77 protein-coding genes and 1 pseudogene (2 of these 78 cut by a window edge) are annotated in these 115,343 nt (G+C 72.9%); 41 read left to right on the top strand and 37 right to left on the bottom strand.

Annotation, left to right across the window (positions count from 1 at the left end; genetic code table 11):
- The 5 genes from IEJ02_RS02220 to IEJ02_RS02200 all read right to left on the bottom strand — a co-directional run.
- Positions 1-11,803: the 5' portion of a non-ribosomal peptide synthase/polyketide synthase gene (locus IEJ02_RS02220; RefSeq protein ID WP_191063069.1), read on the bottom strand. The gene continues 8,285 nt to the left of window position 1, outside the view; the window shows 11,803 of its 20,088 coding nt (coding positions 1-11,803); its start codon is at positions 11,801-11,803; the stop codon falls past the left edge of the window.
- A 12-nt stretch (positions 11,804-11,815) separates the two neighbouring features.
- Positions 11,816-30,442, bottom strand: coding sequence for a non-ribosomal peptide synthetase (locus IEJ02_RS02215; protein ID WP_191063068.1), 18,627 nt, complete (start codon positions 30,440-30,442; stop codon positions 11,816-11,818).
- A gap of 134 nt (positions 30,443-30,576) precedes the next feature.
- Positions 30,577-31,938 (bottom strand): serine hydrolase domain-containing protein, encoded by a 1,362-nt coding sequence (locus IEJ02_RS02210; RefSeq protein ID WP_191063067.1) that lies wholly within the window; start codon positions 31,936-31,938, stop codon positions 30,577-30,579.
- 44 nt (positions 31,939-31,982) lie between these two features.
- Positions 31,983-33,155 (bottom strand): copper amine oxidase, encoded by a 1,173-nt coding sequence (locus IEJ02_RS02205; RefSeq protein ID WP_317985696.1) that lies wholly within the window; start codon positions 33,153-33,155, stop codon positions 31,983-31,985.
- A 107-nt stretch (positions 33,156-33,262) separates the two neighbouring features.
- Positions 33,263-34,075 carry a hypothetical protein gene (locus IEJ02_RS02200; protein ID WP_191063065.1) on the bottom strand — a complete coding sequence of 271 codons (813 nt, stop codon included), beginning with the start codon at positions 34,073-34,075 and terminating at the stop codon, positions 33,263-33,265.
- Between the two features lie 315 nt (positions 34,076-34,390).
- Between IEJ02_RS02200 and IEJ02_RS02195 the strand changes: the two genes are divergently transcribed.
- Both IEJ02_RS02195 and IEJ02_RS02190 read left to right on the top strand, forming a co-directional pair.
- Positions 34,391-34,804 (top strand): helix-hairpin-helix domain-containing protein, encoded by a 414-nt coding sequence (locus IEJ02_RS02195; RefSeq protein ID WP_191063064.1) that lies wholly within the window; start codon positions 34,391-34,393, stop codon positions 34,802-34,804.
- Positions 34,801-35,115: a hypothetical protein gene (locus IEJ02_RS02190; RefSeq protein ID WP_191063063.1), complete on the top strand. Its 315-nt coding sequence runs from the start codon at positions 34,801-34,803 to the stop codon at positions 35,113-35,115. The genes IEJ02_RS02195 and IEJ02_RS02190 overlap by 4 nt, the downstream gene beginning before the upstream one ends.
- A 16-nt stretch (positions 35,116-35,131) precedes the next feature.
- On the opposite strand, the gene IEJ02_RS02185 is transcribed toward IEJ02_RS02190, so the two are convergent.
- Positions 35,132-35,872 carry an SDR family oxidoreductase gene (locus IEJ02_RS02185; protein WP_191063062.1) on the bottom strand — a complete coding sequence of 247 codons (741 nt, stop codon included), beginning with the start codon at positions 35,870-35,872 and terminating at the stop codon, positions 35,132-35,134.
- 146 nt (positions 35,873-36,018) lie between these two features.
- On the opposite strand from IEJ02_RS02185, the gene IEJ02_RS02180 reads away from it, so the two are divergent.
- The 6 genes from IEJ02_RS02180 to dapE all read left to right on the top strand — a co-directional run bounded on the left by IEJ02_RS02180 (position 36,019) and on the right by dapE (position 42,738).
- A complete protein-coding gene (locus IEJ02_RS02180; protein ID WP_191063061.1) occupies positions 36,019-36,597 on the top strand; it encodes a TetR/AcrR family transcriptional regulator in 579 nt (192 codons plus the stop codon).
- 64 nt (positions 36,598-36,661) lie between these two features.
- A complete protein-coding gene (locus IEJ02_RS02175; protein ID WP_191063060.1) occupies positions 36,662-37,252 on the top strand; it encodes a helix-turn-helix domain-containing protein in 591 nt (196 codons plus the stop codon).
- Between the two features lie 128 nt (positions 37,253-37,380).
- Entirely contained in the window at positions 37,381-38,748 is a 1,368-nt protein-coding gene (locus tag IEJ02_RS02170) for an NAD(P)/FAD-dependent oxidoreductase (protein ID WP_275557825.1), read from the top strand.
- 2 nt (positions 38,749-38,750) lie between these two features.
- Positions 38,751-40,067 (top strand): MFS transporter, encoded by a 1,317-nt coding sequence (locus IEJ02_RS02165; RefSeq protein ID WP_191063059.1) that lies wholly within the window; start codon positions 38,751-38,753, stop codon positions 40,065-40,067.
- Between the two features lie 140 nt (positions 40,068-40,207).
- Positions 40,208-41,683, top strand: a complete 1,476-nt coding sequence (locus tag IEJ02_RS02160; RefSeq protein ID WP_317985699.1) for an amino acid permease — start codon at positions 40,208-40,210, stop codon at positions 41,681-41,683.
- The gene (dapE, locus tag IEJ02_RS02155) at positions 41,680-42,738 is read left to right on the top strand and encodes a succinyl-diaminopimelate desuccinylase (protein WP_191063058.1); all 1,059 of its coding nucleotides are present in this window, start codon (positions 41,680-41,682) and stop codon (positions 42,736-42,738) included. Before IEJ02_RS02160 ends, dapE begins: the two co-directional genes overlap by 4 nt.
- 113 nt (positions 42,739-42,851) lie before the next feature.
- Here dapE and IEJ02_RS02150 read toward each other — a convergent pair whose 3' ends face one another.
- Positions 42,852-44,558 (bottom strand): PucR family transcriptional regulator, encoded by a 1,707-nt coding sequence (locus IEJ02_RS02150; RefSeq protein WP_223863203.1) that lies wholly within the window; start codon positions 44,556-44,558, stop codon positions 42,852-42,854.
- 123 nt (positions 44,559-44,681) lie between these two features.
- On the opposite strand from IEJ02_RS02150, the gene IEJ02_RS02145 reads away from it, so the two are divergent.
- Together IEJ02_RS02145 and menC are read left to right on the top strand one after the other, a co-directional pair.
- Entirely contained in the window at positions 44,682-45,551 is an 870-nt protein-coding gene (locus tag IEJ02_RS02145) for a chorismate synthase (protein ID WP_223863202.1), read from the top strand.
- Positions 45,548-46,657 (top strand): o-succinylbenzoate synthase, encoded by a 1,110-nt coding sequence (gene menC, locus IEJ02_RS02140; protein ID WP_191063057.1) that lies wholly within the window; start codon positions 45,548-45,550, stop codon positions 46,655-46,657. Before IEJ02_RS02145 ends, menC begins: the two co-directional genes overlap by 4 nt.
- A 21-nt stretch (positions 46,658-46,678) precedes the next feature.
- On the opposite strand, the gene IEJ02_RS02135 is transcribed toward menC, so the two are convergent.
- Entirely contained in the window at positions 46,679-47,881 is a 1,203-nt protein-coding gene (locus tag IEJ02_RS02135) for a cytochrome P450 (RefSeq protein WP_191063056.1), read from the bottom strand.
- A 109-nt stretch (positions 47,882-47,990) separates the two neighbouring features.
- Between IEJ02_RS02135 and IEJ02_RS02130 the strand changes: the two genes are divergently transcribed.
- Positions 47,991-48,866: a helix-turn-helix transcriptional regulator gene (locus IEJ02_RS02130; RefSeq protein WP_191063055.1), complete on the top strand. Its 876-nt coding sequence runs from the start codon at positions 47,991-47,993 to the stop codon at positions 48,864-48,866.
- Positions 48,863-49,720, top strand: coding sequence for an oxidoreductase (locus IEJ02_RS02125; protein WP_191063054.1), 858 nt, complete (start codon positions 48,863-48,865; stop codon positions 49,718-49,720). Before IEJ02_RS02130 ends, IEJ02_RS02125 begins: the two co-directional genes overlap by 4 nt.
- 527 nt (positions 49,721-50,247) lie before the next feature.
- Here the strand turns inward: IEJ02_RS02125 and IEJ02_RS02120 are convergent.
- On the bottom strand, positions 50,248-50,598 hold the full coding sequence (locus IEJ02_RS02120) for a hypothetical protein (RefSeq protein WP_191063053.1): 351 nt from the start codon (positions 50,596-50,598) through the stop codon (positions 50,248-50,250).
- A gap of 123 nt (positions 50,599-50,721) precedes the next feature.
- Here IEJ02_RS02120 and IEJ02_RS02115 point away from each other — a divergent pair, with 123 nt between their 5' ends.
- On the top strand, positions 50,722-51,246 hold the full coding sequence (locus IEJ02_RS02115; RefSeq protein ID WP_223863201.1) for a beta/alpha barrel domain-containing protein: 525 nt from the start codon (positions 50,722-50,724) through the stop codon (positions 51,244-51,246).
- Positions 51,247-51,263: 17 nt separating this feature from the next.
- Here the strand turns inward: IEJ02_RS02115 and IEJ02_RS02110 are convergent, their stop codons facing one another.
- The 4 genes from IEJ02_RS02110 to IEJ02_RS02095 all read right to left on the bottom strand — a co-directional run bounded on the left by IEJ02_RS02110 (position 51,264) and on the right by IEJ02_RS02095 (position 55,143).
- Entirely contained in the window at positions 51,264-52,100 is an 837-nt protein-coding gene (locus tag IEJ02_RS02110) for an undecaprenyl-diphosphate phosphatase (RefSeq protein ID WP_191063052.1), read from the bottom strand.
- A gap of 164 nt (positions 52,101-52,264) precedes the next feature.
- Positions 52,265-52,666 (bottom strand): SseB family protein, encoded by a 402-nt coding sequence (locus IEJ02_RS02105; protein ID WP_069872347.1) that lies wholly within the window; start codon positions 52,664-52,666, stop codon positions 52,265-52,267.
- 160 nt (positions 52,667-52,826) lie between these two features.
- Entirely contained in the window at positions 52,827-54,332 is a 1,506-nt protein-coding gene (gene glpK / locus IEJ02_RS02100) for a glycerol kinase GlpK (RefSeq protein ID WP_191063051.1), read from the bottom strand.
- A 43-nt stretch (positions 54,333-54,375) separates the two neighbouring features.
- Complete coding sequence (locus IEJ02_RS02095; protein WP_137976343.1) at positions 54,376-55,143, bottom strand: IclR family transcriptional regulator; 768 nt, start codon at positions 55,141-55,143, stop codon at positions 54,376-54,378.
- 198 nt (positions 55,144-55,341) lie between these two features.
- Between IEJ02_RS02095 and IEJ02_RS02090 the strand changes: the two genes are divergently transcribed.
- Complete coding sequence (locus IEJ02_RS02090) at positions 55,342-55,968, top strand: ATP-binding protein (RefSeq protein WP_223863200.1); 627 nt, start codon at positions 55,342-55,344, stop codon at positions 55,966-55,968.
- On the opposite strand, the gene IEJ02_RS02085 is transcribed toward IEJ02_RS02090, so the two are convergent.
- The 3 genes from IEJ02_RS02085 to IEJ02_RS02075 all read right to left on the bottom strand — a co-directional run bounded on the left by IEJ02_RS02085 (position 55,965) and on the right by IEJ02_RS02075 (position 59,626).
- The gene (locus IEJ02_RS02085) at positions 55,965-57,215 is read right to left on the bottom strand and encodes a cytochrome P450 (protein ID WP_191063050.1); all 1,251 of its coding nucleotides are present in this window, start codon (positions 57,213-57,215) and stop codon (positions 55,965-55,967) included. The two genes, IEJ02_RS02090 and IEJ02_RS02085, sit on opposite strands and share 4 nt — an antisense overlap.
- A gap of 216 nt (positions 57,216-57,431) precedes the next feature.
- The gene (locus IEJ02_RS02080; protein WP_191063049.1) at positions 57,432-58,718 is read right to left on the bottom strand and encodes an MFS transporter; all 1,287 of its coding nucleotides are present in this window, start codon (positions 58,716-58,718) and stop codon (positions 57,432-57,434) included.
- A gap of 5 nt (positions 58,719-58,723) precedes the next feature.
- The gene (locus tag IEJ02_RS02075; protein ID WP_191063048.1) at positions 58,724-59,626 is read right to left on the bottom strand and encodes a LysR substrate-binding domain-containing protein; all 903 of its coding nucleotides are present in this window, start codon (positions 59,624-59,626) and stop codon (positions 58,724-58,726) included.
- Between the two features lie 151 nt (positions 59,627-59,777).
- Between IEJ02_RS02075 and IEJ02_RS02070 the strand changes: the two genes are divergently transcribed.
- From IEJ02_RS02070 to IEJ02_RS02060, 3 genes are all read left to right on the top strand, one after another.
- Positions 59,778-60,956 carry an L-talarate/galactarate dehydratase gene (locus IEJ02_RS02070; protein WP_191063047.1) on the top strand — a complete coding sequence of 393 codons (1,179 nt, stop codon included), beginning with the start codon at positions 59,778-59,780 and terminating at the stop codon, positions 60,954-60,956.
- 182 nt (positions 60,957-61,138) lie between these two features.
- Positions 61,139-62,470 (top strand): gluconate:H+ symporter, encoded by a 1,332-nt coding sequence (locus IEJ02_RS02065; protein ID WP_191063046.1) that lies wholly within the window; start codon positions 61,139-61,141, stop codon positions 62,468-62,470.
- A gap of 32 nt (positions 62,471-62,502) precedes the next feature.
- Positions 62,503-63,831 carry an enolase C-terminal domain-like protein gene (locus tag IEJ02_RS02060; RefSeq protein WP_191063045.1) on the top strand — a complete coding sequence of 443 codons (1,329 nt, stop codon included), beginning with the start codon at positions 62,503-62,505 and terminating at the stop codon, positions 63,829-63,831.
- Between the two features lie 67 nt (positions 63,832-63,898).
- Here IEJ02_RS02060 and IEJ02_RS02055 read toward each other — a convergent pair whose 3' ends face one another.
- From IEJ02_RS02055 to IEJ02_RS02030, 6 genes are all read right to left on the bottom strand, one after another.
- Positions 63,899-64,273 (bottom strand): hypothetical protein, encoded by a 375-nt coding sequence (locus IEJ02_RS02055; protein WP_137976339.1) that lies wholly within the window; start codon positions 64,271-64,273, stop codon positions 63,899-63,901.
- Positions 64,274-64,357: 84 nt separating this feature from the next.
- Complete coding sequence (locus tag IEJ02_RS02050; protein WP_191063044.1) at positions 64,358-64,792, bottom strand: roadblock/LC7 domain-containing protein; 435 nt, start codon at positions 64,790-64,792, stop codon at positions 64,358-64,360.
- Between the two features lie 37 nt (positions 64,793-64,829).
- Positions 64,830-65,666, bottom strand: coding sequence for a transcriptional regulator (locus tag IEJ02_RS02045; RefSeq protein WP_191063043.1), 837 nt, complete (start codon positions 65,664-65,666; stop codon positions 64,830-64,832).
- Positions 65,663-66,085, bottom strand: coding sequence for a hypothetical protein (locus tag IEJ02_RS02040; RefSeq protein WP_191063042.1), 423 nt, complete (start codon positions 66,083-66,085; stop codon positions 65,663-65,665). Before IEJ02_RS02040 ends, IEJ02_RS02045 begins: the two co-directional genes overlap by 4 nt.
- A 501-nt stretch (positions 66,086-66,586) precedes the next feature.
- A complete protein-coding gene (locus IEJ02_RS02035) occupies positions 66,587-67,405 on the bottom strand; it encodes a DUF4142 domain-containing protein (RefSeq protein WP_191063041.1) in 819 nt (272 codons plus the stop codon).
- 130 nt (positions 67,406-67,535) lie between these two features.
- On the bottom strand, positions 67,536-68,456 hold the full coding sequence (locus IEJ02_RS02030; RefSeq protein WP_223863199.1) for a LysR substrate-binding domain-containing protein: 921 nt from the start codon (positions 68,454-68,456) through the stop codon (positions 67,536-67,538).
- 116 nt (positions 68,457-68,572) lie between these two features.
- Between IEJ02_RS02030 and IEJ02_RS02025 the strand changes: the two genes are divergently transcribed.
- From IEJ02_RS02025 to IEJ02_RS02000, 6 genes are all read left to right on the top strand, one after another.
- Positions 68,573-69,559: a hydroxyacid dehydrogenase gene (locus IEJ02_RS02025; RefSeq protein WP_191063040.1), complete on the top strand. Its 987-nt coding sequence runs from the start codon at positions 68,573-68,575 to the stop codon at positions 69,557-69,559.
- A gap of 107 nt (positions 69,560-69,666) precedes the next feature.
- Complete coding sequence (locus tag IEJ02_RS02020; protein ID WP_191063039.1) at positions 69,667-70,797, top strand: mandelate racemase/muconate lactonizing enzyme family protein; 1,131 nt, start codon at positions 69,667-69,669, stop codon at positions 70,795-70,797.
- Positions 70,798-70,835: 38 nt separating this feature from the next.
- Positions 70,836-72,149 (top strand): ABC transporter substrate-binding protein, encoded by a 1,314-nt coding sequence (locus IEJ02_RS02015; protein WP_191063038.1) that lies wholly within the window; start codon positions 70,836-70,838, stop codon positions 72,147-72,149.
- 11 nt (positions 72,150-72,160) lie between these two features.
- Entirely contained in the window at positions 72,161-73,114 is a 954-nt protein-coding gene (locus tag IEJ02_RS02010) for a carbohydrate ABC transporter permease (protein ID WP_191063037.1), read from the top strand.
- Positions 73,104-73,964 carry a carbohydrate ABC transporter permease gene (locus IEJ02_RS02005; RefSeq protein ID WP_191063036.1) on the top strand — a complete coding sequence of 287 codons (861 nt, stop codon included), beginning with the start codon at positions 73,104-73,106 and terminating at the stop codon, positions 73,962-73,964. The genes IEJ02_RS02010 and IEJ02_RS02005 overlap by 11 nt, the downstream gene beginning before the upstream one ends.
- Positions 73,965-73,968: 4 nt before the next feature.
- Entirely contained in the window at positions 73,969-74,763 is a 795-nt protein-coding gene (locus tag IEJ02_RS02000; RefSeq protein ID WP_191063035.1) for a sugar phosphate isomerase/epimerase family protein, read from the top strand.
- A gap of 154 nt (positions 74,764-74,917) precedes the next feature.
- Here the strand turns inward: IEJ02_RS02000 and IEJ02_RS01995 are convergent, their stop codons facing one another.
- Positions 74,918-75,847, bottom strand: a complete 930-nt coding sequence (locus IEJ02_RS01995) for a right-handed parallel beta-helix repeat-containing protein (RefSeq protein WP_191063034.1) — start codon at positions 75,845-75,847, stop codon at positions 74,918-74,920.
- 198 nt (positions 75,848-76,045) lie between these two features.
- Here IEJ02_RS01995 and IEJ02_RS01990 point away from each other — a divergent pair, with 198 nt between their 5' ends.
- Positions 76,046-78,433 (top strand): GH92 family glycosyl hydrolase, encoded by a 2,388-nt coding sequence (locus IEJ02_RS01990; protein WP_191063033.1) that lies wholly within the window; start codon positions 76,046-76,048, stop codon positions 78,431-78,433.
- 4 nt (positions 78,434-78,437) lie between these two features.
- On the opposite strand, the gene IEJ02_RS01985 is transcribed toward IEJ02_RS01990, so the two are convergent.
- Positions 78,438-78,839 carry a DUF3662 domain-containing protein gene (locus IEJ02_RS01985; RefSeq protein ID WP_191063032.1) on the bottom strand — a complete coding sequence of 134 codons (402 nt, stop codon included), beginning with the start codon at positions 78,837-78,839 and terminating at the stop codon, positions 78,438-78,440.
- A gap of 56 nt (positions 78,840-78,895) precedes the next feature.
- The gene (locus IEJ02_RS01980; protein ID WP_191063031.1) at positions 78,896-80,560 is read right to left on the bottom strand and encodes a purple acid phosphatase family protein; all 1,665 of its coding nucleotides are present in this window, start codon (positions 80,558-80,560) and stop codon (positions 78,896-78,898) included.
- A 169-nt stretch (positions 80,561-80,729) separates the two neighbouring features.
- Here IEJ02_RS01980 and IEJ02_RS01975 point away from each other — a divergent pair, with 169 nt between their 5' ends.
- Entirely contained in the window at positions 80,730-81,233 is a 504-nt protein-coding gene (locus IEJ02_RS01975; RefSeq protein WP_191063030.1) for a MarR family winged helix-turn-helix transcriptional regulator, read from the top strand.
- A gap of 69 nt (positions 81,234-81,302) precedes the next feature.
- On the opposite strand, the gene IEJ02_RS01970 is transcribed toward IEJ02_RS01975, so the two are convergent.
- A complete protein-coding gene (locus IEJ02_RS01970) occupies positions 81,303-82,151 on the bottom strand; it encodes a hypothetical protein (RefSeq protein ID WP_191063029.1) in 849 nt (282 codons plus the stop codon).
- A 238-nt stretch (positions 82,152-82,389) separates the two neighbouring features.
- Here IEJ02_RS01970 and IEJ02_RS01965 point away from each other — a divergent pair, with 238 nt between their 5' ends.
- On the top strand, positions 82,390-83,808 hold the full coding sequence (locus IEJ02_RS01965) for an MFS transporter (protein WP_317985698.1): 1,419 nt from the start codon (positions 82,390-82,392) through the stop codon (positions 83,806-83,808).
- A 307-nt stretch (positions 83,809-84,115) separates the two neighbouring features.
- Here IEJ02_RS01965 and IEJ02_RS01960 read toward each other — a convergent pair whose 3' ends face one another.
- Both IEJ02_RS01960 and IEJ02_RS48150 read right to left on the bottom strand, forming a co-directional pair.
- Positions 84,116-87,493 carry a pyruvate carboxylase gene (locus IEJ02_RS01960; RefSeq protein ID WP_191063027.1) on the bottom strand — a complete coding sequence of 1,126 codons (3,378 nt, stop codon included), beginning with the start codon at positions 87,491-87,493 and terminating at the stop codon, positions 84,116-84,118.
- 167 nt (positions 87,494-87,660) lie between these two features.
- A pseudogene (locus tag IEJ02_RS48150) lies at positions 87,661-87,822 on the bottom strand (galactonate dehydratase); the annotation flags it as partial.
- Positions 87,823-87,937: 115 nt separating this feature from the next.
- Here IEJ02_RS48150 and IEJ02_RS01955 point away from each other — a divergent pair.
- Positions 87,938-89,557: a GMC oxidoreductase gene (locus IEJ02_RS01955; RefSeq protein WP_191063026.1), complete on the top strand. Its 1,620-nt coding sequence runs from the start codon at positions 87,938-87,940 to the stop codon at positions 89,555-89,557.
- Between the two features lie 25 nt (positions 89,558-89,582).
- On the opposite strand, the gene IEJ02_RS01950 is transcribed toward IEJ02_RS01955, so the two are convergent.
- The 4 genes from IEJ02_RS01950 to IEJ02_RS01935 all read right to left on the bottom strand — a co-directional run bounded on the left by IEJ02_RS01950 (position 89,583) and on the right by IEJ02_RS01935 (position 93,843).
- Complete coding sequence (locus tag IEJ02_RS01950) at positions 89,583-91,415, bottom strand: glycoside hydrolase family 15 protein (RefSeq protein ID WP_191063025.1); 1,833 nt, start codon at positions 91,413-91,415, stop codon at positions 89,583-89,585.
- 250 nt (positions 91,416-91,665) lie between these two features.
- Positions 91,666-92,604, bottom strand: a complete 939-nt coding sequence (tgmB, locus tag IEJ02_RS01945) for an ATP-grasp ribosomal peptide maturase (protein ID WP_191063024.1) — start codon at positions 92,602-92,604, stop codon at positions 91,666-91,668.
- A gap of 15 nt (positions 92,605-92,619) precedes the next feature.
- The gene (tgmA, locus tag IEJ02_RS01940) at positions 92,620-92,811 is read right to left on the bottom strand and encodes a putative ATP-grasp-modified RiPP (protein WP_020874241.1); all 192 of its coding nucleotides are present in this window, start codon (positions 92,809-92,811) and stop codon (positions 92,620-92,622) included.
- Between the two features lie 240 nt (positions 92,812-93,051).
- On the bottom strand, positions 93,052-93,843 hold the full coding sequence (locus IEJ02_RS01935; protein WP_137976322.1) for a class I SAM-dependent methyltransferase: 792 nt from the start codon (positions 93,841-93,843) through the stop codon (positions 93,052-93,054).
- A gap of 405 nt (positions 93,844-94,248) precedes the next feature.
- Between IEJ02_RS01935 and IEJ02_RS01930 the strand changes: the two genes are divergently transcribed.
- Together IEJ02_RS01930 and IEJ02_RS01925 are read left to right on the top strand one after the other, a co-directional pair.
- Positions 94,249-95,451 (top strand): sensor histidine kinase, encoded by a 1,203-nt coding sequence (locus tag IEJ02_RS01930; RefSeq protein WP_191063119.1) that lies wholly within the window; start codon positions 94,249-94,251, stop codon positions 95,449-95,451.
- Positions 95,448-96,128 (top strand): response regulator, encoded by a 681-nt coding sequence (locus IEJ02_RS01925; RefSeq protein WP_137976321.1) that lies wholly within the window; start codon positions 95,448-95,450, stop codon positions 96,126-96,128. Before IEJ02_RS01930 ends, IEJ02_RS01925 begins: the two co-directional genes overlap by 4 nt.
- A 50-nt stretch (positions 96,129-96,178) precedes the next feature.
- Here IEJ02_RS01925 and IEJ02_RS01920 read toward each other — a convergent pair whose 3' ends face one another.
- A complete protein-coding gene (locus tag IEJ02_RS01920) occupies positions 96,179-97,240 on the bottom strand; it encodes a mechanosensitive ion channel family protein (RefSeq protein ID WP_191063023.1) in 1,062 nt (353 codons plus the stop codon).
- A gap of 292 nt (positions 97,241-97,532) precedes the next feature.
- Here IEJ02_RS01920 and IEJ02_RS01915 point away from each other — a divergent pair, with 292 nt between their 5' ends.
- Positions 97,533-98,741 (top strand): MFS transporter, encoded by a 1,209-nt coding sequence (locus IEJ02_RS01915; protein ID WP_191063022.1) that lies wholly within the window; start codon positions 97,533-97,535, stop codon positions 98,739-98,741.
- Between the two features lie 121 nt (positions 98,742-98,862).
- Here IEJ02_RS01915 and IEJ02_RS01910 read toward each other — a convergent pair whose 3' ends face one another.
- Positions 98,863-99,774 carry an endonuclease/exonuclease/phosphatase family protein gene (locus IEJ02_RS01910; protein ID WP_191063021.1) on the bottom strand — a complete coding sequence of 304 codons (912 nt, stop codon included), beginning with the start codon at positions 99,772-99,774 and terminating at the stop codon, positions 98,863-98,865.
- A 241-nt stretch (positions 99,775-100,015) separates the two neighbouring features.
- On the opposite strand from IEJ02_RS01910, the gene IEJ02_RS01905 reads away from it, so the two are divergent.
- A complete protein-coding gene (locus IEJ02_RS01905) occupies positions 100,016-101,023 on the top strand; it encodes a sulfotransferase (protein WP_191063020.1) in 1,008 nt (335 codons plus the stop codon).
- Positions 101,024-101,298: 275 nt separating this feature from the next.
- Here the strand turns inward: IEJ02_RS01905 and IEJ02_RS01900 are convergent, their stop codons facing one another.
- Entirely contained in the window at positions 101,299-102,222 is a 924-nt protein-coding gene (locus IEJ02_RS01900) for a LysR family transcriptional regulator (RefSeq protein WP_191063019.1), read from the bottom strand.
- 335 nt (positions 102,223-102,557) lie between these two features.
- On the opposite strand from IEJ02_RS01900, the gene IEJ02_RS01895 reads away from it, so the two are divergent.
- Genes IEJ02_RS01895 through IEJ02_RS01870 form a run of 6 tightly spaced genes read left to right on the top strand, consistent with a single transcriptional unit; the run spans position 102,558 to position 109,546 of the window.
- Positions 102,558-103,538, top strand: a complete 981-nt coding sequence (locus tag IEJ02_RS01895; RefSeq protein WP_223863197.1) for an aminotransferase class I/II-fold pyridoxal phosphate-dependent enzyme — start codon at positions 102,558-102,560, stop codon at positions 103,536-103,538.
- On the top strand, positions 103,535-104,584 hold the full coding sequence (locus IEJ02_RS01890) for a polyprenyl synthetase family protein (RefSeq protein ID WP_191063017.1): 1,050 nt from the start codon (positions 103,535-103,537) through the stop codon (positions 104,582-104,584). Before IEJ02_RS01895 ends, IEJ02_RS01890 begins: the two co-directional genes overlap by 4 nt.
- Positions 104,585-104,588: 4 nt before the next feature.
- Positions 104,589-105,590 (top strand): UbiA family prenyltransferase, encoded by a 1,002-nt coding sequence (locus IEJ02_RS01885; protein ID WP_191063016.1) that lies wholly within the window; start codon positions 104,589-104,591, stop codon positions 105,588-105,590.
- 33 nt (positions 105,591-105,623) lie between these two features.
- Positions 105,624-107,369 (top strand): prenyltransferase/squalene oxidase repeat-containing protein, encoded by a 1,746-nt coding sequence (locus IEJ02_RS01880; protein WP_191063015.1) that lies wholly within the window; start codon positions 105,624-105,626, stop codon positions 107,367-107,369.
- Positions 107,366-108,670, top strand: coding sequence for an FAD-dependent oxidoreductase (locus IEJ02_RS01875; RefSeq protein ID WP_191063014.1), 1,305 nt, complete (start codon positions 107,366-107,368; stop codon positions 108,668-108,670). Before IEJ02_RS01880 ends, IEJ02_RS01875 begins: the two co-directional genes overlap by 4 nt.
- 12 nt (positions 108,671-108,682) lie before the next feature.
- Positions 108,683-109,546, top strand: coding sequence for a TauD/TfdA dioxygenase family protein (locus tag IEJ02_RS01870; protein ID WP_191063013.1), 864 nt, complete (start codon positions 108,683-108,685; stop codon positions 109,544-109,546).
- Between the two features lie 106 nt (positions 109,547-109,652).
- Here IEJ02_RS01870 and IEJ02_RS01865 read toward each other — a convergent pair whose 3' ends face one another.
- The gene (locus IEJ02_RS01865) at positions 109,653-110,525 is read right to left on the bottom strand and encodes a lytic polysaccharide monooxygenase auxiliary activity family 9 protein (protein ID WP_191063012.1); all 873 of its coding nucleotides are present in this window, start codon (positions 110,523-110,525) and stop codon (positions 109,653-109,655) included.
- A gap of 214 nt (positions 110,526-110,739) precedes the next feature.
- Here IEJ02_RS01865 and IEJ02_RS01860 point away from each other — a divergent pair, with 214 nt between their 5' ends.
- Positions 110,740-111,168 carry a spore-associated protein A gene (locus IEJ02_RS01860; protein ID WP_370466945.1) on the top strand — a complete coding sequence of 143 codons (429 nt, stop codon included), beginning with the start codon at positions 110,740-110,742 and terminating at the stop codon, positions 111,166-111,168.
- A gap of 175 nt (positions 111,169-111,343) precedes the next feature.
- Here IEJ02_RS01860 and IEJ02_RS01855 read toward each other — a convergent pair whose 3' ends face one another.
- On the bottom strand, positions 111,344-111,793 hold the full coding sequence (locus IEJ02_RS01855) for a nuclear transport factor 2 family protein (protein ID WP_191063010.1): 450 nt from the start codon (positions 111,791-111,793) through the stop codon (positions 111,344-111,346).
- A gap of 274 nt (positions 111,794-112,067) precedes the next feature.
- Between IEJ02_RS01855 and IEJ02_RS01850 the strand changes: the two genes are divergently transcribed.
- The 3 genes from IEJ02_RS01850 to IEJ02_RS01840 form a co-directional block, all read left to right on the top strand.
- Entirely contained in the window at positions 112,068-113,414 is a 1,347-nt protein-coding gene (locus tag IEJ02_RS01850; RefSeq protein ID WP_191063009.1) for a PucR family transcriptional regulator, read from the top strand.
- A 167-nt stretch (positions 113,415-113,581) separates the two neighbouring features.
- On the top strand, positions 113,582-113,926 hold the full coding sequence (locus IEJ02_RS01845) for a hypothetical protein (RefSeq protein WP_191063008.1): 345 nt from the start codon (positions 113,582-113,584) through the stop codon (positions 113,924-113,926).
- A protein-coding gene (locus IEJ02_RS01840) for a sodium/solute symporter (protein ID WP_191063007.1) crosses the window boundary here: on the top strand, positions 113,923-115,343 show its 5' portion. Its footprint extends 178 nt past the window's final position; only the first 1,421 of its 1,599 coding nucleotides appear in the window; the start codon lies at positions 113,923-113,925; its stop codon lies off the right edge, out of view. Before IEJ02_RS01845 ends, IEJ02_RS01840 begins: the two co-directional genes overlap by 4 nt.

Raw genomic sequence — 115,343 nt, 5'->3', positions numbered from 1 at the left:
CCTCGGTCTCGGCACGGCCGAGGACCGTGGTCACCGTGGCCGCCGTCTCATGGGTGTTGGGGCCCTCGCGGTCGACGGGGAGCGCGGCGGGCGCGCAGCGCGCCACGCCCGTCCAGTACGCCAGGTCGCCGTCGAGCCCGCCGGAGCGCACATGCTCCGCCAGCCGGGCGGCCCACCGGGTGAAGGCGCTGCTCGCCGGGGGCAGGGTGGGCGCGCCACCGGCGGCGGCGCCGCGGTAGGCGGTCTCCAGATCGCCGAGCAGGACGCGCCAGGAGACGCCGTCCACCACCAGATGGTGGGCGGTGAGCAGCAACTGGGGCGGCTGCCCGGGGCCGAAGGTGAACAGCAGCGCCCGCAGCACGGCCCCCTCGGCGATGTCCAGCCCCGTCTGGGCCGCGACCGTGGCCTCCCGTACGGCCTCGGCGCGTGCCGCGTCGTCCAGCCCGGACAGGTCATACCGCTCCAGGAAACCGGCGGGGGCGGTGGGCAGGACCTCCTGGCGCCACTGCCCGTCGACGACCAGGAAGCGGGTGCGCAGCGCGGCGTGGTGCGCCACCAGGGCGTCCACCGCCTGCCGCAGGGCGGCCTCGTCGAGGTCGCCGGTGAGCTCCAGGCGGTGGCTCATGGTGAAGTGGTGCCGGTCGCCGGGCCGCCGCCCGTCCAGGTACCAGTGCTGGATGGGCGTCAGCGGCGCCGGTCCGGCCACCGCCCCGGACGTCTCGGCGAGCGGCCGCCGCCGGGCGGACTCGACGCTCAGCGCGAGCTCCGCCACGGTCTGGTGGCGGAAGACGTCCTTGGAGGTGAGCGTCAGCCCGGCCTGGCGCGCGCGGGAGACGATCTGGATGCTGAGGATCGAATCGCCGCCCAGCGCGAAGAAGTTGTCCTCCACCCCCACCGCGGGGACGCCCAGCACCTCGGCCCACACGCCCGCCAGCACCGTCTCGGCCGGGGTCCGGGGCGCCACGTACGGCGAGCCCTGCTCCGGCCGGTCCGGGGGAGCGGGCAGGGCGCGCCGGTCCACCTTGCCGCTGTCGGTGCGGGGCATCCGGTCCAGCGTCACGAAGGCGGCCGGGACCATGTAGTCGGGCAGGGTGCGCTTGAGCAGGGCGCGCAGCTCCACCGGACCGGGGGAGCCGGTTGAGCCGTCGGAGCAGGTCACCAGGTAGGCCACCAGCCGCCGGTGGCCGGTGTCCTCGCGGGCCACGACCACCGCCTCCTGGACCTCCGGATGGCCCAGCAGCGCCGCCTCGATCTCCCCGGGCTCGATCCGGAACCCACGGATCTTCAGCTGGTCGTCGGCGCGGCCCAGGAACTCCAGCGTCCCGTCCGCCGTCCAGCGCGCCCGGTCGCCGGTGCGGTACATCCGGCTGCCGGGAGGGCCGTACGGATCGGCCACGAAATGGCCCGCGGTGAGCCCGGGGCGGCGCAGATAGCCACGGGCGACCTGCGCCCCGGCCAGATGGAGTTCACCGGGGACGCCGGGCGGCACCGGCCGCAGCGCGCCGTCCAGGACGTACGCCCGCAGATTGCGGCCGGGCCGCCCGATGAGCGGACGGTCGCCGAGACCGGCCAGGTCGCCGTAGACCGCGTCCACGGCGCATTCGGTGGGCCCGTAGAAGTTGTATGCCGCCACGCCCGGCACCGCGCGCAGCTCCCGCCACAGCGCCGCCCCGAGGGCCTCGCCGCCCACCATGACGATCCGGGGGCGGTGGCGGTCCCCGGCGAACAGCCCGGCCGCCATCAGCTCATGGAGGTACGACGGGGTGACGTCGAGGAAGTCCAGGCCACGGTCCTCGACCAGCGCCACGAGCGCGGCCGGGTCCAGCCGTACCGCGTCGTCCACCAGATGCACCTCCTGGCCCGAGGCCAGGAACACCGCGCCCTCCCAGGAGGTGTCGAAGGAGAACGCGGCGGTCAGCGCCGAACGCAGCGGACGGCCCGCCTCGGCCTGGTGCGGTGCGATGAGCCCGGCCCGGTGGTCGAGACAGAGGTTGACCAGCTGGCGGTGTTCGACGGCGACACCCTTGGGGCGGCCGGTGGACCCCGAGGTGTAGGTGATGTACGCGGTGTGCCCGGGCAGCAGCGGGCACAGCCGGTCCGCGTCGGTGGGATCGGTGTCCGGCAGCGCGTCGAGGGGCGCGTCCCGCAGGACATCGGGGGTGAGGACGACCTCGGGCGCCGCGTCGTCCAGCAGGAACCGGGCGCGTGTCGCGGGCAGCCCGGGGTCCACGTACACGTGTGTACCGCCCGCCTTGAGGACCGCGAGCAGGGCCACCACAGAATCGGCGGTGCGCGGAAGCCTGACCGCGACCACCTTCTCCGGGCCCACGCCGAGGGCGATCAGATGGTGGGCCAGCCGGTTGGCGGCCGCGTTCAGCCCCGCGAAGTCGTAGCCGGCGTCGGAGGCCACCAGCGCGGTGGCGCCCGGGGCGCGGGCGGCCTGCTCCTCGAAGAGCCGGGGGAAGGTGGTGTCCGGCACGGCGAGCGCGGTGTCGTTCCACTCCTCCAGCACCGTCCGCCGCTCCCCGGCGGTCAGCAGCGGCAGTTCGCCCACCCGGAGCCCGGGGTCCTCGGCCACCGCTTCCAGCAACAGCCGCAGCTGACGGGCCATTCGCCGCACGGTGGCCGCGTCGAACAGATCGGTGTTGTACTCCACGAAGCCGGTCAGGCCGCCGGGGCTCGCCACGAAGTCGAAGCCCAGGTCGAAACCGGCGGTCCGGCCCGGGACCCGTACGGCCTCCACGGTGAGACCGGGCAGGTCGGGCACCTCGGCGCCCAGGTTGTGCAGCGCCACCATGACCTGGAACAGCGGGGTGCGGCTGGTGTCCCGCTCCGGCTGGAGCGCGTCCACGATCCGCTCGAACGGCACGTCCTGGTGGGCGAAGGCGTCCAGCACGGTGCCCCGCACCCGGGTGAGCAGCTCCTCGAACGACTCGTCGGCCGCCACCCGGGTGCGCAGCACCAGCGTGTTCACGAACATCCCGACCAGATGCTCCAGTTCGGGCCGCTCCCGTCCCGAGGTCACGGTGCCCACCGCGATGTCCTCCTGCCCCGACCAGCGGGCCAGCAGCACTTGGCAGGTGGCGAGGAGCGTCATGAAGAGGGTGCCGTCGCGGCGCCGCCCTGCCGCGCGCAGCCGCTCCACCAGCGCGGCGGGCAGGGTGAACTCCAGCAGTGCCCCGCATCTGGTCTGTACGGCCGGCCGCGGACGGTCGGTCGGCAGCTCCAGCGGCGCCAGCTCCGCCAGCCGCTCCCGCCAGTACTCCAGCTGCGGCTCCATCCGCGCCGCGCCGCCGAGCGGATCGCGCTGCCACGCCGCGTAGTCGGCGTACCCCAGCGGCAGCGGGGCGAGCGCGGGCCGCCGCGCCATGACCGCCGCGCCGTACAGCTCGCTCAGGTCGGCGCTGATGACGGCCGTGGACCAGCCGTCCGTGACGATGTGGTGCATCGTCAGGGTGAGCACGTGCTCCTCGTCGTCCAGCCGGATCAGGGACGCCCGCAGCAGCGGCCCGGTGCGCAGGTCGAAGGGGGTGGCGCCGTCCCGCTCCAGCAGCCGCTCCAGCTCCCGCTCGCGCTCGGCCACGGGGCGGGCCGTGAGGTCGTGCACCGGCAGCGCCACCGGGTACGGGTCGTGCACCCGCTGCACCCCGCGGCCGTCCACCTCGGCGAAGGTGGTGCGCAGCGGCTCGTGCCGGGCCACCAGGCCGTCCAGGGCGGTGCGCAGCGCGGCGGTGTCCAGGCGGCCGCGCAGCCGCAGCGCGAACGGCGTCACATACTCCGTGCCGCCGCCGTCGAAGGAGTCCAGGAACCACAGCCGCGCCTGCGGATAGGACAGCGGCAGCTCCCCGTCCCGTGGCACGGCCGGGATGATGTCGGCCGCCCGGCTGTCCTTCGCCGCCCCGTCACCCTCCGAAGCGCCCAGCGCGGCGGCGAGCTCGGCCACGGTGGTGTGGGTGAACAGCGCGCGCGGGGTGACCTCCGTGCCGAAGGCCGCCCGCAGCCGGGAGGCCACCCGGATGGCCAGGATCGAATCGCCACCCAGGGCGAAGAAGTCGTCCGTCGCCCCGGCCTCCTCGACCGGGAGCACCTCGGCCCACACCCGCGCCACCGTGCGCTCGGCCTCGGTGCGCGGGGGGATCCGCTCGGCGCTCGCCGCGAAACCGTCGAGGCCCGGCGCGGGCAGCGCACGCCGGTCCAGCTTGCCGTTGGCGGTCAGCGGCAGCGCGTCCAGCGCCACGAACGCCGCCGGGATCATCTGCGCGGGCAGCGACCGCTGGAGGAACGCCCGCAACTCACCGGCGCGCGGTGGCGCGCCCGAACCGGCGGCCACCACATAGGCCACCAGCCGCCGCACCCCGGGCTGGTCCTCCCGCACCGTCACCACCGCGTCGCCGACCCCCGGATGGGCGGCCAGCGCGGTCTCGATCTCCCCGGGCTCGATCCGGAAACCACGGATCTTCACCTGGTTGTCGGCGCGGCCCAGATACTCCAGCGTCCCGTCCGCCGTCCAGCGCGCCCGGTCGCCGGTGCGGTACATCCGGCTCCCGGCGGGCCCGTACGGATCGGCCACGAAGCGGGACGCGGTCAGGCCCGGGCGGCGCAGATAGCCCCGGGCGAGTCCGGCCCCCGCCACATGCAGTTCGCCGACCGCCCCCGGCGGCACCGGCGCCAGCGCCTCGTCCAGCACATACACCCGCAGATCGGGGATGCCGGTGCCGATGGCGCTCGCCGCGACGGACGGTGCCGAGCGGTCCAGCGGGGCGTAGGTGACATGCACGGTGGTCTCGGTGATCCCGTACATGTTGACCAGCACCGGCGCGGTGTCCGGATGCCGCGCGTACCAGCCCGCCAGCCGCCGCGTGTCGAGCGCCTCACCGCCGAACACCACTCGGCGCAGGGCGAGTTGGGCTCCGGGGGGCTCCTCGGCGGCGCGCATCAGCCCCTGGAAGGCGGACGGCGTCTGGCTGAGCACCGTCACCCGCTCCTGCGCCAGCAGCCGCAGGAACTCCTCGGGGGAGCGGGAGACGGCGTACGGGACGACCACGAGCCGGCCGCCGTGCAGCAGCGGCCCCCAGATCTCCCAGACGGAGAAGTCGAAGGCGTAAGAGTGGAACAGCGTCCACACATCGCTCGCGTCGTACGAGAACCACTCCCGGGTCCGGGAGAACAGCCGGACCACATTGGAGTGCGGGACCACCACGCCCTTGGGCACACCCGTGGACCCGGAGGTGTAGATGGCGTAGGCGGGGCTCTCCGGCAGCGGCCCGGAACCGGCCGGGAGGGCGGCGGGACGGCGCTCCAGATCGGCGCGCAGGGCGGGATCGTCCAGGCACAGCCGGGTCACGCGGGTGTCCGCGTCGTCGTCCCCACCCAGCCGTGCCGCGAAGGCCGAGGTGGTCAGCAGGGCCACCGGTTCGGCGTCGGCGAGCATCCGGGCGATCCGGCCGGACGGCTGGTCCGGGTCGAGGGGCAGATAGGCCGCCCCCGTCTTCAGCACCGCCACGATCGCTACGATCATCTCCGGGATACGGGGCAGCGCCAGCGCCACATACCGCTCCCGCCCGGCGCCCTCGGCGATCAGCCGATGCGCCAACCGGCCCGCCCGCGCGTCGAGTTCGGCGTACGACAGCGACACCCCGGCACACGAGACGGCGATGGCACCGGGGGCACGGGCGGCCTGCTCCTCGAACAGGTCCACCAGCGTCCGCTCCGGCGCCTCGGGGGCCGCGCCGCCGCCCCACTCCACCAGGATCCGCCGCCGCTCCTCCGCGGTGGTCCACGGAAGCGCCCGCAGCGGACGGTCCGGGTCGGCCGCGATCGCGGTCAGCAGCAGACCCAGCCGGTCGGCGAGCGCGGCCGCGGTCCGGGCGTCGAACAGCCCCGGGTCATAGCCGAGGTCGAAGCCCAGCCGGTCGGAGAGATGAGCCCGCAGACTCAGGCCGAAGTTGGTGGCGTCGATCGAGCGAACCTCGACGATCCGCAGGCCCGCCTCGCGCGCCGAGGAGTCGTCAAAGGGGTAGTTCTCGAAGGCCACCATCGAGTCGAAGAGCGAGGTCCCGGCCGGTATCTCGCTCCAGCCCGCCACCTGCGCCAGCGAGACGGACTCGTGGCGGCGGGACGCGGACTGCGCCATCTGGAGGTCCCGCAGCCAGTCCCCGGTGTTCCGGGCGGCGTCCACCCGCACCCGGGTCGGCAGGGTGTTGATGAACATCCCCACCATCGACTCGACCCCGGCCAGCTCCGCCGGGCGGCCCGAGACGGTGGTGCCGAAGACCACGTCCTCCTCGCCGCCGTACCGGGACAGCAGCAGCGCCCAGGCGCCCTGCACGATCGTGTTGACGGTCAGACCGCCGCTCCGGGCCGTACGGCGCAGCTCCTCCGACACCTCGCGGGTGAGCGACACCGCCACGGTGGCCGAGGACCGGGCCCGGTGGGACTCCACGGCCTTGCGGTCGGCGGGCAGCGGGGTCGGCGCGGTGAATCCGGCGAGCACATCCCGCCAGTGGCGCTCGGCCTCCTGCCCGTCCCGCCCGTCCAGCCACTGCAGATAGTCGCGGAACGGGCGGCGGGCGGGAAGGGCCGGAGCACGGCCCTGGGCGGCCGCGGTGTACCGCTCGCACACCTCGGTGAACACCTGCGCCAGGCTCCAGCCGTCCAGGACCAGATGGTGCGAGGTCCAGATCAGCGCCACCCGGGCGTCGGTCAGCCGGGCGATGGCCAGCCGCATCAGCGGCGGCGCGGCAAGATCGATGCCCATGGCCAGGTCCTCGGCCCGGAACCGCTCCAGCGCGGCCTCGCGCCGCTCCTCCGGCAGCCCGCGCCAGTCCAGCTGGGTCACGGGCACCTCGGCCCGGTGGCGGACGATCTGCAGCGGCCGCTCGACCCCCTCCCAGACGACGCCGGTACGGAGCACCGGTGTGCGGTCCACCGTCTCCTGCCAGGCCCGGGCGAACGCCTCCGGGTCGCCCACCCCGTCCAGGACCAGCGTGGCCTGGTCGAGGTAGACGTCCTCCGCGCCGCCGACCAGGCGATGGAAGAGCATCCCCTCCTGAAGCGGGGTCAGCGGATAGACGTCCTCGACCTGGCGCCCGTCGCCCACCAGCCGGTCGACGGCGGCCTGGTCAAGCCGGGCCAGCGGGAAGTCGGAGGGGGTCCGGCCGCCCGCGTCCGGTCCGTCGCAGTGCGCCACGATCTCCCGCAGCGCCGTGAGCATCCCGTCCGCGAGCCCCCGCACCGTGGCCACGTCGTGGACCCGGTCGGAGTACAGCCAGGTCAGCTCCAGCTCACCGTCCGCCACCACCGCGGACACATCGAGCGGATACCCCGACGGCTCGTCGGCGGCCAGCTCCCGCCCCAGGCTCTCCCCGGTGAGCGTGAACGCGCCGCCGTCCCCGCCCGAGTCCCACTGGCCGTGGTAGTTGAAGCAGATGCCGGGCAGCGGCGCGTCGGCGAGCGCCCGCGCGGGGGAGTCCGGGGCGCTCAGATACGCCAGCGCCTCATGGCTCAGCCCCCGGTGCGGCACCGCGCGCAACTGCTCCTTCACCGACTTCAGCACCGCGCCCCAGCCGTCGCCGGGCAGCGTCAGCGCCACCGGGTACTGCGTGGTGAACCAGCCCACGGTCCGGGACAGATCGACGGCCGCGTCCAGCTCCTCGCGGCCGTGGCCCTCCATGGCCACCAGCACCCGGTCCTCGCCCGTCCACCCGGCGAGCACTCGCCCGAGCGCGCCGAGGAGCACATCGTCGATCCGCGTCCGGTACACCCCGGGCACCCGGCGCAGCAGCCCGTCGGTGGCCTCGCGGTCGAGCGTCACGCGCACGGTGTGGGTGGACCCGGCCGTGGCCGTGCCGGGACGGTCCACCGGAAGGTCCGCGCCGCCCGCCCGCCGTACGCTCTCCCAGTACGGCAGATCGCCGTCCAGCGCGCCCTCCCGCACCCGCTCGCCCAGCCGGTGGGCCCAGGTGGTGAAGGGGGTGGAGGCGGGCTCCAGGCGCACCGGCTCCCCGGCGGCGGCCTGCCGGTAGGCGCTCTCCAGATCGCCCAGCAGAATGCGCCACGAGACGCTGTCCACGGCCAGGTGGTGCGCGGTGAGGAACAGCCGCGGCCGGGCCCCCGCCCCGCGCCGCAGCAGCGCGCCCCGGAGCAACGCGCCCGTGGCCAGGTCGAGTTCGGCGCGGGCGGCCGCCGCGGCCGCCTCGGCCGCGGTCGTCTCCTCCGCGCCGCCGAGCCCGGACAGATCGTGGCGGCGCAGCACCGGCCCGCCCGGCACGCCGTCCGCGAGCTGCCGCCACCCGCCGTCGTCGCCCCGGACGAACCGGGTGCGCAGGGCCGGGTGGTGCGCGACCACGGCGTCCAGCGCGGCCTCCAGCGCGCCCTCGTCCAGATCGTGCGGCAGATCCAGGACCATCGACATGGTGAAGTGGCGCAGCGGGCCGTGGGTGGCGAAGAACCAGTGCTGGATCGGGGTGAGCGGCGCCGGACCCGCCACCGCCGCCGGCTCGTCCCCCGCGGCTTCGGGCGCGCCACGCGGTGCCACGGCGGCGGCCAGCTCGGCGACGGTCTGGTGCAGGAAGACATCCCGCGAGGTGAGCGCGAGTCCGGCCTGGCGGGCCCGGGAGACGATCTGGATGCTGAGGATCGAATCGCCGCCCAGCTCGAAGAAGTTGTCGTTCACCCCCACCGTCCGGGCGCCCAGCACCTCGGCCCAGATCCGCGCCAGCTCCCGCTCCGCCTCGGTGCGCGGCGCGGTGGCGTCCCGCTCCGGCCGGTCCGCGTCCAGCCGCGGCGCGGGCAGCGCCCGGCGGTCCAGCTTGCCGCTGGTGCCCAGCGGCATGGCGTCGAGGGCGACGAAGGCACTGGGGACCATATGGCCGGGCAGGGTCCGCCCGAGGGCCGCGCGCAGCTCACCGGGGGCGGGCGGCTCGCCGCCGGGGGCGGGCACGTAGTAGGCGGCCAGCCGGGCGTGGCCGCGGTCGTCGGTCACGGCGACGACGGCCGCCTCGGCGACGGCCGGCAGATCGAGCAACGCCGCCTCGATCTCGCCCGGTTCGATCCGGTGGCCCCGGATCTTCACCTGGTCATCGGCCCGGCCGAGGTAGTCCAGCTCCCCGTCCGCGGTCCAGCGGGCCAGGTCCCCGGTGCGGTACATCCGGCTCCCGGCGGGCCCGTACGGATCGGCCACGAAGCGGGACGCGGTCAGCCCCGGACGGCCCCGGTACCCCCGGGCCACCTGCTCACCCGCCAGATACAGCTCACCCGCCACCCCCACCGGCACCGGCTGGAGCCGGGAGTCCAGTACGTAGCCGCGCAGATTGCCCAGCGGACGGCCCACCACCGGGCGCCCCGCGCCGCCGATCCGGGCGGCGAGCGCGTCGATGGTGCACTCGGTCGGACCGTAGAAGTTGTACGCCGTCGTCCCCGGCGTGTCCGCCAGCCGCCGCCACAGCGACGGACCGATGGCCTCGCCGCCCAGCATCAGCACCCGCGGCCGGTGCCGGGGGTGGTCCAGCAGCCCGGCCGGGAGGAGCTGCCGCAGATACGAGGGGGTGAGGTCGAGGAAGTCGATACGGTGCTCGGCCACGCGTGCCACGAGCGCGGCCGGATCGAGCCGGGTGGCCTCGTCGATGAGGTGCAGCTCATGGCCGTCGGCCAGCAGCAGCAACCCCTCCAGCGAGGTGTCGAAGGAGAACGACGCGGTCAGCGCCGCGCGCAGCGGCCCGCCGCCCGCCTCGGCCACGAAGCCCTCGCGGTGGCCGACCAGCAGATTGACCAGCGACCGGTGTTCCACGGCCACCCCCTTGGGGCGGCCGGTGGAGCCCGAGGTGTACAGGACGTAGGCGGCGCCATCGGGGTGCAGTGCGGCGGTCCGGTCCGCGTCCGTGGGATTCGCCACCGGCAGCGTGGCGGGGACGGCGCGCAGCGCGGCCTCGTCGAGCACCAGCGCGGGCTCGGCGTCGGACAGCAGGAACGCGACGCGCTCGGCGGGGAGTTCGGGATCGAGGGGCAGATAGACCCCGCCCGCCTTGAGCACACCCAGGATCGCCACGATCATGTCGGAGGTCCGGGGCAGCTTCACCCCGACCACCCGCTCCGGGCCCACGCCCTGGGCGATCAGATGGTGCGCCAGCCGGTTGGCGGCCGTGTTCAGCCCCGCGAAGTCGTAGGTGGCGTCGCAGGCCACCAGCGCCGTGGCCCCCGGGGTACGAGCCGCCGTCGCCTCGAACACCGCCGGGAACGTGGCCGGTTCGACCGCGAGCGCCGGGCCGTGCCCGGCGGCCGTCATCCGCCGCCGCTCCCCGTCCGTGAGCAGCGGCAGCTCGCGTACCGGCCGGTCCGGTGCGGCGGCCACCCCGTCGAGCAGCGCCAGCAGATGTCCCGCCATCCGCTCGGCGGTCGCCCGATCGAACAGCTCGGTGCTGTACTCCAGCAGCCCCCGCAGCTCCTCCCCGTCCTCGACGAACTCCACGCTGAGGTCGAAGGTGGCCGACCGGCGGGGCACGGCCACGCTCGTCGCGGCGAGCCCGGACAGCCGGGGCGCGCTCCTCGGGGCGCTGTGCAGCAGCACCATCACATCGAACAGCGGATTGCGGCCCGCCTCCCGGCGCGCCCCCACGGCCTCCACCAGCCGCTGGTACGGCGCCTCGTCATGGGCGAAGGCGTCCAGCACCGTGGCCCCGGCGTCGGCCAGCAGCTCACGGTAGGAGCGGGCCGTGTCCACCGCGGAGCGCAGCACCACCGTGTTGACGAAGAAGCCGACGGCGCGCTCGAGTTCGGTGCGGCCACGGCCGGAGGTCACGGTGCCGATGGCGATGTCGTCCTGCCCCGACCAGCGGGCGAACAGCCCCTGGCAGGCGGCGACCAGTGCCGTGAACAGCGTGGTCCGCTCGTGTGCCGCGAGCGCGCGCAGCCGGTCCGCGGTGGCGCGGTCCACGGTGAACTCGTGGATCGCGCCCGCCGAGGTGGGCGCCGCGGGCCGGGGCCGGTCGGTGGGCAGCTCCAGGGGGACGACGCCGTCCAGCCGCCCTTTCCAGTAGTCGAGCTGGTGGTCCAGGGCGGCCCCCGAGAGCCGCTCCCGCTGCCACACGGCGAAGTCCGGGTACTGCACCGGCACCGGGGGCAGCGGGTCCGCGCCGGGCCCGGCGTCGTACAGCGCGCACAGCTCGTCCTGCAGCACCCCCATCGACCAGCCGTCGGTGACGATGTGATGGGCCGTGAGCAGCAGCACGTGCGCGTCCTCGGCCAGGCGGATCAGCAGCGCCCGCAGGGCCGGACCGGTCCGCAGATCGAACGGCCTGGCGTACTCGGCCAGCAGCAGCCGGTCCAGCGCCTCGGCGTCGCCGTCCTCGCCGGTGAGAGCCTGTGTCACATCCCCGGTCGGATCAGCGTGCGTGCCAGACGTCGCACGCCCGGCCGGGGATGTGACACAGGCTCTGAGGTCGGCCACCGGCAGCGGGACGGGCGCGGCCGGGCGCACCACCTGGGCCGGCCGGCCGTCGCGGTCGTCGAACGCGGTCCGCAGCGCCTCATGGCGCTCCACCAGGGCATCCAGCGCCCGGGAGAGCGCCGCCAGGTCCAGGGCGCCGGTCAGCCGCAGCGCCAGCGCGCTGTTGTACCCCGCCTCCTCCGGCTGGAGGGTGTGCAGGAACCACAGCCGCTCCTGGGCGAAGGACAGCGGCAGCGGCCGCGCGCGGTCCGCGCGGGGGATGGCCTCGGCGCGCCCGGCCTTGCCCGCGAGCCGACGGCGCAGCGCCTCCCGCAGCTCCTCGGGCAGGGCGGCGGCGCGATCCTTCCTCGAAGACGTCATTGTCGTCCTTCCTCACCGGTCGTCGTGGTCGCTGCCGCCGGAAGCGGCGTCTTCGAGTTCGCGCAGGATGTGCTCCTCGACCAGGTCGGCGAGGGCGGAGACGGTGCGCGCGGTCAGAATGTCCCGCGGGGTCAGATCGACGGCGAACGCCTCCTTGGCGCGGGAGGCGATCAGCAGACTGCGGACCGAGTCACCGCCCAGCGCGAAGAACTCGTCCTCCGCGCCGACCGGCGAGACCTCCAGCACCTCCGACCAGATCTCCGCGACGACCTCCTCGGTGGGGGTGCGCGGGGCGATGTGGGCGGCCGGTGCGGCGGTGGTGGTGGCGGGGCCGGGCGCGGGCAGCGCCGCGCGGTCGGTCTTGCCGTTCTGGTTGAGCGGCAGCCGGTCCAGCACGGCGAACGCCGACGGGACCATCGGGCCCGGAAGCGTCCGGCCCAGATGGGTGCGCAGCTCGGTGTCGGCCGGGGCATCGGCCCCGGGCGCGAGGACCAGATGGGCCACCAGTCGGCGCACCCCGGGCTCGTCCTCCCGCACCGTCACCACGGCCTCCGCGACGGCGGGGTGACCGCACAGCGCCGTCTCCACCTCACCGGCCTCGATGCGATGGCCGTGCAGCTTGAGCTGGTGGTCGTCGCGCCCCAGATGGTGCAGGCGGCCTATCCCGTCGTAGCGGGCGAGGTCACCGGTGCGGTACATCCGGGAGCCGGGCGGCCCGAACGGGTCGGCGACGAAGCGGGTGGCGGTCAGCCCGGCGCGGCCCAGATAGCCGCGGGCGAGCGACGGACCGCTGACCCACAGCTCGCCGACCACCCCCACCGGCACCGGGCGCAGCCGCGCGTCGAGCAGATGGATCCGGGTGTTGGGGAGGGGCCGCCCGATCGGCGGCGGGGCGCCGTCCGGGGCGAGCGGCTCGGACCAGGTGGCCACCACGGTGGTCTCGGTCGGCCCGTACGCGTTGATCATGCGGTGGTGCGGCGCCCAGCGGGCGGCGAGCTCCGCGCCGCAGGCGTCCCCTCCCACGATCAGCGTGCGCAGATCGGGCAGCTCCCGCTCGGTGCCCGGGGGCAGTGTCGCGAGGGCCGCGGGCGGGATGAGGGTGTGGGTGATCCGCTGCCGCCGCAGGACGTCCGCGAGATGGCCGCCCAGCAGCGGGCCGGGCTCGGGCACCACCAGCGTGGCCCCGGACGGCAGCGCCATGCACAGCTCCAGCACGGAGGCGTCGAAACCGGGCGAGGAGAACCGCAGCACCCGGTCGCCCGGCCGCACCTGGAAGTGCTCGGCCTCGGCGGCGGCGAACCCGGCGATCCCGCGGTGGGTGACGACCACGCCCTTGGGCGTTCCGGTGGACCCGGAGGTGTAGATCACATAGGCGGGGTCGTCCGGGTGGACGGCGGTGAGCCGGTCCTCGTCCGTGGGGCGGTGCGCCGGGCCGTCCGGCGCCTGGACCCCGGCGGCCCGCTCGATCACCAGATGCGGGGCGGAGTCCTTGAGCATCAGCTCGATACGCTCGGCCGGGTAGTCGGGGTCGATGGGCAGATAGGCGCCACCGGCCTTGGCCACCGCGAGCCGGGCCACAACGGACTCCACCGAGCGCGGCAGCACCAGCGCGACGATCCGGCCAGGGCCCACGCCCTGCGCGATGAGGCGGTGGGCGAGGCGGTTGGCCCAGCCGTCCAGCTCCGCGTAGGTCAGCCGGAGGCCGGGGGAGTCCACCGCCGTCGCGTCGGGCCGGCGGTCCGCCGCCGCCTCGACGAGCTCCGCCCAGGTCGCCCGGGGCACCTGCCGGGCGGTGTCGTTCCACTCCACCAGGAGCCGGTGGCGCTCGGCGGCCGGGAGGATGTCGAGCCGGTCCAGCGGCAGCTCGTCGGGGGCCGCGGCCAGCGTGCCGAGGAGGTGGGTGAGCCGGTCGGCCAGCGCCCCGGCGGTGGACTCCTCGAACAGCCGCGGGTCGTAGCCGAGTTCCACGGACAGTTCGGATCCGGGCGAGACCACCACGGTCAGCGCGTAGTTGGTGGACTCCAGGGCGTTCAGATCGCGCACCCGCAGCCCGTGCTCGGCCGCGGCGGAGCTGTTGATGGGGTAGTTCTCGAACACCACCAGGCTCTCGAAGAGGTCCATCCCGGCCGGCAGTTCGCTCCAGCCCCGCAGCTGGGCCAGCGGCACATGGCCGAAGCCGCGCGCGTCCGCCTGCTCGGCCTGGAGCTCGCGCAGCCAGGCGGCGGTACCGGCGGTGCCCTCCACCGCGCACCGCACCGGGAGGGTGTTGATGAAGATGCCGGTGATGTCGTCCGCGCCGGGCAGCTCCGCGGGCCGCCCGGAGACCGGCGTCCCGAAGCAGACGTCCGACTCACCGCTCAAGCGAGATACGAGCAATGCCCAAGCGCCCTGCACGATCGTATTCAGCGTGAGCCGGTGCCGCCGTGCGAAGTCCTGGAGGGCGGCGGTGTCCCGCTCACCGAGCCGGTGCGACAGCCAGCGCGAGGACCTGGTGGCGATCTCCGGCGTCGGCCTGCGGTCATAGGGGAGGGGAGTGGGAGTGGTGAAGCCCTCCAGGGCCTGCCGCCAGTGCGCCTCGGCACGCCTGCGGTCCTGACGGGCGAGCCAGGCCACATAGTCGGCGAACGGTCGGCGGGTCGGCAGCTTCGGCTGCTCACCGGCGGCCAGGGCGGCATGGGCGGCGAAGACATCGCCGAGCACCTGGAAGACGCTCCAGCCGTCCAGCAGCACATGGTGAAAGGTCCACAGCACCCGCACTTCACCGGGGGAGAGCCGGGCCAGGGTGACGCGGAGCAGCGGGGCCGCGGTGAGCTCGATCCCGCGGGCGCGGTCCCGGTCCAGCAGCCGCTCCAGCTCGGCCGTGCGCTCGTCCTCCGTGAGGCCGCTCCAGTCGAGCTCCTCGACCGGTACGGCCGCGGTGCGGCGCACGATCATCAGCGGCTCGGGCACATCGTGCATCACCACCGCGCCGCGCAGCACCGGGGTGCGGTCCACGACATGCTGCCAGGCGGCGGCCAGCACTCCGGAGTCGCCGACCCCGTCCAGGACGAAGGTCGCCTGCTCCACATAGAGCCCTTGGTCCCGCTGGGCCAGGGCGTGGAAGACCAGCCCGGACTGGGTCGGGGTCAGCGGATGGATGTCGGCCACGTCCCGGCCGTCGCCCGCCAACCGGTCGACGGTCTCCTGGTCGAGCCCGGCCAGCGGGAAGTCCGACGGCGTCCGCCCGCCCGCGTCGGGACGGGTGCACAGCCGGACGATCGCCCGCAGCTCCTCGGCCATCTCCTCGGCGAGCCGGCGCACCGTGGCGGGTTGGTGCAGCGACCGGGAGTAGGACCAGCTGAGCTCGAGCCGCCGGTCCGTCACCCGGCCGATCACATCGAGCAGATGCGGCCGGAGCGCCTCCGGGCTCATATCGCCCTCCAGCCCACCGGCCAGGGCGTGCAGCAGACCACCCGCCGGGGGCTCCCAGTCCTGCTGGCCCAGGTAGTTGAAGCTGATCTTCGGGGCGGCGGGGAGCCCGGAGGCGGCCGCGCCGGACAGATGGCGCAGCGCGCCGTGGCCCAGACCGTTCCCGGGGACCGCCCGCAGCCGCTCCTTGACGGCCTTCAGCGTCCGCTCCAGCCCCCAGGAGGCGGGGGCCTCCAGCGCGACGGGGAACATGGAGGTGAACCAGCCGACCGTACGGGACAGATCGACCCCGTCGAAGATCTCCTCCCGGCCGTGCCCCTCCAGGGCCACCGCCACCGTGTCCCGGCCGGTCCAGCGGGCCAGCACCCGTCCCAGGGCGCACAGCAGCACGTCGTTGACGCGGGTCCGGTACGCGCCCGGCACCTCCTGCAGCAGCAGCCGGGTCTCCTCGGCGTCGAGCCGGACGGTCACCTCCTCCTCCGAGGCGGCGGTGCCCGGGCCCTCACCGTCCGTGGGCAGATCGGTGACACCGTGGGAGGCCGCCCAGTGGTCGCGTTCGGCGTCGAAGCCCCCGGCAGCGGTGTGCTCGGCCAGACGCAGCGCCCAGGTGCGGAACGACGTGGTCTTGGGGCCCGGTTCCGGCGTCCGGCCCGCGACGATCTGCCGGTAGGCGGTGTCCAGGTCCTCCAGCACGATGCGCCAGGAGACGGCGTCCACCACCAGATGGTGGGCCGTCAGCAGCAGTACGGGCCGTATCCCCTCGCCCCGGGTGAAGAGCACGGCGCGCAGCAGCGGCCCCCGGGCCAGGTCGAACCCGGCCCGGATCCGCCGCGCCGTCTCCCGCATCACCGCGTCCCGCCGCTCCGGCGCCACGGCGGACAGGTCGTGGACGTCCCAAGCCGGCTCCGCGTCCGGCGGGGCGTTGTGCTGGCGTATGGCGCCGTCCTCGGTCCGCTCGAAGCGCAGCCGCAGGGCGTCATGGTGGGTCAGCACCGTGGACAGGGCGGAGCGCAGCGCGCCCTCGTCCACCGGCGTGGTCAGCTCGGCCGAGACCGACTGGGTGAAGTGTCCTGCCGCAGCGCCGAGTTGGTCGAAGAGCCAGTGCTGGATCGGGGTCAGCGGCACCTCGCCGACCACCGGCCCCCGCTCGCCCTCGGCCGCCGTGGCCGGGGCCTCCCGCGCGGCCGCCGCCAGGTCCGCCACGGTCTGGTGGACGAAGAGATGGCGCGGGGTCAGCTCGATCCCGGCCCGCCGGGCGGCGGAGACGATCTGGATGCTGAGGATGGAATCGCCACCGAGGGCGAAGTAGTTGTCCTCCACGCCGATCCGCTCGATGCCCAAGACCTCCGCCCAGATGGCGGCGAGGGCCTTCTCGGTCTCCGTGCGCGGCTCCACATGGCCGGTGGCGCGGGCCGCCCAGACGGGCGCGGGCAGCGCACGCCGGTCCAGCTTGCCGCTGGACCCCAGCAGCAGCCGGTCCAGGACGACCACGGCCGAGGGGACCATATGGTCGGGCAGGCTCGTGGCGAGGAAGGCGTGGATCGCGGCGGTGTCCACCGGCGGGGAGCCCGGGACCCGCACCACATAACCGGCCAGCCGCTTGTGACCGCCGGCGTCGACGACCGCCGCGGCCGCCTCGGCGACGCCGGGGTGGCGCGCCAGCGCCGCCTCGACCTCGCCCAGTTCGATACGGAAACCGCGCACCTTGACCTGGTCGTCGGTTCTGCCGAGGTACGCCAGCTGCCCCCGCTCGTCCCAGCGGACCAGGTCGCCGGTGCGGTACATCCGGCCACCCGGGGGCCCGAACGGATCGGCCGTGAACCGCTGCGCGGTCAGCCCCGGCCGGCCGAAGTACCCCCGGGCCAGACCAGGCCCGGCCAGATAGAGCTCTCCCGGCACCCCGACCGGCACCGGCCGCATCCGCGCGTCCAGCGCGTAGGCCCGGGTGGCGGCCACCGGGGCGCCGATGGGCGGGGTGCGGTCCGGATCGGCGGGGTCGCAGGTCCAGGCGGTGGCGTAGACGGTGGCCTCGGTGGGCCCGTAGATGTTCGCCACCCGGCAGCCGGGGATGGCCGCCCGGACCTCCTTGACGGTGCGGGCGGCGAGCCCCTCGCCCGCCAGCACCACGGTGCCCGCCGTCACCGAGACCGACCCCTTGCCGAGCACCTGCCCGAGCGCCGACGGCACGGCGCTGATCAGGCTCGCCGTCCAGGCCTTCGTCCGCTCGGCCAGGGTGAGCAGATCGCGGACGATCTCGATGGCGCCACCGGCCAGCAGCGGGCAGAGGATCTCGAAGACCGACACATCGAAGTTGAGGGAGGTCGAGGCCACCACATGGGAGAGCCCCTGGGCGCCGAACTCCTCCCGCGCCCACGCGGCCAGCGCCGCCACGCTCTCATGGGTGACCACGACGCCCTTGGGCGTACCGGTCGACCCCGAGGTGTGGATGGCGTACGCCGGATGGCCGGGGAGCAGCGGGCCGCGCCGCTCGGCGTCGCCGACGTCCTGGGCGGGCAGCCGCGCCAGCCGCCCCCGGAACTCCGCGTCGTCCAGCAGGATCCGGCCGCCGCCCGCACCGGCGGGGATCCGGTCCGCCACCTCCCCGGTGGTCACCACCGTGTCCGGGGCGATGTCGCCGAGCATGAAGGCGATCCGCTTCGCCGGATACGCCGGGTCGACCGGGAGATAGGCTGCCCCGCTCTTGAGCACCGCCACCACCGCCACCACCAGCTCCGGTGTGCGCGGCAGCGCCAGGGCCACGAAGCGCTCCGGCCCGGCGCCCGAGGCGATCAGCAGCCGGGCCAGCCGGTTGGCGCGCTCGTTCAGCTCCCGGTAGGTCAGCGGTCCGCCGTCGCCCATCACCGCCACCGCGTCCGGGGTACGGGCCGCCCGCGCCTCGAAGAGCGCGGGCAGCACCGCGTCCGGCGCGGTGGAGACCGGGCCGCTGAAGCGGTCGAGGATGCCGCGCGTCTCGGCCTCGCCGATCAGCGGCTGTTCATCCAGCCGCCGCTCAGGATCGGCGGCCATCTCCACCAGCAGATTCCGCAGACAGCCGCCCAGCCGCTCGATCGTCGTGGCGTCGAACGCGTCGGGGTCGTAGTCCAGGCAGATCGACAGCCGCTCCTCGGGCGCCACCACCACGCTGAGCGCGTAGTTGGTGGGCTCCACATCCCGCTCCTGCCGGATGCCCAGGCCGTGGGCCGCGATGGCCTCGCTGTCGAACGGGTAGTTCTCGAAGACCACGATCGAGTCGAAGAGGCTCACCCCGCCGGGCACCTCGCTCCAGCTCCCCAGCTGCGCCAGGGACACGAACTCGAAGAGCCGGGACTCCGACTGCGCCGACTGCAGCTCCCGCAGCCAGTCCAGCAGCCTGCTCCGCCCGGCCACCCGGACCCGGGTGGGGATGGTGTTGATGAACACCCCGACCATGGACTCGACGCCCGGCAGCGCGGCCGGCCGCCCCGAGACGGTGGTGCCGAAGCACAGGTCGTCGGCCCCGCTGTACCGGGACAGCAGCAGCGCCCAGGCGCCCTGCACCACCGTGTTCATGGTCAGCCCGCCCCGCTGCGCGGTCGTGCGGAGCCGGGCGGACTCCTCGGCGCCCAGCGTGATCCGGTGCGAGCCCGAGGAGGCGCTGCGGTGCGCCTCCGACGCGGGCCGGTCCCGCGGCAGTTCGGTGGGCGAGGCGAACCCGGCCAGCGCCGTACGCCAGTACCGCTCGGCCTCCGCCGTGTCCTGCTCGCCGAGCCAGCCCAGGTACTCGCGGAACGGCCGGCGGGCGGGCACCACGGGCGCCCGTCCCGCCGTCAGCGCCGCGTACCGCTCGCAGACCTCGTCGAAGACCTGTGCCGCGCTCCAGCCGTCGAGCAGCACATGGTGGAAGGTCCAGACGATCCGCACCTCGTCGGCGGACAGCCGGATCAGCGCCAGCCGCATCAGCGGCGCCGTGGCGAGGTCGATCCCCTCGGCCCGGTCCTCGGCGAGCATCCGGTCCAGCTCGGCCTCGCGCCACTGCTCGGGCCGCCGCGTCCAGTCGTGGTGGACGATCCGGAGCGCCGCCCGGTGCGTCACGACCTGGAGCGGCTCCGGGGTGTCCGCCCACACCAGATGGGTGCGCAGGATCGGATTGGCGTCCACCGTCCGCCGCCACGCGGTGGCCAGCGCCGATGGCTCGCCCACCCCGGTCAGCGTCAGCTGGACCTGGTTGACATACGCGTCCGACGCCGGATCCATCAGCCCGTGGAACAGCATCCCGGCCTGGGTCGGGGTCAGCGGATAGATGTCCTCCACCGCCCGGCCGTCGGCGGCGATCCGGTCCACCGCGGCCTGGTCGAGCCGGGCCAGCGGGAAGTCCGAGGGGGTGCGGCCGCCCGCCGCGGGGTCGGCGCAGTGGCCGATGATCTCCTCCAGCGCGCGGAGCATCCCCCGCGCCAGCCCGGCCACCGTCTCCTCGGTGTGGGTGCCCGAACCGTAGTACCAGGTGATCTCCAGGCACCGGCGCTCCACCCGGCCCACGACGTCCAGCAGATGCGCCCGGGCGGTGTCGGGCGCGGCGTCACCGCCAAGACCGTCCCGTACGGTGTGGACGAGACCGGTGTCGTCATCCGCCGCCGACCAGTCGAACTGCCCGAGGTAGTTGAAGCTGATGCCGGGCTCGGCAGCGCCCTGGAGCCCGGAAGTGGGGGAGAGGTGGCGCAGCGCGCCGTAGCCGATGCCCCGTGCGGGCACCGCCCGCAGCTGTTCCTTGACGGACTTCAGCGTCTCGCCCCAGCCGCCGCCCGGGACGTCCAGGGCGACCGGATAGAGGCTGGTGAACCAGCCGACGGTGCGGGACAGGTCCACCCCGTCCAGCAGATGCTCCTCCCGGCCGTGGCCCTCCAGGTCCACGGCGATCCGGCGCCGCCCGGTCCAGTCGCCGAGCACCCGGCCCAGCGCCGCGAGCAGTACGTCGTCCACGCGGGTGCGGTAGACCTCGGGGACCTGCCGCAGCAGCGCCTCGGTGCGCTCCCGGTCAAGACGGACGGTGACCGAGGCCATGGACGCCACCGTGTTGTCCCCCTCGCCGTCCACGGGCAGCCCCGCGGCGCACTCCGCGGTCACCGCACGCCAGTAGGGGAGTTCGGCGTCGAAACCACCGGCGGCGGTGTGCTCGGTGAGCCTTCGGGACCAGTCCCGTACGGAGGTGGTGCGGGGGCCGAGGTCGGCCCGGCCGTCCGCGAGCAGCTGCTGGTACGCGGTGTTCAGGTCCTCCAGCAGCACCCGCCAGGAGACGCCGTCCACCACGAGGTGGTGGGCGGTCAGGAAGAGCGTCGGCCGCCGTCCGTCGCCGCGGTGGAACAGCCGCGCGGCCAGCAGCGGACCCCGCGCCAGGTCGAACCCGGCCTGCGCCTCCGCCATCGCCGCTTCCTCGGCGGCCCGGCACCGGTCCGCGTCGAGCCCCGACAGGTCGTGCACCCGCAGGGGCGCCGGGGCCGTCAGGTCCGGCTGCGGGCAGTACTGCCGCGGGCCTCCGTCGGCGCCGGGCTCGAACCGCGTGCGCAGCGCGTCATGGTGGACCAGCAGCGCGTCGAGCGCCGCGCGCAGCGCCCGGAGGTCCGGTTCCCGCTGGAGCTCCACCACCACGGACTGGTTGAAGTGGCCGGGCCGGGCGGTCCGCATCCCGAAGAACCAGTGCTGGATCGGGGTGAGCGGCACCTCACCGGTCACCGGCCCGGTGTCGGCGGCGGGCGTGGTGGTGGGCGTGGTGACGGCGGCGAGCGCGGCGATGGTCGGATGCCGGAAGAGCTCGCGGGGGGTGAGGGCCAGCCCCGCCTGCCGGGCGCGGGAGGCCACCTGGATGCTGAGGATCGAATCCCCGCCCAGATGGAAGAAGTTGTCCTCCGCGCCGATCCGCTCCCGGCCCAGCAGGGTGCCCCAGATCGCCGCGAGGGCCCGCTCGGTGTCGGTACGGGGCGCCACATACGCGGCCGTCCCGGCCGCCGCCGGGTCCGGCGCGGGCAGCCGGCGGCGGTCCACCTTGCCGTTGCGGGTGAGCGGCAGCGCGTCGAGGGCGACGAACGCCGAGGGCACCATGTAGTCGGGCAGCAGACCGCCCAGGAAGGACCGCAGCTCCCCGGCGTCCGGCACCTCGGCCCCTGCCACCGGCACCGCGTAGCCGGTCAGCAGCGAGCGGTCGCCCACCCGGGAGAGCGCGACGACCGCCTCCGCCACGGCCTCGTGGCGGGTCAGCGCGGTCTCGATCTCGCCCGGCTCGATGCGGAAGCCCCGGACCTTCAGCTGGTCGTCGGCGCGGCCCACGAAGCGCAGTTCACCGTCGTCGGTCCAGGCCACGATGTCCCCGGTGCGGTACATCCGGGAGCCGGGCGGCCCGAACGGGTCGGCGAGGTACCGCTCCGCGGTGGCGCCGGGGCGGCCGTGGTAGCCGCGCGCCACCCCGGCGCCCGCGATGAACAACTCGCCCGGAACGCCGGGCGGTTGTGGCTGGAGGGCGCCGTCGAGGACGTACGCGCGGGTGTTGTCCAGCGGCCGTCCGATGGGCAGCGAGCGCGGCAGCTCCTCCCCGGCGCGGAAGGGGCGCCGGGTGGCGAAGGTCGTGGTCTCGGTGGGCCCGTAGCCGTCCATCACCGTCAGATCGGGGCAGGCCGCGAGCACCCGGCGCACCGCGCCCGGGGGCACCGCCTCACCGCCGGTCCACACCTCCCGGGCGCCGCGCAGACACTCCGGCGCCTCCTGCGCGAGCAGCCGGAACAGCCCGGCGGTCAGCCACAGGCAGTTCACCCCGTGCTCGGCGATCGCCCGGCGCACGGTGTCCGCGTCCACGTCCCCGGCGGGCGCCAGCACGGCCCGGCCGCCGCGCAGCAGCGGCACCCACAGCTCGTACGTCGAGGCGTCGAACGCCTGGGGCGAGTGCACCAGCACCCGGTCGTGGTCCGCGAAGGCGCGGTCCGCGACGAGGGCGGTCACATCGCGGTGGCGCACCGCGACGCCCTTGGGCCGCCCGGTGGAGCCCGAAGTGAACATCAGATACAGGGCGTTGTCGGGGAAGAGCGCCACGTTCGGCGGCTCCGACGGGGCGTCGCCGTCGCCGGACCCGGGCTCCACGAGCAGGGCCCGCGCGGTGTCCGAGATGTCCGCCGCCGTGCGCTCCCAGGCCCGGTCGGTCAGCAGCACCTCCGCGCCCGCCTCAGCCAGCACGCTCCGCAGCCGGTCCCTGGGGGCGCGGGTGTCCAGCGGTACGTACACCCCGCCCGCCTTGACGACCGCCAGCAGCGCCACCACCAGCTCCACCGACCGGTCCATCAGGACGGCCACCGGGCGCTCCGGGCCGACGCCGTGTCCGATGAGCCGGTGGGCCAGCCGGTTGGCGCGGGTGTCCAGCTCCCGGTAGCTCACCGGACCGGCCTCGCCGTCCAGGGCCGTCGCGTCCGGCGTGCACCGCACCCGCTCGGCGAACAGCCCGGCCACCGTGGACTCGGGCAGCGGGACCGCGGTGTCGTTCCACTCCCGGAGCACCTGGTGGCGGCGGGCGGCGGTGAGCATCGGAAGGTGTGCCGGCGCCCGGTCCGGGGTGTCGGCCATGGCCGTCAGCAGCACCGTCAGATACTCCGCCGTCCGCCGGGCGGTGGCCTCGTCGAACAGCGCCGGGTCGTAGCCGAGCCGCAGCGCCAGCTCCTCGCCGGGGTAGACCACCAGGGACAGCGGATAGTTGGTGGTCTCGACGCCGTTCAGCTCGCGCAGGGCGAGACCGTGCGCGGCGGCGAGGTCCCCGCCGATCGGATAGTTCTCGAAGACCACGATGGAGTCGAAGAGGTTCACCCGCTCGGGCAGACCGGTCCAGGACCGCAGCCGGGTGAGCGGCACGAAGTCGAACCGCCGGTCCTCGGTCTGCCCCGACTGCACCGCGCTCAGCCAGGACAGCAGGGTGGACCCGGCCGGCACCGTGAGGCGGGTCGGCACGGTGGTGATGAACAGCCCGTTCATCGTCTCCACGCCCGGCAGCTCCGGCGGCCGTCCGGACACCGTCGTCCCGAAGACCACGTCCTCGCGGCCGGACTGGCGGGCCAGCAGCAGCGCCCAGGCGCCCTGCACCACGGTGTTCAGGGTGAGCCCCTCGTCCCGGGCCAGGGCCCGGAGCCGCTGGGTGGTGGCGGCGGGCAGGGTCACGCGCAGGTCCTCGGTGGACTCGGCGTGATGGGTCTCGGTGGGCTCCCGGTCGTACGGCAGCGGGGTGGGCTCGGTGAGATCGCCCAACCGGCCCCGCCAGTGCTCCTCGGCCAGGGCCCCGTCGCGCTCCCGCAGCCAGGCCACATAGTCGCCGAACGGGCGGCGGCCGGGCAGCCCGGCCGCCATGGCCGCGCCGGACGCCCCGTCACGCGCCCGCGCATGGCAGTGGAAGACGTCGGAGAGCACCTGGAACAGGCTCCAGCCGTCCAGGATCAGATGGTGGAACGTCCACACCACCTGGACCTCGGTCTCCGACAGCCGGGCCAGCGCCAGCCGCGTCAGCGGGGCGGCGGCCAGGTCGAGACCGCGCTCCCGGTCCTCGGCGAGGAACCTCCGCAGCTCCTCGCGGCGCTCGTCCGGCCCGGACAGATGGCGCCAGTCGAGCAGGGCCACCGGGATCCGGACCCCGCGCTCCACCACCTGGACCGGCTCGGGCACCCCCTCCCACACCGCCCGGGCGCGCAGCACCTGGGTGCGGTCGGCGACCTGCTGCCAGGCCGCGGCCAGCGCCGCCGGGTCCGGCACCCCGTCGAGGACGAAGGTGAGCTGCTGGAAGTAGGCCCGCCGGTCGCCTTGCGCCAGCGCGTGGAACAGCATGCCCGCCTGGGTGGGGGTGAGCGGGTAGATGTCCTCCACCGTGCCGCCGTTCCCGGCCAGCCGGTCCACGGCGGCCTGGTCGAGGGCGGCGAGCGGGAAGTCGGACGGGGTGCGGCCGCCCGCGCCGGGCGCGCCGCCGTGCCGGGCGATCTCGCACAGCGCCTCGCGGAACTCCGCGGCGAGCCGGGCGACCGTCTCCTCCCGGTGCAGGTTCGCGGAGTAGAACCAGGTGAACTCCAGGTGGTCCCCCCAGGCCCGGCCTACCACCTCCAGCGGATGCGGGCGCGGCGAGGTGGGGTCGGCGTCCAGGGCCAGCTCCCGGTGCAGACCGCGGAAGAGCCCGTCGCCGCCGCCCGGTGCCTCGAACCGGCCGAGGTAGTTGAAGCTGATCCCGGCGGTGGGGCCGTCGGGGAGGCCCGCGCCATCGAGCAGATGGCGCCGCACCCCGTACCCCAGACCACGCCGCGGTACGGCCCGCATCTGCTCCTTGACGGACTTGAGGACCTCGCCCCAGCCGGTGTCGGGAAGGTCCAGCGCCACCGGGAAGCGGGTGGTGAACCAGCCGACCGTACGGGACAGATCCAGGTCCGCGAAAAGCTCCTCGCGGCCGTGGCCCTCCACGTCCACCGGCACCCGGGCGCGCCCGGTCCAGCGGCGCAGCACCCGGGCCAGCGCGCTCAGCAGCACGTCGTTGACCTGTGTGCGGTAGACCTCGGGGAGCGTCTGGAGGAGTGCGGCCGTCTCCTCCGGGCCGAGCCGGACGGTGACCGACCGGGCCGAGGCGTAGGTGTTCGTCACGGCCGTCCCGTTCAGGTCCGTCGGCAGCGAGGGGTCGCAGGCCCCGGCCAGGCCGGTCCAGTACGCCTCCTCGTCGGCGAACCCGCCTTCCCCGGCATGGGCGCCCAGCCGCAGCGCCCAGCGGCGCAGCGGCGAGGACTTCGCGGGAAGCCCGGCCCCCTCGTCCCGGGCCGCCCGCCGGTAGGCGCTGTCGAGATCCTCCAGGAGGACGCGCCAGGACACCCCGTCCACCACCGCGTGATGGATGGTGAGGTGGAGGACCGGGCGCGGCCCGGCGTCCCGGTCGAGCACCGCCCGCATCAGCGGCCCCTCGGCCAGGTCGAAGCGGCCCAGGTGCCCGGCGCCGGTGGGCTGAAGCGGTACGCGGACGGCCGCCGCGTCCTCGATCCGCTGGTACCAGCCGCCGTCCCGGCGGTGGAAGCGGGAGCGCAGGGCGTCATGGTGGTCCACCAGCGCGTCCAGGGCGTGCCGCAGCGCGTCCTCGTCCACGTCCTCGGGCAGCACCAGGGAGATGGTCTGGTTGAAGTGGCCGGCCCGCTCGGGGTCGGCGGTGAACAGCCAGTGCTGAATGGGGGTCAGCGGCAGCTCCCCGGTGGGCGTCCCGTCCCCCTCGGCGGTGGGTTCGGCCGGGGCCGTGGTGGTGTCCAGGTGCAGGGCCAGCGCGGCGATCGTCTGATGGCGGTAGACATCGCGCGAGGTGACGGCGAGCCCGGCCTGCCGTGCCTGGGAGACCAGCTGGATGCTGAGGATCGAATCGCCGCCGAGGGAGAAGAAGTTGTCCTCCATCCCCACCCGCTCCACCCGCAGGATCCGGGCCCAGACCGTCGCCAGGGTCCGCTCGGTGGCGGTCCGGGGCGCCACATAGCCCGGTGCCGCGGCCCCGGCCCAGTCCGGCTCGGGGAGCCGGCCGCGGTCCAGCTTGCCGTTGGGGTTGAGGGGCATCCGCTCCAGGACGACGACGGAGGCGGGCACCATGTAGTCCGGCAGCGAGCGCCGCAGGAACCGCCGCAGCCCCGCCGGGTCGGGCTCGGCGGCCGAGGCGGCCACCACATAGGCGATCAGCCGCTGGTGGCCGTCCGTCTCCCGGGCGACGGCCGCCGCCTCGGCGATGTCGGGGTGGCGCAGCAGCGCCGTCTCCACCTCGCCCAGCTCGATGCGGAAGCCGCGGATCTTCACCTGGTCATCGGCTCTGCCCACGTACTCCAGCTGGCCCTCGCCGTTCCAGCGGACCAGGTCACCGGTGCGGTACATCCGGCTGCCGGGCGGCCCGAAGGGGTCCGCGAGAAAGCGGTGGGCGGTCAGCCCGGGCCGCCGCAGATAGCCCCGGGCCAGGCCCTGCCCGCCCAGGTACAGCTCACCGGTCACCCCGGGTGGCACCAGCCGCAGCGTCGGATCCAGGACGTAGGCGCGGGTGCCCGCGACCGGGCGGCCGATCGGCGGGGCCTGCGGGGGCGCCTGACCGTCGCAGAACCAGCCGGTGGCGTACACCGTGGCCTCGGTCGGCCCGTACAGATTGGCGATCCGGCAGGACGGCATGGCCTCCCGGATGTCCCGTACGGTCTGGGCGGACAGCGCCTCGCCGGCCAGCACGACGGTCCGAAACCAGTCCGCCGGGCGATCCTGGCCAAGCAGCCGGGAGAACACCGAGGGCACCCCGCTGAGCAGCCCCGTCGCCCGCGGACGCGCCTCGGGATCGGCGAGCGCGAGCAGATCCCGCACCACCTCGACGCTGCCGCCGGCCAGCAGCGGGCAGAGGATCTCGAAGACCGACACATCGAAGTTGAGCGAGGTCGAGGCGACCACGTCGGTCAGCCGCTCCCGCCCCAGCTCCGCCGCGGCCCAGGCCGCGAGCCCCGCCACACCGCGGTGGGTGGCCACCACGCCCTTGGGCCGGCCGGTGGATCCGGAGGTGTAGATGACGTAGGCGGGATGGGCCGGGACCAGTGGCCCGCGTCGTTCGGCGTCGGTGATGTCGCCGTCCGCGAGCCCGTCCAGCCGGGCGCGTACCTCCGGGTCGTCCAGCACCAGCGGTGCGGCGTACGCGGGCAGGCAGCCGGCCGCCCCGGTGGTGGTGAGGACGGCCCCGGGCGCGGCGTCCGCCAGCATGAACGCGATGCGCTCGGCGGGGTATTCGGGGTCCACCGGCAGATATCCGGCGCCCGCCTTGAGCACCGCCAGCAGGACGACGACGAGCTCGGCCGAGCGGGGCAGGGCGAGGGCCACCAGCCGCTCGGGACCGGCGCCCCGGTCGATGAGCAGCCGCGCCAGCCGGTTGGCGCGCCGGTTCACCTCGTCGTAGGAGAGACTGGTGTCCCCGCAGGTCACGGCGGTGGCCGTGGGCCGCCGCGCCACCTGGGCGGCGAACAGGTCGGGCAGGGTGGCCTCGACCGGGGCGCGCTCCGGCCCGTTCCAGGCGTCGAGCATCGCATGCCACTCGGCGTCGGCCAGCATCCGCAGCTCGATCAGGGTAGCGCCCGGATCGGCCACCATGGCGGTCAGCAGCCGGTGCAGATGCCCGGCCATCCGCTCGATCGTGGCCGCGTCGAACAGATCGGAGTTGAACTCCACGGTCAGCCCCAGCGAGCCGTCGTCGCGGGGCAGGAACTCCAGCACCAGATCGAACCGCGCGGCCGGGCGCGGCAGGGAGTGCTCGGTGATCCGCACACCCCCCGCCTCCCGGGCGGGCACCATGGCGCTCTGCTGGACGACCAGCGCCTGCACCAGCGGATTGCGGCTGGGGTCGCGGCGCGGCGCCAGCTCCTCGACGACCCGCTCGAACGGCAGCCGGTCATGGCCGAAGGCGTCCAGCACCGTCTCGCGCATCGCGTCCAGGAACCGCTCGACCGTGCTGTCCCCGTCCACATCGGCCCGCAGCACCAGGGTGTTGACGAAGAACCCGGCGACCGACTCCAGCTCCGCGCGGTGGCGCCCGGCGCTGACGGTGCCGAAGGCGATGTCCCGCTGGCCCGAGTAGCGGGAGAACAACACCGCGGCGGCGGCGGCGAGCAGGGTGAACTGCGTGGTGTCCCGCTCCCTGCCGAGCCGGGCCAGCCCCGCCACCAACTCGGCGGGCAGCTCCCGGCGGTGCACCGCGCCCGCCGTGGTGCGCACCGGCGGGCGCGGGCGGTCGGTGGGCAGCTCCAGCGTCTGCATCCCGGCCAGCCGGCCCCGCCAGTACTCCAGATCGGCCTCCTCACCGGCGGTGGCGGGACGGCTCCGCTCCCACAGCGCGAAGTCCGGGTACTGCAGGGCCGGTTCGGGCAGCGCGGCCTCGGTGCCGGACACCTCGACGGCGTAGAGCGCGGCCAGTTCGCGCACCAGCAGCCCGATCGACCAGCCGTCGGTGACGATGTGGTGCTGCGCCAGCAGCAGGATGTGCTCCTCGTCGGCGAGCCGGATCAGCAGCGCCCTGGTCAGCGGGCCTTGTCTCAGGTCATAGGGGCGGTTCAGCTCGGCGGTCAGCGTGGCGTCGAGCTCCTCGGCGCGCCGCATCGCCGGATGCCCGCCGAGGTCGAGCCGGTCGAGGGTCACGGTCCCGTGCGCGGCCACCTGCTGCACCCCGTGCCCGTCCACGGTGGCGAAGGTGGTGCGCAGGGCGTCGTGGCGGGCGGCGAGCCGGTCCAGCGCCCGGCCCAGCGCGGCCGCGTCCAGTGGGCCGTCGAGCCGCAGCCCGGCCCCGGTGTTGTACTCGGTTCCGCCGGAGGTCAGATCGTCCAGGAACCACAGCCGCCGCTGGGCGGAGGACAGCGGCAGCGGACCGTCGCGCGGCGCGGGCGGGATCGGCGGCTCGGGCGTCTCGGCCGCCTCGGCGGGGAGCTTGCCGGCCAGCCGCGCCACCGTCCTGGCGTCGAGCAGATCGCGCAGCGAGAGCTCCACGCCCAGCTCGGCCCGGATGCGGGTCAGCAGCCGCACGCCGAGGATGGAGTCGCCGCCCAGGCCCAGGAAGTCGTCCTCCACACCGACGGTGTCCACCGGCAGCACCTGGGACCAGATGCGGGCCAGGGCCTCCTCGGCGGGGGTGCGCGGGGCGATGTGGCGCGAGTCGCCGTCCGGCGCGGAGCGCGGGGCGGGCAGCGCCTGCCGGTCGATCTTGCGGTGCGGGGTGAGGGGGAACGCGTCCAGTACGACGTAGGCGGACGGCACCATGTGCGCCGGGAGTACCCGGGCCACCGCGGCGCGCACCTCGGCGACCTTCGGCGGGGTCCCGCCGCTCGGCGGCACCACATAGGCGACCAGCCGCTTCTGCCCGGGCTCGTCCTCCCGTACGGTGACCACGGCGGACCCCACCCGGGGGTGGCGGGCCAACGCGGCCTCCACCTCGCCCAGTTCGATGCGGAAGCCGCGGATCTTCACCTGGTGGTCGGCCCGGCCGAGGAATTCCAGTTCGCCGTCGGCACTCCAGCGGACCAGGTCACCGGTGCGGTACATCCGCGAGCCGGGCGGGCCGAACGGGCAGGCGGTGAACCGCTCGGCGGTCAGCCCCGGCCGGTCGAGATAGCCGCGGGCCAGGCCCGCGCCGCCGATGCACAGCTCTCCCGTGGCGCCGACCGGCACCTGCCGCGCCGCCTCGTCCAGTACGAACACCCGGGTATTGGGCAGCGGACGGCCGATCGGCGGGGCGCCGGAGCCCGCCGCCAGGGCGTCGGTCCAGCTGGCCACGACCGTGGCCTCCGTCGGACCGTAGGAGTTGACCATCCGCCGCCCGGGCGCCCACAGGTCCACCAGATCGGCGGGGCACGCCTCCGCGCCCACGATCAGGGTGCGGAAGCCGGGCAGCCCGTCGTGGAGCTCTTCCGGGGGCACGGTCGCGAGCGCCGCCGGGGGGATCAGGGCGTGGGTCACCCGCCTCTCCCGCAGCACCGACGCCAGCTCGGCGCCCAGCAGGGGCCCCTCCGGGGGCACCACCAGCGCCGCCCCGGCCAGCAGGGAGGAGCACAGCTCCAGGACGGAGGCGTCGAAGCTGGGCGAGGAGAACTGCAGCACCCGGTCGCCCGGCCGGACCCGGTAGTGGGCCGCCGTCGCGGCCGAGAAGTTGCCCAGACCGGCGTGCGGCACCAGCACGCCCTTGGGCACGCCCGTGGAGCCGGAGGTGTAGATGACATACGCGGGATGCTCGGGGCACAGCGGGCCGAGCAGTTCCCCGCGGCCGGGCGCGTGGTCCGGGCCCGCCCCGGCCCCCACCTCACGGATCCGCGCCGGGTCGTCCAGCACGGCCACCGGCCGGGCGTCGGCCAGCATCATGGCCCGGCGCTCCTCGGGGTGCGCGGGGTCGATCGGGAGGTACGCGCCACCGGCCTTCGCCACCGCCAGCTCGGCCACCACCAGTTCCGCCGAGCGGGGCAGCACCAGCGCCACCACGCGCTCCGGCCCCACGCCCTGCCCGATGAGGTGGTGGGCCAGCCGGTTCGCCCAGCGCTCGACCTCCCCGAAGGACCACTCGCGCCCGTCCGCCACCAGGGCCGGCGCCTTGGGGGTGCGCTCCGCCCACACGGCGAAGAGCTCGCCGAGCGGTGCGCGGGAGACGGCGCGATCCGTGGCGTTCCACGCCTCCGGGGGGAGGTCCGGGACGGGGTGGGGTGCGGACACCGATGAGGTCTCGTAGTGGTCCGTCATGGTGGGTTGTGGCCCTTCAGAGCGGTTGAACGGGCGGATGGGGGGCGGCTCGGGCCGGCCGGCGCCGAGCCGTGGCGCCCGCGCCCGGCCGGGGGAGATGTGGGGAGAACGGCCGTGTGCGGGCGGTGGGGACCTCAGACCAGGGCGCTCTTACGGGCCATCCGGCCCGAGAGCTGGATCCGGTCCACGGCGCCGGTCCGCGGATCGCGGACGAAGCGTCCGCCGGGGAGCCGGCGTCCGGAGGAGGGGTCCACCAGATCGCAGGTGAGGTCCTCGTGGCAGACCAGCGGCGCGGGGAGGTCGCCGTCCACGGACAGGGCGAGGCCGCCGCCGTCGCCGATGGTCACCTGGTACTCGATGTCGCCGTTGAGATAGATCCCGGTGCACTGCGAGGTCGCGGCCATGGGGATGGCCCGGCGCCGTGGGGCGGGGGCGGCGGGCACCCGGACGCCGGTGATCTCGCCGAGGACATCGGTCAGTTCGTTCCACAGCTCGGTGCCGGTGCCCGCGTTGGCGGTGAAGCCGACCACCGCCCCGGTGGCGGGGTCGGCCCGCAGGAAGCAGGAGGTGCCCTGGGCGTTGCCGTCGTGCCCGAACCACAGGGTCTCGCCGTGCCCGAAGAGCCCCCAGCCCAGGCCCCAGCCGTCGGCCAGCACACCGGGGTCGGCGCCGGGCACCGGGCGGCGCATCTCCTCCGCGAGCTCGCGGGGCAGCAACGCAGCGGCGCCGTCGCCGAGATGGGCCCGGCCCAGCGCCACCAGATCGAGGGCACTGGCCCTCAGAGCGCCGGCCGCGGCCTCGGCGGGGGCGAGGTTCTGCCGCACCGGCCGCGTCCGGCCTGTGGCCTTGTTGGCCGAGTGGCCGCGCGCCGTGGGGCGGTGCGGGGCGCCGGCCGTGCCGATGAAGGACGGCACGGTGCCCAGCGGATCGAGCAGAACGGACCGCATGGCCTCCTGCCAGCTCATCCCGGTGACCGTCTCGATCAGCCGGCCCGCGGCCACATAGCCCGCGTTGGAGTAGGAGAAGTCCGTCCCCGGGGGCATCACCAGGCCGCGGTCGGTGCAGTGGTCCAGCAGATAGCGGGCGGCGGTCACCGAGGCCACCTGGTCGGAGTCGGGCCCGGACGGAAGCCCCGCGGTGTGGCTGAGCACCTGGCGGACCGTGCACGGCGGACCGGCCCGGCGCAGCTCCGGCACATGGTCGCCGAGCCGGTCGTCCAGCTCCACATCGCCGTCCGCCACCAGGAGCATCACCACGGTCGCGGTGTACGCCTTGGTGATGGAGCCGATGGGCACGGCCGCGTCGGCGGTGCACGGCTCGCCGGTGTCCGCGTCCAGGACGCCGGTCTCCACGGCGAGGGTCATTCCGCCGCTGTGCACGGCGAGTTGGGCCCCGGGCACCTGATGGGCGCGGGCCAGGGCGGTCAGTCGGTCCTCGAGGACGCGGCGTATCTTCGACCGCTCCTCGACGGACGGGCTCGGGGTCGGACGTAACACGGTGCACTCCTTGCCGGGGGACGGGGCGGGCGACGGGGGCCGGGTCATGGCAGCTGGCTCGTGGCCGTGACGTCCCGGGGCACGATGGTGAAGCCCTGCCAGTGGGTGGGCATGGGGTCCTGGTCCTCGTCCCTGGGCACATGGTGGAAGTCGACACTGACCCAGGCGACCGGGTCGGTGAGCTTCTCGCCGCCGGTGTACTTGTCGACCGAGGTGGCGCAGTCCGGTGCGGTGTTGCCGTAGGCCAGCCGCTCGCACTCCCGGTACTGCGTGAAGTACATGTCGTGGTGGGTGAACTCCTCGGTCTCGCGCGGCCCCCGGTACTGATCGCTGTGGTGGTTGTCGATCTCCCAGGACTTGGCGTGGCCGTCGGAGTTCTCGGCGGTGGGGTTCACCACCCGCCAGAAGCGGGTGGGCGCGAGGTCCGCCGCGGTCTCACGGGAGAGCACCGTGCGCTTGGTGGTGCGCGTGGCCGTACCGCTGCCCAGGAAGTCGTACTGCTCCACGGTGTTCTTCGACTGTCCGTCGACGTCGAAGTCCAGCCGCCAGAAGATGTTGTGGGAGTGGTTCTCGCTGAACCGGGTGGCGCCCACCCCGGTCGGCCAGCCGCTGCCCGCGTCGGAGAACTGGAACGGCGAGAGGCTTCCGGTGGCGCCCGACCGGGGGGTGATGGAGCCGTCGTCCGAGAAGCGCCACTCGGTGATGTAGTCGTACCAGCCGATCTCGGAGACCGAGAAGACGACCAGGTCGGTGCCGTGCAGAACGCCCTTCTCCACGGCGCTCTTGTAGGCGAACGGCCGGGGCTGCTCCTCGACGCACAGCACCGGGGTGGCACGGAAGTCGCGCAGCCGCCCGTCGGGACAGTCCTTGGCGCTGAGCCGGGTGAGCGTGCCCTGCTCCAGATCGCCGAAGCCGATCGACGAGACGTCGTAGAAGCGCGGCTGACCGCTGTCGTAGGGCACATGCACCTCGGCCAGCGAGGCGCTTTCGAGGACCCGGGTGGGGGCGCCGCGGTTCGGGGTGTAGGTCACATCGCTCAGGACCGCACCGGTGTTGCGGTCGATGTCCCAGCACATCTGCCACCGGGCACCGTTCTTGAGGGTCGTGTCGATGCGATCCGCGGCGGGGCAGGACGGGGCCGCCGCGGCCTTCGCGGGCGCGGCGGACGCCGGGCCCGGCACCCACAGGGCCAGCAATCCCACCACGGCGATCAGCACACGGCCATGCCGAAGCGCACGCCGAGACACATGGGCACGTCGCAACACATGGGCACGCCGAGACACATGGGCACGCCGAAACAGACTGGACACGGACAGGGCTCCCCTCACAGGCCGATGACGGCGGCGCGCCTGGCCGACAGATCGATGACGATCCGGCTGGTGTCGATCCACTTGCCACCCGGAATGCGCACGAACAGCTGCACACACCGGTGCTCACCGCACCGGGACACCTTCCGGGCGCCGTCCACCCCCTTGGCACGGGAGCCGAGGAACGACATGCTCTGGAGGCGCAGTTGGGTGGGGGAGGTCAGCCGCTTACCGGTCTGCGAGGCGTAGGACTCGCGCATCCCCGGACCGAGCCGGCGGTCGGCGAGGATGACCTTCACCGCCTCGCGGGCCTCGGCCAGGGTGGGAGGCGGCTGGACGCCGTGCCGGCGGCTGGAGTCGAGGACCTTCTTGGAGCGCAGATCGACCAGCCGGGTGATGAGGGTGTCCGAGGCGTAGTCGTAGAGCTGGACCTCGGCCCGGCTGTCGGTGGCGGAGGACGCCGACTTGGCCCGGGGCGGACGGCGGGTGTCCAGCGGCTCGGCACCAGGGCCGCCCGCGGCGTTCCGCTCCCCGCCACCGGTGTCTCTCCTCGTCCGCTGACGGTCCTTCGCGGTCCCTGGCCGGGTGGCGGCGTCGATGGCGATACGGGACGCCTCGCGCGATTCCTCAAGGGTCAGCCGGCCGGTGTGTGAGGCGACGGCGGCCGCGGGCTCCGAGGCCTCGGACGCGGGCGATCCGGTCGTCCGGAGGGCGGCGATCCCGCCGCCCGCCAGCACCGCCGTCAGACCCAGCGCCGCGGATACGCGCCATCTCCGATGACGGCGCCCTCTGGTATCGGCCGCACCCTTGTCCGTCGCGTTGTCTGTCATCACCCAGCCGTTCCCGTTGTCGGTCAAGTGAGCCCGGTGGGGCCCGCGGTGACAGCACTCGGCCGGATACCGGATTGTCGCTGGTGCGTTCCCCGTCGCGCAGACGGGATTCAAGCCGCTGACAACGGCTCGCGCGGACTCCCCCCGGACTCTTCGCTGTCCACTGTTAGCTCACGCTTTCACCACTCCGGGCGGCGTAACAGTCGCATTTGTCATCAAGCGGCTGTGAGAAACGCATGTCCCCATGGGCGGCCTAGCGGCCGCAAAGCGATGACAGGGAAGGCTCGGGGGAAGGCTCTCTGCCATCATGCTCACATGAGCCATTCGATCACCATTCGATGTGACATCTGTGGCGCCACTCATTCCTCTTCAGCGGCCGACAGCGTCGGCGCGCTCCGCGAAGTCATCGTCCAAATGAGCTGGTCGAGGGCGCGATGGGATGGCCGGGTGATCGATATGTGCGGTGGGTGCGGCGCCCGGGAATTAACGCCGAGCGCGCCCGGACGGCGCTGCGGTTCCTGCGAGGGAGGCGAACTCTTCGATGCCCTGGGCCACGACAGAATCGGACATCGTTTGGCCAATGCATTACTCAGGGCTGGTATCGACAATCTCGAACTACTCTCCGGTTTCTCCGCGCGCCAGCTTCGCGATCTGGACGGTATCGGCGCCGTGAGCGCGCGTCACGCACTCAATCGTCTGCACTCCGCATCGAACGAAAGGCGATCGTGAACGAATATTCCACCGGAACATTCTCGCGGCCCGCTCTGTACGGTAGTCGGCGGCACCGGGTGCTGTGGGTGGTGGGCGTGGTGTTTTCGGCCGGGCTGCTGGCCCCGCTGTTATTCCTCGGCGCCGCCCGAAAGGGGATCGTGCCGCGTGCCGTACCCGTCGGATACGCGGTGGTCATCTATCCGATCGCGCTCGGACGGCAGTGGCTGCCGGACCCGGGGGACTGGATCTCATGGACGCTCGCGGCCGTGGTGCTCACCGCCGCCGTCCATGCCGCGCTCCTGGACACCGGCCGCACGCCCGCCGGTTGACCCCCGGGCGCGCGGCTCAGCTCTGCGCGGTGGGACGGACCACGATCTCGCCGACGTCGACACCGGCCGGCTGCTCGATGGCGAACGCGATCGCGCGGGCGATGGCCTCCGGCGGCATCGCGATCTTGTCCATGCCGTCCTCGATCGCGCTCCTCGCGTCCGGGTCGGTGATGGAACCCGCGAGCTCCGTCCGGGTGAACCCCGGCGAGACGGTGGTCACCCGCAGGGTCTCGCCGGCTTCCTGGCGCAGCCCCTCGGAGATGGCGCGCACGGCGTTCTTGGTGCCGGCGTAGACCGACATCGTCGGGACGATGCTCAGCCCGGCGGTGGAGAGGGTGTGCACGAAATGCCCGGAGCCCTGCTCCCGGAAGACGGGCAGGGCCTCGGCGATGCCGTACAGCACTCCCTTGACGTTGACGTCGACCATCGCCTCCCAGTCCTCGACGCGCAGATCGTCGAGGGCGGAGATCGGGCTGATACCGGCGTTGCTGACCAGGACGTCCAGCCTTCCGTACCGGTCGCGTGCCGTCGCGACCAGACGGGACAGATCCGCGCGCCGCTTCACGTCCGTGACGACGGCGACGGCCTCGCCGCCCGCCCCGGCGATCCGGGCCGCCAGTGCCTCGATGCGGTCCGACCGCCGCGCCGCGAGGACGACCCTGGCGCCGCGCTCGGCCAGCAGCAGCGCGGTCGCCTCGCCGATGCCGCTGCTCGCGCCCGTAATGGCGACGACCTTGCCTTCGATACCCGATGTCATGAGATTCCTTCCGGAGAAAACCGTGGGAGGGCAGGGGAGAGGGAGGGGCGGGGATGGCCTACAGTGAGAAGTGGAGGCGCCGCCACTTCGCTCCACACTAAGTGGGCGTTCCTCCACTTAGCAACCGGGAACGAGGAGAGCCGCCGATGGTCAGGGATCCAGGGCGCCCACTGCGGGCCGACGCACAGCGCAACCGGGAGAAGATCCTCTCCGTAGCGGTGCGGGTGTTCGCCGAGGAAGGGCTGGACGCCCATCTCGAGCGCATCGCCAAGGAGGCGGGGGTGGGCACCGGCACTCTCTACCGGAACTTCCCGACCCGTGAGCTGCTGATCGAGGCCGCCTACCGCAATGAGCTGGCCCGGCTCTGCGGCGCCGCCCCCGAGCTGCTGGCGACCCTGCCCCCGCGCGAGGCCCTGCGGGCGTGGCTGGGCCGCTTCATGGACTACGTCAACGCCAAGCTGGGCATGGCGGACGCGCTGCGGGGCGTGGTCGCGACGGGCGTCAATCCGTACGCCCAGAGCCACGAGATGATCCAGGACGCCCTGTCGCGGCTGATGGACGCCGCCGTCGCGGCCGGTGTGATCCGCTCGGACATCGGCGCCACCGACATGTTCGCCGCCCTCACCGGCATCGCCCTCGCCTCGGGGAAGCCCGAACAGCGGGAGCAGGCGGACCGCCTTCTCGACCTCACCCTGGACGGGCTGAGCGCCGGATCGGGTCAGTAAAGATTTCTGAGTTTTCAGTTCAGACACTTGTGCCAGCCACTCAGCGCTCTTAGCGTGTGCGGCCATGGAGAACGAACACCCCGCGGATCAGGCCGCGGGAACCGACGACGAGTCCGTGGGCGACCGGCTGCGTGCGCTGCGCAAGGCGCGCCGGCTGACGCTGCGGACCGTCGCCGAGGCCGCCGGGATCAGTGAGGGCTATCTCAGCCAGATAGAGCGCGGGCAGGCCAATCCCAGCATCGCCACCCTCCAGCAGGTCGCCGCCGCGCTCGGCCTGAAGGTGGCCGACCTGTTCGGCGACGACTTCACCAGCGGCCCGAGCGTGCTGCGCGCCGAGGAGGCGCCCCGGCTCGCCCTCGGGGTGCTCGGCGGGCGCAAGTTCCGGCTGACCCCGGGGCCGCAGCACCACCTCGAGGCGTTCCTGGGGGAGTTCGACGCCCATGGCTCCACGGGAGACACCCTCTACAGCCACGGCGACTCGGAGGAGTTCCTGTACGTCCTCGAGGGCACGGTCGGACTCCAGCTCGGCGACCGCTCCTTCACCCTCGGGGCCGGTGACAGCATCCGCTACTCCTCGGCCGTACCCCACCGGCTGAGGGAGACGGCCGGGGCGGCTGCCCGGGTGCTGTGGGTGATCAGCCCGCCCAGCTACTGACCCGCCCCCTCCTCACACCACACGCCCCCACCTCACACCACTCGCCTTCCCCTCATCCGCGACGAAACCGGGGCCATCCCAGGCCGCCCGACCAGCGGCCGTTCGACCACGATTGGCTGAGTGCCGCAGTGCTGAACGGAAATGTGTCCTTCTGGTACCGCCAGACCGGCTTCCCCGAACGGCGTCCACCGCTCGACGGCGACCTCGCCACCGATGTGTGCGTCGTGGGCGGGGGCTTCACCGGGCTGTGGACCGCGTACTACCTCAAACAGGCCGCCCCCGAGCTCGACGTCACCGTCGTGGAGCGGGAGTTCGCCGGATTCGGCGCCTCGGGGCGGAACGCCGGCTGGCTCAGCTGCAAGATCGCCGGATCGGCCGGGACCTATGCGAGGAAGCGCGGGCGCGAGGCCGTGCTCGCCCTCCAGCGGGAGATGATCCACACCGTGGACGAGGTGATCTCGGTGGCCCGTACCGAGGGCATCGAGGCCGACATCGTCAAGAGCGGCTATCTCACCGTCGCCCACGGCGCCGCCCAACTGCCCCGGCTGCGCACCGCGTACGACCAGCTGCGCCACTGGGGCGGGCAGGACCTGGAGTGGCTGAGCGCACCCCGGCTCGCCGAGCGGCTGCGCCTGGACGGGGCGCTGGCCGGCTACCACAACCCGCACTGCGCCCGGGTCCACCCCGCCAAGCTGGTGCGCGGCCTGGCCGACGTGGTGGAGGCCCGGGGGGTACGGATCCTGGAGTCCACCCCGGTCACCGCCATCGCCCCCGGCCGGGTCAGCACCCCGTTCGGCACCATCCGCGCGGACCGGATCGTCCGCGCCACCGAGGGCTTCACCAGCGGCATCGAGGGCGAGCGGCGCACCTGGCTGCCGATGAACTCCTCGATGATCGTCACCGAGCCGCTCCCCGACGAACTGTGGAAGCGGCTCGGCTGGGAGGGACAGGAACTCCTCAGCGACGCCACCCACGCGTACACCTACGGACAGCGCACCGCGGACGGCCGCATCGCCATCGGCGGCCGCGGAGTGCCCTACAAGTTCGGCTCCCGCACCGACCGGGCGGGGCAGACCAGCGCGGACACCGTGCGCGCCCTGCGGCGGATCCTCACCGGACTCTTCCCGGACACCGCCGAAGCCACCATCGACCACACCTGGTCGGGGGTGCTGGCCGTGCCCCGCGACTGGTGCGCCTCGATCGGCTACGACCCCGCCACCGGCGTCGGCTTCGCCGGTGGATACGTCGGCCACGGCGTGGCCGCCACCAACCTCGCCGGGCGGACCCTGCGCGATCTGCTGCTCGGCCACTCCACCGAGCTGACCGCGCTGCCCTGGGTCGGCCACCGCACCCGGCGCTGGGAGCCCGAGCCGTTCCGGTGGATCGGGGTGCACGGCATGTACGCCGCGTACCGCGCCGCCGACCGCTCGGAGTCCTCCGGCCGCACCACCACATCCCCCATCGCCCGTTTCGCCGACCGCATCTCTGGACGCTGACCATGAGCAAGCCCACCGCCACCGCCGCGGCCACCGACCGCGCCCCGGCCACCGACCGCGAGCGGACCGCCCGCAAGGCCGGTCTCGCCTCGTTCATCGGCACCACCGTCGAGTGGTACGACTTCTACATCTACTCCACCGCCTCCGCGCTCGTCCTCGGCAAGATCTTCTTCGGCGGCGGCGGTGACACCACCGGCGCGCTGGAGGCGTTCGGCAGCCTGTGGCTCGGCTTCCTCGCCCGGCCGATCGGCGGCATCGTCTTCGGCCACCTCGGCGACCGGATCGGCCGGAAGAAGACCCTGGTCACCACGTTGCTGATGATGGGCATCGCCACCACCCTGATCGGGCTGCTGCCCGGCTACGACGAGGTGGGCGTCGCCGCGCCCATCGCGCTGGTGCTGCTGCGCATGGTGCAGGGCATCGCGGTGGGCGGCGAATGGGGTGGCGCCGTCCTCATCGCCAGTGAACACGCGCCCAAGGAGAAGGCGCTGTCCTTCGGCGCCTTCGCCCAGCAGGGGTCCCCGGCCGGATCGATCCTGGCCACCGGGATGTTCGCGCTGCTCACCCAGCTGCCGGACGACGACTTCGACGCCTGGGGCTGGCGCGTGCCGTTCCTCTTCTCCGCCGTGATGGTGGTCATCGGCCTGGTGGTGCGGCTCAAGGTCGAGGAGTCCCCGGAGTTCGCCCGGCTGCGCGATGAGAAGCGGGTCGCGAAGGTGCCCCTGCGGGAGCTGGTCACCGGCCACCCCGGATCCCTCGTGCTCGGTGTGCTCGCCAGCTCCATCGGCATCGCCGCCACGTACTTCATCACCACCTTCGTCCTGTCCTGGTCCACCGACAGCCTCGGCATGGAGCGCTCCACCATGCTGAACGTGCTGCTCGTGTACAGCGTCCTGCAGTTCTTCACCCAGCCCTTCGGGGTGGTGCTGGCCGCCCGCTTCGGCCCGCGCCGCACCGTGGCGGCCCTGCTGAGCCTCAACTTCCTTTTGGTGCCGGTGATGTACGCCTGTGTCTCGACGACCCAGCCGGTCGTCGTGGGGCTCGGCATCTGTCTGCTGGGCATCACCGGCGCGATGAACTACGCGATCCTGGCCGGACTGCTCGCCGCCGCCTTCCCGATCTCCGTGCGCTACACCGGTATCTCCCTCTCCTACCAGCTGTGCTCGGCTCTCATCGGCGGTACGGCACCTCTGGTCGGCGAGTGGCTGCTGCACGCGACCGGCGGATCGATCGTGCCGGTCGTCATCTACCAGATGGTGCTGGTGGCCGTGTCCCTCATCTGCTCCCTGGCGCTGCTGAACCGCTCGCGGACGGCATAGCCGCCGCCGGGCCTTGGCCGAACGGTCAAAGCCACGGCCGGGTCTTTGGCCGATGCGTGCACCTCCCCGCCCGCTCGCTTACCCCATCATCAGGGGCCGTACAGCGCGGCGGCGCGGACAAGGGAGGCAATGTGAACGGTGTGCGAACACAACCGCACGGCCGGCGGGCCCCGGCGCAGGCCACCGGCCGGGTCGGCAGGCTGACCCGCCGCCGGGACGTGGCGGAGCTGGTCGCCGAGGCCGGTGGCGGTCCGCTCCGCCGCACCCTGGGCCTGACCCAGCTCACCCTGCTCAGCGTCGGCGCCACGCTCGGCACCGGGATCTTCGTGGTGCTCGGCGAGGCGGTGCCCCAGGCGGGCCCGGCGGTGGTGCTCTCCTTCGTCCTCGCCGGGGTCACCGCGCTGTTCTCCGCCCTGTCCTACGCCGAACTCGCGGGCATGATCCCGGGCGCCGGGTCCTCGTACAGCTACACCTACGCCACCTTGGGCGAGCTGGTGGCCTGGGTGTGCGGCTGGTGTCTGATCCTCGAGTACGGCGTCTCCGTGGCCGCGGTCGCGGTCGGCTGGGGCCAGTACGTCAACGAACTGCTCCAGCTGACCATCGGGTGGACCCTGCCCGACGCGCTCGCCGCCCCGCCCGGCGACGGCGGGGTGCTGAACGTCCCCGCCGCCGCCATCGTCGTCCTCGCCATGGTGGTGCTGTTGCGCGGCGCCCGGGAGAGCGCGGTGGTCAACACCGTGATGGTGGCGGTGAAGCTGGCCGCGCTCGTCATCTTCTGCGCGGTGGCCTTCACCGCCTTCCACGCCGGGAACTTCCGGCCGCTCTTCCCCCTCGGCACGGCCGGGATGACCGCGGGCGCCTCCTCGCTCTTCTTCTCCTACATCGGCTTCGACGCCGCCTCCACGGCGGGGGAGGAGGCCAAGCACCCACAGCGCGATCTGCCGCGCGCCATCGTCCTCTCGCTCGGGCTGGTCACCGCCCTGTACTGCGCGGTCGCGCTGGCGGCGGTCGGCGCGATGCCCTGGCAGCGGTTCGCGGGCACCGAGGCCACGCTCAGCCAGGTCCTCGTCCACTCCGTCGGCGGTGGCGAGCTGTGGCCGATCCTGCTGTCCATCGGCGCGGTCGTCGCCACCACCAGCGTGGTCCTCACCGTGCAGTACGGGCAGATCCGCATCCTGTTCTCGATGGCCCGCGACGGGCTCGTCCCCGGCCTCTTCTCCAGGGTCCACCGGCGCACCGGGGTGCCGCGCGCGGGCACCGTCACCGTCTCCGCCTTCGTGGCCGTCCTCGCGGCGCTCATCCCGCTCGGCGACCTCGCCGACGCCACCAGCATCGGCACCCTCTTCGCCTTCGCCCTGGTCAACCTGGCCGTGCTGATCCTGCGCCGGCGCACGCCGGACGCGCCACGCGGCTTCCGGGTGCCGTTCGCGCCCGTGACACCCCTGCTGGGAGTGGCCTGCTGCGGGTATGTGATGTACGGGCTGGGGGCCGACACCTGGATCGCCTTCGGCGCCTGGATGGCGGCCGGCCTCGCGGTCTACGGGCTCTACGGCATCCGGCACTCCACCCTCGACCGCCCCGCCCCCGAACCGGAGACCACGGAGACCACCCCATGACCCCGCTCGATCCCACCGCCGATGTGCTCGCGCTCACCCGCGCCCTGGTCGACATCCCCTCGGAAAGCGGCCACGAGGCCCCGCTCGCCGACGCCGTCGAGAGCGCGCTGCGCGCCCTGCCGTGGCTGACCGTCGAGCGGATCGGCCACTCCGTCGTGGCCCGCACCCAGCTGGGCCGCGACCGGAGGGTGGTCATCGCCGGGCACCTGGACACCGTCCCGGCCGCGGACAACCTCCCCTCCCGGCTGGACGGGGGACTGCTGTACGGCCTCGGGGCCTGCGACATGAAGGGCGGTGTCGCGGTGGCCCTCCGGCTCGCGGCGGCACTCCCCGCCCCCACGCACGACATCACCTACGTGTTCTACGAATGCGAGGAAGTGGCCGGCGACCGCAATGGCCTGGCCAGGATCGCCGCGGAACGCCCGGAGCTGATCGGGGCCGATCTGGCGATCCTCATGGAGCCCTCGGACGCCGGTGTCGAGGCGGGCTGCCAGGGCGTGCTGATGGCGGACATCGCCGTACGCGGTGAGCGGGCGCACACCGCCCGCGCCTGGAAGGGGGTCAACGCCGCCCACCGCGCCGCCGCCGTCCTGCGGCGCCTGGACGACCACACCGCCGAGCGGATCACCATCGACGGGCTGGAGTACCGCGAGGGGCTGAGCGCCGTGGCCGTGCGCGCGGGCGTGGCCGGGAACGTGGTGCCCGACCTGTGCGTCATCACGGTCAACCTGCGGTTCGCGCCCAGCCGTTCACCGCGGGAGGCCGAGGCATACGTACGCGACCTCTTCCCCGAGTACGAGGTCGAGATCACCGAGAACACCCCGGGCGCCCTCCCCGGCCTGGACCGGGAGGCGGCCGCCTCGCTCGTGGCGTACCTCGGCGCGGCGCCCCGCCCCAAACTGGGCTGGACCGATGTCGCCCGCTTCGCCGCGCTCGGCACACCGGCGCTCAACTACGGCCCCGGCGACCCGTCCCTGGCCCACACCGCGGGCGAGTACGTGCCGGTGGAGCAGCTGCGGGAGTGCGAGGCGCGGCTCATGGGCTGGCTCGGCTGAAGCCCCGCAGGGGCGCGGGCTGTGTCGATGTGCGGCTCCGCCGCGCGGGCGCGACCAGCCACGACGCCGCCGCGGACGATCGACGGCAGGTCGGGGCACTTCCAGCGGAGCGCTCAGGCGTTCGCGCTCCGCAGCCCGGCGAGCGTGCGCAGCTGGAGCCAGAGCACCAGCCGCTCGTCCGGGTCGTCCAGGTCGATGCCCAGCTGTGCCCGCGCCTGCCGCAGCCGGTAGCGGCAGGTGTTGGGGTGGACGGCCAGCAGCCGCGCCGCCCGCGCCATATCGCATCCGGCGTCCAGCCAGCACACCAGCGTCCGGGCGTAGTCCGTGCCGTGCCCGGCGTCGTACGCCATGATGTCGCGCCATGCCCCGGCCGCCAACTCCCGCCGCTCGCCGAGGAGTTCGCTGAGCCGGAGCAGTACGGCGCGGGCCCGGACCTCCTCCATGGCGGCCACCGTCTCCTCCGGGCCGAGCACCCGCAGCACCAGATCGGCGTCCTCCCGTGAGCCGCGGACCTCCGCCACCTCGGGCACCACATCGCCCAGACCGGCCCGCACCGGCACCCTCAGCGCCTGACCCGCGCGGCGCACGATGTCCTCGGCCAGCCGCCGCTGCCGCTCCCCGGCCCGCCCGTACGCCCCCGGCAGCAGCGCGTACACCACCCCGTCGACCAGCACACAGGCATGCCGCCCGTACCGCGCCTCGCACTGGAGCCGTACGAGGTCCAGCAGCCGCAGCGCGGCCTGCTCCCCGTCCGGCGCGCCCGCCGCCGCCCCCTTCAGCGCGAAGGCGGCCACCCGCACCGGTGTGCCGGGGGCGAGCCCCAGGCGCTCGGCGGCGGTGGCGGGCTCGGCGGTGCCGTCCAGGAGACGGCGCAGCAGATCGCCGGTCATATGGCGGGACAGCTCCTGCGCCGCCCGTGCCCGCAGCAGGAGCAGGGCGGCCGTGGAGGCGCCCTGGGCCAGCGCCTCCTCGGCGTCCGGCGCGAGGGTCCCGTCGTCGACGACCCACAGCGAGCCGAGGGTCTCACCGCCCGCCCGTACGGCCACGGCCAGCCGCGGCAGTTCCTCGGCGCTGAGGGCGGGCAGGCGCACCGGCCCCTGGGAGGCGAACAGCACCCGGTACTGCTCGGTGTTCTCCGGGCTGCCCGGCACCTGACGGCCCAGGATGCCCTGGCGCCGGGGCTCGTCCACGGGCTGCCCGGGGATGGTGGAGTGGGCGAGGATGCGCTGGCGCGGATCCTCGATCACGGTGGCGCCGCCTACGGCCGTGGCCACGGCGCCCGCGAGCGAGAACAGATCGCCGAGCGCGGCGCCGCCCGCGGGGGAGGGCCGGGCCCCGACCGCCCCGGCCAGCAGCAGATGGACATGGTGCCAGGCGGCGTCCTCGTCCACGGTGAGCAGGGCCAGCCCCCGCTCCCGCGCCCGGTCGGCGGCGTCCGCGAGCCCCTGCGGGGACGGGGGCCCCTGCTCGGACGCGAGCACGTGCCCGGATGAGGGGCCTTGCCCGGATGAGGGGCCTTGCCCGGACGAGGGGCCCTGCCCGGATGGGGGGCCCTGCCCGGATGAGGGCCCGTCCCCGCCGCGTACGACGAGACCCGCCATCCGCGCGGCCGCCGCCTCGTCCACCAGCGCCGCGGCCGCGTCCGCCCGCACCCCGACCGCCAGCAGCAGGGCGCCGGGCGCCCGGTCCGGGAACGGGGCGTGGGCGTCGTACAGCAGCACCTCGGTGACGGGTGTGGTGAGCCCGGCCGGGGCGGTGAGCAGTCGCAGCGCGGGCTCGCCCAGCGTGTCCAGAAGCTCCCCGAGGGTGCGGGTGTCCATGGGGGTACCGGGCCTTCCAGGGGGCTGACGCGCGAGGCGATTGGCTGATCGCAACAGGACCCTAGGCGGCGCTTGTGCGTCCGGACAAGCCGGGCGCGGGTGCGCCCCGGGAGACTCGGGCCCATGACATCAGTGATGATGGACGCCGAGGCGCTGGCCACCGCCGCCGCCCGCGCCGCCGGGGTCGCCGTCCGCACCGTCCACGACGTGGCCGGTGTCCAGGCGGTGGCCGACTTCTTCGCCGAGGTGTGGCGGCTGCCGCGCACCAACCCGCCCTACCCGGCCGAGGTGCTGCACAGCATCGTCCACGCGGGCGGCGCGGTGCACGCCGCGTATACGACTGGGCCGGGCGGCGAGCGGCTGTCTGGTGCCGCGGTCGCGGTCTTCGGCCCGCCGGCCGGCCGGGAGGCGTACTCGCTCGTGGCCGCCGCCACCGCCTCCGACCGGGGCGTCGGCCACGCCGTCAAACAGGCCCAGCGCGGCTGGGCCCTGGAGCGCGGGGCCCACACCATGCGCTGGACCTTCGACCCGCTGGTCGCCCGCAACGCCCGCTTCAACCTGGTCAAGCTGGGCGCCGTCGGCGCCGAGTACCTGGTCGACCTCTACGGCCCCATGAACGACGGGGTGAACGACGGCGACGAGAGCGACCGGCTCACCGCCCGCTGGGACCTCCTCGCCCGACCCGCACCCGCGCCCGACCCCGCCGACGACACCGACGACCGGTCAGCCGCCCCGGTCGTCCGCCACGCCCCCGACGGCGGCCCGCTCGCCGCCCGCCACGCGGACCGGCTGTGGTGCAGGGTGCCCGGGGACGTCGTCGCGCTGCGCACCGCCGACCCTGCCCTGGCGCTGCGCTGGCGGCACGCCGTGCGCGAGGTCTTCACCGAGGCGTACGCCGAGGGCTTCCGGGCGACCGCGATGTCCCGCGACGGCTGGTACCGGCTCACCCGGAGCCCCGCCCCGACCACCCCCGGAGAGGACCCGCGGCCATGAGGCTCGAACGCGCCGAACTGCTCCATGTCTCCCTTCCGCTGATCACCCCCTTCCGCACCTCCTTCGGGACGATGACCAGCAAGGACACCTTTCTGCTGCGTATCGTCACCGACCGGGCCGAGGGCTGGTCGGAGTTCGCCGCCGACCCGGAGCCGCTGTACTGCGCGGAGTTCATCGCCGGCGCCGAGATCGTGATCCGGGACTTCCTGCTGCCCCGGGTGGCCGCCCTCCCCACCCTCACGACGGCGGCCCTCGCCCCCGCCATGGCCGCCGTCAAGGGCCATGAGCTGGCCAAGGCGGCCCTGGAGACCGCGCTGCTCGACGCGGAACTGCGCGCCCACGGCATGCCGCTCGCCACCTTCCTCGGCTCGGTGCGCGAGCGGGTGCCCGCCGGGGTGTCCGTGGGCATCAAGGACTCCCTCCCCGAGCTGATCGACGACGTCGAGCGGTATCTCGCCGAGGGCTATGTGCGCATCAAGCTGAAGATCGAGCCGGGCTGGGACGTGGAGCCGGTGCGCGCGGTACGGAGGCGGTTCGGCGAGGCGCTGCCGCTGCAGGTCGACGCCAACACCGCGTACACCCTCGCCGACGCCGAACACCTCAGGAAACTCGACGAGTTCGGACTGCTGCTCATCGAGGAGCCGCTGGAGGAGAACAACCTCCACGCCCACGCCCGGCTGCAGCGGCGGCTGACCACCCCGGTCTGCCTGGACGAGTCCATCCACAACGCGCGCGACGCCGCGTCCGCGATCGCGATGGACGCCTGCCGGGTCATCAACATCAAACCGGCCCGGGTCGGCGGCTATCCGGAGGCCCGCCGCATCCACGACCTCGCCGCCGCCCACGGCGTCCCGGTGTGGTGCGGGGGCATGCTGGAGACCGGTATCGGCCGCGCCCCCAACCTGGCCCTCGCCGCCCTGCCCGGCTGCACCCTGCCCGGTGACACCTCGGCCTCAAGCCGGTACTTCGCCGAGGACGTCACCGAGCCGTTCGTCCTCCAGGACGGCCACCTCCCGGTGCCCACCGCGCCCGGCATCGGCATCGACCCGCTCCCGGACGCGCTCGCCCGCTTCACCACGGCCCGGCGGCAGCTGTACCCGCGCTGACCCGCGCCCGCCGCGGGCCGGTCAGGTCCGGCCGGTGAGCTCGACCGTGCAGCCGCGCAGCTCATAGCTGTCGATCCCGTCCTTGAAGCCGACCCTGGGCGGGGCCGCCATACGGATGCCGGGCAGGGCGAACAGACGGCTGAGGAAGACATCCGTCTCCAGGAGCGCGATGGTGGCCCCGGGGCATTTGTGCGCACCGTCCCCGAAGGACAGCCCCGGCGCCCCCGCGCCCGCGGCCATCGGGCGGCCCGGACACAGCCGCTCCGGCCGCTCGCCCACCGTACGTGCGTCGAGATTGGCGCGGTGGAGCAGGACATCGACCAGCTCCCCGGCCGGGACCGTCACCTCCGCGTCCGGGGCCTGTCCGCCGCCGGGCAGCCGGAGCGGTGCGGTGGTACGGCGGCGGAGCCGGCCGATGACCGGTTCGAGCCGGAGGATCTCCTGGAGGACCGCGATCCGGCCGGGCTCATCGGCGGCCCGGTACCGCGCCAGCAGGGCGGCGTCGCCGAACAGGTGCCACGCGGCCACATTGACGAACTCCCGCGTGGTGACCATGCCCGCGGCGGCGAAGGTGAGGCATTCCCCCAGGATCTCGCCGGACGAACACCCCTCGTCCAGCAGATGGGAGATCAGGTCGTCGCGCCGCCGTCGCCGCCGGGCCCGTACGGCCGGGCGGACATCGCCCCAGTAGACCCGCAGCCAGTTGGCGTTCTGCCGCACCAGCCAGCGGATCCCGTGGAGGCTGGTCAGCCCCGGGGTGCCGAACTTCTCGGGGAAGAAGCGCTCCAGCCGCCCCCGGATCCCGGTCCGGCTCTCCGTCAGGCCGATCACGGCACAGGCCACCTCGATGGCCAGCGGGAAAGTCAGCTCGGCGAGATGGCCCCGCCCGGTCTCCCGGACGGTGTCGAGCTGTGTCTCCGCCACCTCGACCATGACCTCGCGATAGTGCTCGTCGACCCGGCGCGGGGTGAAGAAACGGGCGGTCTGCCGCCGGTCCTCGCGGTGTTCCGGACCGTCCCGGTAGAGCACCGGGCGCCGGAACCGGGACGGCAGCTTCTCCACCGTCTCGACGCCGAGCCCGGCCTGCACGGTGGCGGTGGCGCGCAGCACGGCGCGGGCCTCCTCGTAGCCGGACACCTGCCAGATCCCGTCGGGCCCCCGCCGCACCGGACAGCCGTCTCCGTCCGGCCCCCGGTCGACCCTGCGCTCCCCGTAGTGGTCCATGGGCGGCACCTCCCGGCCCAGACTAGGAGTAGCGCGACGCCCAGACTAGGAGTAACGCGGCCACCTTACGAGGCCCTGACCGTGCTTTCCCCGGTCTACGCTCCCTTTCATGGACAGCGAGAACCCTCTGGGGCACTTTCTGCGCGCCCGCCGTGAACGGGTGCGGCCCGAGGACGTGGACATCCCGCCCGTCGGCCGGCGCCGGGTGGCGGGGCTGCGCCGGGAGGAGGTCGCCCTGCTGGCCGGGGTCAGCACCGACTACTACGTACGGCTGGAGCAGGGCCGGGAGCGGCATCCCTCGGCGCAGGTGGTCGAGGCGCTGGCCCGGGCGCTGGTGCTGGAGGAGGACGCGGCCGCCCATCTGCACCGGCTGGCCCGTCCGGCCCCCGGCCGGCGGCGCCCGGCCGCGCGGCGGGAGCGGGTGAGCCCGACCCTGCTGCGGATGATGGAGGGCTGGCCGCGCACCCCGGCCGTGGTCCTGGGGCGCTGTCTGACCGTACTGGCCCACAACACCCTGGGCGGGGCCCTCTTCGACGGGCACACCCACAGCCGGGACCTGGTGCGGCTGGTCTTCCTCGACCCGGACGCGCGGGAGTTCTACCCCGACTGGGACCGGGTGGCGGTCAACACCGTCGCCGGGCTCCGCACGGCGGCCGGAGTCGACATCGATGACCCCGAACTGATCGCCGTCGTCGGGGAGTTGTCGCTGAAGAGCGAGACCTTCCGGCGGCTGTGGGCCCGCCATGACATCCGCCAGAAGACCCATGAGACCAAGCGCTTCCGGCACCGCCTGGTCGGTGAGCTGACGCTGGAGTACGAGGCACTGACCGTGAACAGCGCCCCCGGCCAGCAGCTCGTCGTCTACCAGGCCGAGCCGGGCAGCCCGTCCGAGCAGGCGCTGGCCCTGCTGGGCAGCCTCACCGCCGACGTGGTGGAGGCGCCCCACGACCCCATGAGCACCACGAAGAAGGACACTTCCGCATGACCGTCAATGACTCGCCCGTCTGGTTCATCACCGGCTGCTCCACCGGTCTGGGCCGGGCCCTGGCCACCGCCGTCCTCGGCCACGGCCACCGCGCGGTGGTCACCGCCCGCGACCCCCGGCAGGTGGCCGACATCGTCGCCGGGCACGGGGACCGCGCGCTGGCCCTGGCGCTCGACGTCACCGACAAGGACCGGGTGGCGGAGGCGGTGCGGGAGGCGGAAACCGCCTTCGGCCGCATCGACGTACTCGTCAACAACGCCGGTTACGGCTATCTCGCCGCAATCGAGGAGGGCGAGGACGAGGAGGTCCGGGCCCTGTTCGACACCAACGTCTTCGGCCTGGTGGACGTCACCCGCGCGGTGCTGCCGGGTATGCGCGCCCGCCGCGCCGGCCACATCGTGAACATCTCCTCCCTCGGCGGCCTGGCCGCCTTCGGCGCCACCGGCTACTACCACGCCACCAAGTTCGCCGTGGAGGGCCTGTCCGAATCGCTCGCCGCCGAGGTGGCCCCGCTGGGCATCAAGGTGACGATCGTCGAACCGGCCGCCTTCCGCACCAACTGGTCCGGCCCCTCCATGCGCCAGTCCGCCCGCACCATCGACGACTACGCCGGAACCGCGGGCGCACGGCGCGCCGGCACCCTCGCCACGTACGGCCACCAGCCCGGCGACCCGGTCCGCGCGAGCGAGGCCATCATCGGCGCGGTGGAGGCGGCGGAACCCCCGCTGCGGCTGCTGCTGGGCAAGGCCGCCTACGACATCGCCCAGGCCCGGCTGGACTCCCTCAGGGCCACCTTCGACACCTGGCGCGAGGTGACCCTCGGAGCCGACTACCCGGTGGCCGCGACGTCCTAGGGGCGCCCGACGCAACGTGCCGCCTGCGGCGGGCTCCTCCCCTCCCCGCCCCTTCCCGGAACTGGGGCTCCGCCCCAGCCCCCGCCCGGGGCTCCGCCCCAGCCCCTGCCCGGGGCTCCGCCCAAGTGGCCTCGATGCTGGGGTTTTGCCCCGGGTGCTGGTCCGGGGCTTTGTCCCTGGCTTCGGTTTGGGGCTCTGCCTCAGACTCCGTCGGGGGCTCTGCCCCAGTGGCCTCGGTGCTGGGGTTTTGCCCCTGGCCCCGTTCGGGGCTTTGCCCCTGACCCCGCCGGTTCGGGAGGCTCCACCCCCGGCACTCGGACCGGGCATCCGCTCCTTCCTGCAGCGTCGATATGCGGCCCCGCGCGCGTGGCAGGGCCCTGCCACGGGCCCCGGGGTCCTGGGGCGGAGCCCCGGGGCGGGGTCTGGGGCGGAGCCCCAGTTTCGGGAAGGGGCGGGGAGGGGAAAGCGCCGATATCCGGCTCCGCCGCGTGGGCCGCCGGACCCCCCCTGGGCCCGCTGGGCGGCCCTCAGCGCCCCCGCGCCCGGCGGCCCCACCGGCGCGGTAGCCCCCGCGGTAGCCCCCGCCGGGGCCGGGGAGCCCGGGGTCCGGAGGGCCGGCGGCCCTCCGCCACGGTGCGGCTCGGCGTCCACTGGCCGTCGGGGGAAAGGATCGGCGCCTTGCGCTCCGCCTGCTCCCGGATCTCGTGGTGGGAGTCGTACGCGGTCACCCTGAACGCCTCGTCGTGGGAGGCCAGGGCCGCCCGCAGGGCCGCGCCGGTGGCGCCACGGCGCCGGGCGAGGGACGCCACCCAGCCGAGGAAGCCCATGAGCGCGGCGAGCACACCGGCGACGATCAGATACGACAGTAAGTCACCCATGGGCCGAGGCTACGTGAGGCCGTACGGCGTCGAGGACGCCCAGTTCCAGGGCGGCTCAGCCGCGCGGGGTCGGCGATCACCTCGTACGCGGCGATCCTGCCGCCCTCGACGGTCAGGGTCAGGGTGAGGAGCAGCCGGCCGTGCGGCGCCACGACGACCCCCACGGACCCGTTCACCAGCGACGCGGTGGCCGCGGTCTGGGAGGGCCGCCGGGTGGGCGTGCGCCTGTCGCCGTACTGGACCGCCGAGCGGTTCACCGCCGACGCGCGGACCCTCGCGGACTACGATGCGCTCGTGGCCGAACTGGGCGATCGCTCCCTGGCCTATCCGCATCTGCGCGGACCGGCCCCCGCCGCGCCCGGCGCCGCCCCCGACCACGACGCCTTCGCCCGTTACCGCCGCCTCTTCGACGGCCCGCTGATCGCCAACCACGGCTTCGACCGGGAGACCGGCAACGCGGTGATCGGGGCCGGGCTCGCGGACGCCGTCTCCTACGCCACCCACTTCGTGGCCAACCCCGACCTCGTGGCCGGGTTCGCCCTGGACCACGAGCCGGCGGCGGGTGACCCGGGCACGTACGACACCGGCGGGGCGGGCGGCTATGTCGACTATCCGGCGAGCCGCTGGGGGGACGGCGTCAGGCGTTGAGGACGCAAGCCGCGGCGTCAGGCGTTGAGGACGCCCGCGCCGAGCAGCCCGAACAGCGCCGCGCCGATCACGATCCGGTAGAGCACGAAGGCGTTGAACGAATGCTTGGCGACGAACTTCAGCAGCCAGGCGATCGAGGCGTAGGCCACGGCGAAGGACACCACCGTGCCCGCCGCGAGCGGCATCGTGCCCACGCCACCGCCCATGGCGTCCTTGAGCTCGTAGAGCCCCGCGCCGGTCAGCGACGGGATGCCCAGGAAGAACGAGAGCCGGGTGGCGGCCACCCGGTCCAGGTCGAGCATGAGGCCGGTGGCCATCGTGGCGCCCGAGCGGGAGAAGCCGGGGAAGAGCAGCGCGAGGATCTGCGAGGAGCCGACCAGCATCGCGTCCTTGACGCTGGTGTCGTCCTCCCCGCGCTTGTGGCGGCCCATCCGGTCGGCCAGCCACATCAGCCCGCTGCCCACGATCAGCGAGGCGGCCACCACCCACAGGGAGGCGAGCGGGCCCTCGATCAGCGGCTTGGCCGCCAGGCCCACGACCACGATGGGGATGGTGGCGTAGATGACCCACCAGGCGAACTTGTAGTCGTGGTGGTACCGCTCCTCGCGGTTGACCAGCCCCCGCGCCCACGCGGTGGCGAAGCGGCGGATGTCGCGGAAGAAGTACAGCAGGACGGCGGCGATGGCGCCGACCTGGATCACCGCGGTGAAGGCCACGACGGACTTGTCGTCCACCGGGATGTCCATCAGCCCCTCAGTGATCTTGAGGTGGCCGGTGGACGAGACCGGGAGGAATTCCGTGACCCCCTCCACGACGCCGAGAACGACGGCCTGTCCGATGTTGATCGCGCTCACGTGATCCGTCCCGCCGGTGTCTTTCCGTGATCGGTTGTCCACGGGACGGTAGACGATGGATCGGCACGGTGGCCAATCAGCGAAATCAGCGAACGGCCCGCCGAGATCGGGCATCGCCGCGGCCCGTGCCCGTACGGAGTGGGGGCACGGGCCGCCGCGGGAGGTCAGGCGGCCGGACCGGAGCCGCTGAGCAGGCTCCGCACACCGTTGGCCGAGAGGGTGACGGCCTCCGGGGCGCCCGCGTCGATGGTCAGCGAGAGCTCTTCGGAGGGCCATCCCTGGGCCAGCGCGCCCAGCGGCACCAGGTGGTACCGCTCGATCTGGGGCAGGGCCTGGTGCATCCGGGCCGGGGTGGTGAAGACCGGTACCAGCTGCGCGCCGTCCTCCTGCTGGAACACGGGCAGGGTCACGGCCTGCGGGTCCGTCTCCTCTCCGGTCTCGGCGGAGGGGAGGAGGACCTCACTGTTGGCAAGGGTGTTCAGCGCCGACTCGTCCGCCCGGTCGGCCGCCAGCTCGCCGAGGGCCTGCTGGGTGGCGGAGACGTTTTCATCGGAAGGGCTGGTCATGATTCCGTCCATGGATCGGGTTTTGGGTCTTCATGGGTTTCTGGGTCCCAGAGCGGCTCGAGTGAACAGCCGCGGCTGGCTCGAATACCCCGCCTCAGGGAACTCACACGTTCCGTTCCGCCTCGATTCCTCCGCGGGCCGCCGGGGAATATGCCCCGGGCTACGACCTGGCCCAGCCCAGCGACCTCTCGACCGCCCGCCGCCAGCTCTCGTACTCCGCCTCCCGCCGCGCGGGGTCCATCGTGGGCATCCACTGGGCCGCGCGGTGCCAGTTGCGGCGCAGCCCCTCCAGATCCGGCCAGTAGCCGGAGGCGAGCCCGGCGGCGTAGGCCGCGCCGAGGGAGACGGTCTCGGAGACCATGGGGCGCACCACGGGCATGTCCAGGACGTCGGCCAGGAACTGCATCAGCAGATTGTTCGAGGTCATCCCGCCGTCCACCTTCAGCTGGCGCAGCGGCCGAGGCGAGTCGGCGTTCATGGCGTCGACCACCTCCCGGGTCTGCCACCCGGTGGCCTCCAGGACGGCCCGGGCCAGATGCCCCTTGGTGATGTACGAGGTGAGCCCGACGATCACCCCGCGCGCGTCGCTGCGCCAGTGCGGGGCGAACAGCCCGGAGAAGGCGGGGACGATGTAGCAGCCGCCGTTGTCCTCTACGCCCCGGGCGAGGGTCTCGATCTCCGGGGCGCTGTGGATCAGCCCCAGGCGGTCGCGGAACCACTGCACCAGGGAGCCGGTGACGGCGATCGGGCCCTCCAGGGCGTAGACCGGCGGTTCGCCGCCGACCTTGTAGCCCACCGTGGTCAGCAGCCCGTGCCGGGACCGTACGAGCTCGGTGCCGGTGTTGACCAGGAGGAAGCTGCCGGTGCCATAGGTGCACTTGGCCTCGCCGGGGGCGAAGCACGTCTGCCCGAACAGGGCCGCCTGCTGATCGCCGAGGGCCGCGCAGATCGGGACGTCCGGCAGCACGGCGCGGGCCATGCCGTAGCACTCGGCGGAGGAGCGGATCTCCGGCAGCATCGCCCGGGGCACATCGAAATAGGCCAGCAGCTCATCGTCCCAGGCCAGGCTGCGGATGTTCATCAGCATGGTGCGGCTGGCGTTGGTGGCGTCGGTCAGGTGCAGTCCGCCGTCGGGCCCTCCGGTGAGGTTCCAGATCAGCCAGCTCTCCATCGTGCCGAACAGCACCTCGCCGCGCTCCGCGCGCTCGCGCAAGCCGTCGACGTGGTCGAACAGCCAGCGCAGCCGTGGCGCGGAGAAGTAGGTCGTGGGCGACAGACCGCAGCGCTCCAGGAAGAAGTCGTCACCGGTGGTCCGCCGCAGCTCCTCGACATAGCCGCTGGTGCGGGTGTCCTGCCAGGTGATGGCGTGGCTCACGGGAACGCCGGTGCGGCGGTCCCAGACCACCGTGGTCTCGCGCTGGTTGGCGATGCCGATCGCGGCGATCTGCTCGGGCCGGATCCCCGCGCCCTCCAGGGCCCGGGGGACGACGACACGGCGCAGATGGGACCAGATCTCGGTGGGGTCGTGCTCGGCCCAGCCGGGCCTGGCGAAGTACTGCTCGTGTTCTCGCTGGCCGACCGAGACCAGCCGTCCCTGGTGGTCGAAGAGGATGCACCGGGTGGACATGGTGCCCTGGTCGATGGACATCACATAGCGTTCAACCATGGCCTGGCCTGCCTTCGGGCGGGTTGGAGCAGGGCACGGGGCGTCACCAGCGGCCCGCGCCGAGATCGCGGGAGATCGCCCGGGCGGCGTCGCGCGTCAGCCCGACGAGCGAGCCGTGCGGCCGTCCCTTGCTGTCGCAGAGGCGGTCCACGGCGCCGGAGACGCCGACCGCGCCCACCACCAGGCCGCCCTGTCCCCGGATCGGCGCGGCGATGTCCGCCTCGCCCATCATCATTTCCTGTGCCGCGAACGCCCACCCGATGTCGCGGATCTCGGCCAGCGCCCGGCTCAGCTGCTGGGGCGAGTCCAGCGTGTGCCGGGTGTAGCGCTCCAGTTCGGTTTCCATGAGCGGCTCCAGGGGAGTCGTCCCGTACGCCAGCAGGATCTTGCCCAGCGCGCTGGCGTGCAGGGGTAGCAGCGAGCCCACGTCCAGGGTCTGGAAGGTGTCATCGGGCCGGAAGACGTGGTGGACGATGAGGACCTTGCCCTCCAGGGGCACTCCGAGGCGGACCGCCTCACCGCTGCGCGCGGCCAGGGCGTCGGTCCAGTTGATGGAGCGGGACCGCAGCTCGTTGATGTCGAGATAGCTGGTCCCCAGGTGCAGCAGCGCCGCGCCGAGCTGATACTTCCCCGTCGCCTTGTCCTGTTCGACGAAGTCGACGCTCTGCAGCGTGCGCAGGATGCCGTGCGCGGTGCCCTTCGCGAGGCCGAGCGAGGCCGCCACCTCGCCCAGACTGAGCCGACCCGACCCCTGGGCGAGCAGCCGCAGGATCGCCGCCGCCCGCTCGATGGACTGCACCGGGCCGGCCATGTCGCGATCGTAGCTCTTCGGCCAGTGGCACAGCCTGTCGGCGAGAACGTCGAACGTTCGGCAATGCCGACCCGGATTCGTTGACCCCGGAGGATGGGACCCATAGCGTCCGTATCGGGACAAGAAGACCAGTATGCCGATGGGTGGCCCGAAGGGTGCCCGGCAGAGCGACACCACCCGGCTTGGAGAGGAGGAGACATGTCGGAACAACTGAGCCTGCCGACGCCCGGCGCCACCGGTCCCGGTATCACCGGGCACGGCGTGACCGAGCAGGCCGCGGGGCCCGTCGATCTCACCGACGTCCGTCTCATCGGCTCCCAGGCGCCGGACCCGGCCTCCCCGATGGCGTCGGCGGCTACCCGCGGCGGAATCCCGGGCCGACCGCCTGCGGCGATGCGCGATGAGGCCCCGGACCGGCCCTCGGCGGACGAGGCCGGCGACCATGTCCTGCCCGTCCCGCACATCTGCGAGGCCGTCGCCACCGTACGGCGGCGGGCGCACGCGCTGCTGTCCGCATGGGAGCTGTCGGCCGACCGGCTCGACGAGGCGCTCATGGTGATCTCGGAGCTGGTCACCAACGCGATCCTGCACGCCCTGCCCCCGGCCGTGCTGCGGCTGAGCTGGACCGAGTGCGAGGGCCGCGCGGGCCTGCGCATCGAGGTCACCGACGGTGGCCCGATCCCCGCCGATCAGCGGGCGGACGAGGACATCGAGCCCGATGAGCACGGCCGCGGGCTCGGCATCGTCACCGCGCTGTCCACGCGCCACGGCAGCCACACCTGCCATGAGGGCATCACCTGGTGGGCGGACCTGCCGGCCGCCTAGGGCCTGTCCCAGGTGACCGGGAGCCGGTGGACTCCGTAGATCAGCATGTCGTGGCGCAGCGGCACCTCGTCGGGCGGCACCGCCAGGCGGAGCGTGGGGAAGCGTCGCAGCAGGGCCGGAAAGCCCGTCCGCATCTCCATCCGCGCCAGATGCTGGCCCAGACACTGGTGGATGCCGTGGCCGAAGGCGATCTGATCGCCCGGGTCGCGGGTGACGTCCAGGGTGTCCGGGGCGGCGAACCGCGAGGGGTCCCGGTTGGCCGAGGCCAGCGCCCCGACCACCGTCTCCCCGGCGCGTACCCGCGCTCCGGCGATCTCGAGGTCCTCCCGGGCGACCCGTACGATCCCGAACTGGACGATGGTCAGATACCGCAGCAGCTCCTCGACCGCGTGGTCGATCAGCTCGGGCCGCTCGCGCACCTCGCGCGACTGCTCGGGGTGGCGCAGCAGCGCGTAGGTGCCCAGGGCCAGCATGTTCGCCGTCGTCTCATGGCCCGCGACGAGCAGCAGCAGCCCCACACCGGTCAGCTCCTCGTCGGTCAGCCCGGCCGCCGTGGCGCTGCCGGGGCCGCCGGGCGTGCCGTGATCGCCGCCCACCAGACGTGAGAGCAGCGCCTCGTCCGGCCGGTGCCGCTTGGCGCCGATCAGCCCCCGCACGTACTCCCACAGCGCGTCCCGGGCCGCGTAGACCTCCTCCTCGCGCTGGCCGAGCCGGAGCAGAACGGTGGCCCACCGCTGGAAGTCGGCCCGGTCCTCGTACGGCACCCCCAGCAGCTCGCAGATCACCAGCGACGGGATCGGCTGGGCGAAGGAGGTCACCAGGTCGGCCGGGGGACCGGCGCGCTCCATCGCGGCCAGGTGGTCCTCGACGATCTCCTCGATCCGCGGCCCCAGCCCCCGCAGCCCCCGGGCGGTGAACCACTTGCTCAGCAGTCGCCGGTAGCGGGTGTGCTCGGGTGGGTCCATGCCGATGAACGAGCCCAGCATGCGGCGGTCGTCCGGGCGGACCGGAAACGCGTGCACCGGTGAGGAGGTGCGGCGGCGGTCCGAGCTGAAGCGGTCGTCGGCCAGCAGCCGCGTCACGTCCTCGTGCCGGGTGAGCAGCCAGCCCGCCTTGCCGTCCGGAAAGGCCAGCCGGCTGGCCCCGCCCTCCTCCCGCAGCGCCGCGTAGGCACTGGGCGGATCGAAGGGGCAGTCGCGGTGTCTGGGCAGCGGCGCCGGAGCCGACGCCCGTGATGTGACGGACACGGAAACGCTCCCTTCGAAGGCGAACCGAGTCCCTCCCTTTCGAGCGTAGCTCCGCACGGTGGGCCGGGCGACGCGAGCTCTACGGCATACGAGATACGGCAACGGGCCCTCACCGCGGGCGGTTTCCCGGGCCGGTGCGGCACCGCGCGCCGTGGCCTTCATGATGTGCCGGGGGCCTCATGGCGTGGCCGGGGCCTCATGGTGTGGCCGGGGGCCTCATGGTGTGGCCGGGGCTTCATGGTGTGGCCGGGGCGGGGCGGACGCCGGGAGGTCCCGGGAGCGCCGGATGGGGGAGAAGAGCAGGATCAGCCCGGCGAGCGGAATGCCCGCCGTGGTGATCCACATGGCGGCGCGCAGGCCCAGCGCGGTGCCGAGCGCACCGCCGAGCAGGGCCCCGAGGGGCAGCGTTCCATAGCTGACGAAGGCCGAGGTGGCGGCGAGCCGCCCCAGGAGCTCCGGCGGGCAATAGCGCTGCTGGAAGCTCGCCTTGATCACATTGCCGGCCACCACACCGGCGGTGACGCAGAAACCGCCCGCCACGAACAGCGTGACCCCGGGCCCCGAGGCGGTCATCGGCATGAGCAGGGCGCCGACCGCCAGCCCCACTTCGAACACGAGCGTCGCCCGCGCGTCGCCGACCCGGGCGGCGACCCGGCGGGCGCAGAACGCCCCGGCGACGCCCCCGAGGCTGACGGCCGCGATGAGGCCACCCACCAGCCCGGGTGACAGACCCACGGTCCGGACCAGGAACACCACCTGGATCGACTGGTACCCCATCAGCGCCAGGTTGGACGCGGCCGCGAAGAGCGTCAGGGTGCGCAGCCACCGGTCGCCGGCGATCAGCCGCAGCCCCTCGGCCACCTCGCGGGCCAGCGCGCGGGGCGGGCGCTCGGCCCGGGGGACGCGCGGTTCGCGGAAGCGGATGCCGGTCAGGCAGAGAAGGGAGACCGATAAGGTCGCGGCGTTGACGAACATCCCGTTCACCGCGCCCGCCAGCTGTGCGATCAGACCGCCGGAGCCCTGTCCGGCGATCTGCGCGGCGGACGCGCTGCCGTGCAGTTTGGCATTGCCCTCGGGCTGGTCGGCGGGGTCCAGGAGCCCGGCGAGATACGCGCTGTAGGCGGTCTGGAAGAACACCGCCGCCGTACCCGTCAGCAGGGCGACGGCCAGCAGCACTCCGACGCTCAGCAGACCGGACCGGGCGGCCACCGGGACGGACGCGAACAGCACCAGCGAGACCGCCGCGGCGGCCACCATGACCGGCCTTCTGGGCAGCCGGTCCACCCACGCCCCCGCCGGAAGGCCGAAGAGCAGCCACGGGGCCCAGGCGGTGGCGGCCAGCAGACCGACCTCGAAGGTATCCGCGTGCAGGGTGGAGACGGCGATCAGTGGCATCGCCACACCGGTGACGGCCGAACCGTACTTCCCCGCGGTCTCACCGCACCACAGCAGCCGGAAGTCGCGGTGGCGCAGCAGCAGGCCACCGGGGGTTCTGGGCGTCACGCCGGTCAGGCTCCTCGGTCGGGGAGAAGGGCGGCCGCGTGGCGGAGCAGTGCGTGCAGGGCCGGGTTGTCGTTGTTCTTGCGCCACACGAGGTTGAGTTCTACCGGCTCCGGAGTGGTCAGCTCCACCGATTTGAAGACGATGCCCGGGTAGCGCGGCCGGGCGGCGGTCTCCGGGACCAGGGCCACTCCCCAGCCGCCGTTCACCAGCGCCAGGATGGTGTGGACCTGGCTCAGGTACTGGGAGAAGACCGGGGTGGCGTGTGCGGCGCGGAAGATGCTGATGAGCAGCTCGTTGAAGTAGCGCGCCTCGATGGGCGAGTACATCAGCAGTTCCTGCCCGTCGAAGTCGGCCACCTTCAGCGGCCCTTCACCCGCCGCCAGCGGATGCCCGGTCGGCAGGGCGGCGAGCAGTCGCTCCCGGGCCGCGGGCCGGGAGCGCAGATCCGGTCCGGTGACCGAGGGCCGCACCAGGCCCAGGTCCAGGCTCTGCTCGGTGACGGCCTCCAGCTGGTCACGGGTGACCATCTCGCGCAGGGTGATCTCCGCGCCCGGCATGGCCGCACGCGCGATCTCCAGCAGTGTGCCGAGCACGGAGTGGGCGCTGGCCGCGGTGAAGCCGATGGCGATGCTCCCCGCCTCGCCCGTGGCCACCTGCTGGGCGGCGAGCACGGCGTGCTCGGACTGGCGCAGGATGCGGCGGGCCTCGGTGAGGAAGGCGCGTCCCGCGGGGGTGAGCCGCACCGAGCGGTTGGTGCGCTCCAGCAACTGGACCCGCAACTCGGTCTCCAGCAGCTGGATCTGGCGGCTCAGCGGCGGCTGGGTCATCTTCAGCCGCTCCGCGGCCCGGGTGAAATGCAGCTCCTCGGCGACCGTCACAAAGCTGGTGAGTTGCATGAGCGTGAACAACGATGCTCTCCCGGTATCAACGCATGCCAATTTTAAGTTAGACGTAGATCGTCCGGCGACCTTAGCTTGCAAAGGAGCTCGTCGGCCGCCCGGGGGCGGTTCCGACGACATCCACTCGCCCCGCACACGGGCTCATACACAGGGACAACACGTGGTGACCACATCGCATACGGCAACGCAGGCCGCGCAGCAGGCAGGTGAGGCGACCCTCGACCGGGTCTCCTGGATCCGAGTGTCCTCGGTCGTCCTTCCCCTGGCCACTCCCATCAGCGACGCCAAGGTGCTCACCGGGCGCCAGAAGCCGATGACGGAGGTGGCCTTCCTCTTCGTCGAACTCGCCACCGAGGAGGGACACGAGGGCATCGGCTTCAGCTACTCCAAGCGCGCCGGAGGGCCCGGCCAGTTCGCCCACGCCCGGGAGATCGCGCCCACCCTCCTCGGCGAGGACCCCAGCGACATCGCCAAGATCTGGACGAAACTGGTGTGGGCCGGCGCCTCCGTGGGCCGCAGCGGGCTGTCCACGCAGGCGATCGCGGCCTTCGACATCGCCCTGTGGGACCTCAAGGCCAAGCGGGCCGGGCTGCCGCTGGCCAAGCTGCTGGGCGCACACCGCGACACCGTCCGCTGCTACAACACCTCCGGTGGCTTTCTGCACACGCCGACCGAGCAGCTGCTGGAGAACGCGACGGCCTCCCTGGCCAGCGGAATCGGCGGTATCAAGATCAAGGTGGGCCAGCCGGACGGCAAGGAGGACCTGCGCCGGCTGACCGCCGTACGGGAGCACCTGGGCGACGACGTACCGCTCATGGTGGACGCCAATCAGCAGTGGGACCGGCCCACCGCACAGCGCATGGGGCGCGCCTTCGAGGAGTTCGGCCTGGTCTGGATCGAGGAGCCGCTGGACGCCTATGACGCGGCCGGTCACGCGGCCCTCGCCGCCTCGCTGGACACCTCCGTGGCCACCGGGGAGATGCTGGCCAGCGTGGCCGAACACTGGGAGCTGATACGCCACGGCGCGGCGGACATCATTCAGCCCGACGCACCGCGCATCGGTGGCATCACCCAGTTCCTCAAGCTGGCCACCCTCGCCGAGCAGCACCATCTGCAACTCGCCCCGCACTTCGCGATGGAGATCCACCTCCATCTCGCGGCCGCCTATCCGCAGGAGCCGTGGGTGGAGCACTTCGACTGGCTGGAGCCGCTGTTCAACGAGCGGCTGGAGATCCGCGACGGCCGGATGCGGGTGTCCGCACGGCCCGGTCTCGGCATCACCCTCAGCGAGCAGGCCCGCGCGTGGACGGGTGCCGAGGCGGAGTTCGGCGCCCGATAAGCCCGTTTCGCGCCCATGCCGGTCATGGATCCCATGGCCATACCCATTGACCGGCGGTGTTCACCCCTCTAGCCTCCATCTGCATATATAGACGGAGTGCATGTACGTGGACTCCTTGGCCCGTCTGGCAGCCGTTCGAGTCTCCGGCTCAACCGGCCGCAGTTCAAAGGGGAACTGAAGACATGCCTCTAGTCGTCGTCGGAATCAGCGTGGCGATCCTGCTGTTTCTCATGACCAAGCTGAAGCTCAACGGCTTCATCGCCCTGCTCCTCGTGGCCGTCGGCGTCGCGCTGGTGCAGGGGGTCGAGATGGAGAAGATCCCCGATGTCCTCGGAGAGGGCGTCGGGGGTCAGATCGGCGACACCATGCTCGTCGTCGGTCTGGGCGCCATGGTCGGCCGGGTCATGGGCGACTGCGGCGCCGCCCAGCGCATAGCCAACACCCTCATCGACACCTTCGGACTGCGCTGGGTCCAGGTGGCGATGGTGGTCACCGCCATGCTCATCGGCGTGACCATGTTCTACGAGGTGGCCTTCGTCATCATCGTGCCGGTGGCGTTCACCATCGTCCGGGTCACCCGCAAGAACCTGCTGTGGGTCGGCCTTCCGATGTCCATCGCCCTGTCCACCATGCACAGCTTCCTGCCGCCCCACCCCGGCCCCACCGCGGTGGCCTCGACCTTCCACGCCTCCGTCGGCCTGACGCTGTTCTACGGGCTGTTCATCGCCGTCCCGGCCGGTGCGCTGATCGCCCTGGTGTGGCCGCGCCTGCCGTTCGTCCGCCGGATGGACCCCGAGATCCCCAAGGGCCTGGTCAGCGAGCGCACCTTCACCGAGGAGGAGATGCCGGGCCTCGGCTGGTCCCTGTTCGTGGCCCTGGTCCCGGTGGTGCTGATCGCCGGCGCCGCGGTGACCGACATGGCCGCCTCCGGCGACAGCCCGGTCCTGCACTTCATCACCTTCATCGGATCCGCCCCGATCGCCCTGCTGCTGACCCTGCTGCTGGCGGTGTGGGCGTTCGGCCCCCGGATCGGCCGGAGCCTGTCCGAGGTCAGCGCCTCCTGCAACTCCGCCGCCCAGGCGATGGCGATGATCCTGCTGGTCATCGGGGCCGGTGGCGCGTTCAAGAATGTCCTGGTCGAGGGCGGGATATCCGACTACATCAAGGACCTCACCGACGACTGGTCCATCTCGCCGCTCATCCTCGCCTGGCTCATCGCCGTCGTCCTGCGGGTGGCGCTCGGATCCGCCACGGTCGCCGTGGTCACCGCCGCCGGTGTGGTGCAGCCGCTCCTGGAGAACAGCGGAGTCCAGCCCGAGCTGATGGTCCTGGCCGTCTCCTGTGGATCGATCGCCTTCAGCCATGTGAACGACCCCGGCTTCTGGATGTTCAAGGAGTACTTCAACCTCTCCGTCATCGACGCCATCAAGGCGCGCACCACCTACACCACCGTGCTCGCGGTCCTCGGCCTCGGCGGCGTGCTGGCCGTCGAGGCCGTCCTCGAAGCCTTTTGACGTATGATCTCCACCGACCCAAGGACGCCACGATGAGCCAGCCGACCGTCACCTCGTTCTCCGTCTACCCGGTAGCCGGCCGGGACAGCATGGAGCTGAACCTCTCCGGCGCCCACGGCCCCTACTTCACCCGCAACGTGGTGGTCCTCGAGGACTCCGAGGGCCGTACCGGACTGGGCGAGGTCCCCGGCGGTGAGAAGATCACCCAGACGCTGCGGGACGCCGAATCCCTCGTGGTCGGGGCGCGGGTGGGCGACTACAAGCGGGTGTTGCGCGAGATCGGGCAGCGGTTCGGCGACCGCGACGCCGGGGGCCGGGGCACCCAGACCTTCGATCTGCGCACCACCGTGCACGCCGTCACCGCCGTCGAGTCGGCCCTGCTGGACCTGCTGGGGCAGCATCTGGAGGTGCCCGTCGCGGCGCTCCTGGGCGACGGGCAGCAGCGGGACGCGGTACGGGTCCTGGGCTATCTGTTCTACGTCGGCGACCCCGACCGGACCGACCTGGAGTACGTCCGCGAGCCCGACGCCGACGCCGAGTGGTACCGCATCCGCCACGAGGAGGCGCTGACGCCCGAGGCGATCGTCCGTCAGGCCGAGGCCACCTACGACCTCTACGGCTTCGCGGACTTCAAGCTCAAGGGCGGGGTCCTGGAGGGGAACGAGGAGGTCAAGGCGGTACGAGCGCTCAAGGAGCGGTTCCCCGAGGCCCGTATCACCCTCGACCCCAACGGCGCCTGGTCGCTCCGCGAGGCGATCGAGCTGTGCCGGCCGCTGCTCGGCACGCTCGCCTACGCCGAGGACCCGTGCGGCGCCGAGGACGGCTACTCGGGCCGGGAGATCCTGGCCGAGTTCCGGCGCGCCACCGGACTGCCCACGGCCACCAACATGATCGCCACGGACTGGCGGCAGATGACCCACGCGCTGGCGCTCCAGTCCGTCTCCATCCCGCTGGCCGACCCCCACTTCTGGACCATGCAGGGGTCGGTACGGGTGGCCCAGCTCTGCCATGAGATGGGCCTGACCTGGGGCTGCCACTCCAACAACCACTTCGACATCTCCCTGGCGATGGTGGCCCACTGCGGAGCCGCCGCCCCGGGCGCGTACAACGCCCTGGACACCCACTGGATCTGGCAGGAGGGGCTGGAGCGGCTGACCGTCGAGCCGCCGCGGATCGCCGGTGGTGAGATCGCCATCCCGGACGCCCCCGGGCTGGGGATCCGGCTGGACCGCGACCGGCTCCTCGCCGCCCACGCCCTCTACCAGGAGAAGGCGCTGGGGGCGCGGGACGACGCGGTGGGCATGCGCTATCTCATTCCGGGCTGGACCTTCGACAACAAGCGGCCCTGCCTGGTGCGTTAGCGTGACCCGTCCGGTGGGTCGGACCGACCCACCGGATGCGCCTCGACCCGGATCGGGGCCGTACGGCTCAGACCTCCAGGTCGGCCTCGATCTTGCGCAGCTGGTGGCGTGCCATCGCCAGATTGGCCCGGTTCTTGTCCAGCGCCAGATAGAGGAAGAGGCCCTGGCTGTCCCGGCCCTTCAGCAGCCGGATCAGGTGGTACTGGCTGCCGAGGGTGATGAGGATGTCCTCGATGCTGTCCTGCAGACCGAGCTGCTCCATGGTCCGGGCCTTGGCGCGCACCACATCGGTGTTGCCCGCCGCGGCCACGGTCAGGTCGAGGTCCTTTCCTCCGCCCACGGTGCCGAGGGCCATCCCGCTGGAGTAGTCGACCAGCGCGGCGCCGAGGGAGCCCTCGATGGACGTCATCGCCTCTTTGAGCGCGGTCTGGGTGTTCGCCATGATCGTGGCTGTTCCTTTCGATGTCAGTGATGTCCGGTTGGATCTCGGCGCGCGGGTGCGCGCCGGGCGGGGGAGATCGTGGGGTCAGGGCTGCTCGGCCCTGCCGAGGGCGACGCCCACCAGATCGGCGAGACGGGCGCCCGAGCGCCGCGCCTCCATATGGAGGCGGCCGACGTTGGTGCGGTCACCGGCCAGTACGGTCAGCACGGCCGTGGAACCCACGGCGTAGGTGGCCACATAGCCGTTCTCACCGCGGACCAGCAGCTCGCGGAAGGCGCCCCGCCCGGTGGCACCCGCCAGCGACTGCGCCACCCCGAGGGCCGCGGCGGTCAGCGCCGCCACGCCCTCGGGCTCGACGGTGGCCGTGTCATGCGCCAGCACCACGCCGTCGCTGGTGGCGGCGAGGGCGCCGGTCACATGGGTCACCCGGGCCCGCAGCCGGCGCAGCTCCTCCAGCACTTCGGGCTCGGCGGTCAGCAGCCACTTGCGCTCCGTGCGCTGCCGCAGGGTGAGCCTCATGACGCCGCGCACGGGGCGGGCGGGGCGGTCGGGGGAATCACAGGGTTGCCTCCAAGGCGTCGCGGAGCCGACGCAGCAGGTCGATATCGGGATCGGTGAAGACGACGGCGCCGGGACCGCGGTCCGGGGCGGGCGGCGCGGAAGCGGCGTACCGGGCGGGCGGACCGGAGCGGTCCGGGTGTTCCGGACGCGTGGGGCGTGGGGTGGCGACATGGCCCGCCGCCGCCAGCCGCCGTATGTCGATCAGCGTGTGGAAGGCGGGACGGCCCAGCTCCCGGGCGATACGGGCCGGGGTGCGGACCCCGTCGGCCAGCGCCAGCACCGCGCGCTGACGAGGGGTGACGGCCGGGGCGCGGCCATCGGGGCGGCGCAGCACCACCGGCTCCGTGTCCACCTGCGGATACGGCCACAGGGCAGCCAGCAGCTTGCCGCGGCGACGGGTCTCGCGCTCGACGGCCACCGCGCCCACCGGGCGCACCGGCCCGAGCCAGTGGGCCGCGCCCCGCCGGAAGCCACGAGGGCCGCTGCCGTGCCCCAGCGCGAAGTACGCCGCGTCGAACAGCGCGCCCAGATGGCAGATCTCCAGCTCCGCGTCCGACAGCCGGCCGCTGTCGACGAGAAACCGCCCGACCCCACCGGCCCGGCCCGCCCGGCCCACCGCTTCCCGCCAGCTGTCGGCGGTCAGCCGCCCACCGGTGGTGAGCAGCACCTCGATCCCGGGGGCCACGGGGCTCTCGGCGTGCACCACCTGGCCGTCCCGGAGATAGACCGTGCCCGCGTCGCACAGCAGGGCGCCGCTGGCCCGCTCGGCGGCGAGCCCGGCGAGACTGGGGGCGTGTCCGGTCCGCGCCCCGGTCCGGTGCGGCAGGCTCATATCAGCGCCAGCCGCCCGCACATGTCGCGCAGCCGGATCCGGGCGAGCGCCAGATTCCCCTCCCGGCGGTCGAGCCACAGATAGAAGAAGACGCCGCTGTCGAAGGCCGTGTCGACGAAGCGCAGCAGGTGGTAGCAGGTGCGGGTGGTGACGATGACGTCCTCGACGGCGGGCTCGCCGTCCGTCTCGTCCGCGTCGGCGCCGCTCTTGCCGCTCCCGGGGCCGAGCGCGGCGAACGCCCGCTGTTCGGCGGCCATCCGGGCCAGCTCCGCCGTCTCCGCCGCGGTGGCCTCGGGGTCCTCGTCGCGCACCTCGCCGACCATGCCGAGCGCGAGTCCGCTGGTCCACTCGATCACGGCGGCTCCGCGCGCGCCGTTCACGGTCATCGCTTCCAGTAAGCACTCGTCGATTCCGGGCATGCGGCCTCCCCTCCCTGCGTCACCCATGGCGGGCGCCCACCGGTGGCGCTTCGCCAGTGACGGTGAGGTTACGCAGGGTTCAGCTGTTGGGGGTCAAATCCAGTAATACCCGGAAATAGCGGGCGGCCCGTAGTAGGGTCCGCCGCCCCATGGGCCCCGTAGATTCCGGCGGCCCCGGCCGGAGACGGCGCCGGGCCCGGTCATCGACCCTCCGGATGATTCCTAGCGGGTCCGGGGCCGCCGGGCCACAGGCGGGCGGGCGCATATTCCACCGTCCTATTGCAGGCGTGGTGGATGGGTCAGTAGACGGTCGTGCGATGGTCGAGTACGCATTCGCGGGGAGCCGGGACGCGGCGCGGTGCCCGCCGGGGGTGGTCATGAGGCTCTTCCGGAGCCGTTTTCCCACCCCCGCGGCGCACAGAGTGGCGCGATTTGACGGTACCGATGTGGCGGAAACCGCCCGCGTTTCACCCGGCTTGTCTGCGCTCTCCTGACGGTGCGTTACGGAACGGCGGGCGCGGCGGGGGAGGAGGTGGCGCCCGGAGTGGTCGGGGAGGCCGAGGAGCCCGGCGCGTCGTCGACCGGGGCGGGCGGGGACGGCGTGGGCGGTTCGCCCTTGCCCTCGAGCGAGGCCGGCTTCTTCAGGACGACCATGGGCTCACCGGGCTTGGGCATCACCGGCTTGGTGAAGTTCGGGCCCTGGGTCGGGGTCGCGGTGATCTGGCCGGGAAGCTTCTGGTAGTCCACCATCCCGGTGTTCTCCATCTGCGTGATGTGGTCCAGCACCGTGGTGTTGGCCTGGTTGGCGAGCTGACGCACCAGGGTGTTCTTGGTGGTCGCCCGGATCTTGGCGATGGAGCTGAAGATCTGGCCGTGGGTGATGCGCAGGATCTGGGCCATCTGGCCGTCGAAGTTCTTGCCCGTGGCGGCCGTCAGGGTGTCCAGGAACCCCTGCTGCTGCGGCGTGGGTTTGTTGGGCAGGGTGATGCCGAGTTTGGGCGCGATGTCCCGTGAGGCGTCGTCCAGGTTCGCATGCCCCACGATCAGATGCTCACCGGCCGTCTTCACCGCCGCCGTGGTGCCCTTCTTCAGGGCCAGCTCGCCGACGGGGTACTCCCACAGTCCGGCGAGCCGGACCTTGACCACGAAGTCCCGGTCGGCGCCGGTGAGCGGTCCGTACTGCGTCGAGCTCGTCTTCGCCAGGTTCGTCTGGTTCGTCTGCTGCACACCCGTCAGGACGGGCGACATGATCACGCCGAGGGTGACCACCACGGAACCTATGAGGAGGGAGGTACCTGTCACGAAGTACCGGGATCGCATAGAGCCTCCTGGCGGGGACGCCGGTCGTTGTGCGGAGCAGTGTCTGCCCGTGCTTGCACCGGCGAATACGGATCACGAGGGCCCTCTGCTCAATGGCCTGGCGGCTGTTTATATATCTTTGGACCGTTACTTACCGCCGCATATGGCCTATCTCACAGCCACCTCCCGAGCGCTCCTGGCTGAGGACGTCCACCAGCCGCTGGAGAGCCGGGTTGGGGCTGTCGGGGCTCCAGCAGGCGTGGAGGGTGACGGAGTGGGCGTCGGCCGGGGCCAGTTCGCGGTAGCGGACGCCGTGGACGCCCATGGTCATGATCGAGCGGGGGATCAGGGCGCAGCCCAGGCCCGCGCGGACCAGGGCGAGCATGGTGGGGACCTGGGAGGTCAACTGGCTGACCGCGTAGCGGTCCACGCCGATCATCGCGGCGCAGATGTCGTGCAGATAGCGGGAGCCCTCGGGGCTGTACCCGATGTAGTCATCGGCCACGTCGGTCAGGGCGACGGGGGCGTCGGCGTCGTCATGGGCCAGCGGATGGCCGGAGGGCACCGCGAGGACGAGGTCCTCGGAGTGGACCAGGAGCGACGCGTACCCCTCGGGGATGGGCGGCCGCACCAGACCCAGGTCGATGCGCAGCTCCGAGAGGGCGGCGAACTGATCGGGGCTGACCAGCTCGGTCAACTCGACGGTGACGTCGGGGAGGTGCCGCTTCACCAGGTCCAGCACATCGGCCAGGATGGCGTACGCGCCGATCGCGGTGAAGGCCAGCCGCAGGGTGCCGGTGCGGCCCTCGGCGGCGCGGCGGGTGGCGGTCGGCGCGGCGTCCAGCAGGGCCAGCACCCGGTGGCAGTGGTCGAGGAAGACCCGGCCCGCCGCGGTGATCCGGGCGCCTCGTCCGGTGCGCTCGAACAGGACGACGTCCAGGGCGCGTTCCAGCGCCTGGATCTGACGGGTCAGCGGGGGCTGGGTCATGTTGAGACGGGCGGCGGCTCGGCCGAAGTGCCGCTCCTCCGCCACCGCCACGAAGCCGCGGAGCTGCTGCAGGGAGAGGTTCATACCCTCACGGTATGGGGCGATGCGAAAGTGGGCTTGGACGGGCATGGCGGCGCGCCCCTACGGTCATGACGACCGCCACAGGGCAGATCCGCGCCGATCCCGTCCGAGGAGCCAGGTTGTCCAGACTCGCCGTCGCCATGACCCCCCAGCGTGCCGCCGATGTGATCAGCGCCGATGCCCGGCGGCTGATGGAGAAACGATACGAGGTGAGCTGGGCCGATGAGCCGCTGACCGCGGACGCGGTGACCCGGCTCGCCACCGGCAGCGATGTGCTGCTGACCAGCTGGGGCACGCCCCGTCTGGACCGGGCGATCTGGGCCGGTGGCGGTGGCCCCCGGGTGGTGGCACACGCCGCCGGGACGGTGAAGAAGCTCATCGACCGCGAGGTGCTCGACCAGGGCGTCGCGGTCTTCTCGGCCGCCGGGCGGATCGCCTGGTCCGTGGGGGAGTACTGCCTGGCGGCGATGCTCACCCTGGCCCGCCGGCTGCCGCTGTTCGACACCGCGATGCGCGCGGGCGGCTGGAAGCAGAGCGGCTTCCGGGGCGGTGAGCTCACCGGCCGGCGGGTGGGCATCCTCGGCGCGAGCTCCACGGCCCGCGCCCTGATCACCCTGCTCAGGCCGTTCCGCTGCGATGTGGTGGTGTACGACCCGTATCTGGACCCGGAGGCGGCCGCCGGGCTGGGGGTGCGGACCGCCACGCTCGAGGAGGCGCTCGGCTGCCCGTTCGTCTCCGTCCATGTGCCCGATCTCCCCGACACCCGTGGGCTGGTGAGCGCCCGGCTCATCGAGCGGATCCCCGACCACGCCGTGGTCGTCAACTCCGCCCGGGGACCGGCCGTCGACCAGGGCGCGCTGCTCGAACAGGTGCTGGCGGGGCGGCTGTTCGCCGCGCTGGACGTCTTCGACCCCGAGCCGCCGCAGCTCGGCGAGTCCGTGCTGCGCTGCCCGCATCTGCTGCTCACCCCGCATATCGCCGGGGACACCGTGGACGGGCATCTGGCGCTGGCCGGATATGTGATGGCGGATGTGGCCGACTGGCTGGACAAGGGCGTCCGCGGTCCGAGCTTCGTGGACCCCGCCTCCTGGCCCATCGCCGCCTGACCGGGTGCCCCAGTGCCGGCGTCGGCGGCACAGCCCGCCGCCGCGCGCCCCCGCGCTCCGCATTCGGCCGCTTGCGTCATCGACCTCATGTCAGGAGTCACTTCACCATGTCGCGTATCACGGCGGTCGAGGTCTTCCCCGTGGCCGTGCCGTTCGCCCGGCGGTTCGTGCTGGGCAGCGGCGCCGTCGGCACCCCCGACCAGGCGGGGTCGGTCATCTTCGTCAAGCTGACCACCGAGGACGGGGTCGTCGGCTGGGGCGAACAGCGCGCCCTGCCCAGCTGGAGCTATGAGACCGCCGAGACGATCGCCGTGGTCATCAAGCGCCATCTGGCCCCCATCCTCCTCGAACTCACCCCGTTCGACGTGGAGTTGTTCCACGCCCGGGCGAGCCGGCGGATGAGCCCCTCGGTGTCCAACGGCTTTCCGTTCGCCCGCGCCGCGGTGGACATCGCCCTGCACGACGCCGCCGGCAAACTGGCCGGGCTGCCGGTCCACGCCCTGCTGGGCGGCAAGCTCCGGGACACGGTGCCGCTCTGCTCGGCCATCGGCGTGGGCGAGCCCGCCGCCGTCCGCGAACACGCCCAAAAGTCCTCGGACTACACCGCCTACAAGGTGAAGATCGGCGGCGATCCCGCGGCGGACACCGCGGCCATCACCGCCGTCGCCGAGGTCGCCGCGGGCAAACCCCTCTGGCTGGACGCCAATCAGTCCTACCGGCCTGCCGCCCTCACCCGCCTGATGGACGCGGTGCGCGAGGTGCCGCACCTCCACTGCGTGGAACAGCCCGTACCGGGCACCGACACCCTCGCCCTGCGCCGGGTGCGGGACCTGATCGGCCTGCCGGTGGCCATCGACGAGGGCAGCTTCACCGCCCAGGACCTGGCCCGCACCCTCCGCCTGGACGCCGCCGATCTGGTGGTCGTCAAGATCTGCAAATCCGGCGGGCTGCGCAACGCCCTGAAGACCGCCCAGGTCGCACTGGCGGGCGGCCTGGAGGTGCTGGCCAGCGGGCTGACCGACTGCGGTATCGGCTTCGCGGCCGCGCTGCACCTCTTCAGCCAGCTGGAACTGGCCCTGCCCGCCGAACTGAACGGACCGGAGCTGCTGGCCGACCTCTACGTGGCGAACCTGGACATCGTCGCGGCCACCGCCACCGTCCCCTCCGGTCCCGGTCTCGGCGTCGAGGTCGACGAGGAACGCATCCGCGCCGAATCCCTGGACCTGGCCTGGTCCTGAACACCCGCGCACCCAGCCCCAGCAGCGAGGAGACGACGATGTCTTCCAGCCTTTCCCGGCGTGCTCTGCTCAAGGGGGCGGCCCTCGGCGGGCTCGCCACCACGGGAGCCCTCAGCGGCTGCTCCTCCGGTCCGCCGCCCGGCACGGCCACCTGGTCGATGTGGTCCAGCAGCCCGGAGGAGAACCGGGTCTGGGCCGACTTCGGGGCTTATGTCGAGCGGCGCATGCGCGTCAGATCGGCCTCGACCCTCACCCCTTCCGACGGCTACCCCACCAAGCTCGACCTGCAACTCGTCAGCGGAACGGCCGGCATGGTCACCGCCCTGAACGGCTGGCTGATCCCCACCTATGCCTCACGTGGCGCACACCGGCCGCTGGACGATCTCATCGCCGCCGACCCCGACTTCGACCTGGACGACTTCTACCCCGCCATCCGGTCCATCTCCTCGTTCGCCGGCCACACCTACGCCATCGGCTTCGACGTGGCGCCGACCGTGCTCTACTACAACAAGACGCTGCTGGAGCGGAACGGCGTCGATCCGCCGTCCCCGACCGAGCCCATGAGCTGGGACACCTTCCGGGATCTGACCATCGAGCTGAGCAAGCCGAAGGACCAGTACGGCTTCACCTGCGCCCCGACCATCGACGACCTGGTGTCCTGGATCTACTGCGCCGGTGGCGACGTCCTCGACGGGGACCGCGACACCAGCCCCCTGGACGCCCCCGAGTCCCTGCGGGCCATCCACTACGTGGTCGACCTGTTCGTCAAGGACCGGGTCACCCCACCGATCGACAACCTGGTCGCCCAGAACGCCTCCGGCGCCTCCCTGGCCAACTTCCTCCAGGGCAACGTGGCCTTCATGCAGAACGGCCCCTGGCAGGTGCTCAACGTCCGCAAGGCCTCCTTCGAATGGGACATCGTGCCCTTCCCCGCCGGACCGGCCGGATCCATACCACGGGTGTCGGGCTCCGGCTTCGCCATCCCCTCGGGCGTCAAGGACGACGACCTCGACCTGGCGTGGCGGCTGCTGAAGACCCTCACCAGCACGGGCGCGCTCGACATCTACGCACGGGCCGGGCGCAACAACCCCGCGCGGCTCTCCGCCGCGAGCGCCTTCGCACCGCCGCCCGCCAACCTCGGCATCGTCCAGCGGATCCTGAAGGGCGAGGTCGCCGGCGGCCATCCCTTCAACGTCACCACCAACTGGAACCGCGTCCGGCTGCTGCTGGGCCAGGACCTGCCCCGGGCCTTCCTCGGCCAGGTGAGCGTCCGCGACGCGATCGACGGTGTGATGCCACGGCTGAACGCCCTGATGCGCCAGCACCGTGACGCCGTCCGCCAGGCCACCTGAGGAGGACCACGATGGCTGTCGAAACCCCCGCCGCGGCGACCGCGGCCCCACGGCCCGCCCCGCGTGGCCCGCTGCGCCGTCCCCGGTTCCGGCGGCACGGCTCCGAGACGCTCGCCGCCTGGCTGTTCCTCCTGCCGAGCCTGGCCGGGTTCCTGGCCTTCACCGCCGGTCCCGTGGTCGCGGCCGGGGTGATCTCGCTGCTGGACTGGAACCTGTTCAGCCCACCCCACTTCATCGGGCTGGACAACTTCGCCCGGCTCGGCCCGGACGCCACCTTCTGGTCGGCGCTTCTCAACACCGCGTACTTCACCTTCGTCAGTGTGCCGCTGACGCTGCTGGTCAGCCTGGGCCTGGCGCTGCTGCTCAACCAGGGGCTGCGGCGCATGGCGGTGTTCCGGTCGCTGCTCCTGCTGCCCTACGCGACGATCACCGTGGCGGTGGCCTTCGTCTGGGTCTGGCTCTACATCCCGCACGACGGGCTGATCAACGCGGTGCTCGGCGGCTTCGGGATCGACGGCCCGGCCTGGCTGATCTCGGACGACTGGGCGATGCCCGCCCTCATCCTGATGAGCGTCTGGAAGAGCTTCGGCTTCGGCATGGTGATCTTCCTCGCCGGGCTCCAGGCCATCCCACAGCAGCTCTACGAGGCGGCCAGGGTGGACGGTGCCTCGCCCTGGCGGACCTTCCGCGCGGTGACGCTGCCCCTGCTGTCGCCCTCGGTGTTCTTCACCGTGGTCACCTCGATCATCGGCTCCTTCCAGGTCTTCGACCAGGCGCTGGTGATGACGGACGGCGGGCCGGGAACCAGCACCACCACGCTCGTGATGTACATCTACCGGACCGGATTCCAGAACTACGAGCAGGGCTACGCGGCCGCGCAATCGATGGTGCTGTTCGCCTTCATCGTCGTCATCACCGCGGCGCAGTTCCTGCTCCAGCGGAGGCTGGTGCACTATGACCTTTGACGTGCCCGCGCTCGCGGCCCTCCGCCGCTCGCCGGTGGCGGCCCGGCGGCTGCTGGTGTTCACCTGTTTCCTGGTCACCGCGGTCACCCTGACCCCCATCGTGATGATGGTGCTGGTGGCCTTCCAGTCCGACGCCGAGTCGATGGCGGCACGGCCGTCGTTCTGGCCCGGCAGCTGGCATCCGGAGAACATCGGCCGCGCCTTCGACCTCGTCCCGCTGGGCCGCTACCTGCTGAACACCGTCTTCTTCGCCGGTGGTACGGCGCTGCTGGAGACGGTCACCGCGGCGCTGGCCGCGTACGCCTTCGCCCGGCTGCGCTTCCGGGGCCGGAGCGTGCTGTTCGGCGTGTATCTCACCACCTTGATGATCCCCTCGCAGGTCACGCTGATCCCGCAGTTCATCCTGGTGGCGAAGTTGCACGGGGTGGACACCTGGCCGGGCATGATCCTGCCGCACGCCTTCACCGCGCTCGGGGTGTTCCTGCTCCGCCAGTTCTTCCTGGGCGTGCCCCGCGACTACGAGGAGGCCGCCCGCCTCGACGGGGCGAACCGGTGGCAGACGTTCATCCGGGTGATCGTCCCGCTCGCCGTCCCGGCCATCGCCACCCTGGCGGTGTTCAAGTTCATCAGCCAGTGGAACAACCTGCTCTGGCCGCTGGTGATATCCAACAGCGACTCCACCAGGACCGCGGCGGTCGGCCTCCAGGTGTTCCAGTCCACCAACGGCACCCAGTGGAATCTGCTGCTGATGGCGGCCGCCATCACCACCGTGCCGCTCATCGTGCTCTTCTTCCTCACCCAGCGCTGGTTCGTCAAAGGCATCACCATGAGCGGACTCGGAGGCCGCTGACACCATGACATTTCTCTGGTCCGTGTTCACCAAACCCTGGGCCACGCTGCCCGGAGACACCCTGGGCCGGCTGGTGTCCGGCCTCGGCTTCACCGGCGCCGAGGTCCCGGTCCGGGACACCGCGTACGTCACCCCGGGCGACGCCGGACGGCTGCTGCCGGAGTTCACCGCGCGGCTGCGGGCGGAGGGCGTCGAGGTGATCAGCGTCGCGAGCGATCTCCGCGAACCCGTCTTCGCGGCCTGCCGGGAGGCGGGCGTGCCGATGATCCGGGTCATGGCCGAACTGGGCCCCGACGGCTACGCCGCCTCGGTCCGGCGGGTACGGCGACGGCTGGAGGAGGCGGCGCCGCTCGCCGAGGGTTACGGCGTCCAGGTCGGGGTGCAGCCGCACCACGGGCGCTATGTGTCCTCCGCGCTGGGCGTGATGGACCTCCTCGACGGCCTGCCGGTGCAGCACTTCCGCGTCGTCTGGGACGCCGCCCATGACGCGCTGGCGGGTGACGATCCTCGGGTCACCCTGCCGCTGGTCGCCGAGCGGCTGGGCATCGTCAACCTCAAGAACGCCATCCATGTGCGCACCGAACCGGCCGGTGAGGCCGTCGGCGGGCACTGGAAACCCTGGTTCGTCCCCGGCCCCGAGGGGCTGGCCGACTGGTCGGCGGCGCTGGGGCGACTAGCGGAGCTCGGCTATACGGGCCCGGTGTGTCTGTCCGGGCAGTACTCCGACCCCGGTGTCCCGGTGGAGAAGCGCCTGGTGGCGGATCTGGCCGCGGCACGCGGCGCGGCGGGCGCCGCATGACCGGGCCTCCTCGGCGCCGCCGTACGACCGGGCCTCCTCGGCGCCGCCGCATGACCGGACGTCGTCCGTCCCGGTAAGAGCCGGAGGACGTATCCCGGGGGGAGCGGGAGAACCCCGCGCCCCCGCTCCCCCCGGCTCCTCCTCCCAGAGGCTCCTACGGCAGGCCGCCCGGCTCCGGGCCCCGGTAACCCGCCCGGGACGAGGCGTCGATGCCCACCTCGTAGCGGATACCGGGGTGGAGGGTGTTGCCGTCGACCCGGGCGCCGGTCGAGCGGTGGGCGAGGCCGATGGCGTGGTGGGTGGGGGCGGCGAACTCATTGCCGGTGATGGTGGCGTTCCGCACGTCCTCGAACATCAGGGCCTGGCAGGCGCGCAGCGTCTCGCAGTGGTTGCCCCTGATGGTGAAGTCGCCGGTGGTGCCCCGGCCGTCGCCCTCGCCGTCGTTGGGGCCCTCGGCCATCAGGCACATGTTGTCGATGTCCTCGCAGCGGTTGTTCTCGATGCGGACACGGTGGCTGGGCGGGGTGTCGCTGGCGAAGGTCTGCATGCAGTCGGCGTGCCGGCCATGGCTGTTGTCCGTGTCGCGGACGGTGTTGTGCGCGATGGTCAGATCGTCGCCGAAGAACCGGATGCCGTCGCCGTCCCCGCCCCTCGGGCCGATCACGGTGTTGTTCCGCACGGTGAGGCGGTGGCCGGTCAGCTCGATCCCGGGCGCCTCAGGCCGGACGGACCGGAACCCGTCCACGATCACATCGTCGGCCCCGACGGTGATGCCGTCCACGGCGTCCCCGCCCCCGGCGTAGGTGATCGGGCGCTCCCGGCTCCCGCCCTTGGTGATGACCAGCCGCCGCCGGGACAGATCGCCGTCGAAGCAGACGGTGTCACCCGGCTTCGCCCGGCGCGCCGCCTCCCGCGGGGTGGCGGCGTGCAGGGTGCAGCGCTCGGTCCCCTCCCCGGTGGTGAGCGACGCCGTCGGCGCGGCGGCGCCCCGCTCCTGGGGCCATGACGGACGCGCCAGGGCGGCCAGGAGCGCGAGGACCGAGACGGCGAGGAAGCCGAGGACGAGTCTCCAAGTGATCCGCATGGCGGGACCGTAGAGCGGAACCCCGGGGACCGGTCCCGTCGTCAGCCGTGCACCGCCGGCCTCCGGTTCACCCCACCGTCACCGTACGCCCCTAGGTTCACCCCGACACATGGAAGGGCGTGATCCCCGATGGAGACGCACAGAGCGCAGCGAAAGAGATTCAGATGCCGGCCGGCGCTGGTCGGCGGGGGAGTGGCGATGGCGATCGGCGCGCTGCTCGCCCCGCTCGTCGAGGCCCCCGCGGCGAGCGCGGCGCCACGGGCCGACGAGGTACGGCACCCCGTCGACCACGTGGACCCGCTGATCGGCTCCGCGGGCGGTGGCAACACCTACCCCGGTGCCACCCTGCCGTTCGGCATGATCGCCTGGTCCCCGACCAGCACCACCGGCGACCAGACCAACACCGCGGCGGCCAACGGCTATTCGTACGACACCACCCGGGTCCGGGGCTTCAGCCTCACCCATGTCAACGGCGCGGGCTGCCACCCCGGAGCCGCGGGCGATGTGCCGATCATGCCGTTCGTGGGCGAGGTCGACAGCTCTCCCACCGCCGACACCAAGGACCAGAAGTACGCCGCCACCTTCTCGCACGAGAAGGAGAAGGCCGAGCCCGGCCACTACCGGGTGGGGCTCGACTCGGGCGCGACCGCCGATCTCGCGGTGAGCCGGCGGGCCGGTGTCGCCGACTTCTCCTTCCCCCGGGACGCCCCGGCCCGGCTGCTGTTCCGCACCTCCAACTCGCTCAACGGCAGCGAGGACGCCCACATCGAGATCGACCGCGAGCGCCACGAGGTCACCGGCTGGGTGCTCACCGGCGCGTTCTGCGGACGGCGCGCCAACGGCGGCGAGAACAACCGCAAGACCTACTACCGCCTCTACTTCCAAGCCTCGTTCGACCGCGCCTTCTCCACCGTGGGCACCTGGGAGAACGACCGGCTCTCACCCGGCGACACGACCGCCGACGGTGGCGAGGGCTATCTCACCGGCGCCGACCGGGCCGGGCGCGGCTCCGGCGGATACGTGGGCTTCGACACCGCCCGGGACAACGATGTCCGGATGCGGCTCGGCATCTCGTACGTCTCCCTCGCGGGCGCCGAGGCCAACCTCCGCGCAGAGATAGCGCCCCGGGCGAGCGTCGCCGACGTGGCCGCCGCGGGACGGGCCGCCTGGGACCGCCGGCTGCGCGCCATCCGGATCAGCGGCGGCGGTGAGCCCCGCCGCACCGCGTTCTACACCGCCCTCTACCACGCGCTCCAGCAGCCCAACCTGATCAGCGACACCGACGGCCGCTACCCGGGCATGGATGGCACACCGCACCGCGTCGAGCGCGGGCAGACGGCGCAGTACAGCAACTTCTCCGGCTGGGACCAGTACCGCGCCCAGGTGCAGCTGCTCGCCCTGCTCCAGCCCGAGGTCGCCGGGGACTTCGCCCAGTCGCTGTACAACTTCGCCCGGCAGAACGGCGGGGTGTGGGACCGCTGGGTGCACATCAGCGGCGCCACCCATGTGATGACCGGCGACCCCTCCGCCGCCACGCTCGCCACCTTCTACGCCATGGGGGTACGGAACTTCGACGCCAAGGGCGCCTTCGACTCCCTCTACCGCCAGGCCACCGTCCCCCACCCCGACGGGCTCTCCGACAAGGGCTGCCCGGGGCAGTGCGAGGGCCAGCGCCCGGGCCTCGCCCAGTACCTGGAATCCCGGTACGCCGCACAGGACGCCTGCCACTGCTGGGGCGGCGCCGCGGAGACCCTGGAGGACTCCGTCGCCGATGACGCGCTCGCCCGCTGGGCCCGGCTGCTCGGCCGCACGAAGGAGGCCGATGAGCTCGGCGCACGCGGTGGCTACTGGCGCAATGTGTTCAACCCCCAGGCCACCGGCGCGGCGGGCTACATCCAGGCCAGGAACCGCGACGGCTCCTGGGTGACCCCCTTCGACCCGGCGTCCGACCGGGGCTTCGCCCAGGGCAGCGCCGCCACGTACACCTGGATGGTGCCGCAGGACGTCCAGGGGCTCGCCGAGGCCATGGGCGGCCGCGAGAAGGCGGCGGCCCGGCTGGACGGCTTCTTCCACAAGCCCGACGGCTCCTGGTCGGTCCGCGGCGGCGACCCGCTCCGCTACGACCCCACCAACGAGCCGGGCATCCACGCCCCCTGGCTCTACAACGCGCTCGGGCAGCCCTGGAAGACCCAGGAGACCGTGCGCCAGATCGTCACCACCGTCTACGGCACCGGGCCAAAGGGGCTGCCCGGCAACGACGACCTGGGCACCATGTCCGCGTGGTACGTGTTCGCGGCGCTCGGCCTCTATCCGCAGGCCCCGGGGCGCGCCGAGGCACTGCTCACCGGTCCGCTCTTCCCGCGCGCGGTGATCGCCCCGGCGGGGCAGCGGCGCGCCCTGACCATCGACGCCCCGGACGCGTCCGACACCCACCCCTATGTGCACGCGGTGCGGGTGAACGGCCGGCCGCACGACACCTCATGGCTCGACGGCTCCGTCGTGCGCCGGGGCGGTTCGCTCTCCTTCGACCTGGCCGACCGGCCCGGCACCGGCTGGGCCACCGACCCGGGGCGGCTGCCCCGCTGACGCGTTAGGCCGTCGCGTCGGCGAACGTGTCGGCGCGGATATGGGTCATGGGTCGGCCCATCACCCGGTACCTGCCGTTGGGCACCCGGTCGGACCGGGAGACGTGCACGGTGAGCGGGCCGGCCCACTCATAGCCCTTGTCCTCCGCGTGGCGCATCAGATGGTCCGTCAGCTCCTGCCCCACATGACAGCCACGCCGGGTGAGCTCCTCGTGGACCGCGTCGGCGAGCTCGACGTCATAGACGTTGGGCACGACCACCCGGGTCGGTCCGCACACCACGGTGTGGCTGTCGCATTCACGTTTCAGCGCGCCGAGGAGTTCGACGGGTTCGCTGCGGACCACCTTGGCGAGCAGCGATGCCTCCCAGCGCTCTATCGCCCGTTCCCATCGGTTCAGCGTCTGCATGCCCTCCCGCGTTCCCGAAATGGATCACCTCATGCCCTGATCGGCGCGGCTCACCGTCAGCGGCGTCGCTCACCGTCGCTACGGCTCCGCCGGAGCGTGAAGGTGTCCACGGGCTCGATGCGGCCGTAGAGCCCGGTGACCGCGTAGTAGGTCACCGACATGGTGGTGGGGCCGCCCGGCTCGGTGCCGGGGTCGACGGTGAACGCGGCGAAGCCGTAGGGGTTCACCCGGTCGCGCACCGCCGACCACGGGGCCGCCTCCGTCACATAGACCGGGGTCTTGTGGCCGTTCGCACCGGCCTCGCCCACCCCGGTGATGACATTGCACCGCGGGGTGTCGAACAGGACGTCCATCGACGGGACCGAGGTGCCACCGCCGCCGATGACCATGTGCACCGTTCCCCCGGTGGTGTCCACCAGATCGGTGCGGGTGGCGGCGGGGGTCGGCGTCATCGTGTCGTTGGGCTCCCGGCCGCGGATCGGGTGGGAGCGCTCGTAGTGGTGTTCATGGCCGCAGACGACCAGGTCGACGCCGTAACGGTCGAAGAGCGGCAGCCACTCCTGCCGGATGCCGAGGTCGGCGCCGTTGCCCGGGTGGTCGGCCGTGGAGACGACCACCTGGTGCATGACGACCACGATCCAGTCGATGTCCCGGTCGGCCCGGGCCCGGGTGAGCTCGGCCTCCAGCCAGCGCCGCTGGGCCCCGCCGGAGTAGCCCCGCACATAGGTGTTTCCGGCGTCCTGAAGGGCCACGTCGTCATTGGCCAGGCTCACGACGCGCACCGAGCCGGCGGTGAAGGCGTACCACAGCCCCTGGGTCTCGTCGTCGCCGCCGTTGCCGGGCAGCGCGAAGTACGCCTGGTAGGCGGCGAATCCGATCGGCCCGTTGCCCAGCTCGTTCTCGTGGTTGCCGGCCGCGGGCATCCACGGCCGGAACCGCGAGGACCGGCTGGTCATGTCGAACCAGTCCGCCCAGGTGCGCAGCCGGTCCTCGGACAGATTGGCGTAGCACAGATCGCCGTTGATCAGGTGGAACAGGGGCGCGACCCGCTCGACGGCGGTGGTCACGTCGTTGGCGTACGGCGAGCCGAGGTTGTCGTTGAGATAGGTGAGCTTCTCGGTGATCTTCGGCGGCTTGGGTCCGTTCAGCTTGCCCACCGTGGGCGTGCCCTGGTCGCCGAAGCTGGTGAAGGTGAACGGCGCCCGGCCGCCCGGCCCGGTGCGGAACGACCCCGCCTCCGGGGTCGCCCCGTCGTGGACGGCGGCGTAGACGTAGTCGGTGCCGGGGCGCAGCCGGCTCAGCCGGGCGTGGTGTACATACAGGCTCTGCTGGGACTTGGCGTCCCGGTAGAAGGTGGTCCGCGCGGTGACCTCGGTACCCATGCCGTGGGACGGGGTGCCGAGCATGACACGCGGCCGTTTCACCGGGACCGGCGTCTGCCAGGACACCACGACCTCCCGGGCGGCGTCGGCCCCGAACTGCAGATGCGGCCCGCTCACCGGTGGCATCCCGGACCCCTCCGGCCGGGTCCACAGCACCGGCGAGGCCGCCACCGCCTGCTGCTGGGACAGATACGTGCCCGCACCGGCCGCCGCGGCGCCCGCCACGCCGAGCAGCCCCCGGCGGCTCACCCGGGACGTGGTCGATGCGGTGGCCGGGGCCGCCGATCTGGTGGCCGACGCTGCCGATGTGGTGGCCGTGTTCTTCGGTGTCGTCGTCATGGGGCGAAGCTCCCACGCGCCCGCCGTCGCCGGACACCGTGGCGCCGTGAACAGCGGCCCACGGCGGGCTACCGGCGGGCGACCGGACGGCGAACCCCGACAACCATCTCGATGGACGGTGGCGGATGTGCGTTGCCAGGGGCGGTGGCGGCACCGCACGCTGGTGTCCGTGAGCGATCGGGACGAGGAGCTGCGCGGACTGGACGCGGTGCTGCGGGAGCTGCGCCACGCCCGTTACGGGCTGTACGGACCGCTGGTGCGGGAGCGCTTCCTGGACGGGCTGCCCGAGGGCGTCACCCCGACCGGCTACCGGGTGCTGCGCTTCGTCGAGGCCAGCACCCCGCCGCCGCCCACCGTGTCCGACATCGCCGCCCTGCTGCTGTCCGACCGGGCCCGCGCCGTGCGGGTCGTGGACCGGCTGGTGGCGGCGGGGCTGGTGACCCGGGTGCGGGACACCGTGGACCGGCGGATGCGGAGGGTGGCGCTGACCGACACCGGACGCCGCCATGTCGCCCTGGCGGCCGCCCGGCGGACCCGGCTGCTGGGCGAGGCCATCGCGGACTGGCCGGACGAGGACCTCGCCCGGCTGACGGACTACCTGGAGCGGCTCAACGCCTCCGTGGCCCGCCATCTGCCGATGTCCGGGGAGCCCGAAGGCTCCGGCGATCGGTGACGCGGGGCCGGGGCGACCCGGCCCCGCGTCACCGCCGCGGGTGTGCCGCGTCGCGCGAGGGGCCGTCGGCTACGCCTTGGACGCCCGGAAGTTCCGGAACAGCAGATAGGTGTCGAGGATGTCCGACGAGGCGCTTTCGACCGAGCGGTAGATGCCCCACTTGGGCCGCTGGTAGTCGTCCTGGTCGGGCATCTTCACATTGGACATGCTGCCCTGGACCGCCACCGGGGCGCCGGACCCGGTGCCGTTGCGCACCACGCAGGCCGCCTTGCCGTTCGAGCCGACGGTGAACGTCCACTCGATGGTGATCCACTTGTTGCGCAGCGGTGCCAGATTGGTCGAGGCGATGTCCGGTGAGCCGGAGTTGGCGTACGCACGGGCCCGCAGCAGCTCCGTGCTGCCGCTGCGGCCGAGGTCCAGGGTGATGTACGGACCGCCGTTGTCCACCGGGGTCTTGGTCTGGAAGATGTGGGTGAACTTGCTGGTGCCGTGCAGCGAGGTGGGCATGAACATCTCGTAGCTGAGGCTCCACGTCTCACCGTCGCGCATCTTCACGGTGGAGCCGCCCTGCACCATGCCCTTGGACTCGGTGCGCTGGCGGTCGCCGTCCCCGGTGGTGTCCCGGTCGTCCTTCCAGATGTTGAAGCGGTAGTGGTCACCGCCCTCGACGATCACGTACTTCCGGTCGGGGTGAGCGCCGCCGCGGTCGGCCTCGATGCCCTCGAACGCCTTGAGCCCGTCGCTGGACGGGTCAGGGTGCCAGAGCAACTGCGCGGCCGCGGCGCGCGAGGCGGCGGAGGCCGAGGCGGCGCCCGAGGTCAGCTGCCCGAGGGCGATCGGTGTTCCGACGGCCGCCGCGGCCATCGAACCGAGGACCCGGCGGCGGCTCAACGGGCGGGGAGGGGGGAGTTCTGCCATGGTCGTTGACTTCCTTCCTGATCCGGTAAAGGAGTGGCGTGCTCATGGCGCACCACGCAGATTGGACCGGACCAAATGGACCGTCAAGCCTCGCGGGCGGTTCTTTACCCGAGAATTGGTTCAGCTGGCTGAACAAAATCTGCCGCTTTCTGGGGCATATGGCGGCATCTCCATCCCTCATTTTGAGCGTTTGTTCGTTCTTATGAACTCGTAGACAGTGTCTACGGCCGGTGAGGCGATCGCCGCTCATGAGGGCGATCCCCGCGAGCAGTTGACGGCGCTGGCGCTGATCGCGGTGGCGAGCCTGCTGGTCTTCGCGGGCCGCCTCGGCGACCGCTACGGCCATCGGCGCGTCTTCGCCCTCGGGATGCTGGGCTTCGGCGCCGCCTCGGCGGGCATCGGGCTCGCGGGTGGCATCGGCTGGGTGATCGGGCTGCGGGTCGCCCAGGGGGTTTTCGGGGCGCTGCTGCAACCCGCCACCCTCGGGATGCTGCGGGCCGCGTATCCGCCCGACCGGCTCGGCCGGCCGGTCGCGGTGCGGACCGGCGCCATCGGGCTGGCGGCCGTGGCCGGTCCGCTGGTCGGCGGGGCGCTGACCACCCATCTGGGGTGGCGGGCGGTGTTCTTCGTCAATGTCGCGCCCGCCCTCGCCATGGGCCTGGCGGCCCTCGCCGTCCGGGCCCCTTCGGTATTCCCCGCCCAAGCCTCGGGGGCCCTCGCCGTCCCTGCCCCGGCGGCGCCCCGTGAGACCGCCCGGCCGCGGCTCGATCTGCCCGGTGCGGGGCTGCTCGCGGTGGCGCTGGCCGGGCTGGTGCACACGCTCGTCGGGATCACCGGAACCGGCTGGACGGTGGCGACCATGCTCGGGCTCGGGTGCGCCGTGGTGGCCGGAGGCGTCTTCGTGCGGCATGAGCGCCGGACGGAGGATCCGCTGGTGCCGCCCGGCGTGCTGCGGTCGGGCACCGCGGGCCCGGCGCTCGGTGTGCTGGTGGCCGCGTCGGCCGCGCTGTTCGGGGCGCTGTTCCTCGGCACGTACTACGTGCAGGACGTGCTCGCGCTGAATCCGCTCGACAGCGGGCTGCGGGCGCTGCCGCTCGCGGTGATGATGGTGCTGGGCGCGCCGGTGGCGGCGACGCTGACGCGCCGTCAGGGGCCCCGCCGGACGGCGGTGGCGGGGATGGTTCTGGTGGTGGCCGGTGTGCTGCTGATGTCCCGTCTCGGCCGGGGCTCGGGCGCCGAGGCGATCGGCGGCTGCTTCCTCCTGCTGGGCGCGGGTTTCGCCACCGTGATGGTCACCGCGACCACCGTGGTCGTGCGGGACGCGTCCGTGGACACCGCCGGGGTGGCGGGCGGCCTCCAGCAGACCGCCATGAACATCGGGCCCGCGCTGGGGGTCGCCGCCGCGACCACGCTGATGAGCGTGGCCGGGCGGGGCGACATCACCGGACGGCCGCCCGGCGACGGACCGCGCTGGGCGGCCGGTGTCTTCCTCTCGGCGATGGGACCGGCGCTGACGGTCCTCGCGGCCGTGGCCGCGGCCGGTGCGTTGCTCGCCACCAGACTGCCGGGCCGTACGGCGACGCGACCGCCCGGGGATCAGCCGGTGGAAGGGCTCCCGGACGGACCCCCGAGGTCCGAGATCGCGTCGAGCGCCTGATGTGCACCGGTCGTGCGGACACCGGTCCAGCGCCTCCAGATAGGTCACCGCCGCGCGGTAGGCGTGGGTGAAGCCCTCGGTGGAGACAGGCGTGGAGAACCTCGCGGTCGTAGCTCGCGCTGCTCACCGGCCCCATGGAGGTGCGCTCCCGGCTGGGCATCCGCAAGGGTCTCCGCGGCCGGGACGCGCACGGTCGCCCGGTCCGCGGTGGACACCTTTCTGCGGGCCTACGAAACCGCCGCCACCGGCCACCCCTGACCCGAGGGCCGGGGGCCGGTGGCGGCGGCGCGTGGCAGGTGTTGTCGGCTCAAGCGAGGGCGACCAGCAGATCGCCGCCCTCCACCTGCTGAATCGCGTTGATGGCGATGCGCGAGACGGTCCCGCTCTTCGGGGCCGCGATGGTGGCCTCCATCTTCATCGCCTCGATCGTGCCGATGGTGGCACCGGCCTCCACCTGGTCGCCCTCGGCCACCGCCAGCGTCACCACACCCGCGAAGGGCGCCGCCACATGGCCGGGGTTGCTCCGGTCGGCCTTCTCGGTGGCCGGCACATCGGAGGCCACCGAGGTGTCCCGCACCTGGACCGGGCGCAACTGGCCGTTCAGCGAGGCCATCACCGTGCGCATACCGCGCTCGTCCGCGTCGCCGATGGCCTCCAGCTCGATCAGCAGCCGGACACCGGGCTCGAGGTCCACCGTGTACTCGTGCCGCGGGCGCAGTCCGTAGAAGAAGTCCTTGCTGTCCAGCACGCTGGTGTCGCCGTGGGCCTGCCGGTGTGCCTCGAACTCCTTGGTCGGACCGGGGAACAGCAGCCGGTTCAGCGTGGCCCGCGGGTCCTTCTCCAACTGCTCGCGGTCCTCGGCGGACAGCTCCGCGGCCACCGGCTTGGCGGCGGCGCGGCCCTCCAGCGCCTTGCTGCGGAACGGCTCGGGCCAGCCGCCCGGCGGATTGCCCAGCTCGCCGCGGAGGAACCCGATGACCGAGTCCGGGATGTCGTACCGGCCCGGCTCCGCCTCGAAGTCCTCCGGCGACACCCCCGCCCCCACCAGGTGCAGCGCCAGATCGCCGACCACCTTCGACGACGGGGTGACCTTCACCAGATGGCCCAGGATCCGGTCCGCGGCGGTGTACATCGCCTCGATGTCCTCGAAGCGGTCGCCGAGGCCGAGCGCGATGGCCTGGGTGCGCAGATTGGACAGCTGGCCACCGGGGATCTCGTGGTGGTACACCCGTCCGGTCGGCGAGGCGAGGCCCGCCTCGAACGGTGCGTAGATCTTGCGCACCGCCTCCCAGTACGGCTCCAGGCCGCCGATCGCCTCGAGGTCGAGCCCGGTCGGCCGGTCGGAGTGGTCGGTGGCGGCCACGATCGCCGACAGCGACGGCTGGGAGGTGGTGCCGGCCATGGAGGCCACCGCGCCGTCCACCGCGTCCGCACCGGCCTGGACCGCCGCGAGATAGGTGGCGAGCTGACCGCCCGCGGTGTCATGGGTGTGGATATGCACCGGCAGGTCGAACTCCCGGCGCAGCGCGGAGACCAGCTTCGCCGCGGCCGGGGCGCGCAGCAGCCCCGCCATGTCCTTGATGGCCAGCACATGCGCGCCCGCGTCCACGATCTGCTCGGCGAGCCGCAGATAGTAGTCGAGGGTGTACAGCCGCTCCGAGGGATCGGACAGGTCGGAGGTGTAGCAGAGCGCCACCTCGGCGATGGCCGAGCCGGTCTCCCGTACCGCGTCGATCGCGGGCCGCATCTGCCCGATGTCGTTCAGCGCGTCGAAGATCCGGAAGATGTCGATCCCGGTGGCCGTGGCCTCCCGTACGAAGGCGGTGGTCACCTCGGTCGGATACGGCGTGTAGCCCACGGTGTTGCGGCCGCGCAGCAGCATCTGCAGACAGATGTTGGGCACCGCCTCGCGCAGCTTGGCCAGCCGCTCCCAGGGATCCTCGGCGAGGAAGCGCAGCGCCACGTCGTAGGTGGCGCCGCCCCAGCACTCCAGCGACAGCAACTGCGGCACGGTCCGCGCCACCACCGGGGCCACGGCCAGCAGGTCCTTGCTGCGGACCCGGGTGGCCAGCAGCGACTGGTGCGCGTCCCGGAAGGTGGTGTCGGTGACACCGATCGTGGGCGACTCGCGCAGCAGGCGCGCGAAGCCCTCCGGGCCCAGCTCGGTGAGCCGCTGCTTGGAGCCGGCGGGCGGCTCGGTGTCCGGCACCGGGGGCAGCTTGGTGGTCGCGTCGATCAGATGGGGCCGCTCGCCGTGGGGCTTGTTCACCGTGATGTCGGCGAGATAGGTGAGCAGCTTGGTGCCGCGGTCGGCGGAGTGACGCGCCGTCAGCAGATGCGGCCGCTGCTCGATGAACGACGTGGTGACCTGCCCGGCCCGGAAGTCCGGATCGTCCAGCACCGCCTGGAGGAAGGGGATGTTGGTGGACACACCGCGGATGCGGAACTCGGCCACCGCGCGCCGGGCGCGGCCGACCGCGGTGGTGAAGTCCCGCCCCCGGCAGGTCAGCTTGACCAGCATCGAGTCGAAGTGGGCGCTGATCTCCGCACCGGCGTGGGTGGTGCCACCGTCCAGCCGGATGCCCGAACCGCCCGGGGAGCGGTACGCGCTGATCATCCCCGTGTCCGGGCGGAAGCCGTTGGCCGGGTCCTCGGTGGTGATCCGGCACTGCAGCGCCGCGCCCCGCAGATACACGGTGTCCTGGGCGAGGCCGAGGTCGGACAGCGTCTGACCGGCGGCGATCCGCAGCTGCGACTGGACGAGGTCCACATCGGTGATCTCCTCGGTCACTGTGTGCTCGACCTGGATCCGCGGATTCATCTCGATGAACACATGGCGGCCGTCGCGGTCGAGCAGGAACTCCACCGTGCCGGCGTTGCGATAGCCGATCTCCCGGGCGAACTTCACCGCGTCCTCGCAGATCCGGGCCCGCAGCTCCGGATCGAGGTTGGGCGCCGGGGCCAGCTCGATCACCTTCTGGTGGCGCCGCTGCACCGAACAGTCGCGCTCGAACAGATGGATGACACCACCCTGCCCGTCGGCGAGGATCTGCACCTCGATGTGGCGGGGCTCCACCACCGCCTTCTCCAGGAAGACCGTGGGATCGCCGAAGGCGGACTCGGCCTCCCGCGCCGCCGCCTCGATGGACTCGCGCAGCGTCTCCCGGCTCTCGACCCTGCGCATCCCGCGCCCGCCACCACCGGCGACGGCCTTGACGAACACCGGGAAGCCGAGCTCGTCCGCGGCCCGGACCAGCTCGTCCACATCGGTCGACGGCTCGGAGGAGCCCAGCACCGGCACCCCGGCCGCACGGGCCGCGGCCACCGCGCGCGCCTTGTTCCCGGTGAGCTCCAGGGTCTGCGCGCTGGGCCCCACGAACGTGATCCCCGCTTCCTCGCACGCGCGCGCGAGCTCGGGGTTCTCGGACAGGAAGCCGTACCCGGGGTACACCGCGTCCGCGCCCGCCTCGCGCGCCGCGTTGACGATCTCCTCGACGGAGAGATAGGCCCGCACCGGATGGCCCGGCTCGCCGATCTCGTACGCCTCATCGGCCTTGAGCCGGTGCAGTGAGTTGCGGTCCTCGTGCGGGAACACGGCGACGGTTCTCGCACCCAGCTCATAGCCGGCGCGGAAGGCGCGAATGGCGATCTCACCACGATTGGCGACCAGCACCTTGCGGAACATGCCCGATCCCTTCTACCTGCCCGTTACCAACACACGCTTGTCGGCGAACCCTACTGCCGCCCGCCACGTGGGGCGCCCGGGGTGTGATCGAGTTCTCGTGGATGGTGCGGCACGGCATCCGGCCCTCGTCATCCATGGTCGCCCACGGCTCCCGAAGGCGACCGGGCTCACCACTCGGCGAGCGAGCCGTCCGGGTGGCGCCACACCGGATTCCGCCAGGCGTGCCCACGGCGGTCGGCGGCGCGCACCGCGGCCTCGTCCACCTCGATGCCGAGCCCGGGGCGGTCGATGCGCGAGAGCTGCCCGGCGGTGAACCGTGATGGTGGAGGCGTTCACTGTGACAATAAACAATAAATAATGAGAACTCGCGCGTGCCCGCGGGGCCGAATAAAGACCTTGCGCCGCGCCATGGCGAGTTCCGGCGATTCCGCCCATCATGCCGCCATGACAGCAAACCTGACGCGTCGTCACATTCTCGGTCTGGCCGCCCTGCAGAGCGCGGCGGCCCTCGGACTCACCCGCATCGGCCTCACCCCGGCGGCCGCCGCCGAGAGCGCCGACCACTTCCCCGCCGTCGTCATCGGCTCCGGCTACGGCGGGGCCGTGGCCGCGCTCCGGCTCGGCGAGGCGGGCATAAGAACCCTCGTCGTGGAGATGGGGCGGTTATGGGACACCCCGGGCCCCGACGGCCGGGTCTACTGTTCGATGACCGCCCCCGACCAGCGCTCCATGTGGTTCAAGGGGAGAACCGAGGCACCCCTGTCCACCTTCCTGTGGCTGGACGTCATCAACAGGGACATCACCCCCTACCCCGGCGTCCTGGACCGCGTCCGCTACCCCGGCATGTCCGTCTACGTGGGCCGCGGCGTCGGCGGCGGCTCGCTGGTCAACGGCGGTATCGCGGTCACCCCGCCGCGCTCGTACTTCCAGCAGATACTGCCGCAGGTGGCCGCGGACCCGATGTACGACACCTACTTCCCGCTGGCCAACCGCATGCTCGGCGCCACCACCGTGCCCTCCGCGTGGTTCGAGGCCACGGAGTGGTACACCTACGCCCGGGTCGCCCGCGCCCAGGCCGCCAAAGCGGGCCTGAAGACCGTCTTCGTGCCCAACGTCTACGACTTCGACTACATGCGGCGCGAGGCCGACGGAACGGCGACCAGGTCCGCCCTCGCCCAAGAGGTCATCTACGGCAACAACTTCGGCAAGCGCAGCCTCGACAAGACCTATCTCGCCGCCGCGCTCGGCACCGGCCAGGTCACCCTGCACACGCTGAGCCGGGCCCGCGCCCTGCGCCGGGCACCGGACGGCACCTACGTCCTCACCGTGGACCGCGTCGACACCACCGGCACCGTCGTCGCCACCGACGAGATCACCTGCGGGTCGCTCTTCCTCGGCGCGGGCAGCCTCGGCACCACCGAACTCCTGCTGCGCGCCCGCGAGACCGGCGCCCTCCCCGAGCTGAGCGCGGAGGTCGGCCGGGGCTGGGGCGGCAACGGCAATGTCATGCTCGGCCGCGCCAACCACGTGTGGAACCCGACCGGCGCCCACCAGTCCACCATCCCGGTGATGGCGATCGACGACTGGTCCAACGCCACCAATCCGGTCTTCGCCGAGATCGCCCCGCTCCCGGCCGGCATCGAGACCTGGGTCAGCCTCTACCTCGCCATCACCCGGAACCCCGAGCGCGCCACCTTCACCTATGACGCGGCGAAGGACACCGCCGTGCTCAACTGGACCCGCGCCCAGAGCGCGCCCTCCGTGGCCGCGGCCAAGGCGCTCTTCGACCGCGTCAACTCCGCCAACGTCACGATCTACCGCTATGACCTCTTCGGCGACACCCGGGCCTTCGCCGACGACTTCTGCTACCACCCGCTGGGCGGCTGCGTCCTGGGCCGGGCCACCGACGCGTACGGCCGGGTGACCGGCTACGACGGGCTCTATGTGACCGACGGCTCCCTGATCCCGGGCTCCATCGGCGTCAATCCGTTCGTCACCATCACCGCCCTGGCCGAGCGCACCATGGCCCGGGTGCTGGCCGAGGACCGCGTCGGTGGCCGGTGACACCGCCGGGGGCGTGCCCCCGCCGTCAGCCCAGGGCCCGGTCCAGGTTGAACGCGGCGCTGATGAGCGCCAGATGGGTGAACGCCTGCGGGAAGTTGCCGATCTGCTCACCGGTGCGGCCGATCTCCTCGGCGTACAGCCCGACATGGTTGGCGTAGGTGAGCATCTTCTCGAAGGCCAGCCGCGCCTCGTCCACCCGGCCGGCCCGGGACAGCGCCTCGACGTACCAGAACGAGCAGATCGAGAAGGTGCCCTCCTCCCCACGCAGCCCGTCCGGGCTCACCGTGGGGTCGTAGCGGTACACCAGTGAATCGGCCACCAGCTCCTCGCCCAGCGCGTCCAGGGTGGACAGCCACTTGGGGTCGGTGGGGGAGATGAACTTCGACAGCGGCATCATCAGCAGCGAGGCGTCGAGCACCTCCTCGCCCTCGCGCTGCACGAAGGCGCGCCGCCGCGGCGACCAGCCGCAGCGCATGATCCGGCGGTAGATGTCATCGCGCGACGTCGACCAGCGGGACATGTCCGCGGGCAGTCCGCGGTGGCGGGCGATGCGCATCGCCCGCTCGATCGCGACCCAGCACATCAGCTGCGAGTACAGGAAGCGCTGTGGACCGGCGCGGGTCTCCCAGACGCTCATATCGGGCCGGTCCCAGTTGTCGCACACCCAGCCGACCAGCTTGCACACGGCGTCCCAGTGGTCGCTGGACAGCGGCTGACCCCACTTGTCGTAGAGGTAGAGGGAGTCCACCAGCGCCCCGTAGATGTCCAGCTGGAGCTGGTGGACCGCCGCGTTGCCGACCCGGACCGGGGACGAGCCCAGATGCCCCTCCAGGTGGGAGAGCATCTCCTCGGGGATCTCGCTGCGGCCGTCGATGCCGTACATGATCTGCAGCGGGCCGCCGGGGCCGTCCCCGAGGGTGATGCCCTCGGACAGGAAGCGCACGAACGCCTCGGCCTCCTGGGTGAAGCCCAGCCTCAGCAGCGCGTAGATGCAGAACGCGGCATCGCGGACCCAGACGTATCGGTAGTCCCAGTTGCGCTCGCCGCCGATCTGCTCGGGCAGGCTGGTCGTCGGGGCCGCCACGATGGCGCCGGTCGGCGCGTAGGTGAGCAGCTTGAGGGTGAGCGCCGAGCGGTGCACCATCTCCCGCCACCGCCCGCGGTAGCGGGACTGCGCGAGCCAGCGGCGCCAGTAGCGCACGGTGGCGTCGAACAGCTCCTCCGCCTCCCCCTGCGGGCAGTGCCGCGGCTGCACCATACCGCCGATCCGGTCCAGCGCGAACACCGTGGCCTCGCCTTCGACCAGCTTGAACGTGGACACCACATCGGGTCCGTCGATCTCCACGGTGACGCCGGAGGTCAGCGCCAGCGACAGCTCCGGGGACTCGAAGATCGTGAGCCCCTTCTCGGCGCGCACCGTGTGCGACTGACGGCCGTAGTCGAACCGGGGCGCCACCCGCGCGGTGAAGGGCAGCGAGCCGCGGACGCACAGCACCCGGCGGATCAGCCGGTGCCGGTCCGCCTCGCGCGAGTCGTCCACGATCGGCATGAAGTCCTGGACCTCGGCGACGCCGTCGTCCGCGAAGAAGCGGGTGATGAGGATGTTGGTGTCCGGGAAGTAGAACTGCTTCGTCCGGGCGGGCACCTCGGGTGTGAGCTGGAAGGAGCCGCCGCGGTCGGCGTCGAGGATCGACGCGAACACACTGGGGGCGTCAAACCGGACCGGGCAGTACCAGTCGATGGTGCCGCGCGTGTCCACGAGCGCGGCGGTGCGCAGATCGCCGATCAGACCGTGCTCGGCGATCGGCACATAGCGGGACGCGTCCGTCGGGTGGCGGATGCTCTCGGCGACGGTCATCGGAACCTCCCGCGCTGGAGGGAGGGGCTGGGAACTCATGGGCGGCGCGGACTCTCACTTCACCATACGACCGCCGGACCGGTCCGGCGCAGCGCCCGGCCCACCACGGCGCCCACGGCGCCCGCGCCACATGCGACGGGCCGTGGGCGCCGCCTCCGCGTCACCGGCCGTCACCGTGTGTGGCCGCGGGGGCGGATACCCGGCGGGCCGGATACCCGGCGGGGCGGGAACCCGGCGGGGCTCCCGGCCCTCAGCGCAGGGCGGCGCTGGGGGCCGCCAGCCAGGACGCGACCGCCGCCGCGATGGGCTGACCGGTCTCGAGCTCGACAAAGCCGAATTGGCCGCCCTGGTTGCACTCCAGGAACCACCACACGCCATCGGCGTCCTCGGCGAAGTCGAACGCCCCGTAGGCAAGACCGGTGAGCGTCATGTACTCATGCACCGAGCGCACGATTCTGGCGGGCACGTCCACGGCTTCCCAGTGGTGTCCATGACAGCCATAGCGCCCGTCCACCTGGCCGGAGGCGGCGGTCTTGCGCGCGGCGAATAACTGGCTGCCGACGCAGATCAGCCGGATGTCCGCCGCTTTGGGAATGTAGCGCTGAAGAAGGGTCGCCCCGGCCGCGACATCGGAGAAATCCGTGTCCGGTCCGATACGGGTGGTGGGCAGCGCGACCGGCGGCTCGACGGACGGCGGACCGGAGGCGGATTTCACCACGATGTCCGAGTACTGGACGGCGAAATCGCGCGCCGCGCGCGGATAGGTGGTGACAAGAGTCGAGGGCACGGCGAAACCGCTGTGCTGGGCGACCCGCAACTGGAAGGGTTTGTGGCGGGCCGGCTCGGCGGCCGCCGGATGGTTCATCCAGCGTGCCGTTGTCGCGTAGAGCATCCCGTACAGGGCCTGTCCGCACTCGGCCGTCAGCCACTCCGACGGATTCGCCGCGTGCGCCGCCGGCCGCCCCGGCCTGCGCACCCAGATGGACCGCAGGCCGTGGATGCTGACGAGGCGTCCCTCGGTCGACAGATATCCCGTGAAGTCTCCACGGTCGAATTCGACCGACAGGGCGGCCTGATCCGGAAGGTCGGCCGGATCGAAACGCATCAGAGGGACGCCTTGTTCGCGCAGCTCCGCCACCACCAAGTCGGCCGTGACATCCTGGCGGCAGGTCAGGATGAGTACCGTCATCGACGTAGGCGCAGGTCAGTCGTCGAAGTGTGTCTTGGAGCCGGCTGTGGACGTGGTCGTGCCGGTCGCCAGCAGCACCGCCCGGTCGGCGATGGCCGGACGGCCGTCGGAGAGGACATTCAACTGCAGTGCGGCGTTATAGGCGTAGGGAACACTGGCCGACGACCGCTCGGCGGGGATTGCGTGCTTCAGTACGAAGGGCTGCATGAGTGACCTCTTGGTGCTCCATGTATTCGTCTATCCACCACGCAACAGTACGTACTAAAAGTCTACGGCACCGACTAGCAACGATTTTGTCCTGTGTAGGGCGATATGAAGTGTGTCACAGGCCCCGAAGGCAACATATGCCTCAGGAATTGCGTCTTCGAATAGTCGGCCTGTTCCGGGGGAGCACCGGATCCGCCTCGGTGTTCCGAGGCGGACCACCGGGCTTGACCGCCCGTCGGGTCAGGACGCCGGTCCGCCCTCGCGGTGGGTGACGCGGATCTTCGACTGGCCGTGCGGCAGCTCCTCCCAGTCCGCCATGAAGCGCGCGGCCAGGCCGTGTTTCTCGGCCAGGGCGATGAGCGTCTCGGTGCGGTAGTAGAAGTCCTCCCGCAGCACCTGGTGTTCGACGCCCTCGGTGCGGTCGAAGGTGAAGTCGAACCAGCCGCCCGGCGCCATGACGCGGCCGACGTGCGCCAGGCACTCCTCGATGACCGGCAGCGGCGAGTGCGAGAACACACTGTGCGCGTGCACCACGTCGAAGTGGGCGTCGGGCAGGAACCGCAGCGTCAGATCGCGGACCGGGGTGAGGGTGGGCAGGCGGCTCTGGAGCCCCTGGCGCACCAGCGTGTCCTGCGCGGCCGCCAGGATGTCGGGCGAGATGTCGATGCCGTAGTAGTGGCCCGGCTCCAGATGGCTGATGAACCGCCAGCCCGCCCGCAGATTGCCACAGCCGATCTCCAGCATCCGGTGCTCCGGCCGCAGACCGTGGCCGAGGAGATAGTCGAACTGCATCGCGCCCAGCGCCAGCCACCGCTCGTGGCTGCGGCTGCCGACCGCCGCCTCCGGACTGGTACGGGTGTCCGACCGCATCACCGCGCGGTAGTACGCGACATGGTCCGGGTAGCGGTAGCGCAGCCAGGCGTCCCGGGTGGCGCGGACCAGATGGCGCGGTACGCGCTGCGGATGGCGGAGCGCGTAGGAGACCCGGTGGCCGAGGGCGGAGCGGTTGACGCTGAGGTTCTTGGCGGGCATGGGGACTCTCTCGTGCTGGTGGTGGGGACGCGGCGGCCTGGCGGCCCATGTGTTCCCGCGTCGTCGTGGTCGGTACCAGCCTCGGCACCGTGGCGGCGGCGGGGATCGGCGGAGCGGCCCTGGTCAGGAGGCGGTCCGGGGGACCGCCGTATCAACCGATCGGATGATGCGGCGTCGGGTCCGGCGCGTTAGGACTGGTGGGGGAGTGAACCGAAGCGAACCCAAGAGGAAACCCGAGAAGCACCGGGTGGACCGGAGAGCAGGGGAGGGGCCGGGGTGCGGTCGGCGGTCGGGGCGGTCGGGCGGTCCGGGTGGGCGCCGTGGCCGAAGGCGTGGTCGACACCGTGGTCGGCGTGGTCCGGGCGGTCCGGGTCCGACGGGCCGGACGATCCGGACGAGCGGTGGCTGACGGCGGTCCTGCACATCGCGTTCTTCCTGCTGCTGGGTTCCTCGCTGGTGCGCTATCTGATCCGGGACACCGGCAGCGCGCCCAACGGCTGGGTCATCGCCCTCTTCGTGGCCTTCGGCGCGCTCTATCTGCCCGGCCGGTGGCCGGCGCCCGCGCCGAGCCCCGGCGGCCGGCCCTCCGGCCGCTATCTGGTCTGGTTGACCGCGGTGCTCGCCGCATGGGTCGCGCTGCTGCTCCTCGCGCCGAGCGCCGCCTGGTGTGCCATGCCGCTGTTCTTCACCGGTCTGCACACCCTGCCCACCCGGTTCGCGGTGCCCCTGGCCGCCGTGCTCACCGCGCTGGTCGTCGCCTCCAAGCTGCGGTTCATGCACGACGGCTTCGACCCCAACGCGCTGATCGCGCCGCCCGCCATCGCCGCCGTGGCCGCCGCCGTCCTCATCCATCTGCGGCGCCAGTCGGCCCGGCAGCGGGTGCTGATCGACGACCTGGTCCGCACCCGCCGCGATCTGGCCGCGACCGAGCGGCGGGCGGGGATCCTGGCCGAGCGCCAGCGGCTGTCCTCGGAGATCCATGACACCCTCGCCCAGGGCCTGTCCAGCCAGCGGATGCTGCTCCAGGCCGCCGACCGCACCTGGGAGACGGACCCGGAGGCCGCCCGGGGACATATGCGGAACGCGGCGGAGATCGCGTCCCGCAGCCTCGCCGAGGCCCGCCGGTTCGTCCAGGACCTGGCCCCGGCCGACCTCGCCGAGCGCTCCCTGGCCCAGGCGCTCGGCGCGCTCGCCGAGCGGGAGAGCGGTGCCGGACCGGCGGTGGACTTCCGGCTCGACGGAGCCCTCGGCCCGCTGCCCGAGCGGGTGGAGGCGGCGCTGCTGCGCATCGCCCAGGGCGCGCTGGCCAATGTGCGGGAGCACGCCGGGGCGAGCCGGGCCGCGCTCACCCTGACCTGCCTGGGCGACCAGATCTGTCTGGACATCGCCGACGACGGCCGCGGCTTCGACACCGACGCCGTCCCGGCCCCCGGCGCGGACCGGTCGCGCGGCCACGGGCTGCCGGCCATGCGGGCCCGCGTACGGCAGCTGGGCGGCACCCTCACCGTCGAGTCCGCACCGGGCGAGGGGACCGTCGTCTCGGCCGCGATCCCCGTCGAACCCCTTCCCGCCCTCGTCCCCGACCGTCCCGTGGAGGCCACGCCATGAGCCCGCCGTCGTCCCCGACGCCGTCCCCGTCTCCGACGCCGTCGGCCACCCCCGCCATCCGGCTGCTGCTCTGCGACGACCATGCCGTGGTGCGGGCCGGGCTGCGGGCGCTGCTGGCCAGCACCGACGGCATCGAGGTGGTCGGCGAGGCGGGCAGCGGCGAGGAGGCCCTCGCCATGGCCGCCCGGCTCCGGCCCGATGTGGTGCTGATGGATCTGCAGCTCGGGGAGGGGATGGACGGGGTGACCGCCACCCGGCGGCTGGTCTCCGGCGACCCGCCCGCGCCGCGCGTGCTGGTGCTCACCATGTTCGACACCGACGCCGACATCACCCGTGCCATCGAGGCCGGGGCCACCGGCTATCTGCTCAAGGCCGAGCGGCCGGAGGAGCTGTTCGCGGCGATCCGGAACGCCGCCTCCGGCCGTACCGCGCTGTCGGCCCCGGTCGCCGACCGGGTGCTGGCCCGGATGCGCAGCCCGCGCCCCGGGCTGTCCGAGCGGGAGCGCGACATCCTCCGGCAGCTGGCCCGCGGCCTGGGCAACCGGGAGATCGCCCGGGCCCTGTTCATCAGCGAGGCCACGGTCAAGACCCATCTGGGACGGATCTACGGGAAATTGGGGGTCGAGACCCGGGCCGGGGCGGTGGCGGTGGCCACCGAGCGGCGATTGCTGCCTTGAGGGCTGATGGCTGAGGGCTGACGGCTGAGGGCTGACCGCGTCAGATCACGTCAGATCGCGGGTCGGCCCGGCAGCGGCGCCCGGTCCTGGTCGGGCAGGACCAGCGTCCGCGTGGGCAGCGGGATCTCGATGCCCTCGGCGCGGAACCGGCGGTGCAGTTCCTTCATGAACTCATGCTTGATGAGGTACTGGTCGCTGAACTCCAGAGCCCGCAGAAACACCGAGAAGTCGATGCCGGACTCTCCGAAGGTGTGGAAGCGCACACTCGTCTCGTGGTCGACGACCCCGCCCTCGACCCCGGACATCACCTTCCCGGCGACCTCGATGGTCACCCGCTCGACATGGTCCAGATCGCTTCCGTAGCCGACCCTGGCCTGGACCATGACCGACATCTGCTGCTCGGGCTGGTGAAAGTTGGTCATGATGGTGTTGCCCAGCTTGGCGTTCGGGATGATGACGAGGTTGTCCGACAGCTGCCGCACCGCCGTGTTGCGCCAGTTGATGTCGACCACGTACCCCTCCTCCCCGCTGCTGAGCCGGATGTAGTGGCCGGGCTGCACCGTCTTGGAGGCCAGGATGTGCACCCCCGCGAAGAGGTTCGCCAGCGTGTCCTGAAGGGCCAGGGCGACCGCCAGACCACCCACGCCCAGGGCGGTGAGCAGGGGAGCGATCGAGACGCCCAGCGTCTCCAGCAGGATCAGCACACCCATCGCCAGGACGGCGATCCGTGTGATGTTGACGAAGATGGTGGCCGTTCCCGCCACCCCGGAGCGGGACAGCGCCAGCGAGCGCACCAGGTCGGCCACCACCCGGGCCGCCGTGACCGTGGTGACCAGGATCAGCACGGCCACCAGCGTCTGATTGACGTCATGGCCGACCGTGCGGTTCAGCGGCAGCGCGGCGGCCGCGGCGGCGACACCGGCGGCCATCGACGCCCACGGGGCCAGGGTGCGCAGCGTGTCGACGATGATGTCGTCACCGCTCCACCGGGTGGACCGGGCCCGCTCACCCAGCCAGCGCAGCGCCACGCGCAACAGCACACCACCGGCCGCGCCGCAGACCAGCGCCGCTCCGACGACGATGACATCGTGCAAGGTGAGAGCCCGGTTCATCGGCCACCGTCCGCTATGCCGGAAAGCGCGTCAGAAGCGGCCGTGGGGCATGCCGTCGTCGGGGCGGCCTCCGGTCTGGAGTTCTGTGGAATCACCATGTCACCTGCTCGTGCCTGGGTTCTACGGGGGATGCCGGGCGCACATGTGTACGGCTCCGGCGTGAGGTGCCATCCTGCCGTATGCGATGAGGGCCGAATGACGGGATGCCCCGCTACCGCATGTAACCCGCCAGCCTCGGGGCGGCGCGCCACCGCGTTTGACGCACAGGTGTTGTGTGGTGGAATCGGGTCGTATGGACAGCCGCCGCGGTGATGTGGACGACGTGGAGCGGGGATGGCCGTTCCTCGCGGCCGCGTACGCCTTCGTGGTCACGATGTGCGGTACGACGCTGCCCACCCCGCTCTACTCGCTCTACCAGCGGGAGTTCGGCTTCTCCTCGTTCATGGTCACGGTGATCTTCGCGGTGTACGCGGCGGGGGTCATCGTCGCGCTGCTGCTGCTCGGAAGTGTGTCCGACTTCATCGGGCGACGGCCCGTCATGCTGGCCGCGCTGGTGCTGTCGGGGCTGAGCGCGGTGTGCTTCCTCCTCGCCCAGGGACTGCCGGAGCTGTTCGCGGGCCGCACCCTGTCGGGGCTGTCCGCCGGTCTGGCCACCGGCACCGCCACCGTGACGGTGATCGAGCTGGCGCCCGAGCGCCTGCGCCGTGGCGTCACCCTCCTCGCGACCGGGGCCAACCTGGGCGGGCTCGGCCTCGGCCCGTTGCTGGCCGGGGTGCTGGCGCAGTACGCCCCGGCCCCGCTGAAGCTGGTGTTCGTGGTGGACCTGGTGCTGGTGGCGGTGGGCGCCGCCGTGGTGCTCGCCCTCCCGGAGACCGTACGGAAGCGGAGCCGCCCGCCGCTGAGGCCGCAGCGGCTGCGGGTGCCCAAGGAGATGCGCTCGACGTTCGCGGCCGCGGCCATGGCGGGGTTCGCGGGCTTCGCCACGCTGGGCCTGTTCACCTCGGTGTCGCCCACGTTCCTGAGCGAGGTGGAGGGGGAGAGCAATCTCGCGGTCGCCGGTGCCGTGGCGTTCTCGGTGTTCGCCGCCTCGATCGCCGGGCAGGCGCTGGGGCGGCGGCTGGGCCCGGGACGTTCGCTGCCCGGGGGATGCGCGGTGCTGGTGGCCGGCATGGCGGCCATCGCCGCCTCGCTCGCGAGCGCGTCACTGGCGCTGCTGGTGCTGGGCGCCGTCGTCGCCGGGACGGGGCAGGGGCTGTCGTTCCACGCGGCGGTGCGGGTGGTGACGGAGCGCAGCCCGGCCGACCACCGCGCCGAGGTCACCTCCGCCCTGTTCGTGCTGATGTATCTGGCGATCTCGATTCCGGTGATCGGCGTGGGCGCGCTGACGGTCGCGGTCGGGCTGCGGTCCGCCGGGCTGATCTTCACGGGCTGTGTGGCCCTGCTGGCCGTGGCCACCCTGCTGCGGCTGCGGGCGCTCTCCGCGGAGGCGCCCGGCCGCTGAGGCCCGGCCACCGGGACCGGCCGCTGAGGCCCGGCCACCGGGGCCGGCCGCTGAGGCACGACCGCCGGGGACCGGCCACGGAAGCCCGGCCCTCGGGACCGGCCGCTGAGGGAGCCCCGCGTTACAGCTCCAGGACCGTCCGCACCGGCAGATGGTCGCTGGGGAACTGGCCGTCCCGCGCGTAGGTGTCGATGACGGCGTGGCGGGTGCGCACACCGGGTGAGGTCAGGATCCAGTCGATCCGGTCGCCGTCCGGGACCAGCGGACCGAAGCCGTGGAACGTCCCGTACAGCGGGCCGCGCCGCTCGGCGGTGTCCCAGGTGTCCACCAGCGTGCCGCCGTTCAGCATGGCGTCGTAGACCGGGTTGCCGTGGGCCGCCACATTGAAGTCACCGGTCACGATGCGGGGGAGCGCGGAGTCCAGACCGCCGAGCCGCTCGGTGATCAGCGCGGCGGAGCGCTCACGGGCGTTCTGGCTCCGGTGGTCCAGATGGGTGTTGAGGGCGTAGAACTCCTCGCCGGTGTGCCGGTCGTGGAAGCGCACCCAGGTGACCATCCGGACCACGGCCCCGCCCCAGGTGTTGGAGCCGATCACATTCGGGGTGTCGGACAGCCAGAAGTGGTCGTATTCCATGGGTTCGAGCCGCTCGGTGTCGTAGAAGACGGCCATGAACTCGTCCCGGCTGCCCCCCATCCGCCCGGTGCCGATCCACGAGTAACGCTGCCCGAGGTCGTGGGCGATGTCGCGCAGCTGGCCGTACAGCCCCTCCTGGGTGCCCAGCAGATGGGGCCGGGCCCGGCGCAGCAGCTCCCGCATGACGGGGCGGCGCTGCCCCCAGGAGTTGGGCTCGGCGTCACTGGCGTAGCGCAGATTGAACGTCATGACGGCCAGCCGGGGACCGTCGGCGGGGGCGATCGTGGCGATGGGGGCGGCCGCGGCCACGTTCTGCGGCTGCGAGGCGAGCGGAAGCGCGACGGCCGCCGCGGCCGCGGCGCGCATACCGTGACGGCGGCTGAACACAGGTGCGGGCATGGCTCCTCCAAGGTCTTGAAGGTGCGGTGACGGCCTTCAGTGTCGGACCCCGTGGTGTGGGGGGTGTGTCCTGCGGTGGCCGTGCGATGGAACGTACGGTCACGCCGAGCCGACCTCAAGAGTGCCTGTGGAGACCACCGGTGACGAGGGGCCCCACGAGTGACGGGAGTGGCCGGGGGTGCGCGGGGGCACCGATGGGTAGGGAGGCCGGTAGTCGTCGGAGACGGAAGGGGCACCCGGGGTGACCGTACGGCCGCTGACCTTCGTCGTGGGGACCGGACGATGCGGTTCGACCGCTCTGTCGCGCGTCCTGCGGCTGCATCCGGATCTGCTGAGCGTGAGCGAGCTGATCGCCTCCCTGGAGCCGGACGCGCTTCCCGAGGCGCCGCTGACCGGGGCGGAGTTCTGGCGGATCCTCGCCACTCCGCGGTCGTTCGCCAACCGTGTCATCCGCGATGGCATCCCGCTGCCCGAATACCGGTATCCGCATCTCAAGGGGCGGTTCTCGGTGGCGGGCGGTGGCATTCCGGCGGTGTGCATGATGACGCTGCCGCATCTCACCGACGACCCCGACGCGCTGTTCGACGCGCTGGAGCCGGAGCTGTCCCGGCGGCCCGCGGCACCGGTGGCCGATCACTACCGGGCGCTGTTCGGCCTGCTGGGGGAGCGGTTCGGCCGGCGGGCCGTCGTGGAGCGGTCCGGCTATTCGCTGCGGTCGGTGCCCCGGCTGAGGGAGGTCTTCCCCGAGGCCCGGTTCGTCCACCTGCACCGGGACGGCGCGGACTGCGCGCTCTCCATGAGCCGTCACCCCGGATTCCGGCTGATCCAGCTGATGACGGAGCGCGCCACGAGCACCGAGGACCTTCCGGCCGGTCTCGCGGCGCTGCTCAGCGACGACGAGGCCGATCTGCGTCCGCTGTACCAACGGTCCGTGCCGGTGGCCGAGTTCGGCGAGCTGTGGTCGAGCACGATCGTCGAGGGGCTGGGGCATCTGTCGCGGCTCCCCGCCGCGATCCGGATGTCCCTGTCGTACGAGGGCCTTCTCGACGCGCCCGAGCGCGAGCTCACCCGGCTGGCCCAGCACCTCGGGGTGGAACCCCTCCCGGAGTGGCTGGCGGCCGGACGCGCCCTGCTCGACGGCGACCGCCGGGGCACGGCCGCCGCGACCCTGCCGCCCGCCGAACTGGCCGCCCTCCGCGAGAGCTGCGCCCCCGGCGTCCGCGCGCTGAGCCTGGCCCACGGCGGGTGAGCGGGGCCCACGGCGGCGGCGGGTGAGCCTGGCCCACGGCGGGTGAGCGGGGCCCACGGCGGCGGCGGGTGAGCCTGGCCCACGGCGGGTGAGCGGGGCCCACGGCGGCGGCGGGTGAGCCTGGCCCACGGCGGGTGAGCGGGGCCCACGGCGGCGGCGGGTGAGCCTGGCCCACGGCGGGTGAGCGGGGCCCACGGCGGCGGCGGGTGAGCCTGGCCCACGGCGGGTGAGCGGGGCCCACAGCCCGGTGCGTGGCGGATGAGGTAGATCCGGCGTCAGGCCGTCGCCGCTTCGCTCGCACCCCCCGACTGCTCGACGGCCACCGCCCGCAGCGCCTCCAGCAGGGCGGCCACCGCGGGCACCCTGGCCGTCTCCGGCCGCAGCAGGGCGTGGACATGGCGCCGGGGCCAGTCGTCCAGTGGGCGCGGCTCGACCCGCGGATCGGGCCGGGGGAGCAGCCCGAGGCCGTCCATCAGGGCGATCCCCACCCCGTCGCCCACCAGGCCGAGGGTCGTCGCCTGGTCATCGGTCGTGGTCACCACCCGGGGCTCGAACCCCGCCTCCGCGCAGCGCCGCAGCAGCCGCTCGCGGTCCCGCTCCAGGATCCACCGCTCCCGCGCCAGATCGGCGAGGCGGAGACTGCGCCGCCCGGCGAGCGCGTGGCCGCGCGGCAGCAGCACATGGCGGCGGTCGACCAGCAGCGGGACCCGGCGCAGCGGGGCCCCCGCGGGCTCCGCCTCTCCCGGCTCGTCGTCGGCGACGATCGCCAGATCCGTCTCGCCCGCGTCCAGCAGCCGGTACGCGTCATGGGAGGTGGTCTGGCCCAGCTCGACCTCCACCTCGATCCGGGAGGCGCCCAGCCGGGCCAGCGCCGAGGGCAGCACGGCGACACAGACGCTCTGCACGGAGGACATCCGCACCCGGCCACGGGTGCGCGCGGCGAGCGCCTCGAACTCGTTCTCCACGTCCCGCAGCCCGGCCAGCACCCCCCGGGCGCGCTCGGCGAGTCTGTGGCCCGCGGGCGTGAGCCGCACCCCCCGCCCCGCCTTGACCGTCAGGGCTACGCCCACGGCACGTTCCAGCGCGCGCATGTGATAGCTGATGGCCGGTTGGGTGTAACCGAGGTGGTCCGCCGCGGCGCTGTACGAGCCGGAGCGACAGACCTCTGCGAGCACGGTGAGCTGGCGAATTTCGATCACCCCAGGAAGATAAAAATCGTTTATCAATTCCCGAAAGACTTTAATTGGACGCGTGATCGATACGCCGTCAAAATCATCGTGACGGATTTCGCCCGTACTCGCCCATTGAACTGACCGATCGGACACGGCCTCATCCGCACTGGCTGACCGTACGGTCACAGCCCGCCCACGACGGTTTCCTTCCCACTGCTCCGGCCGGACCGGCAAGGGGAACCGGGCGCGGTGACATTCCTCCCTCCGCCCGAATCCCCGCTGGAATGGATGGATGGTGCCCGATGCACGATGGCTGGAATCGCATGACTCCGGTGGTCGCGGAGAACAATCCCTTCCATCAGATGTCGCTCAACGAAACCGTTCACCCGCCGCTTCCGGAAGTGGTGGACGCCGTCCTGCGCACCGCGCGGACCGCCCACCGTACCCTGGACGCCCTCGGCGGCGGGCTGTGTCAGGCCCTCGCCGCACATCTGGGAGTGGAGCCGGGGCACGTGCTCGCCGGACCGGGTTCCGGCGCGCTGCTCCAGCAGCTCTTCTCCACCCTCACCGGACCCGACACCGACACGGTGCACGCCTGGCCCTCCTGGGAGGCGTACCCGATGATGGCGGCCAACGCCGGATCCACCACCGTCCGGGTGCCGCTCACCGGATACGACCACGACCTGAAGGCGATGGCCGACGCCGTCACCGACCGCACCCGCATGGTCCTGCTGTGCACCCCCAACAACCCCACCGGCACCGCGCTGGACCATGACCGGATCCTTCGCTTCCTCGACCGGCTCCCCGCCCACGTCACCGTCGTCATCGACGAGGCGTACCGGGACTTCGCCGACCCCGCCGCCATCGCCGACGGCATCACCCTGCACCGCGCCGACGAACGGGTCTGTGTGGTGCGGACGTTCTCCAAGTCGTACGGCCTGCTCAGCCTGCGGGTCGGCTACCTCGTGGCGCATGAGCCCGTGCTCGCCCCGCTCCGCACGATCCTGCCCTTCTACCGGGTGAGCGCCGTGGCGCAGGAGGCCGCCATCGCCGCGCTCGGCGCCCATGAGCGGGTGCTCCGGCAGTGCGCCGAGACCGCCGAGGAGCGCGACCGGCTCCACCGGACCCTGCTCGACCAGGGCTGGGAGGCGCCCGCGAGCCAGGGCAACTTCCTGTGGCTGCCCATGACGTCCGGTGTGGAGCGCTTCACCCAGTTCTGCGCGGACCACGGCGTGGTGGTGTGCGGCAAACCGGGCGAGGGGATCCGGGTGACCGTCGCCGAGCCCGAGGCCAACCAGGCGTTCGCGGAGCTCGCCGGGAAGTACCGGGAGGCGTTCGTATGACCCTGCCCGACGTCGCGGTCACCGAGGTGGCCGACCCGCTGGCCGAGGCCGCCCCGACCATGGAGCTCCTGCTGCGCGAGCTCGACCGGCGCTGGCCGCGGGAGGCCGAACGCCTCCACCAGATCTCCCGGTACGCCCTGCTCCCGGCCGGGAAGCTGCTGCGCCCGCTGCTGCTCATGGAGTCGGCGGAGGCGGTGGGCGGCGGCGGACCGGCCGTCGTCCCGGCCGCGCTGAGCGTGGAGTACCTCCATGTGGGATCCCTCGTCCACGACGATGTCATCGACGGCGACACCATGCGGCGGGGCCGCCCGTCCGTCGCGGCGCGCTACGGCACCACCGACGCCATCGTCACCGGGGACGCCCTGATGCTGGGCGTGTTCGGCGTGCTCACCGACGGCGCCGAGGACGCCGGACCGCTCACCGGGGACTCCGCCGGGCCGCCGCCGGACCGGGTCCTCGGCGCGGTGCGGGTCTTCGCCCGGGCGGGCGTCGATCTGTGCCGCGGCCAGGCGATGGAGGGCGAGCTCAGGGGCGACCTCGGGTGCGGACTCGACCGCTACCTCACCATGATCGCCCTGAAGACCGGGGCGCTGTTCCGGGCCGCCTGCCGGGGCGGGGCGATCCTGGGCGGCGGATCCCCCGCCCAGCAGCACGCGCTCACCTCCTACGCCGAACATCTGGGCCTGGCCTTCCAGATGCACGACGACCTGCTGCCGTACACCAGCGACAGCCGCACCGCCGGCAAGTCCGCGCTCAGCGACATCGCGGCCGCCCGGCCCACCTTCCCCGTCCTGCTCTGCCACGCCATGGCCGGCGCCCCGGCCCGCGCCCGGCTGGAGGCGGCGCTCGGTGGCGCCCTGCCCGCCGCCGACGCGCTGGGGACGGTGCACGAGCTGCTGGAGACGACCGGCGCGCTCACCGCCGCGCGAAACCGGGCCACGGCCCAGGCCGACCGCGCCAAGTCCTGTCTGGAGCGGCTGCCCCGCTCCCGGGCCACCGCCGTACTCGCGGCGGTGGCCGATCTGTCGGTCAGCCGGGACCGGTGACGCCGTGGCGGCCCCGCGCACCGCGCTCCTGGCCCATCTGCAGACCTGGCGCCCGTACACCCTCTGGTACCCGGGGCTGGTCGGACTCGCCGGGGCCACGCTCGCCGGAGCCCACCCCACCACGGGGCAGTTGACGGTGGCCTGGGCCGCGCCGACCCTCGGCTGGGTCGCCGGCCACTACCTCGGCGACTACTACGACCGTGACCTCGACGCCCTCAGCAAGCCCCAACGCCCCATACCCTCGGGGCGGTTGAGCCCGCGTACGGCCGTGGCCACGGGCATCGGCTGCATCCTGGCCGTCGCCGTGCTGGCCCTGTGGGCGAACTGGCGCGCCGTGGCCGTGGCCGCCGCCGCCATGGCGGGCATCGTGGCGTACAGCCGGGTCCTCAAGGGGCGGGGCCTGCCGGGCAATCTCATCCGCGGCGTGCTGACCGCGCTCACCGTGCTCTTCGGCGCGATGGCCGTCCAGCCGTGGCCACCGTTGCGGGCGCTGCCCTTCGCCCTGGTGTTCCTGGCCCATGACACCGCGTCCAACCTCGTCGGCGCCCTCCGCGACGTCGACGGCGACCGCGAGGGCGGCTACGCCACCGTGCCGGTGCGCCGGGGCCTTAGGCGCGCCACCCACATCGCGGCCGCGCTGTATCTGGCCGCCGTGGCCGTGGCCTGCGCCGCCACCGGGCTGGTGCCCAGGGACCCGGCCGGGTACCTCGTGCTGCTGTCGGCGGCGGCGCTGTGCGGCGCGGGCGCCTTCGGGCTGCTGCTGCGGTCACCGGGGCACCTCGCCCCCGCGCTGGCGCTGCGCGCCCACGCCGTCCTCGTCGCCGAACGCCTGGTGCTGGCCGCGGCGGTGGTGGCCGCGGGCGCCGGCGCGGCACCCGCCCTGGCGCTGCTGACGCCGCTCCTCGCGGTCAGCGTCATCACCCAGAGCCGGATGCGGTCCCGCCACGAATTCCCCGCGCCACCCCTGGCCGACGGCGGGCCCGGCCTCCCCGATCCCCGCCCCTGAGACGGCGCGCCACCAGCAGAAGGGTCCGATCGCATGCCCGCTTCCGCCTTGACCGAGAGCGTCGGCACGGCCGTCACCACCGGTGCCGAGGCGCTCCTCGCCCACCGGCGCGACGACGGCGCCTTCGTCTTCGGCGCGCACCACGCCTCCCCGCTGAACACCGCCGGAGCCCTCACCGCACTGCACTTCGCCGACCCCGAGGGCTCGGCGGAGACCATCGAGCGCGGTGTCACCTGGCTGTGCGAGACCCAGCGGGACGACGGCGGCTGGGCCATGCGCTCCGTGCCCACCGAACCCCTCACCACCGCGCTCGCCGCCGCGGCGCTCCACCTGCTCGCCCCCCGCCGGGCGGCGTCGGCCGTACGCGCCGCACGGGCCCGGTTCGAGGAGCTCGGCGGCTCCGCGGCCGTCCCGGAACCCGCGATGACCGCCCTCATCCGCCAGTTCCACACCTTCGCCGGACTGCCCCACGACGGCGCCCAGCGCCGACTCCCCCTGGAGCTGCTGCTCTTCCCCGGCCTCAGCCGCCGCCTGCTCAGCCTGCGGCTGCCCATCTACGCGAGCCAGGCGCTCGCCCAGTCCGCCCACCGCCGCCGCGGCCCGGCCGGCCGCGCCCTGGACCGGCTGGCCCGGCCGAGGGCCCTGGCCATCGTCCGTGACGCGTACGAACGCGAGGGCGCCACCGGCGGGTTCAGCACCGACCCCTGGCTCACCGGACTCATCTGCCTCGGCCTCGCCCGCTCCGGCCAGGCGCCCGACCTGGTCGGCACCGCCGCCCGCTGGCTGCGCTCGGCGGCCGGCCCCGACGGCTCCTGGGATCTGATGCCCCTCGATGTGACCTGGACGAACTTCGCCACCGCCGCGCTGATCGAGGCCGGTCACGCCGACGACCCCCAGCTGATCGGCACCCGCGAGATGCTCCACCGCCACCAGCAGCCCGAGCCGTTCGACGCGCTCGGCTGCCCGGCCGGCTACTGGGGGTTCTCCAGCCCGCGCAGCTGGCCGATGGCCCTGGAGACGGCCGAGGCCGCCGCCATCCTGCTGCGGCTGCCAGGCGGCGCGGACGACCGCCACGCGCGCGCCGGGCTGGGGTGGCTGACCGCCGGCCAGGACGTGGCCGGGTCCTGGAGCCTCGCCGTACGGAACAGCAAACCGGGCGGCTTCGGGCCCTGCCCCCAGATGACCGCCAAGGTCGTGGGCGCCCTGCTCGACTCCGGGGCCGGGGCCGACGACCCACGCGTGGTCAGGGCGGTGCGCTGGCTGGTCGGCCGGCAGCGCCCCGACGGCTCGTACGAGGCCATGTGGTACCGCGGCGGCACGCCCGGGACGGCCGCGGCGCTGGAGGCGCTCAGCCGGGCGGGCCGCACCGAGGAACACCACCGGGCGGCGGCCCGGGCCAGGGACTGGCTGCTGCGCACCCGGCACCCCGACGGCTCGTGGGGCACGGGCGAGCGCACCGGGCCGGGCACCACCCGGCGGGGCACCGTAGAGGAGACCGCCTGGGCGCTGCGCGGGCTGCTCGCCGCCGGGCTGAACCCCACCGACCCCGCCCTCGCGGCGGCGGCCCGCTGGCTCGTCGACGCCCAGCGGGCGGACGGCGGCTGGACCCCGGCCCCGGTCAACGAGTACATCCGCGGCTGTGCGCGCTACGCCGACGACGGCATCGCGGCGGGGCTGGCGGTGCGGGCCCTCGCCCACTACCGCTCGGCGGAGGCCGTGGAAGCCACTCGCGCTACCGGGACCGGCCGAACCGGCACCGGCGAAGGAGGCGGGCGATGAGCCCCGATGTGCTGGTGTGCGGGGCGGGCGTCGGCGGTCTCGCGGCGGCCCGCGCCCTCGGCGGCCTCGGACTGGACGTCCTGGTGGTCGACAAGCAGCCGAGGATCCGCCCGATCGCCAAGGGCGAGGTGCTCCAGCCGGGCGCGCTGCGCCGCTTGCGCTCCTGGGGCGTGGAGAGGCGGCTCGACGCCCAGGGCGCGGTCCGGCTCGCACGGCTGGTCGTCCGCGATCCGCGCGGCACCGCGCTGATGTCCCTCGACTACGGCCAACTGCCCGCCCCCGACCAGTGGTTGCTGGCCCACGACCACACGACCATCCTCGCCGCCCTGGCCGAGAGCCTCGGGCCGGGTGTGGAACTGCGCCGGGGGGTGCGCGCGGAGGCGCCGCTGCGCGACGACTCCGGCCGGATCACCGGACTGCGGCTGGCCGAGGGCGGCAGGGTCCACGAGGAGCGGGCCCCGCTCGTGGTCGCCGCCGACGGCATCTCCTCACGGCTGCGGTCCTGGGCGGGCATCGAGGCCCGACGGGTCGACTACCCGCACCGGCTGGTCTCCTTCGACATCGGCGACGCCGACGCGGCGGCGCGGGCCGACGACTTCTCCGCGTATGTCACCGACCGGGGGCTGCGGCTGCTCTATCCGCTGCCGGGCGGCCGGCTGCGGCTCTACCTCCAGGCCGGACCCGATGAGCTGCGCGGTGTCACGGCACGCGGGGAGCTGGCCGACTGGGCGGCCAGGGCGCTGTCCCAGGTGCCCGCCCTGGAGCCGCTGACCGGGCCCCTGCTCGCGCATCTCGACAGCCGTCAGACACTCCCCGTCGGACGGCTGCTGTCGCCCCGGCTGGCCGGCCGGGGCCTCGCACTGGTCGGCGAGGCCGCGTACGCCGTCCACCCGATGGCCGCGCAGGGCATGAACACCGCCATCACCAGCGCCGGTGCCCTCGCCGAGCGGCTGTCGGGCCATCTGGAGCGCACCGGCGAGATGTCGGCCGCGGCGGTGGACGGCGCACTGCGCGACTACCACGACCGGCAGCTGCCCCTGCTCGCCCAGGCGGCCACGACCAGCGGCAACGCGGCGCGGATGGTCACCGATCTGTCGTGGCGCGGCCGGGTGCTGGGCCGCCGGGCCGTTCGTCACACCGGTGCCAACCCCCGGCTGCTGCACACCGTCACCCACAACATGTCGGGCCTCGGCCCGCGCCCGCTGACCCTGCTGGACCGGCTGCAGCAGCTCGGTCTCCTCCCCGACCCGCGCGCCCACCGAGTGCCGGCCGCACCGGCCGGCCGACCGCAACCCATGTGAGGACGGTTTCCCATGCCCACCCCCGAACTGGTCGTGACCCCCGTCTCCGGAGCGCTCGGCGCGGAGATCCGCGGTGTCGATCTGACCGAGCTCACCGACGAACTCTTCGAGCGGATCCACCAGTTGCTGCTCAAGCACCTGGTGGTCTTCTTCCCGGACCAGGAACACCTCTCGCCGGAGGCGCATATCGCCCTGGGGCGGCGGCTGGGGGAGCTGGAGGTCCATCCGTTCCTGCCGAAGGTCGAGGGCCATCCCGAGATCGTCGTCCTGGACGCGGACCAGGGCGCCAAGGCCGACGAGTGGCACATCGACGTGACCTTCCAGCCCAATCCGCCGGTCGCCTCGATCCTCCACCTCCAGGTGTGCCCCGCCTCCGGTGGCGACACCATGTGGAGCAACCAGTACCTGGTCTACGAGACGCTCTCCGAGCCGATGCGCGACCTCCTCGACGGGCTCACCGCCGTTCACGTCCTCAACACCCCGCAGACCGGCGAGCACTCCGCAGAACACCCGGTGGTGCGGATCCACCCCGAGACCGGCAGGCGCTCGCTGTACGTGACGCGCATGTGGACCTCGCACATCCCGCAGCTCAGCCGCCCGGAGAGCGACGCGCTGCTGCAGTACCTCTTCGAGCACTCCGAGTCGCCCCGGTTCAACTGCCGCTACCGCTGGCAGCCCGGCGCCGTCGCCATGTGGGACAACCGCGCCACCCAGCACCTGGCCGTCAACGACTACACCGGGCCCCGCAGGGGGCAGCGGGTGACCGTCCTCGGCGACCAGCCCACCGGCGACACGCCGCGCTGGAAGGAGTACCGGCCCGCGCCCGACGAGCGCTACTACCCGCGCCACGTCACGGCCCGGTACGGCTACCGGTGACGGCCCGTCAGGGCCGTCGCATCCGTCGCATCCGTCGCATCCGTCGCATCCGTCGCATCCGTCGCATCCGTCGCATCCGTCGCATCCGTCGGGCCCGTCAGGCCGGTCAGCGGCTCGGGCGTCGCCGTCGTACGGTGGCGGCGACACCCGCGCCCAGCACCAGCACGGACGCGCCACCGGCGAGCAGCACCGGAGTGGTGTTGCCGTCGTCCTCGTCGGCGGCGGAGACGTCGGAGGTGGCGCGGGAGGGCGGGGCGGCGGCACGCGACGGCTCCGTGGCGGCCTGGGACGGAGGCGCGGCGGCCCCGGACGACGGGGCCGCGCCCGAGGAGCCCTTCGCCGGGGCCCCCAACACCACATCGGAGCAGGAGTAGTAGGTGTCCGGGGTGCTGGTGTTCCGCCAGATCGTGTAGAGCAGCTGACGGCCGGTCCGGCCGGCGGGCAGCGTGGCCTCGATGTGGTACGCGTCGTCCACCAGCGCGGGGTCCTTGGCCGTGGCGAACGGCTTCGCCTCCAGATCGGCCCACGTCAGCGGCCGCGTCGGGTCGTAGCCCTCCTTGGTGAGATACAGCTCGAAGGTCCCCGTGTGCGGGATCGTCGACCGATAGGTGAGCGTGAGGTCCGCCCCGGGCGACAGCCGCGTCGCAGGCCAGTCGGCGCGCGGCAGGTCCAGACCCCGGTACGCCTCCAGGCCCCCGCTGCACAGCTTTCCGTCCGGGATCCGCTCCCGGTCCTTGCCCGCCACCCCCGCGATCCGCACGTTGTCCCAGTCCGCCGCCTCCGGGTCGCCCGCGGCCCGGGCCGCCCGGCACGCCGCCGACCGCGCCGCGCCCCCGCCCTCGGGTGAGCAGGCGAACGTCCGGCTCACCGGGTCGGTCGGCGCCCCGTGCGCCTGCGCGGGCGGAGCGGCCAGAGCCGTGAACAGACAGGGGAGGGCCCCGAGAAGAGCGCCCACGGCGGCGGTGCGGTACGTGATCATCCGGTGCGGCCCTCCGGGGTCGGTGCGGCGACGGGCGGTTCGCCCGTCCCGGGGAGTACGGGAAGCCCGGTCGGTGCGTTCAACGGGCCGCCGTGAACCGCGTCATGACGGCGTACAACCATCCACCATCTCCGCATGTCTCCCTAGGCAGACGCAAACAGCGCCTTCGCCCATGAAGAATCATTAAGGGGGACAAATGAATCTTTCTCGTCGTATGGCCGCCACCGCGGTCCTCGCCACCGCCGTCGCGGGCACCGTGGCCCTGACGCCGCAGGCGTCGGCCGCCACCAGGGCCGCGTACAACGGGGTGTGCGGCAGCGGGTACAAGGTGGTGAACTCGGCGCCCATCGGCTCCAAGGGCACCGTCTTCCTCACCTACAACTCCGCCAAGGGCAAGAACTGCGTGGTCACCGTCCGGAACGCCACGGGCAAGCCGGTTCCCATGTTCGCCTACCTGTACGTTCAGGGCGCCGACGAGTCGGCCGAGGACGGCGGCGCGTACACCTCGTACGCGGGCCCGGTGTACGGCGACGGGCGCGGCAAGTGCGTGGACTGGGCCGGGGGCATCGACAACCAGTCCACCTGGACCTACGGATCGAACTGCGGATCCCTGAAGGCCTACCGCGTGACCAAGGGCTGGTAAGCCCGGAGCCACACGATAGGCAGAGCCGACGGGGGAACACACGGGGGAGCGGCGGTCACCTCTTCGAGGTGGCCGCCGCCATCGTGGTGCGGCCCCGCCCGGATATTCGGTGTCTTCGGCGGCATACGCCCCGGTAGCGTCGCCGACGTGACCGGCGCCGGAACGGAGGTGAGCGCTACGCCTGGCGCTCGGTGAAGGCCACCGCGTGGGTGTCCAGCACGATGTGGAGCTCCGCGAGGCGGTAGGCGGCGCCGTCGGAGCGGACCACGCAGCGGACCACACCGCCGGCGATCGGGGTCACCTGACCGTCGGTGATGTTGGTGGCGTACATGTACGACACCACCGAGATGTCATCGCCGTCGACCCGCTCGATGTGGATGTTCGAGGCGTTGTGGCGCAGCGGATAGCCGGCCGCCTCGCGGTGCTGCCGCTGCCAGGCGATCACCTGCTCGCGGCCCCGGTTGTCGGAGGCGATGAACTCCTCGTACGGGGACTTCCCCGTGTCCGAGCGGGAGGTCATGTGGACGTCCTCGGTCAGCAGCTCCGGCCAGACGTCGAACTGCCCCTCGTCGAAGGCGAACCACCAGCGGTGGATCAGTTCATGGACCGCCAGACGATCGAGCATGCGGAACTCTCCCCCCGAAGATTCAAGTGATCGACAGCATATCCTGCGGACGCCGAACCGCTTCCGGCCGACGCGGACCCCGCCGTAGCCCCGGCCCACCGCGCCGCGGTTTCGCCTCGCGGCCCGCCGGGCGCACGGGAGAATTCGCGGAAGGCACCGACCCGCCGGTATGCCGATGGTGCAATAGCCGTGCAGGCTCTGGTATCGAACCTGGCCGTGGCCTCACGCTGCCGCGTTGAGCTGCGCATTGCCCGTCACAGGTGGAGGATCGTTCATGCACCCCGTCACCGGCTCCCGCGCTTCCGCCCCCGCCATGGGCCGCGCCCCCCGCCTGTCCGCCGACCGGGTCCGGACGCCGCCCCGGATGCCCGCCGCCCGTCCGCCGATCCGGTCGCGGGCCGACGCCGAGACCGTGGCGCTGCTGCACCGCGCCGCACGGGTGCTCATCGAGGAGGTACCACGGCTGACGGACCGTATCGTCGCGCTGATGAAGGAGCGGGAGCCCGCCTACCGCTCCGCCGCCGTGGACGCGCACGAGGTGTGGCGGGAGGTCCACGACTCGCTCAGCCACAATGTGCGCTCGCTGGTGCACCCCAAGGAGACGCGTGAATCGGCCCGGTCCTGCGCGTGGCGGATCGGCACGGACCGCGCCGCCCAGGGCTTTCCGCTGGACGCGCTGCTGCACGCGTACCGCATCGGCTGCACCGTCGTCTGGGAGCAGCTCCTGGAGACCGCCTCCAGGGAGGACCCGCTCGGCGCCCCGTCGCTGGTCCATGTCGCCGCCGATGTGTGGAACTTCGTCGACGAGCACTGCACCCTCGTCGCCACGGCGTACCAGGAGGTCGAGCGGCAGCTCTCCTGGCACCGGGAGAACCGCTACCGGATCATCGTCGCGGCCCTGCTCGACGGCACCGCCCGGGTGAGCGACTTCCCCGAGGCCGAGCAGGTACTCGGCCTGCCCGAGCAGGGGCGTTACGCGGTCGTGGCGCTGGAGGACGCCGACGCCGCGTGCCGGACGCCGCACTCCGTCGAGGTGGGCGACGGACTCCGTACCGTCTGGCACACGGCGGAGGGCACCGCCCACGCCATCGTGCTGCTCGGCAAGGGCGACGGCGACGGAGGCGGCGACGGCGACGGCGACGGCGACAGAGACACCGGCGTGGAGCGGCTGGTGCGCGGGCTGGAGGTGCCGCCCGGCGCACGGGCCGGGGTCAGCCCCGCCGTGACCGGGCTCGCCGCGATCAACACGGCCCGCCGGCTCGCCGACACGGCGCTGCGCACCCGCCCGGCCGCCGGGTCGGCGGCACTGCTGGAGGAGCGCTATCCGGAGGCGCTCGTGGTGTCCTCCCCGGACCTCGGCACCGCGCTCGCCGAGCGGATGCTCGGACCGGTCCTGGCGCTGGAGTCCGCCGACCGGGAGACGCTGCTGACGACGCTGGCCGCCTGGCTGGAGGCCGGGGGATCGGCGCGCCGCGCGGGCGGGCTGCTGTTCTGCCACCGCAATACGGTGCTCAACCGGCTGCGCCGCTACGAGCAGTTGACCGGGCGTTCGCTGGACCACCCGCGCGAGGTCATGGAGTTGTCGCTCGCGCTGTCCGCGCACCGGCTGCTGACGCCCTGAGACCCACCCGTCTGCCGAGCCGATGTGGGCGTGCACAACGGCCCCGCGCCGATCATGTGCGCCCGTCACACGGTCCGCCGGTTGGGCTGTACGCGACCCCTCTGACCTGCTGTCGTGGCGTTTCCGCCCCGGCGACCCGGGACGGAACCCGCACAAGGAGCCGCGACATGTCCGACCACGACCACCCCTGGGGTCCGTTCCCGTCCGCCCCGTCCCGCACCGCGCGCCGCACCGGCACGATCCCGCCCCGCCCCGCGCCGCCGCCTCCGCCGACACGGCGGTCACCGTGGCAGCGGCCGTGGCCCTGGTCGGCGCGGGCGGCCTGTACCGCGCTCACCTGTCATGTGGCCGCCGTGGTGGTCAACTGCGCCGCCGAAGGCGTCGTCAACCTCGGCGCGGGCGGCGGGTTCACCGTGGGCGCCATGCTGATCGGCCTGGACACGGCGGTGCTGCTCACCGTCCTGGCCCGGGCCCACCGCCGGGCCGGCGCCGCGGGGGAGGGGGAGCGGTGAGCTTCCTGGACCCCAGAACGCTCGCGTTCGTGCTCTTCGCGGGCTTCATGGCCGTCTCGTTCCTGCTGTGTATCCTCGCGGCCACCGGCAACGACGACCCCACCGAGTTCTACCTCGGCACCGGCGCGCTCAGCCCGATGCAGAACGGCCTGGCCATCGCGGGTGACTACATCTCCGCGGCCACCGTGCTCAGCACCACCGGCACCATCGCCCTGGCCGGGTTCGACGGCGTGCTCATCGCCACCTCCACCGCGCTCTCCATCCTGATGTTCATGCTGGTCCTCTCCGGACCGCTGTGCGGACGGGGGCGGTTCACCCTCGGCGACGTCCTCTCCGAGCGGCTGAGCGAGCGCCCGGCCCGCACCGGCACCGCCGTCGTGGTGCTGGTGGTCGTCATGCCGCTGCTGCTGGTCCAGCTCAACGGCGCGGGCGCCATGCTGGCGCTGCTGCTCGGCATCCCGGGAAGCGGCGCGGTCACCGGCTGCACCGTCTTCATCGGCTCGCTCATGGTCTGCTACGCCGCGCTCGGCGGGATGAAGGGCACCGGGTTCGTCCAGATCCTCAAGACGGTGCTGCTGCTCGCCGCGTTCGTCCTGCTCGCCTGTCTGGTGCTGAAGCGCTTCTCCTGGAACCCGGCCACCCTCTTCGACGCGGCGGCCGAGGCCAGCGGCTACGGCGACGGCTTCTGGCAGTCCGGCCGTCAGTACGGGGACTCCCTGAGTGGCCGCCTGGACGTCATCAGCGTCCAGCTCACCCTCGCCTTCGGCGCGGCCTGCATGCCCCACCTCACCATGCGGCTCCATCCGATCCGCGGCATGCGGGCCGCCCGCGCCGCCACCACCTGGGCGGTGGGCGCGGTCACCACTATCCTCGGACTGATCGTGATCGTGGGCGCCGGAGCCACCGCCGTCGTCGGCGCCCGCGCCCTGCGCGCCTCCGACCCCACCGGCAGCGACTCGCTGCTGCTGCTGACCCTCGCCCTGGACCCGGCGGCGCGGGAGGCCGACCAAAGTCTGCTCTTCTCCGTCGTGGCCTGCGCGGTCGTCGCCACCACCCTCGCGGCGGTCGCCGGACTCACCCTGGCCGCCGCGGCCTCCCTCGCCCATGACGTCCTGGCCAAGGTCGTCTTCAAGGGCGGTCTTTCGGCGAACCGGGAGCTGGCCGCCGCCCGTACGGCCATCGTGGTCGTCGGCGTCGTGGCCGTCGTCCTCGCCATCGTCACCCAGCACTGGAACCGGCAGGTCCTGATCTCCTTCACCTTCGCGGCCGCCGCCTCGGCCCTGCTGCCGGTCGTGCTCTACGGCACCCTGTGGCGCGGCTTCACGGTGAACGGGCTGCGCTGGGCGCTGTACGGGGGGCTTCTGCTCACCGCCGTGGCCATGGCCTTCTCCCCGGCGATCTCCGGCAATCCGCTCGC

Source organism: Streptomyces sp. 5-10 (assembly GCF_014712245.1).
Taxonomy (GTDB): Bacteria; Actinomycetota; Actinomycetes; order Streptomycetales; family Streptomycetaceae; genus Streptomyces; species Streptomyces violaceusniger.
This window is presented reverse-complemented; position numbering and strand designations above follow the sequence as displayed.

Bases quoted from the DNA above. Each gene is read 5' to 3' on its own strand.
- IEJ02_RS02215 (WP_191063068.1), bottom strand. From the start codon at position 30,442: ATGACGGACCACTACGAGACCTCATCGGTGTCCGCACCCCACCCCGTC.
- IEJ02_RS02200 (WP_191063065.1), bottom strand. From the start codon at position 34,075: ATGACAGACAACGCGACGGACAAGGGTGCGGCCGATACCAGAGGGCGC.
- IEJ02_RS02195 (WP_191063064.1), top strand. From the start codon at position 34,391: ATGAGCCATTCGATCACCATTCGATGTGACATCTGTGGCGCCACTCAT.
- IEJ02_RS02185 (WP_191063062.1), bottom strand. From the start codon at position 35,872: ATGACATCGGGTATCGAAGGCAAGGTCGTCGCCATTACGGGCGCGAGC.
- IEJ02_RS02180 (WP_191063061.1), top strand. From the start codon at position 36,019: ATGGTCAGGGATCCAGGGCGCCCACTGCGGGCCGACGCACAGCGCAAC.
- IEJ02_RS02175 (WP_191063060.1), top strand. From the start codon at position 36,662: ATGGAGAACGAACACCCCGCGGATCAGGCCGCGGGAACCGACGACGAG.
- IEJ02_RS02165 (WP_191063059.1), top strand. From the start codon at position 38,751: ATGAGCAAGCCCACCGCCACCGCCGCGGCCACCGACCGCGCCCCGGCC.
- dapE (WP_191063058.1), top strand. From the start codon at position 41,680: ATGACCCCGCTCGATCCCACCGCCGATGTGCTCGCGCTCACCCGCGCC.
- IEJ02_RS02150 (WP_223863203.1), bottom strand. From the start codon at position 44,558: ATGGACACCCGCACCCTCGGGGAGCTTCTGGACACGCTGGGCGAGCCC.
- IEJ02_RS02145 (WP_223863202.1), top strand. From the start codon at position 44,682: ATGACATCAGTGATGATGGACGCCGAGGCGCTGGCCACCGCCGCCGCC.
- menC (WP_191063057.1), top strand. From the start codon at position 45,548: ATGAGGCTCGAACGCGCCGAACTGCTCCATGTCTCCCTTCCGCTGATC.
- IEJ02_RS02135 (WP_191063056.1), bottom strand. From the start codon at position 47,881: ATGGACCACTACGGGGAGCGCAGGGTCGACCGGGGGCCGGACGGAGAC.
- IEJ02_RS02130 (WP_191063055.1), top strand. From the start codon at position 47,991: ATGGACAGCGAGAACCCTCTGGGGCACTTTCTGCGCGCCCGCCGTGAA.
- IEJ02_RS02125 (WP_191063054.1), top strand. From the start codon at position 48,863: ATGACCGTCAATGACTCGCCCGTCTGGTTCATCACCGGCTGCTCCACC.
- IEJ02_RS02120 (WP_191063053.1), bottom strand. From the start codon at position 50,598: ATGGGTGACTTACTGTCGTATCTGATCGTCGCCGGTGTGCTCGCCGCG.
- IEJ02_RS02105 (WP_069872347.1), bottom strand. From the start codon at position 52,666: ATGACCAGCCCTTCCGATGAAAACGTCTCCGCCACCCAGCAGGCCCTC.
- glpK (WP_191063051.1), bottom strand. From the start codon at position 54,332: ATGGTTGAACGCTATGTGATGTCCATCGACCAGGGCACCATGTCCACC.
- IEJ02_RS02095 (WP_137976343.1), bottom strand. From the start codon at position 55,143: ATGGCCGGCCCGGTGCAGTCCATCGAGCGGGCGGCGGCGATCCTGCGG.
- IEJ02_RS02090 (WP_223863200.1), top strand. From the start codon at position 55,342: ATGTCGGAACAACTGAGCCTGCCGACGCCCGGCGCCACCGGTCCCGGT.
- IEJ02_RS02065 (WP_191063046.1), top strand. From the start codon at position 61,139: ATGCCTCTAGTCGTCGTCGGAATCAGCGTGGCGATCCTGCTGTTTCTC.
- IEJ02_RS02060 (WP_191063045.1), top strand. From the start codon at position 62,503: ATGAGCCAGCCGACCGTCACCTCGTTCTCCGTCTACCCGGTAGCCGGC.
- IEJ02_RS02055 (WP_137976339.1), bottom strand. From the start codon at position 64,273: ATGGCGAACACCCAGACCGCGCTCAAAGAGGCGATGACGTCCATCGAG.
- IEJ02_RS02050 (WP_191063044.1), bottom strand. From the start codon at position 64,792: ATGAGGCTCACCCTGCGGCAGCGCACGGAGCGCAAGTGGCTGCTGACC.
- IEJ02_RS02045 (WP_191063043.1), bottom strand. From the start codon at position 65,666: ATGAGCCTGCCGCACCGGACCGGGGCGCGGACCGGACACGCCCCCAGT.
- IEJ02_RS02040 (WP_191063042.1), bottom strand. From the start codon at position 66,085: ATGCCCGGAATCGACGAGTGCTTACTGGAAGCGATGACCGTGAACGGC.
- IEJ02_RS02035 (WP_191063041.1), bottom strand. From the start codon at position 67,405: ATGCGATCCCGGTACTTCGTGACAGGTACCTCCCTCCTCATAGGTTCC.
- IEJ02_RS02030 (WP_223863199.1), bottom strand. From the start codon at position 68,456: ATGAACCTCTCCCTGCAGCAGCTCCGCGGCTTCGTGGCGGTGGCGGAG.
- IEJ02_RS02020 (WP_191063039.1), top strand. From the start codon at position 69,667: ATGTCGCGTATCACGGCGGTCGAGGTCTTCCCCGTGGCCGTGCCGTTC.
- IEJ02_RS02015 (WP_191063038.1), top strand. From the start codon at position 70,836: ATGTCTTCCAGCCTTTCCCGGCGTGCTCTGCTCAAGGGGGCGGCCCTC.
- IEJ02_RS02010 (WP_191063037.1), top strand. From the start codon at position 72,161: ATGGCTGTCGAAACCCCCGCCGCGGCGACCGCGGCCCCACGGCCCGCC.
- IEJ02_RS02005 (WP_191063036.1), top strand. From the start codon at position 73,104: ATGACCTTTGACGTGCCCGCGCTCGCGGCCCTCCGCCGCTCGCCGGTG.
- IEJ02_RS02000 (WP_191063035.1), top strand. From the start codon at position 73,969: ATGACATTTCTCTGGTCCGTGTTCACCAAACCCTGGGCCACGCTGCCC.
- IEJ02_RS01995 (WP_191063034.1), bottom strand. From the start codon at position 75,847: ATGCGGATCACTTGGAGACTCGTCCTCGGCTTCCTCGCCGTCTCGGTC.
- IEJ02_RS01990 (WP_191063033.1), top strand. From the start codon at position 76,046: ATGGCGATCGGCGCGCTGCTCGCCCCGCTCGTCGAGGCCCCCGCGGCG.
- IEJ02_RS01985 (WP_191063032.1), bottom strand. From the start codon at position 78,839: ATGCAGACGCTGAACCGATGGGAACGGGCGATAGAGCGCTGGGAGGCA.
- IEJ02_RS01980 (WP_191063031.1), bottom strand. From the start codon at position 80,560: ATGACGACGACACCGAAGAACACGGCCACCACATCGGCAGCGTCGGCC.
- IEJ02_RS01970 (WP_191063029.1), bottom strand. From the start codon at position 82,151: ATGGCAGAACTCCCCCCTCCCCGCCCGTTGAGCCGCCGCCGGGTCCTC.
- IEJ02_RS01960 (WP_191063027.1), bottom strand. From the start codon at position 87,493: ATGTTCCGCAAGGTGCTGGTCGCCAATCGTGGTGAGATCGCCATTCGC.
- IEJ02_RS01955 (WP_191063026.1), top strand. From the start codon at position 87,938: ATGACAGCAAACCTGACGCGTCGTCACATTCTCGGTCTGGCCGCCCTG.
- IEJ02_RS01950 (WP_191063025.1), bottom strand. From the start codon at position 91,415: ATGACCGTCGCCGAGAGCATCCGCCACCCGACGGACGCGTCCCGCTAT.
- tgmB (WP_191063024.1), bottom strand. From the start codon at position 92,604: ATGACGGTACTCATCCTGACCTGCCGCCAGGATGTCACGGCCGACTTG.
- tgmA (WP_020874241.1), bottom strand. From the start codon at position 92,811: ATGCAGCCCTTCGTACTGAAGCACGCAATCCCCGCCGAGCGGTCGTCG.
- IEJ02_RS01935 (WP_137976322.1), bottom strand. From the start codon at position 93,843: ATGCCCGCCAAGAACCTCAGCGTCAACCGCTCCGCCCTCGGCCACCGG.
- IEJ02_RS01925 (WP_137976321.1), top strand. From the start codon at position 95,448: ATGAGCCCGCCGTCGTCCCCGACGCCGTCCCCGTCTCCGACGCCGTCG.
- IEJ02_RS01920 (WP_191063023.1), bottom strand. From the start codon at position 97,240: ATGAACCGGGCTCTCACCTTGCACGATGTCATCGTCGTCGGAGCGGCG.
- IEJ02_RS01915 (WP_191063022.1), top strand. From the start codon at position 97,533: ATGGACAGCCGCCGCGGTGATGTGGACGACGTGGAGCGGGGATGGCCG.
- IEJ02_RS01910 (WP_191063021.1), bottom strand. From the start codon at position 99,774: ATGCCCGCACCTGTGTTCAGCCGCCGTCACGGTATGCGCGCCGCGGCC.
- IEJ02_RS01895 (WP_223863197.1), top strand. From the start codon at position 102,558: ATGTCGCTCAACGAAACCGTTCACCCGCCGCTTCCGGAAGTGGTGGAC.
- IEJ02_RS01890 (WP_191063017.1), top strand. From the start codon at position 103,535: ATGACCCTGCCCGACGTCGCGGTCACCGAGGTGGCCGACCCGCTGGCC.
- IEJ02_RS01880 (WP_191063015.1), top strand. From the start codon at position 105,624: ATGCCCGCTTCCGCCTTGACCGAGAGCGTCGGCACGGCCGTCACCACC.
- IEJ02_RS01875 (WP_191063014.1), top strand. From the start codon at position 107,366: ATGAGCCCCGATGTGCTGGTGTGCGGGGCGGGCGTCGGCGGTCTCGCG.
- IEJ02_RS01870 (WP_191063013.1), top strand. From the start codon at position 108,683: ATGCCCACCCCCGAACTGGTCGTGACCCCCGTCTCCGGAGCGCTCGGC.
- IEJ02_RS01865 (WP_191063012.1), bottom strand. From the start codon at position 110,525: ATGATCACGTACCGCACCGCCGCCGTGGGCGCTCTTCTCGGGGCCCTC.
- IEJ02_RS01860 (WP_370466945.1), top strand. From the start codon at position 110,740: ATGGCCGCCACCGCGGTCCTCGCCACCGCCGTCGCGGGCACCGTGGCC.
- IEJ02_RS01855 (WP_191063010.1), bottom strand. From the start codon at position 111,793: ATGCTCGATCGTCTGGCGGTCCATGAACTGATCCACCGCTGGTGGTTC.
- IEJ02_RS01850 (WP_191063009.1), top strand. From the start codon at position 112,068: ATGCACCCCGTCACCGGCTCCCGCGCTTCCGCCCCCGCCATGGGCCGC.
- IEJ02_RS01845 (WP_191063008.1), top strand. From the start codon at position 113,582: ATGTCCGACCACGACCACCCCTGGGGTCCGTTCCCGTCCGCCCCGTCC.